Here is a 115048-nt window from a genome sequence, read left to right as displayed (position 1 = left end):
CCCATACACTCCGCAAACACCGGGCACGACTCCAGCAACTCCGCACCCATCCCCACCCACTGCCACCCCTGACCAGGAAAAACAAACACCACCCGACCCGACACACCCACCCGGCCCACCACCAGACCGGCACCCTCCACCACACCGGCAAGCCCCGCCAACACCTCACCCCGGTCCCCCGCCACCACCACCGCACGATCCGACAACCCCGCACGACCCACACCCAACGCAGCACCCAACTGCGTCACGCTCACCTCGGGATGACGTTCGACAAAGCCCAGCAGCCGCTCCGCCTGTGCCCGCAGGGCCGCCTCACCCCGCCCCGACACCAGCAGCGGCACCACACCACCCAACGGGACCGACGGCACACTCTCCGCAGGCTCCGGAGCCTGCTCCAGGATCACGTGAGCATTCGTCCCACTCACCCCGAACCCCGACACCCCCGCCCGACGCGGACGACCCGCCTCCTCCGGCCACGGCTGCTCCCCGGTCAGCAACTCCACCGCACCCGCCGACCAATCCACCTGCGGAGTGGGGGCATCTACATGCAACGTCCGCGGCAACACCCCATGCCGCAACGCCATCACCATCTTGATCACACCAGCCACACCCGCAGCCGCCTGCGCATGACCGATATTCGACTTCAACGACCCCAACCACAACGGACGATCGCGATCCTGCCCATAGGTGGCGAGAATCGCCTGCGCCTCGATCGGATCACCCAACGCCGTACCCGTCCCATGCGCCTCCACCACATCCACCTCAGCAGCCGACAGTCGCGCACTGGCCAACGCCTGCCGAATCACCCGCTGCTGCGACGGACCATTCGGCGCGGTCAGACCATTCGACGCACCGTCCTGGTTCACCGCACTGCCCCGCACCACCGCCAACACCCGATGACCCAACCGCTCCGCATCCGACAACCGCTCCACCAACAGCACACCCGCACCCTCGGCCCAGCCCGTGCCGTCCGCCGCAGCCGCGAACGCCTTGCAGCGGCCGTCGGCGGCGAGCCCGCGCTGGCGGGAGAACTCCACGAAAGAGCCCGGCCCGGCCATCACCGTCACCCCGCCGGCCAGCGCCATCGAACACTCGCCCAACCGCAGCGCCTGCGCCGCCAGATGCAACGCCACCAGAGACGACGAACACGCCGTGTCGATCGTCATCGCCGGGCCCTCGAAGCCCAGCACGTACGACACCCGACCCGACAGCACGCTGCCCGCGCTGCCGGTCATCAGGTAGCCCTCGACCCCCTCGGGGACCCTGTCCGCATGGGTGGCGTAGTCCTGATTGAGAGTGCCGAAGTAGACACCGACATCCCTGCCCCGCAACGTCGTCGGGTCGATCCCCGCCCGCTCCAACGCCTCCCACGACGTCTCCAACAACAACCTCTGCTGCGGATCCATCGCCAACGCCTCACGCGGCGAAATCCCGAAGAACCCCGCGTCGAACTCCCCCGCATCACGCAGGAATCCACCCTGCCGCGCGTAACTCGTCCCGGGGTGATCCGGGTCGGGGTCGAAGAGGTTCTCCAGATCCCAGCCACGGTCCTCCGGGAAGCCGCCGATCGCGTCACCGCCCGCGACCACCAGCTCCCACAGCTCCTCCGGCGACGTCACACCGCCCGGCAGCCGGCACGCCATCCCCACGATCGCGATCGGCTCGTGGACCGCGACCGGATCCTGGGCCGGGACAGCGGCCGAGGCCGGACCCGGTGCGGGCTGTCCCGGTCCGGCGGCCGGAACCTCGGCCGTGCCGCCGGACAGCTCCCGTCGCAGCATGCTGCCCAGCGCCGCCGGGGTGGGGTGGTCGAAGGCGGAGGTGGCGGGCAGGCGGAGCCCGGTGGCCTCGCTCAGCCGGTTGCGCAACTCCACCACGGTGACCGAGGTCAGGCCCAGGTCGGTGAAGGCCCGGTCCGGCTCGACGGTCCGCGTCTCGGACAGGCCGAGCAGGTCGGCGAGTTGGTCGCGGACGAGATCTGTGAGCAACCGGTCGCGGTCGGCCTCGGGCACATGGGTCAGCCGTTCACGCAGGGCGGCCATGACAGCCTCGTCCACGGTGGCGGTGCGGACCGGGACGTCGATCAGGTCGTCCAGCAGGGGGGAGGAGGTCCCGGTCGGCACGGCGTCCGCGTCAAGTTTCATCGCGACGAGTTGGGCCTGGTCCACGGCCAGGGCCGCGTCCAGGGCCGCGAGTGCCTGCCTCGGGCTCAGAGCACCGGTCGTGCCGTCGGTCTCCCCCTCCCAGGGGCCCCAGGCGATGGACTTGGCCGGTATGCCCTGGCTGCGCAGATGCTGGGCGTAGGCGTCGAGGAAGGCCGCTGACGCCGCCTCGGTGGTCTCCCCCGCCGCGCCGAGCAGCCCTTTGGTCGAGGACGACAGCACGAACGCGGTGAGGTCGGGGTGCCAGGTGAGTTCGTGCAGCGTTCTGGCCTCGATGGCCACTCGCCTGTCGGACGGCTCGTCCACGGCTTCCCAGGCGTGTACGACCACGTTCACGGGGCTGGTGGCCTTGGCCAGCGCCCGCCTCAGTTTTGTGCGGTTGTCCAGGTCGCATTCGACGAGCTGGACATCGGCTCCGGCTTCGCTGAGCCCGTCGCACAGTTCGGCGGCCCGGCCGCCCTGCCCGGGCGAGGCGATCAGCAGCAGCCGGCGGACGCCGTATCCGGTGACCAGGTGCCGGGCGATCACGGCTCCGCGCCGGGTGTCCACTCCGGTGACGACCGCGGTGCCCTGCGGGGCGAAGGACACGGAGGTGTTCCGCTCGGGCTCCAGGCCCATGTCCAGGGCGACACGTTCGAGCCGTGGCAACAGTACGACGCCGGAGCGGATCGCGCTCTGGGCCTCGCCCGATGCCACCGTGGCCAACAGGCCCTGGACGAACGTCTCTTCGCCGGTTCCGTCACCCGTATCGTCGTCGGTCGCGTCCAGGTCCACGATGGCGATACGTCCCGGCTGCGCGGCCTGCAAGGAGCGCGCCAGGCCCCACAGTGCGGCCTGTTCCGGCTTTCGTATGTCCTCTGTCGTGCCGGTGGCCACGGCGCCCCGGGTGAGCACCACCAGCAGGGTGTCGGACAGTTCGGCACAGGACAGCCACGCCCCGACTTCCCTGGAGAAGTCCTCGGTCTCCGCAGGGGCCGGCAGCAGGGCCACGTCCGGTGCGGAGGCCCCTGCGGCCACCGCCGCTGTCAGCTCGTTCGTGTCGCTGTACCCGGTCACCTCGGTACCCGCGGCCCGGAGCAGGCCGGCGAGCGGGGGGTTCGGCCGGCCGAGTACTGCCCAACGGCCGGGCCGGGGCGACGGGGCGGAAGGCTGGGGTGTCCAGTTCGTACGGAAGAGCGCGTCATGGAAGGTGTTGCCGACCGCTCGCAGCCGTGCGGGGCCGTCCAGCAGTTTGTGCCGGGTGACCTTGCCTGTCGCGGTGCGCGGGATGCGCGCGATCTCGTACAGCTCCTCGGGGACCTTGAAGTACGACAGCCTCTCCCGGCAGAGGGCGAGCGCCTGGGCCGGGTCGAAGCCGCCGGGAGCGGGGACGATGAAGGCCACCGGGACTTCGCCGAAGACGTCGTGCGGCTTGCCGGCCACGGCGACGTCGGCCACGCCCGGCACGGTCCGCAGGACGTCCTCGACCTCGACCGGGTGGATGTTCTCCCCGGCCCGGATGATGAGTTCCTTGAGCCGTCCGGTGACGGTCAGATAGCCGTCTCGGTCGCGGCGGGCGAGGTCGCCGGTATGGAACCAGCCGTCCCGCAGCGCATCGGCAGTGGCTTCGGGCTGGTTGTGGTAGCCGGCCATGACGTTCGGGCCGCGGACCCACACCTCTCCCTCGGTGCCGTCGGGCACGTCCACACCGGTGCGGTGGTCGACCACGCGCAGGGCGAGGCCGGGCACCGGGAGTCCGCAGGAGCCCTCCACCCGGGGGCCGGTGGGCCAGTTGATGGCGATCGAGCCGGAGGTCTCGGTGCTGCCGTAGGCGTCGATGAGCGGGGCACCGAAGGCGTCCTCGACCGAGCGCCGCAGCGCAGCGGTGGTCACGGCGCCGCCGACCAGGCCCACGCGCAGCCGGGGCGCCGTGAAGCCGGGCGCGTGGGAGGCGCGGACGAGGTAGTGGTAGAGCGTGGGGACTCCGGCGATGACCGTGCAGCGCTCCTGGTCCCACAGCTCCAGTACGTCCTCGGCGGAGTGCCCGTCGGTGATGTGGGCGGTCGCTCCGACGGCCGTCACGGCCAGTACGCAGACGATGTGGGAGAGGCTGTGGAACAGGGGCAGCGGCCACAGCACACGGTCGTCGGCGGTGAGTCCGAGCGCGGGTACGTAGGACGCGGCGACCGACCAGAGGCAGTTGCGCTGGGTGGCGAGCACGCCCTTGGGCACGCTGGTGGTGCCGGAGGTGAAGAGCATCCAGGCGGTGTCGTCGAGCCCTTGGTCGTCACGGGCCGGTGTGCCGGGCTCGGTGGTGGCGAAGCGCTCGTAGGACAGGCAGCCAGGCGGTGCCGGGTCCTCGCCCACCACCAGCACCGTCAGCGGAGTGGCCCCGGGGTGCAGGCGGCGCAGCAGTGGCAGGTGAACGGTGTCGGTGATGACGACCTGGCTGCCGCTGGCGGTGAGGAGGTGCTCCAGTTCCGTCTGGGAGACGTGCGGATTGACCGGGACACCGATTCCGCCGGCGCGGACGACGGCGAAGTAGCTCTCCACCATCTCCACGCGGTTGCCGAGGAACATGGCCACACGGTCGCCCGGCAGCAGGTTCAGTTCGGCGAGATGGCCGGCGAGCCGGCGGGTGCGCGCTTCCAGGTCCGCGTAGCTGACGGCGCGTCTGGCGTCGACGTAGGCGGTCTTGGCGCCGAAGCGACGGCTCTGTTCGGTGAGGAGGTCCTGGACAGGGCGGATCAGTTCGGCACGTAGCATGCTGCCTTCGCACTCCCGTGGTCGGAGTTCCGGGTGACGCTTCAGCGGCTCGGCCCCTACAGCCTCACGCAGGGAGGACGGCGAAGATCCCCTGATTCACCCCCTCATCCCCCCTTACTTCTTGATCGCCGGGCTTCTTCGGCGTCGTCGGATCGGCTCGCGCTGGTACGTTCGCCGCACCGGAGGAGGGAGAAGCGGAATGCACCCTGCGGACTCTGGTACGGAGCAGGTCGCGCCGGAAGCGGATGTACTCGTCGTCGGCTACGGTCCCGTCGGTCAGGTGCTGTCGATCCTGCTGGCCGCCCGGGGCTGGCGCGTGGTGGTGGTGGAGCGGTGGGAGACCCCGTACACCCTGCCCCGGGCGACCAGTTTCGACGGGGAGACGGCCAGGACCCTCGCGTCGCTGGGGGTGGGAGGTTCGTTCGCGGAGCTCGGTCTGCCGGCCGACGGCTACGACTGGCGCAACGCCGACGGCAGGTCACTGCTGCGGGTCGAACTCGCCGAGCGGGGTGAGCACGGCTGGCCGGAGACGACCACGATGCACCAGCCCGCGCTGGAGGCGGTGCTGTGCGCCCGCGCCGAACAGCTGCCCGGCCTGCGGGTGTTCCGCGGGTACACCGCGACGGACCTGGTGGACGACGGCAATGGGGTGGAGCTGACGGCGAAGGACACGTCGGGCGGGCGGCTGCGGTGCACCGCCTCCTGGGTCGTCGGGTGCGACGGGGCGAACAGCTTCGTGCGCGAGCACGTCGGAGTGGACAGGACGGATCTCGGTTTCTCCTTCGACTGGCTGCTGTGCGATGTGGTGCTGCACGAACCGCGGGTGTTCTCCCCCCTCAATGTGCAGCTGTGCGATCCGGCCCGTCCGACGACGGCGGTGGGCAGCGGGCCGGGGCGCCGGCGCTGGGAGTTCATGCGACTGCCCGGGGAGAGCGTGGCGGAGCTGAACCGGGCGGAGACGGCGTGGCGACTGCTCGAACGCTTCGACGTCCGGCCGGAGAACGCCACCCTGCGGCGGCACACCGTCTACCGCTTCCAGGCCGCGTGGGCCGACGAATGGCGGCGGGGCCGGGTGCTGCTGGCGGGGGACGCGGCCCATCTGATGCCGCCGTTCACGGGTCAGGGCATGTGCGCGGGCATCCGGGACGTGCTCAATCTGTCCTGGAAACTCGACCTGGTGCTGCGCGGAGCCGCCGGTGAAGGGCTGCTGGACACCTATCAACGTGAGCGCTCCGACCACGTACGGGAAGCCATCGACACCTCGGTGCGGCTGGGCAGGGTCCTGTGCGTGACCGACGCCGCCGCTGCCGCGAGCCGGGACGCCTCGCTGCTGGCGGGCGCCGACACCGGCCGCGGCAGGCGGAACGGCGCGGGTACGCGACTGCGCACAGGTCTGCTCTACACCGGCATCGGTACGGCGCCGGTGCCGCCGGCCGGGGAGGTGCTGCCGCAGGGCCGGGTGCGACACGAGGGCGTGACCGGGTTGCTCGACGAGGTGGTGGGCACCGGTCCGGTGCTGCTCGGATCGGCCGATCCCGGTGCGGCGCTGGAGGAGCCCCGGCTCGCCTTCCTCGCCGCACTCGGTACCCGTGTCGTGCACATGGTGCCGACGGACACCGAGGTCACTCCGGGCGCCGTCGTCGACGTCGACGGCGTGTATCTGCCCCTGCTCAGGGCGGTCCGGGCGCGGTTCCTTCTGGTGCGCCCGGACCACCACGTCTACGGCGCGGCCCGGACCTCGCGTGAACTGAGGGAACTGGTCGACCAGTTCGGCTCGGGGCTGTGGGAGTGAGCGGGCGGATCAGAGGAGATAGGGCAGGTCCTGCCTCCGTTTGACGTTCACCTTCCGGAACACCCGTGTGAGGTGCTGCTCGACCGTGCTCGCGGTGATGTACAGCTTCGCGGCGATCTCCCGGTTGGTGCAGCCCTTGGCCGCCAATGAGGCGATCCGGCGCTCCTGCGAGGTGAGCGAGGACAGCCGGTCCTGACGCTGTTTCGCGGACGACACGGCCTCGGGCTCGACGGGTTCGAGGGCGGCCTCCCGGCACAGGTGCTCGGCTCCGGTCTGCTGGGCGAGGTGCCAGGCGCGGTGGGCGACCCGGCGGGCGTTGCGCTGGTCGCCGATGTCCTTGAATGCGGTGCTGAGGTCGATCAGCGCCCGGGTCAGCTCGTAGTCGTCCCCGCTGTCCTTGAGTATGTCGACGGCTTCGGTGAGCAGTTGGGGACGGCGGGTGACCCGACTGACCGCCGCCAGGGTGCGCAGGCACAGCCCGCGGGCCAGGGACGGGCCGGGGAGCAGCCGGGCCAGTTGTTCCCGCACCAGGCGTTTGGCCTGGTCCTGGTCGTCCTGGGCGAGCCATGCCTCGGCCGCGCTGGTCCGCCAGGGGACCAGCTCGGTGCCGGGCGCGTGCCCCGTTTCGGCGAGCTGGCGGCAGGCCAGGAAGTCCGCGAGTGCGGCCTGCGGGTGGTGGGTCGCCAACCGGTAGTGGCCCCGGGCGTGCAGATACTGCGCGCCGTAGCGGCTGTGCAGGGCGTGTTCGGGGATCGGCTGTGCGACGTACTTCTCCGCCAGATCCAGTCTGCCGGACCGGGCGGCGGCCAGGATGGCGCAGCCCAGGACCCCGGCCAGGCCGATGCCCCAGCCCTGTGGCGGTACGAGGGACAGGGAGCGGGCGGCCAGGTCGTGCGCGGAGACCAGGTCCCCCCGGCGCAGGTGGGCCTCGGCCCGCATCGCGAGGAACCTGCCCTGCCAGGCGACGGCGTGGTGGGCGGCGGCCTCGGCCTCCAGTTTCCCGCACCAGGACACGACCTCGTCCAGGCGGTTGGCGTGCAGCAGCCCGCGCAGGGCGAGCGCTCCGTACTCGGCGCTCCACAGTGAGCCGTGGTCGAGGCGGAAGGTGCGCAGCAGGAGTTCGGCGCGGTGCACCAGCTGGTCGTGGCGTCCGCGGACCAGGTCGTCGGCGAGGGCGACGGCCGAGGGCAGCCATGGGTCGTGACAGGGGGCGGCTTCGGGGGTGGCCGCCGCGACGGATTGGGCCAGCTTCCGCAGCCCGGCGTGCAGGGGGTACGTCATCGCCGCCCAGTTCGTCAGGGGGCGGATGTCCTCGGTGCCGGGTCCTGCGCCCTGGTGGGAGCGGACGCGCAGCACGTCCAGCAGGTCGGTCAGTTCGTCGAGGGCACCGGCTTCGGCCAGGGTGAGCACCAGTTCGGAGGTCTCAAGACGGTCCAGGTGGCCGGCGGTGAAGTCCCTCAGCTGGGGGCGCAGATGGCGCACGGCCACCTGCGGTTTGAGCTGTAACTCCAGTCGGCTGAGCCGGGCACGGATGCGTGCCGCGGTACGGCCGTCCGCCTGGGTGCGCTGGGCGAGGTCGAGGCAGTCGAGCGCCGTTTCCACGTCGCCGGTCGCCAGTGCTTCGTGGGAGGCCCCGACCAGGATGTCGGTGGCGCCGTCGATGCCGGGGTCCCCGGCGCTCATCAGCTGTCCGGCCACCGTCAGTGCCGATGCTCCGGACTCGTGCAGCAGCTCGGCGGCGGCGCGGTGCAGTGCGGCGCGCTCGCCTGCGGGCATGTCGTCCAGTACGGCGGAGATGGCCACCGGGTGCCGGAACGCGTGGCGTTCGGTGAGCATGCCGGCGCTGACCAGGGCGTACAGGGCCCAGCCGGTGACCTTGGCGTCCACCCCGGCCAGCCGGGCCACGTCCGCCACCGCCGCCGCGCCGCCGAGCACGGCGAGGGCACGTACCACGGGCAGCATCGAGGGCCAGGAGTGCGCCACGAGGTCGAGCAGTGCCTGTCCGTAACCTTCCGGGTAACTCGCGCCACCGCCCTGCTGGTCGATGACGAGGGCCTGGACGGCGAGGGGGTTGCCGCCGCTGATGCCGTGCAGCTCCGCGGTCAGCCGGGGAGTGGCGGTGTGCGGTCCGAGCAGCCGGCTCGCCAGGGCGTCGACTCCGCTCCGGCTCAGGGGAGTCAGGACGATCCGGTGTGCGTTCGGGCTCTGCGAGAGCAGCCCCTCCAGCAGGGGCGAACGCGACCATCGCAGGGTCTGGTCGTCGGTGAGCAGGAGCAGGATGCGGGCGCGGTGCAGCCAGGGCACGATGCCGGCGAGGAAGTGCAGGGACGGCGAGTCCAGGTAGTGGGCGTTGTCGACACAGATCACCAGAGGCGTGGTCTCGGCCAGGTGCGTCAGGTTCACGGTGAGCTTCTGGAACACATCGACGACGTGGGCCTGTTGGTCGCCGCCGGCGAACTCTCCCTCGGTGACAGTGCGTTCGACCACCGAGGACAGCAGTGCGCGCATGCGGTCCCCGCTGGGCGACGGAAGCGTCATGCCATGTAAGAGCTGGGTCAACACGCCGAAGGGCAGCTGATGTTCCCACAGCGAGGCGGTGGCTCTCAGGACACGGGCGCCGCCTGGTTCGAGGGCTTCGAGGAACTCGTGCACCAGCCTGGTCTTGCCGCTGCCCAACGGCCCCTCCACGACGGCCAGCTGGCCCTTGCCCCGCGCGGCCTCGGCCAGCAACGCACCCAGGGATGCCGGGATGCCGTCGCGCTCGACCAGATGGGAAAGGCCCCCTCCGGGCCGGCCGTGCCCGCAGTTTCCCTGGTTCTCCTGGTTCTTTCGGAAGCCGACCGTCGGCCGATCGGCATTGGCTGTGGAGTCGCGGCATTCCGTCAAGTTCACAGGCACCCCAAACTTCCCGAAATTTCTCGATACGCGTGGCCGAAGGCAGCGCTGTCCACGCGAAAGCGAATGACGTGCAGGCAGAACTCCACAGCGGCGCGGGAGTATTTGCCCACGCTCGCTGCCCGTGGCGTATTGCGTCGGGGATGGATTGAGTGAGGGAAAGCGCGTGACGGGCCGGAGTCTTCGATTTCAACGGCATGCACACAGCGCGCAGCTGTCAGCGCGCAGCCGTAGCATGCACCGGATCAGGGGGCTCTCGGGCCTCATGCATAATTCCCGGAGCGCCGTGCTGTCAAACGAACGAGTCGTACGTCACGAAGCGACCATGCCGTCTTCTCCAGCTGGAACAGCGTCGCCTTTTGCCGGCTCGGAAGGGCATCGTATGGGCGGCCTGAGCGAGGGAGTTGGCCGATGATTGACCGAAAATCGTCGGTCTGTCGTGGGGGCTCGTGTTCACGGCCGGGGACCGTCACCGGACGGGGGCCGACAGGACGACGGCCTCCGTCCGACACGGGCTGGAGGTCAGGCCAGCTGTACCGCCTGATCGTACGAGGGGCGCGGCAGCCTGTCCCGGAACGCCGTGGCACTCGGGAAACCGATGTTGACCAGAAGGACCGATTTCCACCTGCCGTCAGGGAAGAACTCCTGGTCCACCGCCTGGGCGTTGAAGCCCTTCATCGGCCCGGCGGCCAGCCCGGCCGCACGGACGGCCAGTACGAAGTAGCCGGCCTGGAGCACCGCGTTGAAGTCCATCTGGGACTCGCGCAGTTGCTGGTTGGCCTCCAGCATCTCGCGTAACTGCGGGTTGGAGGGCGCGAGGAAGGGCACGTACTCCGGGTACTGCGTGTCCGCGGCCAGCACCGCGGTGACCGGAGCCCCGGCGGTCTGCTCCTGATTGGGCTTCGCAACGCCCGTCAGCAGCCGCTGCTTTCCGGCTTCGGTACGCACGTACAGAATGCGCAGCGGATTGATATTCGCCGAGGTCGGAGCCCACTTGAACAGTTCATAGATGGCCTGGAGGCGGTCGTCGCCCACCGGCTCATCGCTGAAGTCATAGGCCGTCTTTGCCTCACTGAACAATAATTTCTGCCCCTCCGAGCAGAGTGCATACAGATCCTGCTGGGTATCGGGCGCCAAGGTACTGTCCGACATGGCCGGTCGACTCCTTGCTCAAGACTCACGGTATGACGATTCCATCACAGCGTACGCGCACCGGATACACAGCGGCCACGGATCCGATCACCCGTCACGTGTTGTCATGGCGCTCAAGGCGAGCCGAACTTCTCTATGTGAACGCCGAGTTACGCACCGCAAGGTGTTCGCCGAAAGGTGCGGCATGCGGTCTACCGCTATGAGAATCATTCGTGGCACGCTCTGGGCATGACGCTGTCGACGTGCCGCCGTGGGAAGCAGGCGTTCCGTTGAGGGCCGCTGTACTGACAGAGCCCGGCGCACTGTCCGTGGTGTCCGTGCCGGAACCGGCCTGTGGCCCAGGAGAAGTGCTGATTCGTATGCGGGGCACGGGTCTGTGCGGCTCCGACCTCGCGGTGCACGCGGGACGCCGACAGCCACCGCGACTGCCCTGGATCCTGGGCCACGAGGGGACGGGCCGCATCGTCGAACTGGGCGACGCAGTCAGCGGCCTGCGCGCCGGCCAGGACGTCGTCGTCGAACCGGACTACTGCTGCTTGTCCTGCGAACCCTGCCTGGCCGGCAGGACGTCGGCGTGCGGCGGCCGGGCCGCGGTCGGACTGACCGTTCCCGGTCTGCTGAGTGAATACGTGGTGGCTCCGGCGGCGTTCGTGTGGCCGGTCGCACCCCGGCTGCCGCCCGAGGACCTGATCTGCGTGGAACCCGCGACCGTGGCACGGGCGGCGATGCGGCGCTCGGGCATCGCACCGGGGCAGAGCTGCTTGGTGACCGGGGCCGGCTCGCAGGGTCTGCTGCTGTGCCAGGCCCTGGTCGAGCACGGTGTGACAGTGTTCGTCCAGGAGCCCAACGAGGCCCGGCTCGACCGCGCCTGCTCCCTGGGCGCGACGGTTCTGCCACCGGACAGGGACGGACTCCCCTATCTCTTCGAGGCCTCCGGAGCCCCTGGGGTCGCCGAGGAGGGACTGCGACGGCTCGCCGTGCAGGGGACCGCCGTGCTGATCGGGATGAACACGGCGCCGCTCGGGGTGTCGACCCGCGACCTGGTCGCGCGACAGATCACCCTCATCGGCAGCATGATCTATGACCACCCGGTCGATTTCGCACAGACCCTCCGCGCCCTGGAGTCACGCACCACGCCCCGTCTCGGCGCGGTGGTCAGCGACGGTTACGCCCTTCAGGACGTCCAACAGGCGTTCGCCGCGGCGTCCACCGCGGCGGGGAAGGTCTGGGTGGACCTGTCCTGAGGTACACCCCGGGCTGAGAGGCATCACCGCACCGCAGGTGAGCCAGAGCGAGCAGCGCCTGACGCGCGGCGCGAAGACGCCGCCAGGAGCTTCGTCGCTGCGCAGGACAGTCCGACTCACGGTCACCACAGCCGACTTGAAAAAGGCTCAGGAACCACGAAGCGAGCACTCGCCGACGGGGCCGCCGGGGCAGGACCGCGACCCCACGGCACCTCCCAGCGACGGCGTGCAGTCCTCAACTCCGGGCCCCCGCCTACGATGACCGCATGCGTGAACTGAGTCCTTCGCCCTCGCGGCTGGTGTGGCGGTCCGACACGGCTTCGGGTGTTCGCCTCGTCACGGTGCGGGACGTGAAATTCCGGAGTGCCTGGCGCGGAGAAGGTGACGCGGTCGTCGTCGCCGCGCACCGGACCGGTCACGGCGGAGCCCTCTTCCACCTGACCGTAGGTCCCGACGGCGTCGAGGAGGTGCTGGCGAAGGATGTGAGTGGTGCCGATGCGGCTCTGATGACCGGCCCGGACGGCGCCCCCTGGGTACGGATGTCCGTGCTCGAGGACGGTGTGGACCAAGCCCCCGACACGGTTCTGCCGCTGCGGGGACGGAGTGACGGGGAGCGGCCCCCGCGTACCTCCCCCTTCGCTGGTGACTTCGTGGGCTGGATCGGTGACCGCGCGTTCTGGCACCTCGATGACGTCTTCGACGAGCACAAGCCCTCCCGCATCCAGGCCGCAGACCTGGGGTACGGCGTCAAAGGCCCCCGGCTTCAGTTCCGGCGTCCGGTACGGCTGCCCCTTCCCCAGTCGCACGACGCCGTGGTGTGCGCCGACGGGACACGGCTGGCCGTGCTCGCCCTGGACGCCGACCCGGCGGGCCCCGCCACCCTGCGCATCCTCGCCCCTGAGACGCTCGTGATCGAACGGGAACTCCTCGTCGCCCGGGACCCCGGGGAGGCCTTTCTCACGCTCGCCGAGGCCTGCCGCGACGGCACCGCCCTGCTGTACTCCGTCGCCCGCGACGGCCGCGTCACCATGATCCGCCTCGACAGCACCGGTGCCCAGTCCGCCGCCCCGGCAGGCGCTCTGCCCGGCGAGCCCTTCTCCGTCTGGCAGGTCCGCGGTCCCGCACGCCACGCGCTGCGCTTCACGACGGAGCACGCGAACGGCCTGCTGACCCTGCGAGGTGCCACCCCCACGGCGCTGTGGACGGGCACCCCGCACCGCTACCACGACACCATCGGGGGACGCGAAGTGCCCCTGCCCGCCGACTGGGGACGGCCGCTCCTCTCCGACGTCGTCACGAACAGCAGGGGCCACGTACTGGTCCTTACCTCAGAGAACGACCCACACCGACTGGCCCTGCTGTTCGACTGACCGGGCCGGTCGTCTGTGCCAACGTGCGAGGGACCGCCCAGGCCTCGACGGTGAGTACGGCAGCGTGGACGACTCACTCACGCTTGAAGTCGGCGAAGCGGCGACAGGTCCTCCCGCTCTGTGCGGGACCGCGATGACGCGCACCGCCTGACGCCCCGGGGGCCGAGGCTGATCTCGACGGGAGCTTGCCACCGTCCCACGATTTCCGAGATGTCGTTCCCTCATACGGCACTCGTCTCGGACGTCACCTGGGTGTGGGCAGCGGTTGCTCGGGAGTGTCCGCCTGCTGGAGTTCCGCGAGGATCTGGTTCTGTCCGGTGAGGAGTTCGGTGAGGATGCGGCGGGCGGCGCGCAGGAGGTCGGCGACGTCCCCGCCGGCGAGTGCGTAGCGGACGGTGGAGCCCTCCCGCACGGACACGACGATGCCGGAGCGGCGTAGGACGGCCAGTTGCTGCGACAGGCTGGACGGTTCGATCTCGATATCGGCGAGCAGGTCCCGTACGGACACCGGCCCGTGCTGGAGGAGTTCCAGGACCCTGATGCGTACGGGGTGCCCGAGCATGCGGAAGAAGTCTGCCTTGACCTGGTAGAGGGGGACCTGCATGGATGCTCGCTCCTTGCCGGGTGGGTGGGAACGCCGCTCGCGGGATGTGGCGGCTTCCGAGGGCGGCACCGCGCCACAGGCACGCCCTCGGAAACCGATCCTTCACGCCCCCGGCCCTGCACGACCGCACATTGTGACCATGCTGATGTGATGAGTTGAAGAAGTCTTCACATCATGGGCAGGCGTAGGTCCCGCGTGTCCGGCCGGGTTAGATCTCGATCGCCCCCTCCACGCGTTTGAGCTGGTGGCGGGCCATCGCCAGGTTCGAGCGGGCCTTGTCGAGGACGAGGTAGAGGAACAGGCCGTTGCCGTTGCGGCCGGTGATCAGACGGATCAGGTGGTACTGGCTGTCCAGCGTGATCAGGATGTCCTCGATCTGACCCTTGAGGCCCAGCTGCTCCATGGTGCGCACCTTGGCCCGGATGACATCCGTGTTGCCTGCGGCGGCGACGGTCAGGTCCAGGCTCTTGCTGCCGCCCAGCGTGCCCAGCGCCATCCCGCTGGTGTAGTCGACCACCGCGGCCCCCAACGCCCCCTCGGTGCCGGCCATCATCTCCTTCAGCGACACTTCCACATTCGCCACAGCGCCTCCCCTTGTGTTCCCTTGACTACGGCGGACCGGTACGAACCGCCTCGGTGTCGGGACCGTACGCACATGGCTCTCGCTTCAGGGGAGTCTCTTCGGGACTGACCTGCGACGACCGAACAAGGCCACGACGGGACCTGTTGATGAACCAGAACTGGCTTGGCTGGTACGGAAGTTGACGCCTGGTCCGGCGAGAGTCGCATACCGGGACCAGGCGGCTCGGAGGCGCGGAAGGACCTCAACAAGGCGTCGGGATCGGTGACCTGCACCCTGGACACTTCCTCCAGCGACGGACAGCGCGGCGGCAGTCATGAGCTTGGCGGTCGGGCAGCCTGTCCGAGGGAACGCCGGACGTCCTGTCAGTGCAGTGCGTCCGAGAGGCGGACGAAGGTGTGGCCGGTGGTCAGCAGGCGGGGGACGGCGGCGGCGATGCCGTGGGCGGTGCCTCCCTCGGGGTGGTTCATGTGGCAGATGACGATGGAACCGGCGGGCGCGGAGGCGACGGTCGTGCGGACCTGTTCGGGGGTGAAGGTGGCACCCGCGTCACCGTTGACCGAGAAGCTGACGAACCGCTCGCCCAGCGCGGTGACGATCCGTGCCGCCACGTCGTCGCAGTACGCGGTACCGGACCGGAAGAAGCGCGGCGGGCCGCCCAGCAGTTCGGTGAGCTTGGCCCGGTTGCCGGCGATCTCGTCGTAGACCTCGGCGGCGTTGCGCGTGCCGGGGATGCCGTACGCGGAACGGCCCGTCACGGACAGGGGCCGATGCCTGGTGCCGTGGTTGGCGATCTCGAAAAGCGGCTCGGCGGCCAGTTTCCGGAAGACGGCCGGATTGGCGTCGATCCAGCGGGAGTTGAGGAACAGGGTCGCCGGTACGTCATGTGCGCGCAGGAAATCGATCAGCGCCCGGTCGTAGCCGCTGCCGCCCCGGCCGCCGCAGGCGTCGAAGGTCAGCGCGATCTGGCGTTTTCCCGCGACGGGTAGCTTGTGGAGCACTCCGGGTGCGTCGAAGCCCCAGGTGTGCGGTACGGCGTGCCCGAAGCGAGCCACGATCTCGGCGCGGGAGACCGCGGGGGCTGAAGGGCGTGCGGTGGCCGAGGGGCGAGTGGTTGCGATGCCCGTGGCGGTCGGCGTCGGCGCCATGCGGGAGCTGGAAGGGGACGTCGTGCCGCTCGTCCCGGTCCGCGGTCCCGCGCAGCCGGCAAGCACGGCTCCGGTCATGGCCGCGAGCACTGCCCGGCGCCTGGTTGTCATCCGCTGTCCCACCTGGTCGAAGGCCACCGGCCGGCAACCGCCGCCCGCCACGGGCACACCGTACGCAAGGGAAGGCGCGTTACCGGAAAGAGGCCGGTAAGGGAGCGTCAACAATCCTCTATGGACCGGCCCCTCGTCGCATACGGGTCCCCGGCCACCACTCCCCCGTCGTCACGCGGACGCCGGAAGCGTCCACCGCTGGCCGGCGGCGGTCGCGCAGGTGGCAATGGTCAACTGGGTCTTGTTCGTCGCGCCGTTACTGGAGTCGGTGAGGCAGAGGCCGGAGACCGGGTTGACGATCTCGCCGGACGAGTCGGGCCGCCACTGCTGGGCCTGGGTGCCATTGCAGGTGTGCAGTTGGACCTTCGTTCCCGAGGCGGTCGCGCCGTTCGTCACGTCCATGCAGTTGTTGAGCACCTGGAGGGTGCCGTCGGGGACGACCTTCCAGGACTGCGCGGTAGTGCCGTTGCAGGTGTAGATCTGGAGGGCGGTGCCGTTCGAGGTGCCCGAGCCGGCGTCGTCGACGCACTTGCCGGTCGCGGTCTCGGTGAGGGGACCACTGGGCTGGGCCACTCCGGTGCCCGGGGTGCCGTCGTAGGACGGCGGTGCGGCCGAAGTGGCCGCGGCCCAGGAGGTGTTGGCGGACGAGGAGAGGGTGAAGTCCAGTTGCGTGGAGCTGCCGAGGTACGAGGCCGGTACGTACGCCTTGTTCCAGGAACCGCCGTTGAGACTCAGCGACTGGACGTACGGCGAACCGTCCGCCGCCGCCGGAGCGTTGACGGTCAAGGTGTGCCCGCCCGCCGTCACCACGGCGGAGGTGAACAGGGGGCTCCCGAGGGCCAGGTCGGCGGTGCCGGGGGTCTCCGGGTAGAGGCCGAGGGCCGACCACACGTACCAGGCGCTCATCTCGCCGAGGTCGTCGTTGCCGGGCAGACCGCCCGCGGTGTTGGTCCACAGCTGGTCCTGGACCGCCCGCACGGTGGACTGCGTCTTGTACGGTTCCCCCACCCAGTCGTACTCCCAAGGCAGCCCGATACTCGGCTCGTTGCCCATGTTGGACTGGGTGCCGATGACACTGCCCAGGCCCTGGTAGCCGCCCAGCACACTGTCCAGGTACGAGGCCATGGACGCGTTCCCGCCCTCCAGCGACGCCAGCCTGGCGACGTTGAAGGGGATCATCGGCGTGTACGTGAAGGCGTCGCCCTCGGCGAAGTCGTTGCTGGAGGTGCCGGTGATCAGCTTGGCGTTGAACCCGTCCATCCAGCGGCCGTTGGAGTGCCGGGGCTGGATGTAGCCCGAGGACGGGTTGTAGACGTTCTCCCAGTCCTGCGCCCGGTCCTGGAACTTCTTCTGCGTGGCGGTGTCACCGAGCGCGCCCGCGAACGCCGACAGCGCGAAGTCGTCGGTGTCGTACTCGAGTTGGGTCGAGGTGGTGGCGTACTCGTGGCAGCAGCCGTAGAGCGAGTTGGTGGGCAGGTAGCCGAAGGAGTCCAGGTATGTCACGCCCGGGGTGACGTCGGTGTCGGTCGTCTGTTCCTTCACCATCGCGGACAGGGCCGTCGACGTGTCGAAGTTCCGGGCGCCGAAGGCGTAGTAGCCGGCGAGCAGCGGAACGGCGGAGTCGCCCACCATGATGTGCGTCTCGCCGGTCGCCATGCCCCACTTGGTGAGTGTGCCGCCCTGCTGGTAGTCGTCGACGACCGACTGCGCCATGTCGGAGGCGGCCGACGGGTCGAGCAGCGCGGTGAGTTGGGCCTGCGAACGGTAGGTGTCCCAGGTGGAGAAGTCGGCGTACTTCGCCGCGTGGCCGCTGCCCACCGTGTGCACCGCTCCGTCGAAGCCGCGGTAGGAGCCGTCGGCGTCGCTGATGACGGCGGGGAAGAGCGAGGCGTGGTAGAGCGCGGTGTAGAAGACGTCCTGCTGGTCGGACGTGCCGCCGCTGACGGCGATCTTCGAGAGCTCGGCACTCCATGCCGAGGACGCCGCCGACGCGACCGCCGCGAAGGTCTTCCCGGTCACCTCGGCGTCCCGGTTGGCCGCGGCCTCCGTCACCGAGGTGTAGGAGATGCCGACCCGGGCCTCCACGGTCCTGCTGCTCGTGGTGTCGAAGGTCAGGTACTCGCCGCCGGTGAAGGTACCGGTGGCGGTGAAGGGGTGGTCGAAGGTGATCGCGTAGTAGAGCGTGATCGGAGTGGTGTCCTCGCAGAAGCCGGTGCTGGTGATCGACCCGGTCACGGTGTTGCCGCCGCTGAGGCCGAGCGTCGAGGAGGCGTACGGCGTCTGCGTGTCCTGCACCTTGAGGAGCAGGCTCGCCTGGGTGGAGGACGGGAAGGTGAACCGGCCGATGCCGGCGTGCGTGCTGGTGGTCAGCGCGACGCCGGTGCTGTTGCCCAGGCCGACGGCGTAGGAGCCGGGCGAGGCGGTCTCGCCGGAGTGCGAGAACGACTCCGTCGTGGAGGCCGGGTCCGAGCCGAGCGAGCCCACCACGGGCAGGATCGGCAGGTCCCCGGCCGCGTCGCAGCCGACGCCGGAGACATGGGTGAGGCTGAAGCCCGAGACGGCCGAGTCGGCGTAGTTGTAGCCGCCGCCCTTGGGACGTGACGTGGTGTCGGGAGACCACTGGAGCATGCCGTGCGGCACGTCGGCGCCGGGGAAGGTGTTCCCGGCGCTGAAGTCGCCGTTGCCACCGGTGCCGATGTAGGGGTTGACCAGCGACACGGGGTCGGTCGCGGCCACCGCCCCCGCCGTGCCGGCCAGTTGGCCGGACACGGCGAGCGCGAGCGCCGCGGCACCCGTGACCAGGACACGCAGGAGCGCGCGCGGGCGCCGGACGTCAGCCACGGAGCAGCACGTCGCTGAGAACGCCGTCGGCCGGTGCGGTGATCCAGTCCGAGGAGATGTACGAGGCTCCGTCGGCGGCGAGCAGGGCGACCCGGGCCTGGGCGTCGGCCAGTGACGGGGCGGAGGAACTGAGCGCGGGCGAGACGTCGTAGGCGTCGGTGACGACCGTCAGATAGTGGTTGGTGTGGTACCACTCGGTGTCGCCGTCACCGACCCAGGCCGCCGCGTCCGCGTCGAACACCACGAACCAGGGGCGCAGCGTGGTGTCGCTGTAGCGGGTGCGCGGGTCGACGGCCTGGGCGCCGAGGACGCTGGGGAAGACCGCCGCCTGGCTGATGTTCCCCGCGGCGGCGAGGTCCTTGAGGTGCTGGGCGTAGACGACGTCCGACCACGAGGAGGCGGGGCTGACGGCCTGTTCGAAGGTGCCGGGGATGATGTCGACGATCGCGCGGCCCGCGAGCGAGCCGTAGCTCGCCCAGTTGTTCGCCCTGGCGGCGGTGTCGAGGTCCGGGTACCGCGTGCCGTCGCTGTTGGTGAGCAGGTCGGCAGGGGTGTAGAGAACGCTGCCGAGGTGCGCCTTGACGTAGCCGTCGAACTCGGTCGGATTCATGCCGAGGGTGTCGTAGAACCCGTTCTTCATCTCGATCTTGACCATGACCGGGTGGCTCGTCGGGTGCGCCTGGAGCCAGATCCGGATGTCGTCGAGGCAGCTGTCGAGGTTCTGGTTGCGGTCGCCGGTGTAGAGGTCGGCCGCCGTGCTCGCCTGGACGCAGTTGTTGTCGCTGCCCAGCGGGTTGCTGTGGCTCACGTCCCACTTCCCGTTGAACACGTTGTGCCAGGTGTCGAGTTCGACCAGGGAGGTACCCGTGTCCAGGGCGTTGGCCAGGTAGGTGTAAGTGGACTTGTCGTTGTACGTGTTGTGGATGCCGGTCCCGGACACGCCCGCCAGCGTCTGCCCGTTGACGTCGTCGGCGTGGGCGGCGGGCAACGCCACCGCACCGAGCAGTAGGGCCGACACGGACAGAAGCGCAATCCTCAGCCTTCGATGGATCATGCCCATGCCAGATCCTTTCGCGCGGTGCCCGGTTGTCGCGCAGAGCCTAGAGGGGACAGGTGTCCATCCGCTACGTCCGGGTAACAAGTCGCCGTCGCTGCAACGACGTACGAGTCGTGAGGCGGAACGGACCTCGTGATGTGCGCCCCGCCCCGTTGCGGGGCCGGGGCGAACTCACCGCAGGCACACGGCAGTTACGGGGAGGTCGCGCCTCCACTCCGAATGTCGCCGTCGCAGCCGTCCGCGCTTTCCTCCCCCGCGCATACGCAGGAGGAAAGCGGCCCACTGACGTCCCCTGACGGACCGCGGCGCCCGCGCCTCTGCCAGGGCCGTGCGCGGGTGGAACGATCACCGAAGGGCGACTGCACGCCGGTAGGTCCTCCCTGCCGGACCCGGGCAGTCACAGGCCGGCCTCGGACGGCCTCCCACCGGCCGCAGAGTAGGCGGCCCGGTGTCAGACTCGAACATAAGGAAAGCCACGACACGGGATGCGGCTCCGGAGGGGGCAAACCGGGCTCAGTGTGGTTGGCTCGCCCCGCGGACCTCGATCGCGGCGAGGCCGCGTGCGGATGGCGGCGGAACCCCGGTCGAGCCCGTGGCACCGCGGGACGCCGGAGAGGGCTCCGGCCCACCCGCTCCGCTCGGTCGGGAGCGAGGAAGGGAGGCCCATGAACGGCAGGGGCGTCACACCCACAGGCCCGGAGGAGCGCGTGCCGGAGGACTTCGCCGTCGTCGTCGACGCCGGTGGAGTGGTCATGGTGTGGAGCGCCGGAGCCGAGCGGCTGCTCGGCTACGAGCCCGCCGAGATCGTGGGCCGGCCTGCCGCCGACCTGCTCGCCGCGGGTCTGCCCGAGTCCACGCGGCGACACCTGGCCGCCGGCCGGCCGATGGCCAGTGAGGTGGCGCTGCGGCACCGGGACGGGGACCGTGTCGTCGTACGACTGCAGGGCACTCCGATGGCGAACGCGGGGCGCGAGCGGCTCTGGCTCGTGACGGGAGCCGCGCCGGTGAGCGTGGCCGGGCGGCCGGAGCCGAAGGACGCGGCCCTGTGGGACCTCGCTCTCGCGCAGCTCCCCGTGCCGGTGGCGGTCTACGACCGCGAGGCCCGGCTGATGGCCGCGAATGCGGTCATGTCCCAGCTGATGGGCATGACCGTGGCGGAGATGCGCGGCAAGACCCTGTGGGAGATCGAGCCCCATCCGCCTTTCGACGAGTACGACCGTCTCCAGCGGCAGGTGCTGCGCACCGGGCGGACGGTGTTCCACGAGGCGCACGGGAAGGCCCCCGGTGAGACCCGGGAGCACGCCTGGTCCATGTTCATGTCGCCGTTGAAGGACGAGAGCGGCATTGTCCAGGGGCTGTCCGCAGCCGTCTTCGACACCACGGAACAGTACTGGGCCCGCCGCCGCCTGGTGGTCCTCAACGACGCCGGTGTCCGTATCGGCAGCACCCTGGACGTGAGCAGGACGGCCGAGGAACTGGCCGACGTGGCCGTGACCGGTTTCGCGGATTTCGTCACGGTGGACCTGTTGGAATCCGTCGCCCTGGGCGACGAGCCGGAACCGGTGCCGCCGGACGGACCCGTCGCCGTACGCCGCACGGCCCAGCGGTCGGTGCTGGCGGGCTGCCCGGAGTCGGTGATCGCCTCGGGGCACAGACTCGTGTACCCGGTGGGAACACCGCCGGTGCGGACCCTCGTCGCCGGCCATGGCACACGGCACTCGGCCGGAGAGCCGGGGATGCAGGAGTGGATCAGGTCCTCCGAGGCCCGCGCCGAGAGCGTGAGCAAGTACATGATCCACTCGGTGATGCTGGTACCGCTGCGCGCCCGAGGGGTGACCCTGGGCCTGGTGCACTTCCTCCGGCACCGGACGGCGGAGTCCTTCAGCGAGGACGACCTGCTGCTCGCGGAGGAGATCGTCGCCAGGGCCGCGGTGAGTGTGGACAACGCCCGCCGCTACACCCGTGAACGCCGCACCGCGCTGGCGCTCCAGCGCAGCCTCCTTCCCGACCGGCCGCGGGACCTGGCCGCGATGGAGGTGGCCTACCGCTACCTGCCGGCCGGTTCCGGCGCGGAGGTGGGCGGGGACTGGTTCGACGTGATTCCGCTGTCCGGCGCGCGGGTCGCCCTGGTCGTGGGCGACGTGGTGGGCCACGGTATTCAGGCCTCCGCGACGATGGGCCGCCTGCGGACCGCCGTACGCACACTCGCGGACCTCGACCTCGCCCCCGACGAGTTGCTCACCCAGCTCGACGACCTCGTCATCAGACTCGACCGGGAGGAGGGGCCGGAGGCACGCGGCCGGGCGCAGGACTCGTCCGGCGAGGTCGGGGCCACGTGCATGTACACCGTGTACGACCCCGTGTCCCGGCACTGCACCATGGCCCGCGCGGGACATCCGCCGGCCGCCCTGGTGACCCCCGACGGCGTCGTACGGTTCCTGGACGTGCCGGCCGGGCCACCGCTCGGCATCGGCGGGCTGCCGTTCGAGGCCGTCGAGATGGAGCTGCCGGAGGGCAGCCTGCTCGCCCTCTACACCGACGGTCTGGTCGAGGCGGCCGACCACGACATCGACGTCGGGCTCGCACTGCTCCGCGAGGCGTTGAGCGGTCCCGCCGCGCCTCTGGAGGAGACCTGCGACCAGGTACTGCGCACCGTGCTGAGCGACCGACCGGGCGACGACATCGTGCTGATGCTCGCGCGGACCGCGGCGCTCGACGCCGACCAGGTGCGCACCTGGCAGCTGCCGCGGGATCCCGCGGCCGTGGCGGGCGCCCGCAAGAACGTGGGCGAACAACTGGCCGTCTGGGGGCTGTCCGAGACGGCGTTCGCCACCGAGCTGATCGTCAGCGAGCTGGTCACGAACGCCATCCGGTACGGCACGGATCCCATCGTTCTGAGGCTCGTCCGGGACTCGACGCTCATCTGCGAGGTCTCCGACGGCAGCAGCACCGCGCCGCATCTGCGGCGAGCGCGTGTCTTCGACGAGGGCGGGCGCGGGCTGATGCTCGTGGCCCGGCTCGCCGAGCGCTGGGGCACCCGCCAGACCTCCGCCGGGAAGACCATCTGGGCGGAACAGGCACTGCCCACCGACACGCTCGGCGCCCCGACCTGACGGTCGGCCCGTACCTGTGCGGCGTGACCTCGGGGATGCCGTCAGGACGACGGGGTGAGTGTCCCTCCCCCGGCCAGCCGGTAGGTCCCGCCGTCCAGGTAGGCGTTGGCGGTGAGGGAGGCGTCGTAGGTGATGGTGTGGGCGCTGCTGATACCCCGCGCCTCGTCGCCCCGGATCCGCAGTCCCGTGACCGAGGTCAGCGCCGAGTCGGCGGGCGAGGACCAGCTCGCCCCGGCGCGCAGCGCGAGCGCGGCTCCGGCGATCGTGCCCCGGAGCCGGGTGCCGGAGGCTTCCAGCCGCAGCGTGCCGCCCCCGGACACCGTGGCCAACTGGTCTGTGGCCGACCGGAGTTCGGCTCCGTCGGAGACGTGGACGACGGTCGAGCCGCCGGTGAAGGCGAACACGGGGCCGCCCTGTGCGGTGAGTGAACCACCGCGTATGGTCAGCGTGTTGTCGCTGGTGCCCATGGCGAAGCCCATGACTCCGTCCTCGGCTCCCGTGAGGTCGCTGTGGTCGGCGAGCACGGTGGTGGTCGTCCCGGCCATCACCACGGCGTTGTCCGAGCGCGCGACCCCGTGGACCCGGTACGCCTTGATGGTGCCGGTCGCGTAGAGGACGGTCGAGTACTTGCCGGTGGCCAGCAGCCGGCCACCGTGGACCTCGACCGTGCCGTCGCCCTGGTCGGTCGCCACGGCGGAGCCGTGACAGGCTGTGGAGACCATGTCCACGTCGCGCAGGACGGCGCTGCCGTCATGGCTGACGAGGACCGGATGCGCGAACTGTCCGGAGACGTCGATGCGCCCGCCGTTCATCGTGATCGACCCGTCGTAGTCGGCGTGCAGGCCGTTCGCACCCGATCCGGTCGTGGTGATGCTGCCGCCTCTGATGTCGATGTCACTGCCCGCGTCGGTGGACCGCACCGCGGCGTTGAGGCCGTAGAAGCTGCTGTCGTCCGCCGACTCGGTGTTGCCGCTCGTGACGACCGTGGGCCGCCGGAGTTGGAGGATGCCCGCGTTCTTCACCAGGACGGCGGTCTCGTTGTCGTTGTCGGCGCTGAACAGCGTGTCGGAGAACGTCCGCGTGCCCCCGTCCAGGGTGTAGGCCGAGGTACCGGTGATCGTGCCGGTCCCCCCGCCGGGGCCGGGTGCGCTGCACCCGGTCGGGTCGACGGTGTCGGCCCAGGCCGACGGAGCGCTCCCCACCACGCCCGAGGCGGCCAGTACGGCCAGCACCGGGAGCAGGACGATCCGACCCTTGCGCTTTCCGGTGAGCAAACTGCGATTCATGTCGGTCCCGTCTTGGTCAGGTTGGTTGAGTCATGGGCTGAAGTGCCGCGACCGCGGGCGCGTCGGCGGCGGTGACGCGGTCCGGTCGTCCGGGACGTCGCCTTCGGCACACGGCCGGGCGATCACGTAGGTCACGGGGTTTCTCCGGCGGCCGGGTGGGATGCCGGGGCGACGGTCCACGTCTCGGAGCCGTGGAGCAGTGCGGTGAGGTCGGCCGGGCCGGACCGGCGCGCGGCTGCCAGCTGGCCGCGGGCCAGGTCGTCGTAGCTGGGGCGTCGGACGGCGCGGAAGATTCCCATCGGGACGTGGCCGGTGTCCGGTGCGTCGAGCCGGGACAGGGAGAAGGCGTGGGTGGGGTCTGTCGTGCCGGTGTCGTGGACGACCGTGCGGGAGGTCTCGAAGCCGGTCCCGGGTGCCACGACCCGCAGCGCGCCGGTGTCGGGATCGCGGATCACCCGGTGTTCGCCGCCGGGCGGCCCGAAGCGCAGCGGTTCGCCGTGGCGCAGCGGGATGACGGCCGGCGGATGCGTGGCGTCCGTGCCGTCGCGCTTGAGGAGGTCGAAGGCGCCGTCGTTGAAGACGGGGCAGTGCTGGTAGATCTCCACCAGCGCCGAGCCGCGGTGCTCGGCGGCTGCGCCCAGCACTTCGGTGAGGCCCTTGCGGTCGGAGTCCTGTGCCCGGGCGACGAAGGTCGCTTCGGCCCCCAGTGCCAGCGAGACGGGATTGAAGGGGTGGTCGACCGAGCCCATCGGTGTCGACTTGGTGATCATGCCGGGCTCGGAGGTGGGCGAGTACTGGCCCTTGGTCAGGCCGTAGACGCGGTTGTTGAAGAGCAGGATCTTGACGTTGACGTTGCGGCGCAGGGCGTGGATGAGGTGGTTGCCGCCGATCGAGAGCGCGTCGCCGTCGCCGGTGACGACCCACACCGACAGGTCGGGGCGGGCGAGTGCCAGCCCGGTGGCGATGGCGGGTGCCCTGCCGTGGATGGAGTGCATCCCGTAGGTGTTCAGGTAGTAGGGGAAGCGGGAGGAGCAGCCGATGCCGGAGACGAAGACGATGTTCTCGCGGCGCAGGCCCAGGCGGGGCAGGAAGGACTGGACGGCGGCCAGCACCGCGTAGTCGCCACATCCCGGGCACCATCGCACCTCCTGGTCCGACCGGTAGGAGGCGGCGCTCTGCTCGCGGTCGTCGGCCGGGATGCCGTCGAGCCCTCGGAGGGTGGGCGATTCGAGGTCGATGGCGTTCATGGCGCGGTCCTCTGTGCGGTGCGGTCGGTCCCGGCGGCGCAGCCGGTCACGAAGTCGTCGATCGTGTCGGCGAGTTCGGCGGCGCCGAAGGGCACTCCGGACACCTTGGTCACCGAGCGGACGTCCGCCGTGTGGCGGGCGCGCAGCAGCTGCGCCAGTTGGCCGAGGTTCATCTCGGGCACGATCACCCGCTGGTAGCGGTCCAGTACCGCGTCCGTGTTGCCGGGCAGCGGGTTGAGGTGGCGCAGATGCGCCTGGGCGACGGACCGGCCGCGCGCCCGGACCCGGCGGCAGGCCGCGCCGATCGGTCCGTACGTCGAGCCCCAGCCCAGGACCAGTACCCGGGCGTTCCCGGAGGGGTCGTCCACCTCCAGGTCGGGCACGGCGACGCCGTCCACCTTGGCCCGGCGCAGCCGCACCATGCGCTCGTGGTTGGCGGGGTCGTAGGAGATGCCGCCGCTGCCGTCGTCCTTCTCCAGTCCGCCGACGCGGTGTTCCAGACCCGGCGTGCCGGGGACGGCCCACGGCCGGGCGAGGGTGTCGGGGTCGCGCAGATAGGGCCAGAAGGCGCCCGAGCCGTCGGGGGCGTTCGGTTCGGTGGCGAACTCCGGTCGCAGGTCGGGGAGTTGGTCCACGTCGGGGATCCGCCAGGGTTCGGAGCCGTTGGCCAGGGAGCCGTCCGACAGCAGCAGTACCGGAGTCCGGTACGCGAACGCGATCCGGGCCGCCTCCAGCGCGGTGTCGAAGCAGTCGGCCGGCGAGCGCGGGGCCAGCACCGGCACGGGGGCCTCGCCGTTGCGGCCGTACATGGCCTGGAGCAGGTCGGCCTGTTCGGTCTTGGTCGGCAGCCCGGTCGAGGGGCCGCCGCGCTGTACGTCCACGACGACCAGCGGAAGCTCGATCATCACCGCGAGGCCGATGGTCTCGCTCTTGAGCGCGAGCCCGGGACCGGACGTGGAGGTCACGCCCAGGGCGCCGCCGAACGCCGCGCCGAGGGCTGCGCCGATCCCGGCGATCTCGTCCTCCGCCTGGAAGGTCAGGACGTCGAACTCCTTGTGCCGGGACAGTTCGTGGAGGATGTCCGAGGCCGGCGTGATCGGATAGCTGCCGAGCAGCAGCGGCAGCTCCGCCCGGCGGGCCGCCGCGACGAGGCCGTAGGCGAGTGCGGTGTTCCCGGTGATCTGCCGGTAGGTGCCGGGCGGGAGCGAGGCGGGAGCGATCCGGTACGTGCTCGCGAACGCCTCGGTGGTCTCGCCGTAGTTCCAACCGGCTTGCAGCGCACGCGCGTTGGCCTCCGCGAGGTCCGGGCGGGAGGCGAACCGGTCACGCAGGAATCGCTCGGTGCCCTCGGTGGGGCGGTGGTACATCCAGGACAGCAGGCCGAGCGCGAACATGTTCTTCGCCCGGTCGGTGTCCTTGCGGGACATCCCGGATCCGGCGAGGGCTCCGTGGGTCAGGGTGGCCATGGCGACCCGGTGGACCTGGAACGCGTCCAGGCTTCCGTCGTCCAGCGGCGAGGTCTCGTATCCGGCCCTGGTCAGGTTGCGGCGGGTGAACTCGTCGGTGTTGACGACGAGCACGGCTCCCGGTGCCAGGTCCGCGAGGTTGGCCCTGAGTGCGGCGGGGTTCATCGCCACCAGTACGTCCGGCCGGTCGCCCGGGGTGAGGATGTCGTGGTCGGCGAAGTGCACCTGGAACGAGGAGACCCCCGGGACCGTGCCCTTCGGGGCGCGGATCTCTGCCGGGTAGTTCGGCAGGGTCGCGAGGTCGTTGCCGAACAGGGCGGCTGCCGAGGTGAAGCGGTCGCCGGTGAGTTGCATGCCGTCGCCCGAGTCGCCGGCGAACCGGACCACCACCCGGTCCAGTTGTGTCGTCTGCGCCGTCACGGCGCTCCTCCTGAACTCCGCATCGTATGCGGCGGACGGGGACCGGTCCCCCGCCTGAGGCGGTGGGGAACCGGCGCACGGTGGGGAAATAGGGGCGGGTACGCGGGTCAGTAGGCGTCCGTGACCCGGTCGAACGCCGTGTACGGTGCGGGCGGGGCGGGCTCGTTGGCGTAGACCCGGTCGGGGCGGTAGTTCCAGTGGGTCGTCGGCGGCCGGTCCGGCGCGTACTCGGCGGGCAGCGGCGGCATGTCGTCGGGGTTCATGTCGTCGGGCTCCTCGGCCCAGCTCTTCTCGAAGGCGCACATGAAGATGCCGTAGACGTGCAGGTGCCAGATCTTCCACTCGCCGTTCTCGAGGATGAAGTCGCAGGCGTACTTGCACCAGGCCCAGTTGGCGACCGGCGTGGGGTCGTCCAGCTTGTGGAAGCTGGGGCCGGTCTCGTGGCCCGGGGAGACCCAGACCCCGCGGGCGGTCCGCAGGTCCTCGGCCACCTCGACGACCGGGGTGGTCAGCGCGTGCATGTGCATCTTGCCGGTGGGGTCGCCGTCGGCCCAGACGTGGAAGCCGGGGTAGCAGCGCTTGATGCCCTCGGGGCCCTCGTAGACGCCCCACATCATCTCGGCCCGCACGTCCGGGGTGTCCATCGCGAACAGGTCCAGGCATTCCTGGTGCATGTTCGCGGAGTGGAGGAAGGAGTAACGGCCCATCAGGTTCTGGATCTCGTGCACGGCCTCCATGCGGGCGAGGCGCTGCTCCACGGTCATGGCCTTGGCCCGGTGGGAAACGGTGGGCACTGTTTCGACTGACATCGACAGCCTTTCGGTTCTGATGTTCGGTTCCATGGGAGTTCGGCTCCATGGGAGCTACGGCGCTCGGCGCCCGCGAGCGGGGACGGTCCGGGCGGCACAACGGCCTGCGATACGGCCGGAGTTGTAACTGAAGGACGTGCTGTTGCCCGACATGACGAACGGATAGGTGCCGCCGTAGAGGTCGTTGACATCGCGGCCGGCGCCGAAGAGTCCGGGGATCGGGAGCCCCCGGGAGTCGACGGCGCGGCAGAGGTCGTCCACGGCGAAGCCGCCGAGGCTGCCGTAGCCGCCCACGGAGAACCGGGCGGCGTAGAGGAGTTGGCCGTCCTCGACGGGCCGCAGATAGCGGGCGGGTTTGTGCATCAGGGTGTCCCGTCCGGTGCGGCACGCCTGGTTGTACTCCTCCACCGTGCGGCGCAGGGCGTCGGGTTCCAGTCCCGCGCGGTCCGCCAGTTCCGCCACGGATCCGGCACGCAGGATGTGCGGGAAGCCTTCGGCGACCGCCTTCGACACCGAGGCGTCGAAGTCCGGGGGTCCGGTGAGCGGGAGCTTGGACATCAGGAAGTCCCAACCGTCCCGCTCGTAGCAGGAGTTGATGTCCGCGGTGAGGATCATCAGGCCGTGCCCGCCGGGCTGTCTGGCGACCGCGTTGGCCGCGTAGCCGGGGTGGCGCATGACCGACTCGTCCATGAAGCGGCGGGCGAGGCCGTTGACCATGAGGTTGGGCTGGCGGAACGAGCCCAGTTCGGGCGGTGTGCCGCCCGGACCCCAGTACGGTTCCGGGAGGCAGACGTAGGTCTCCATCATGGTCAGGCCGGGCGCGGCGCCGGCCGCGAGGGCCAACGCGATGCCGTCGCCGGTGAGTTCGGGGTGCGCGAAGGAGAACAGGTCGGTGCCGTGCCGGTAGCCGGTGTGCCGTTCGATCAGTTCGGGTGAGCCGCCGAAGCCGCCGGTCGCCACCACGACCGCGCCGGTGTCCACCCGCGTGGGACCGTCCGTGCTGTCCGGCGCCGTCCACGTCACGCCGACCACGGCGCCGGCCGCGTCGGTCACCAGGTCCCGCGCCCGGCACCGGGTGCGCAGGCGCACGCCGAGCTGACGGGCGCGGTCGGCCAGCACGCCGGTGATCTCGGGGCTGTCCGGCTCCCGGTAGTGCCAGGTCGGCTGGGCACCGAGGTAGTAGGCGACCACGTCGCTGAACTCGACGCCCATCCACGACAGCCACTCGATGGTGTCGGCGGACTGTTCGACGTACGCGGAGACCAGCCGTGCGTCGCTGCGCCACTGCGTGTGTTCCATCATCCGGTGGAACGCCTCGTCGCGGGTGAGCGGGATCTGCCGGTCGCGCTGCATCCGTGTCCCGACGGCGAAGAGTCCCGCGCCGCCGTGGATGGCCCCGCCGATCCGCTCGGTCTTCTCCAGGACCAGGACCCGGGCGCCCGCCTCGGCGGCGCTGACCGCCGCCGCGAGTCCCGCGCAGCCGGAACCGAGGACGACGACGTCGGCGCTGTCCCGCGTCTCGCCGGTCATGGCCGGTCCCCCGCGGCGTGCCGGCCGGCCTGCTCGCCCGCGATCCGGCCGGAGTTGACGGCGAAGCCGAGGGCCATGCCGAACAGGTGCTGGCCGCAGTAGTCGGTGCCCTGCCAGCCGGAGGCCATCGAGCCGGACACGTACAGACCGGGTACCGGGGTGTAGTCCTCGCCCAGGGCGTGCATCTCCTCGTCCACCCGGACCGGGCCGACGGTGTCGATCATCATCGGGCCGAACCGGATCGCATGGAACGGGGGTTCCACCAGCGCCCGCAGGTAGCGGCGATCCTTGACGAACTCGGCGTCGTAGCCGCGGGCGCAGTGCTCGTTGTAGTCGGCGACGCTCTTCTCCAGGGCACCGGCCGGTGCGCCGATCCAGGCGGCGACCTCCGCCCAGGAGTTCGCGGTGACCGCCCAGTCGCCCACCGAGGCGGCGCTCTCCAGGTGTTTGCGCAGATGCGCGGGGCGCAGCGGGGCCCGTGGCAGCAGCCAGCCCCGGTCGTCGACGTCGCTGATCATGGCGTCGTCGTAGAGGGCGAAGCCGGTCATGCCGGGCTGGCGCAGCAGCGGGTTGGCGCCGGTCTGGAGGTGGATCGCCACGCTCTCGTCGCTGAAGCGGCGGCCCAGCCGGTTGACCCACACGGTGTCGGGCTGGCGGGTGGCGGGACCGAGGCTGTACTCGTTGGGCCGCTCGCTGCTGGAGCAGGTCTCCTTGATCAGCGTGGCGTGCGGTTCGAGGCGGACCCCTGCCTCCGCGGCCATCCTGATGCCGTCCCCGTTCATCGGGATGCGGAATCCGCCGAGGGTCTCGTCGTAGAAGTAGAAGTACTTCCGCATGAGTTCGGGGTCGCCGTGGAAGCCGCCGGTGGCGAGCACCACGGCGCGGGCCTCGACGACTTCCTCGCGGCCGTCGCGTTCGACCACCACGCCGGTGACGGCGCCGTCCTCGCCGGTGCGCAGGGCCACCGCCTTGGCGCCGGTCCACACCTCGCCGCCCCGGGCCTGGAAGGTCTCGCCGAGGGCACGGACGACCTGGCTGAACTTCAGCAGGGTGTGCCCGCCGTGGTCTTCGAGCCGGGCCGGCACATGCCAGGTCGGGGCGTGGTCGTAGGACATCTTGTACTCGACGCTGATGACGAAGTCGATTCCGGTCTTCTCCGTCAGCCACGCGATGGTCTGCCCCGACCTGTTGATGACCGTGCGCAGGATGCGCGGGTCGACACGCTCGTGGTGATGCCATGCCATCGCGGTGCGGAACACCTCGTCGGCCGAGACGTCGACGATGGCGTCGCGTTGCTGGCGGGTCTCGCAGGCCCACAGCCCGGTGGCGAAGACGGCGTTGCCGCCGAGCTTCGCCCGCTCCTCCAGCAGGAGCACGCGGCCCGCTCCGCTGTCCTGGGCCGCGACCGCGGCGGCCGGCCCTGCGCCGCCGCCGCCGATGACGACGACGTCTGCGGATGTGCTTGGTTGCACGGGTGAGCCTCCCGATCGGCGCTGGTGTGACGGTGCGAGCAGTCTGGACAGGCGCTGTCGGCCGGGCCAAGAGGTTGCGGCATCGCGCGTGGGGATCCGAGGGATCGGGCGGACGGTGGGCGATTTCCGATATGCGCGAAATGCGGAATGAAGCGCCCATCCATCGGCCGCCGCGATACGAGGGGCCGCCAACCCTTGTGGACAAATGCTCTTTATCCGATACAGGGAGATAAAGCCATTTGCGCCCCCTGTAGCCCCGACGATCCCCCTGAACAGGCGATTGACCCCGCCCAAGGGCGCTCCGGGGCCCTGGTAACAGCCCCGGCGATACCAGAGATCACCCAGAGCGATCATCCGACCGTATTCCCACCCCTCGCGGGAGCTGTTCCACTCCTGGTCGAACCGTCATGGCCAGCTTGCCGACGGCATGCACCTCCAGGGAGCCCACATGAATCCAACCCGCCGGGCCGCCGCCGTTGCCGGCGCGGCACTGCTGCTCTGCGCCACCGCCGCCTGCGGAGGCGGCGGCTCCGCCGGCAGCACGGGCGGCGGCGACACCCTCGCCATCGGCCTGCAGATGTCACTGCCGAGCCTCAACCCGGTCCTCAGCCCCATCAGCCCCACCCTGGTGTACGCCTACGACCCGCTGATCTACCGGGCGAACAACGGCACTTACGTGCCGGACCTGGCCACCAAGTGGGGCTACGTCGGCAGCGGCAACCGCGTCTTCCAGCTGACGCTGCGCTCGGGCGCGAAGTTCGCGGACGGGACGCCGCTCACCGCGCAGGCGGTGAAGAACTCCCTCGACTACTTCCTGCGGACCCCGAACTCCAACCTGGCCGCGGCGGGCCCGATCTCCGCCGTGACGGCGGTCGGACAGCGCACCGTCCGCATCACCTACAAGTCGTCCTTCCCCAACGCCGTCGACTCCCTGACCCAGTTCTGGGGCATCGGACTGATCATCGGTCCCAAGGGCCTCGCGAGCCCGAAGGGCCTGGAGACCTCGACCGACGGTGTCGGCCAGTACACCCTCGACGCCTCGGGCACCCGGGCGGGGTCCGTCTACACCTTCGCGGCCGGCAAGACCTACTTCAACCAGTCCGCGATCCGCTACAAGAAGATCCAGATCCGCACGTACGCCACCGACAGCGCCCGCCTGAACGCCCTCAAGTCCGGCCAGATCCAGGACGCCACCCAGATCTCCCTCGGCCAGACCGGCACCGCCGCCGCGAACGGCTTCCAGCAGCTCAAGGGCAACACGACCTGGATGGTCACCCAGTTCCTCAACACCAAGTCGGGCCCCCTGGCGTCCAAGGCCGTGCGCCAGGCGCTCTCCTACGCGATCGACCGGAACACCATCGTCAAGGACTTCTACGGCGGACTCGCCGTCTCCCAGGACCAGTTCGCCCCGCGCGGCGTCGCCGGGTACAGCGCCGGTCTGGACAACGCCTACACGTACGACACCGCCAAGGCCAAGCAGCTCCTCGGCACCGCGGGATATGCCAAGGGCTTCACGCTCAAGCTGCTCACCGACCAGACCGCCGACCCCGGCGGATCACTGGGGCAGGTCCTCAGGAGCCAGCTCGCCAAGATCGGCGTCAAGGTCGAACTGAGCGTCAACACCGGCACGTTCCCCCAGCTCCAGTCCAAGCTCGCCTCCGGCGACTACGACGCGGCGCTGTTCAATCTCGCCTCGGTCGACCTGTACTCCACCGCCACCCAGTCCCTCGTGTCACCGAAGTCGCTGCTCAACCCCTCCGCCACCGCCGACCCCACGGCCATGCGGCTCCTGAACGCCGCCGCCACGGCCTCCGGTACGTCCGCGGTCCAGACCGCGCTGGTGGAACTCAACACCTACCTCACCCGCTCCGCCCTCGGCGTGCCCATCGTCACCCGCACCAACGTCGACCTGGTCAGCACGGACGTCGTCCTTCCGAGCACGTCCTACGTCACCCCCCAGCCGAGCATGATCGGCCCGGCCGCCTCCTACGCCTTCGCCGCCAAGTGACCTTGAGGCAGACAGACATGACTATCCGTCAACTGGTGCTCAGGAGGCTGGCCGTAGGGATCGTGCTGCTGTTCGTGGTGTCGGCGCTGACCTTCGTGCTGGTCGCCCTGATCCCCAGCGATCCCGCCCGCAGCATCCTCGGCAACACCGCCACCACCGACCAGATCGAGGCGCTGCGTTCGCAGTTGGGCCTGGACCGGCCGCTGTGGACGCAGTACACCTCCTGGGCGGGACACGCCCTGACGGGCGACCTCGGCAGTTCGCTGATCGCTCCGCAGTCCGTCACCTCCACCCTCGACGCCGACCTCAGCGTCACCCTTCCACTGGCGGTCGGCGCGGTGCTGGTGACCATGACCGCCGGAGTCGCCGCCGGCACCCTGGCGGCCCTGCGCGGTGGTGCGATCGCCCGCCTCATCGACCTCGTCGCACTGACCGGACTCGCCCTTCCGTCGTTCTGGGTCGCCCTGATCCTGGGCGAGTACTTCGGTGTGCGCCTCCACTGGCTGCCCGCCACCGGCTTCGTCGCCTTCGCGGACTCACCGCTCGGCTGGCTGCGGAGTCTGGTGCTGCCGGTGCTGGCGGTGGCCATCGGCGGGGTCGCCGCTGTCGCCAAGCAGACCCGGGAGAGCGTCGACGGGGTGCTGCGGCAGGAGTACATCCGTGCCCTGCGCGCCGACGGCCTTCCGCTACGGCGCGTCCTGTTCCTGCACGTGCTGCGCAACGCGGCCATCCCCGTGGTGGCGGTCGGCGGCACCCAGTTCGTCGCCGTCCTGGGCGGCACCGTCATCGTCGAGAACGTCTTCGCGCTGCCGGGACTGGGCTCGACGGTGGTGCGTGCAGCCCAGGACCACGACCTGCCGCTGATCGTCGGCGCGGCCGTGTACTTCTGCGTGCTCGTCGTGCTGGCGAACCTGCTGGTCGACGTGTTGTTCGCCCTCCTCAACCCCAAGCTCCGGAACGCCTCATGAACACGCTCGCCGGCCTGCCGCGCCGTCTCGCCCGCAAGCGGGTGGCGCTGGCCGCCCTCGCCTTCCTCGTCCTGCTCGTGGCGCTCGCCCTCGCCGCCCCGTGGCTGCACCTGCCGTCCCCGACCGAGGGTGAACTGGCCGACGCACGGCTGGGACCCGGCTGGGCCCACCCGCTCGGCACCGATCAGACGGGCCGCGACACGCTGAGCCGCCTCGTCTGGGGCGCCCGTCCCTCACTGCTCTACACCGCCGAGGCCGTCACCGTGGCCCTCGCCGTCGGCATACCCCTGGGAGTACTGGCCGGGTTCGTCGGCGGCCGGGCGGACCGCGCGCTCATCGCGGCGGACGACGTCGTCATGGCGATGCCCGGCATGGTCGTCCTGCTCGTGGTCCTGGCCATCTTCGGCAGCCACGTGTACTACGCCATGATCGCCATGGGCGTCATGCTCAGTGCCCCGTTCCTGCGTGTCGTGCGGGCGGCCACCCTCGACGTGCGCCGGGAGGCGTTCATCGACGCGGCCCGGGTCGCGGGCCTCTCCTCCTGGCGAATCATGTGGCGCCACGTGCTGCCGCGGATCGGTGGCGTGGTCCTCGTCCAGGGCTCCCTCCTCACCGGCATGGCGCTCCTGCTGTCCACCGGCATCGCCTATCTCGGCTTCGGCACCCAACCCCCTTATCCCTCATGGGGTTTGATGATCGGCGACGGCGCCCAGATCATGGGATCCAGCCCCTGGCTGGTGCTGTTCTCCGGCGCCGCGATCGGGCTGACCGTCATCGCCTGCGGCCTCGCGGGCGACGGACTCCGCGACATCGTCACCGAACAGTGGAGCGGCACCACGCGCCCCGTCCCGCCCCCACGCGCGGTGGTCAGGCGCCGCCCGGCCCCCGCGCCCCACGACGCCACCGGCGACGACACGGTCCTGCGCATCGAGGACCTGAGCATCCGCTACCCCTCGGCCGCGGGACACCGCACCGTGGTGCACGGAGTGAGCCTCGCGGTGCACGCCGGGGAGACCCTGGGGCTGGTCGGCGAGTCCGGCAGCGGCAAGACCGCCATCGCCCGGGCCGTCATGGGCATCCTCGTCGGCGGCGACATCGAGGCCGGCCGTATCGGCCTCGCCGGCCAGGACGTCACCGGCGTCGCCGGCTTCGCCCCGGCGGAGCGGTCCCGCCTGGGCATCGGTTACGTGTCCCAGGAGCCGCACGCCTCGCTCGACCCTTCCTGGCGGGTCGGCCACCTGGTCGCGGAGTCCCTGCGCCGGCACCGCGGCCTGACGGCGGCGCAGGCGCGCGAGCAGACGATCGCGCTGTTCGACCAGGTCAGACTCGAAGACCCCGAGTCGGTGGCCCGCCGCTACCCGCACGAGCTGTCCGGCGGCATGGCCCAGCGCGTCGCCATCGCCCGCGCACTGGCCCGCCGGCCCAGGCTGCTGATCGCCGACGAGCCCACCACGGCCCTCGACGTCACGGTCCAGGCGGAGATCCTCGACCTGTTGCGCGGTATCCAGGCGGAGACCGGCATGGCCATGCTCCTGATCACGCACGACTGGGGCGTCGTCGCCGATCTGTGCGACCGGGCCGCCGTGCTGAGAAACGGGGAGATCGTCGAACACGGCCCGGTGCTCCAGCTGTACGCCGACCCCCGGCACGCCTACACGCAGACCCTTCTCGCATCGGCTCCCATCCACATGATCGCCGAATTCCGTCACGAAGGAGCCGACAAGTGAGTGAGCAGCCCGCTACGACCGCGCAGCCTCTGCTGACGGTCGAGGACCTCCGGGTCAGCTACCGCCGACGGCGTCCGGAGACCGGCCGCGCGGCCGTCGACGGGGTCAGCCTGACGATCGCCCCGGGCGAGACCGTGGGCGTGGTCGGCGAATCCGGATCCGGCAAGTCGACACTCGCCCGTTCCCTCGTCGGCCTCACCGAACCCTGCGGAGGACGGATCACGTTCGACGGACGTGACATCACCCGGGCCGCCCGCGGCGACCGCCGTCGGCTCGCACGGCACATCCAGTACGTGTTCCAGGATCCGTACAGCTCACTCAACCCGACGCGTACGGTCGGCAGCACGCTCGCCGAGCCGCTGCTGGCGTCCGGGCGCGGCGACAGGTTCACGCGGCGGGCGAAGATCCAGAACATCCTGGAACTGGTCGGTCTGCCGGCCGACGCCGCCGATCACTACCCGGGCTCGTTCTCCGGCGGGCAGCGGCAGCGGATCGCCATCGCACGGGCGCTGGTCGTCTCCCCCCGCCTGGTGATCTGCGACGAGCCGACGAGCGCACTGGACGTCTCGATCCAGGCCCAGATCCTGCGCCTGCTGCGCGACCTCCAGTCGCGGTTCGGCATCAGCTACCTGTTCATCGCCCACAATCTCGACGTCGTACGCTGCATGGCCGACCGCACGGTCGTGATGCGTCGCGGACAGGTGGTCGAGGAGGGGCCGAGCGAGCGGATCGCCACCCGGCCCACCCACCCGTACACCCAGGCGCTGGTGGCGGCCATGCCACTGGCCGACCCGGTCGCCCAGCGAAAGCGCCGCGACCAGCGCCTTCCACCCGACCAGCAACGACACCGACCGGCCGCTGACCTGCCTCGACATCACGAGATCAAACAGCCATGACGCCGCCGTCTCCGGGTCGGGCGTAACCGTGGGTCCCCAGCGACCTACGCCGGATCGCGAACGCATGACCGGACGGCAGGCACCGATCCCCCGGGGATCACGAAGCGAAGAGGTCCATGATCGGGCAGAACACATCCGCACCGCTATGGCCTCCTCGACTCCCCACCTCCTGGCGGACGCCCTCAGCGGTGGGCCGTCGAGCCGCGGACGACCAGCCTGGTGGGCAGCAGGATGCTCCGGGGCGGCGTGGCGGCGCGCAAGTGGTCCAGGAGGAGTTGGGCGGCCTGCACGCCCATCCGGTGGTGCGGGACGTGGACCGTGGTGAGCGGCGGCCGGAAACGGTCCGCGAACGGCATGTCGTTGAAGCCGACGACGGACACGTCCGCCGGGCAGCGGCGGCCCAGGTCCTCCACGGCGCGCAGGGTGCCGAGGGCGATGAGGTCGTTGCCCGCGAGGACCGCGGTGGTGTCCGGGTGCCGTTCGAAGAGCAGCCGCGCGGCATCGTATCCGGCGGCCTCCGTGTAGCCCGCGCACTCCACGACGGCGGCACCGGGGGCGGCGGCGTGGAAGGCCCGCAGCCGGACGTATCCGGTGGACAGGGCCTGGGGCCCGGCGAGGTGGGCGAGCCGAGCGTGGCCGAGGGCGCGCAGGTGAGCCACCGCCTGGGCGACGCCGTCCGCGTCGTCGCCCAGCACGGCGGGCACGGCAGGCAGTTCGGTGGAGCGGTTGACGGTGACGACGGTGATCCGCTCCCGTACGGCGAATTCGAGCAAGGGATCGCGGCGGCGGGCGGTCGCGACGACGAAACCCTCGACCCGGCGGCTGCGCAGGGCGTGGAACTGGGCCCGCTCGCGGGCTTCGTCGGCGTCGGTGTTGACCAACAGGGCGGTGTAGCCGTGCTGTTCGAGGCGGTCCTGGATGCCGCGCACGATCGGCGGGAACAGCGGGTTGGTCAGGTCGGGGATGAGCACGCCGACGGCGGCGGTCCGGCTGGTGCGCAGGTCCCGGGCCAGCGTGTTGGGCACATAGCCGAGCCGGGTGGCCTCCAGCGAGACGCGGTGCGCGGTCCGGTCGCTGACCTGGTGCCGGGTGGCCGGGTTGAGCGCGCGGGACGCGGTCGCCTTGTGTACGCCGGCCGCACGGGCCACGTCGTCGAGCGTGGGCGGTCGGCCGCTGGTCATGCGGCGAGGCTAGGGCGTGCCGGGCGGGGCCGCAATCCATTGCGGTCGCTTTGCTCCAGCGGTCATTGACACCTCGGCCCGGCGGCAGCAGACTCCACCGCAATCGATCGCATGGGTGAGAAAGTCCCTTCCACGAAGGGTGTCTGATCATGCGTCATCCGTACCGTCACGCCTCCCTCTCCCGCGCGCTGTCCGCGGCCGCCGCGGCCACCGCCGTGCTGGTCGCCTGCAGTTCCTCGGCGAAGCCGACCTCCTCGGCGTCGTCCCACGCGCCGCTGAGGATCGGCATATCCCTGTCGCTCACCGGCGACTTCTCCGACCCGGGCAAGAGCGCCGAGCGGGGCTACCGGCTGTGGGCCGACACGGTGAACGCCAACGGCGGGATCCTCGGCCGCAAGGTGCGGCTCACCATCGTCGACGACACCTCCAGCCCCACCCAGGTGGTCGGCAACTACCAGAACCTGATCACCAAGGACCATGTCGACCTGACCTTCGGCCCGTTCTCCAGCCTGCTGACGATCCCCGCCTCCCAGGTGGCCAAACGCTACGGCTACGCGTTCCTGGAGCCGGCGGGCGGCGGACCGAAGGTCTTCGCCCAGCATCTGCACAACCTCTTCTTCGTGCAGCCGGCGCCCGTCGTCAAGCAGGGTGACGTGTTCGCCGACTACGTCCTCTCCCTCCCGGCGGACCGGCGGCCGAAGACCGCCGCGTATCCGGCGCTCGACGACCCCTTCGCCTCGCCGATCGCCGACGAGGTGCGCACCCGGCTGGAAGCCGCCGGCATCAAGACGGTCTACCAGCAGATCTACCCGGCCGAGATCACCGACCTGACCCCGGTGGTGTCCGCGATGGCCGCGAAGAAGCCCGACCTGGTCGTCGGCGGTACCCAGGCGGACGACGCCTACCGCATGGTCAAGGCCATGGTGCAGCTCAAGTGGGCGCCGAAGCTGCTCTATCTGTCCAACGGCGCGAACGACCCGCACAACTTCCCGGGCAACGTCGGCGCTTCGAACGTCGACGGGATCTTCTCCTCCGGTGACTGGTTCCCGAGCTCCAACACCTATGGCAACGCGGCCTTCCTCAAGGCCTACACCGCGAAGTACGGCGGCACCGCGAGCACGATCGACAGCACGTCCGCCGAGGCGTACTCCTGCGGGCAACTGCTTCAGGAAGTCGCCGCCAAGACCGGCAAGGTGGACAACGCGACCCTCATCTCCACGCTGCACAAGGGCAGTTGGCGGACCCTGGAGGGGGATCTCGGCTGGAACGCGGACGGGGCCGCCAACTCCTCGTACGTGCTGGTGCAGTGGATCGGCGGGAAGATGCTGCCGGTCTATCCGGCCGGCCGGGCGCAGCACGCGCCGGTGACCGCCGCGCTGCCGTGGGGTGGCTGAGCTGTGCACGAGGCGGTGCAGGCCGTCGTCCTCGGGGTCCTCACCGGGGGCGTGTACGCGCTGATGGCCAGCGGGCAGACGCTGATCTTCGGGGTGATGAAGGTGGTCAACCTCGCGCAGGGCGCGCTGGTGATCCTGGCGGCCTTCCTCAGCCACAGCCTGTTCACCGCGTGGGGTGTGGACCCCTTCCTGTCGGTGCTGATCATCGCGCCGCTGATGTTCGCGCTCGGCACGGCGGTGCAGTGGCTGCTGCTCCGCCCGCTGCACCAGGACGACGCCGCGCTGCTGTCGCTGCTGGTCACCTTCGCCGTCGCGCTGGGCATCGAGGGCGCGCTGACGCTGGTCTACCACGCCGACTACCGCACCACCCGGCCCGCGTACGTCGACCGGTCGTGGCGGATCGCCGGATACCAGGTCGGCGAGGTGCGGCTGGCGGCCTTCGCACTGTCGCTGGTCACGCTGGGCGGGCTGTGGCTGCTGCTGGCCCGGACCCGGTTCGGGCGGTCGGTGCGGGCGACCGTGCAGAACCCGGTCGCGGCCCGGCTGCTGGGCGTGGAGACGGCCCGGGTGGCGGCGCTCGGCTTCGGGCTGGGCGCGGCCACGGCTGCGGCGGCCGGGGCGGTGTACGGGATGGTGTACTCGTTCAACCCGAACAGCCACTACGACCTGATCTCGCGGCTGCTGTCGGTGGTGATCCTCGGCGGGCTCGGCAGCCTGGGCGGCACGGTGGTCGCCGCGCTGGTCATGGGCATCGCGTCGTCGCTGGTCGGGGCGCTGGTGTCGCCGGTGTGGTCGGACTTCAGCTTCTTCGTGGTGCTGCTGGCGGTGCTGCTGCTGCGCCCCCAGGGGCTGTTCGGCGCCCGGTTGCGGGGTGCGCTGTGAGGCGGTGGCTCGCGCGTTACGGATCGGGGCTGGCGGGGCTGGGCGCGCTCACGGCGCTGGTCGCGTTCCCGCTGGCCGTGTCGGCGCCCTGGCTGGTCACCATCGGGCTGTTCACCCTGATGTACGCGGCGCTGGCCAGCGCCTGGAACCTGGTCGGCGGCTACGCCGGGTATCCCTCGCTCGGGCACGCCGCCTTCTTCGGCATGGGCGCCTACGCGGAGGCGATCTGGTGGACGCACCGCACGGCGGGCTCGGGCTACGGGCCGTTCTGGACGCTGCCGCCGATCGGCCTGGCGGTGGCGGCCGTCGCGGTGCCGGTGGCGTGGATCGCCATGCGTACCCGCACGGACGTCTTCGCGATCGTCACCATCACCTTCCTCTTCGTCGTGCAGACCCTCGCCTTCAATCTGCGCGGGCTGACCGGCGGCGCCCAGGGCGTGGCCATGCCGGTCGCGCCCTTCGCCCCGGCGACCTTCGAACGGCCCTTCTACTACGCCATGCTGGCGCTGCTCGTGCTCGCGCTGGCCATGTCGTACGGCGTGCTGCACAGCAGGCTCGGGCTGGCCCTGACCGCGGTGCGCGGCGACGAGGACAAGGCGCGGGGCGTGGGGGTGCCGGTCGGTGCGGCGAAGCTGACGGCGTTCGCGCTGTCGGTGGTGGTGACCGCGATGGCCGGGGGCGTGTGGGCGTACTACCTGTCCTTCGTCTACCCGCAGTTCGCGGTCGACCCGCTGCTGTCCATCGGCATGGTGCTGATGGTGTTCCTCGGCGGGCGGGGCACCCTGTGGGGTCCGGTGCTGGGGGCGTTCGTGGTGGCGCCCGCTCAGCAGTACCTGGCCTACCGGTTCGGGGCCAGCCAGTTGTATCTGCTGGCGTACGCGGCGCTCTTCGTGGTCGTCATGCTGGTCATGCCGCGCGGTGCGCTGCCCACCCTGCGGGACCGGACGCGGCGGGCCGGGGCGCGGGCATGAGCGGGCCGCCGCTGCTCGAAGTCCGCGCCCTGACCAAGCGGTTCGGCGGGGTGTCCGCGGTGGCCGACTGCTCGTTCGCCGTCCACCGCTCCACGATCACCGGGCTGATCGGCCCCAACGGGTCGGGGAAGACCACCGTGTTCAACCTCGTCACCGGCCATCTGCCCGCCGACTCAGGGCAGTTGGTCTTCGACGGGCGGCCGGTGAGCAGGCCCGACCCCGGGCGGCTGTACCGGCGCGGGCTGTCCCGCACCTTCCAGCAGCCCCGGGTCTTCGGTGAACTGACCGTGCTGGAGAACCTGGTGACCGCCGCCGGCCATGGCTGGCGGGCACTGGCCGGGCGGCGGCTGGGCGCCCGGGACACATCCCGCGGCAAGGAACTGCTGGCCGAGTTCGGGCTGGACCGGCACCGGGACACGCCCGCCGCCGAACTGTCCTACGGGCAACGGAAGTTGCTGGAGTTCGCGGCGCTGCTGATGAGCGAGCCCGCGCTGGTGCTGCTCGACGAGCCGACGGCCGGGGTCAGTCCGGCGATGGTCGCCACGATCGAACGGCATGTGCGCGCCCGGCACGCGTCCGGCACCACGTTCCTTCTCGTCGAGCACGACATGGGCCTCGTCATGCGGCTGTGCGACCCCGTCATCGTGCTGGACGGCGGCACGGTGATCGCCGAGGGCCCGCCGGACGACGTACGGTCCCGGCCGCGCGTCCTCGACGCCTACCTCGGGGGGTGAACGGCATGCCGGACCTGCTCGTCCTCGACCACGTCACCGCGGGATACGGGCTGGGCGACGTACTGCACGGCCTCGACCTGACCGTGGCCGAGGGCGAGGTCGTCTGTCTCATCGGGCCCAACGGCGCCGGGAAGTCGACGGTCCTGCGCACGGTCAGCGGGCTGCTGCGGCCGGGCGGCGGGCAGGTCCTGCTGCGCGGCGAGCCGGTCGACCACCTGTCGCCGCGCCAACGGCTGCTGCGCGGCATCGCCCACGTACCGCAGGAGCGCAGCCTGTTCCCGGCGATGAGTGTCTGGGACAACCTGCTGATGGGCGGCCACATCCTCGACCGCGGCCGGGCCGGTCGGGCGGCCGTGCACGAGCGGGCGGACACCGTCACCGAGCAGTTCCCGATCGTCGCCGCCCGCCGCCGCGAGGCCGCCGGATCGCTGTCCGGCGGCGAGCAGAAACAGGTCGAACTCGCCCGCGCCCTGATGCTCGACCCGGCACTCATGCTGCTCGACGAACCGTCCATCGGCCTCGAACCCCGGGCCCGCCAGGCCGTGTTCGCCACCGTACGCGCCCTGGCCGACGCGGGCCGGGCCGTCCTCCTCGTCGAGCAGAACGCCCGCTCCGGCCTGGCCGTCGCCGACCGCGCCGCCGTCCTCGAATCCGGCCGCGTCCGCCTGACCGGGCCCGGCCGGGCGCTGCTCGCCGACCCGCGGGTGGCCCGGCTGTACCTGGGCGCGAAGGAGGAAGTCTGATGGCCGGCGGCACCCACCGCACCGGTACGGCCACTCCTGCGGCACTGCCGGGCCCCCGCGTACGGCCCGTCAGCCGGCCTGCCCGAGCCCGCCGACGGCCTGGCAGAGAAGGCCGCGCGAGCCTCGGCGGCGTACGAGGGGACGGAAGCGTCCGGGGCTCGACCGCGCGCATCACGTCCGCCCGAAGGTCGGCCCGCGCGCGTGCCCGGCGACCGCCGGCCCGGCGCGGTCGCGCACCGGCCGCGCACACCGACCCGCGGGCGGCCCGCCCGCACCCCGGCGCGAGGAAGGAAGCCCGATGCCCGACGACATTCCGCTGATCGGCTGGACCGGCACCGGCCGGATGGGATTCGCGCTCGCCGGGCGGCTGCTGGACGCGGGAACCCCGTTGGCGGTGCACAACCGCACGCGGGCCAAGGCCGAGCCGCTGGCCGTGCGGGGCGCCGGCGCGGTCGTAGTGGATGACGTGCGACAACTCGGGCCGTGTGACGTGGTGTTCACGATGGTGGCCGCCTCCGACGACTTCGCCGAGGTCACCATGGGCGAACGGGGCCTGCTGACCGGTGACACGACGCCGGGCGTGATCGTGGACTGCTCGACCGTGGACGCGGAGGTGTCCGCCGCCGTGCGGGCCGCCGCGGCCAGGACCGGCACCGCGCTGCTGGCCGCGCCGATCAGCGGCAACCCCAAGGTGGTCGCCGTGGGCCGGGCGAGTCTGGTGGTGTCCGGTCCCGAGGCCGCCTTCCGCCGGGTCCGGCCGCTGCTGGCGGCGCTGGGCGGCTCGGTGACGTACGTCGGGACCGGCGAGGCGGCCCGGCTGGTCAAGCTGGCCCACAACATGGTGCTGGCCGTCGTGGCGCAGGCGCTCGCCGAGTCGGTCGTTCTCGCGGAGCGGCACGGCGTGTCCCGGGCGGCGTACCTGGAGTTCCTCAACTCCTCGGTGCTGGGCTCGGCGTTCAGCCGCTACAAGTCGCCCGCGCTGGTGGGCCTCGACTTCACCCCGACCTTCACCACGGCGATGCTGCGCAAGGACCTCGATCTGGGGCTGGCCGCCGCCCGCACCGCAGAGGTGCCGATGCCGCTCGCCGCCGCCGTCCACCAGCTGGTCCAGGCGGCGGTCGGGGCCGGGCACGGCGGGTCGGACTTCGCCGCGCTGCTGCTGGAGCAGGCCCGTGCGGCGGGGCTCACGCTCACCCCGGAGGACGCCGAGGTGGACGACGGGCTGTCCGGCACGGGAGGCCCGCGATGACCACGGCACCGCGGCTCACCCCCGCTCCGGGCCACACCGCGGTCGACTTCGAGCAGCGCGTCGACTTCGACCGGCTGCGCGCCTACCGGCTGCGCCGGGCCCGCGCGGCGCTGGACGCCAGTGAGTTGGGCGCGCTGCTGGTCTTCGACACCAACAACATCCGCTACCTCACCTCGACGGTGATCGGCGAATGGGCCCGCGACAAGTTCACCCGCTACGCCCTGCTGACCCGCACCGGCGACCCGTACGTCTGGGACTTCGGCTCCGCCGCCCGCCACCACGAACTCCACGCCCCCTGGCTTGCCCCCGGCCACAGCCGCGCCGGGCTGCTCGGGCTGCGCGGCGCGATCGCCCCCGAGGCCGGGCTGTTCACCGCCGCCGTACGGGAGATCAAGGCGATCCTCGCCGAGGAGGGCGTCGCGGACCTGCCGGTCGGAGTGGACGCGGCCGAGCCGCCGATGCTCTTCGAACTCGCCCGGCAGGGCGTGCTCGTCGCGGACGGCCAGCAGGTCGTGCTGGACGCGCGGCAGCTCAAGTCCCCCGACGAGATCACCCTGTTGTCCATGGCCGCCGCGATGGTCGACGGCGTCTACCAGGACATCGCGGAGGCACTGAAGCCCGGCGTCCGCGAGAACGAGATCGTGGCACTCGCCAACAAGCGGCTGTACGAGATGGGTTCGGACGATGTCGAGGCGATCAACGCGGTGTCCGGGGAGCGTTGCAACCCGCACCCGCACAACTTCTCCGACCGGCTGATCCGCCCCGGCGACCAGGCGTTCTTCGACGTCATCCAGTCCTTCAACGGATACCGCACCTGCTACTACCGCACCTTCGCCGTCGGCAGCGCCACCTCGGCCCAGCGCGACGCGTACACCCGGGCGCGCGAGTGGATCGACGCCGCGATCGACCTGGTGAAGCCCGGCGTGAGCACCGACCGGATCGCCCGGGTGTGGCCGGCCGCCACCGAGTTCGGGTTCCGTGACGAAATGGCCGCGTTCGGCCTGCAGTTCGGCCATGGGCTCGGCCTCGGGCTGCACGAGCGGCCCATCATCAGCCGCCTCAACTCCCTTGAGAACCCGATGGAGATCACCGAGGGCATGGTCTTCGCCCTGGAGACCTACTGCCCGGCCGCCGACGGCTACTCGGCGGCCCGCATCGAGGAGGAGGTGCTGGTCACCGCCGACGGACCGCGCGTCCTCACCCGCTTCCCGGCCCAGGAACTGTTCATCGCCAACGCGTACTAAGGACGCACAGATGCCCACCGAGGACGAACAGCTCGCTCTGTACCGCACCCAGACCCGGATCCGGCTCTTCGAGAAGCGCGCCTACGACCTCTTCCTGCGGAACCTGGTCAAGGGCACCAGCCATCTCTCGCTCGGTCAGGAGGCCGTCGCCGCCGGGTTCGCCGTCGCCATGCGGCCCGACGACTACACCTTCGCCACCTATCGCGGGCACGCCCATGTCCTCGCCCGCGGCGCGCCGATGGCCGCCGTCATGGCCGAACTCCTGGGACGGGACAGCGGGTTGATGGCAGGCAAGGGCGGGTCCATGCACCTGACCAGCGTCGGGCACGGCGCGATGGGCTCGTACGCGATCGTCGGCGCCCATCTGCCGATCGCCGCGGGTGCGGCCTGGAGCGCCCAGTACCGGGGCAGCGGTCAAGTCGCGGTGTGCTTCTTCGGCGACGGCGCGACCAACATCGGCGCCTTCCACGAGGCGCTCAACCTGGCGGTGGTGTGGTCGCTGCCGGTGGTCTTCGTGTGCGAGAACAACCTCTACATGGAGTACACGCCGATCGCCGCCGTCACGGCCGTGCCCCGCCCCGCCGCCGACCGGGCCGCCGCATACGGGCTGGACGCCGTCGTGGTGGACGGCAACGACGCGGACGCCGTGCACGCGGTGGCCTCCGAGTCGCTCGCCAGGGCCCGCGACGGCGGCGGCCCGAGCCTGATCGAGGCGCTGACGTACCGGCACGGCGGCCACTCCCGCGCCGACCCGGCGAAGTACCGGCCCCCGGAGGAGGTCGACGCCTGGCTGGCCCGGGATCCGGTGCCGGCCTACCGGGAGCGGCTGCTGAAGCACGGTGTGCCGCCCGAGGTGCTCGACGGCCTCGACGCCGAGGCGCGGCAGGCGGTCGACGAGGCGACCGAGTCCGCCACGGCGGCGCCCCCGCCGTCACCCGAGCGGCTGCTCAGCCACGTATGGGCGAACGGAGGTGCGTCATGGCGCGGTTGACCTACCGCGAGGCCGTACGGCGGGCGATCGCCCAGGAGATGCGGCGGGACGAGCGCGTGGTCTTCCTCGGCGAGGACGTGGCGGCGGCCGGCGGGGTGTTCAAGGCGACGCCGGGCCTGCTGGAGGAGTTCGGGCCGCGCAGGGTGCGGGACACCCCGATCAGCGAACAGGCCATCCTGGGTGCGGCGATGGGCGCGGCGATGACCGGGCTGCGGCCGGTCGCCGAGATCATGTTCAGCGACTTCCTCGCCGTGTGCTGGGACATCGTCGCCAACGAGATCGCCAAGACCCGCTATATGACGGATGGTCAGATCTCGCTGCCTCTCGTCATCCGCACCGCGAACGGGGGCGGCCTGCGCTTCGGCGCCCAGCACTCGCAGAGCGTCGAGAACTGGGCGATGGCGGTGCCCGGCCTCAAGGTCGTGGCCCCCGCCTCCCCCGCCGACCTGATCGGCCTGTTCGCGGCGGCCGTACGGGATCCGGACCCGGTGCTCTTCTTCGAGCAGAAGTCCCTCTACCCGGTCCGGGGCGAGGTCCCGGACGGGGAACTCCTGGACACCCTCGGCACCGCCCGGATCCTGCGCACCGGGGCCGACGCCACCCTCGTCGCCCTGGCCGCGATGGTCCCGCGCGCCCTGGCGGCGGCCGACCTGCTCGCGGCCGACGGCATCGGCTGCACGGTCGTCGACCTGCGGTCCCTGGTACCGCTCGACGTGACAACGGTCCTGGAGGCGGTGGCCACCACGGGCCGGCTCTTCACCGTCGAGGAGAACCCCCGGCTGTGCGGCTGGGGCGCCGAGGTCGCGTCGCTGGCCGCCGAGGAGGCGTACGGCGCGCTGACCGGGCCCATCGTCCGCATCACCACCCCGCACATCCCGCTGCCCGCCGCCGACGTCCTGGAGGACCTCGCCATGCCGTCCGCCGCGCGGATCGCCGCAACTGTGCGCGAGTCACTGGGCACCAGCCGGAAGTAGACCCCGACCCGCGGGGACAGGTCCCGGAGCGACAACTCGGACGAACCCATTCCGCATCGTCGATCATGACCGGTTTTCGCCACTTGACTGGCACATGCCATGACTGTGACCGTTCTCAATGTCTTGCATCCGGACTTGCGTTCCGCATTCCGGACTCCATCCCAGCCGGGAGGTCCGATGGAAATACAGGTCACCACCGAGTCCGACAGCGATCTCGGTGAACTGACCGTGATCGAGATGGATGAACTGCACGTCGGCGGATCCCCGACCGCCTACAGCTACGTCGCCAAGAACGCCGACCGCCCCTCCGGGACGCCGACGAGCTGACGCTCTCCCCACTCCCTTCGGGAAGGGGCTCACCGTGTGCGCGGACGGGTCCGCCCGGGCACCTGTGAGCCCCTGCACTCCCCGCGTCGCAACCGAGTCGTTCCACCCTCCGCGTCGCAACGGATCACTCTCCCTCCGAACCGGGCCTCGCCACGACACGCGCGAACGGTCACCCCACCATCCGGAGCAGGACGGAACGCATGGACCTGCTGTTGCTCTTTCCGCCGCTCGCGGAAGCCACCCTGTTCCCCTACCTGAGCCTGCCCTATCTCACCGGTCACGTCCGGCGGGCGGGTTACAGCGCCGCCCAGGCCGATCTGAATCTCGAACTGGTCCATCGCCTGCTCGACCGCCCGACGCTGGAGCAGCGGGCCGGCGCGCTGCACACGGCATCCACACTGCCCGCCTGGTACCGGGCGGCCACGGCCGACGTGTGCGCACAGCATCTGGACGAGATCAAGGACTTCGTACGGGAGAAGGTCCCCTCCCCCGGGCTCGGACCGGTGCGCGCGGTGCGGCTGGCACGGCAGGCCGCCCGGCTCCCCCTCGAGAACTCCCCCCTGTCACAGCTCTGGGACGACCTGCCGTCGCTGGACCGCGCGGTCCTCCGCCTGGCCGAACTGCCCCGGGAATCCCTGGACTTCGCGACGGGGACGCTCCACGACCTCCTGAAGGAGGCGCTCGACCGTTCCGCGCCGCGAGCGGTCGGCCTGTCCCTGGCCTTCTTCAGCCAGCTGCCGCCGGCGCTGCTCATCGCCCGGTGGATACGACGTCTTCGGCCCGGTACCCGCGTCTGCCTGGGCGGCCAGCAGGTCATGCTGCGGCACGACGAACTCGCCGCCATGGACTCGGTCCGCTCCAGCGTGGAGGCGCTGTGCACCACCGCGGGGGAAGAGCCCCTGGAACGGTGGCTGGCTCACCTCGCGGGTACCGCGCCGCGCTCCGGCGTACCGGGAATGCGCTGGCTCACCCCGTCCGGCGCCACGAGCCCCGCCCGACCGCCCACCCTGCGCTTCAGAGACCTCGGCGCTCCGGACTACGACGGCCTGAAGACACGTTCCTACCTCAACGACATCGTTGTTGTCTCCGTGGTGTCCTGTGTGGGCTGCTACTGGGGACGCTGCGTCTTCTGTTCCTACGGCAACCGGTCCCTCGAACGTGGCGCCTACCAGCAGGCCTCGCCCGAGCAGTTGGCGAGCACGATCCGGTCCGTCGTGACGAGCACGGGCATCGATTTCGTCACCGTCGTGGACGAGAACACGAACCTGCGACTGCTCGTCCAGGCTCTGCGCCTGGTGCGGGAGGACGGCCTACGGATCCGTTTCAACACGCGCAACCGGCTCGAACCGGTCCTCCTGGACACCGACTTCTGCCGGGAGCTGGCGGACCTGGGCTGTGAGGGCATGGCCATCGGTTACGAAGGAACATCGCAGCGCGTCCTGGACAAACTCGACAAGGGCGTACGCGCGGCCGACTTCCAGACCATCCTCGACAACCTCGCGGCGGTCGACATCCGGGTCAACTTCTCGGTGATGGGAGGGCTGCTGGACGAGACCGCTCAGGAAGCCGCCGCATCACTGGACTTCCTCGAACGCAACAGGGACAGGTTCTCCATCGACGTCCTGGAGCTCCTGGTCGTCGAACCCGGTACCCGCCTCGCCGCCGACCCCGAGCCGCACGGCGTGGTCCTCGGGGATTCCGCCTCGCTGGCGGACAACCGGGAACTCAACTATCTGGGCGGCAGAGTCGGCCGACCGCATGCGGTCCCCGGCGGAGCCGGGCGGGCGGAGGCACTGCGACGGCTGAGGAGAATCAGCCGTCCGGGATCCACCCCGCGCCCTCGGGCAGCCCCACCTCCCGCCACGGAACCGGGCCCGCCGACCGGGCCCGATGTCCTCTTCCCGCAGCCGTGGGTGCGGGTCGTTCCCGAACGTCTCCGCCCGGACCCCGGTTCCCTTCTTCTGGCCGACCTCGTCCGGGAGCAGATCTACTCCCTGCCCGACGACCACGTGGTGTGCGGCCCCGGACCGGAGGATCCGCTGATCGCCCTGAGTCCGCGGGGCAGGCATCTGCTCGACAGGCTCCGCGTCGTGGAAGCCGGTTCCGTCGGCCGGGATGCGACGTCGGCCCACCGTGAGTCCCGCTGAAGGAGCCCCGAGTGCACATCACGCTCATCAACATGCCCTGGGCGTCGATCGACTTCCCCTCCCTCGCCCTCGGCATACTCAAGCGCCGCGTCACGGACGAGTTCCCGGCCGACCGGGTCGACGTCGTCCACGCCAACCTCGACTATCTGGACTGGATCACCGAGCGCGTCGGACTGACCCGGGCGGAGTACGAGTTCTGCTGGAGTTCGTACTTCACCGGGTACAGCGAGTGGATCTTCTCGTCGGCTCTCTACGACGACCCGCACTGGCGCGACTCCGAGTTCGCCGATCTGGTCCTCGGCACGGTGCCCGAGGAGATGCTCGCCAAGGGCAGGGCGCTGCACGCTCTGGCACCCGAGTACGTGGCCGACCTGGTCGGCAGGGTCCTCGCCGACGGGCCGGACGTCGTCGCGTTCTCGACGACCTTCGCCCAGAACAGCGCTGTGCTGGCCGCGGCCCGGCTGGTGAAACACCTCGCCCCGCACGTCACGGTGGTGCTCGGCGGCGGGAACTGCGACGGGCCCCAGGGCGCCGCGCTGCACAGGGGATTCCCCTTCGTCGACTTCGTCTGCCGCGGTGAGGGCGAGGTCGCCTTCCCCCAACTCCTGGCCTGCGTCCGGGACTCGGCGGACCCCTCCGGTGTCCCCGGCCTGTGCTGGCGCGACGCCCAGGGGATATCGCACGCCAACCCGATGAGCGCGGCCCCGCTGCCACCGTCGGCGCTGGTCATGCCGGACTACACGGATTACTTCGAGCAGCACGCGGCGGCACGGGCCGGCTCCCTGGCCGAGCCCCATCTGGTGGTGGAGAGCTCGCGCGGCTGCTGGTGGGGCGAGAAGCACCACTGCACCTTCTGCGGTCTCAACGGCTCCTTCATGGAGTTCCGCAGCAAGAGTCCCGACCGGTTCGTGGACGAACTGATCGAGATGACCGAACGCCACCGCGTCCTCAATGTGGCCGTGGCGGACAACATCCTCGACATGACGTACCTGAGGTCGGCCGTCCCGAGGCTCGTCGAGGCGGGGTACGACCTGCGGATCAGCTACGAGATCAAGTCCAACATGCGCCGCGAACAGCTCGCGTCCCTCATCGAGGCCGGCGTCCACTACGTGCAGCCCGGCATCGAGAGCCTCAGCGGCCGGGTGCTGGGGCTGATGGACAAAGGGGTGACCGGCTGCCAGAACGTCCGCATGCTGCGCGACGCCCAGTCGGTCGGCCTGGGAGTCGTGTGGAACTACCTGTTCGGGTTCCCCGGCGAGACGGAGGAGGACTACGACCCCGTGATCCGCCAACTCCCCGCACTCCAGCACCTCACACCGCCGAGCGACGTCACACGCATCGCCATCGAACGCTTCAGCCCCTACTTCAACCGGCCGGAACTCGGTTTCGGCGAACTCCGGCCGGCGGCGCACTACGCGGTGATCTACGACCTTCCGGAACGGGACCTCCACGACATGGCGTACCTCTTCGACGCCGCGCACCGGGGGATCACGGCGGTCTGCGCCGAACGTCTCCAGAAGGCGGTGGACACCTGGCGCGGCTCGCACGCCCATGGCCGGCTGACCCAGTGCGACCTGGGTGACAGCGTCGTACTCACCAACACCCGGCCCGGCTTCGAGTGGCGGAGCCTGCGCGTCGAGGGCTGGGAGCTGTCCGCCTTCCGTCTGCTGGAGCACCCGCGCACACCCCGCGTGCTCACCGGGAAGCTGCGCGCGCAGGGCCATGCCGTCACCGACGAGGACGTGTCGCTGCTCATCGCCCGCTGGCACGCGCACGGGCTGCTGTTCGAGGACGGCGGAGCGATCGTCCACGTCGTACCCCTGGCCGCGAACCAGGATCTGATGCGCTGGGTCACCTCCGAGAACGCCCCCGCTCTGGTGCCCGCGCTGTTGAGCGACGACACGCCCGGGGATGCGCCCGGGGATGCGTCAGTACTGCGGTGCTGGCGCGAACGGGACGCGGAGGCCTGCGGGAGAAGCGGCATGCGGCTCGGCGACGTGCCGTACGAGCCGCTAGCCGCACGCACCCTGGCTCGGCTGACCGTGCTGGGCGCCCGGCACGTCGCCCTCCCCGCACCCGTGCTCCTGCCGCACGGCCGCGGTGCCGACGCGCGGCAGACGGTCCAGGCCCTCACTCACGTCAGGGAGCTGACGGGGCACGGCATATCGGTCGACTGGGAGGTCGACCTCGGCCCGGACATCGAGCGATGGCACCTGTTCAGCCATCTCCATCCCCCGCGCACCGTGGCGGGCCCCCAGGGAGACGCCATCGTCGGGCAATGGCGTGCCGCGTTCCACATGAACAAGTGCGGTTACCGCAGGGGCAGGGGATTCATCGAGATCAACGACCATCGGCACGGAACACTACGGCGCGTCGTCATGGCCGATCCGAACGAGGGGAAACTCTCCGCACTCCTCGCCGGCGCACCCGCCGACGGCTTCCGGCCGCAGGAGATCGACGCGTTCCTGAAGGCGGGTCTCGTGCACCGCGCGGGTTCCCTCCTGTGGTGGATGCCCTCGCGCATCCTTCGCTGGCCGGCGGTGGTGTGAGACAGCCGGACTACCGCACAGCGGAAGGCAGTTGTTCATGGACGACGCACAGGACGTGTCACCGTTGCGGTCCCTCACCGCACGGGAGTGGGACCACACCTACACCTCGTCGCCCGCCCACTGGGACGAGGAACCGCACCCCGTGCTGGGCGAACTCCTGGCGGCGTACGCCCCGCCTCCGCAACAGGTGCTGGATGTGGGCTGCGGCCTGGGCACCACCGCACGGTGGCTCGCCGAACGGGCCTACACCGTGACGGCCTGCGACTTCTCCGCACGGGCCATCGCCGAGGCACGCCGCCGCACCGCCCCGAAGACGGCTGTCCGGTACGAGGTCGCGGACATCACCGGGCCTGGCCCCCTGGATGCCTTCCCCGTGGTCCTGGACCGCGGCGTTCTGCACACCTGCCCGACCGATCGCGAGCGTCACGCGTTCGCGGCCGGGATGGCCCGCGTGTGCGGTCCCGGCGGTCTGTGGCTGCACGTCGGCGCCGCCGCCCCCGACCCGGAGTCGGCCCTCGACCAGACGAACGGACCCTCTTGGACGACCGCGGAGACCTTCCTGCGCGCGGTGTCCCCTTGGTTCACGGTCGTCCATCAGCGCATCGCCGACTTCGGCCGCCGGCCCGGCATCACGGACTGGCCCGCCCGGTACGCCGTACTGCGCCGACGGCCCGGAGGGTGACCCGCATGCCCAACGACCGTTTTGGGATCCCGCGCCCTTGGTGTCCGGTGTCCCGGGAGGTCCCGGAAGGCGTAGGGGCGCTGCCGACCTGCCAACAGTGGGTTCGTACGGTCTACATGGCCGTCTCGGCCGTCGGGCGCGTGGGGCTGACCGGGCACCAGCCGACCATGAGGGTCATGGACTGCGAAGCGTCCGCGCCGGGAAACGCTCGATCACGGCGACCGGCTTCTCCTCCGAGCCCGTCCTCGGCACTCCCCTGAAAGTGGCCAAGGAACCGTGGGGGGCCTGGGTGCCCGTGGACCAGGGCCGCTGGAACCGGCTGGGACGCGCGCTGTCCCCATTGATCCCGCTCGCCCTCGCAGCCCTGTTCGCCAAGACGACGACCTGTACGAGCTCGCCCAGGAGGTCCGTACGCAGGAAGCCGACCTGCGCACGGTCGCGCAGCGCCCGGAGTCCTGGCGCAGCGAGTGGCGCCGCCCGGGGTCCAGCGGCCGGAGCAGGCGGGAGACAGGGAGCAGGTGCTCGCCGACGGGCTCGGCTGGTGCCGGGGGTCCTTCTGGCCACGGGTGACGTCGAACATGCCCGGTGGGCCCGGCACCCGGCTCACCGGGCGATCCGGTAGCGGTGTTCGGGGCGGCCGGTGGCTCCGTAGCGGAGTTCGAGCCGGACCATGCCCTCCCGTACGAGGTAGGAGAGATACCGCTGGGCCGTGGCGCGGGAGACGCCGGTGAGTTCCGCGGCTTGGGCCGCGGACAGGGGGTCGTGGGTGGTGCGGAGGACCTGGTGCAGGAGGGCGAGGGTGGGTGCGGAGTGCCCCTTGGCCGGGACGCGGGGGACGGCCGGTGGACGGGCGGCGCTGAAGAGGGCGTCCACGTCGGCCTGGTCGGTGCGCGGGGCGAGGCCCAACGCGGCTACGCGGTGCTGGAGTTCGCGGTAGGCGGTGAGCCGTTCGGCCAGGTCGGCGGAGCCGAACGGCTTGACCAGGTAGCCCACGGCGCCGAGTTTCATGGCGGTCCGCACCGAGGTGATGTCCCGGTCGGCGGTGATCATGATGACGTCGGGGCGGGCGCCGCCCTCGTCCGAGCTGAGCCGCCGCAGCACGTCGAGTCCGCTGCCGTCGGGCAGGAAGACGTCGAGCAGCAGCAGGTCGGGCTGGAGGGTGCGCACCGCGTCCAGCGTCTCGGCCACGGTCGCCGCCCGGCCGACCACCTCGAAGTCCTCGATGCGGGACGCGTAGTCGCAGTGGATGTGACTGACCCGGAAGTCGTCGTCCACCACCAGGGTCCGGATCATCCTCGGTCACCTCCGGTCGTCGAGGCCGTCGTGAACTGTGCGTCGCGTGGCACGGGAGTGGCGTCCGGCAGGGGCAGTACGACGGTGAAGACCGCGCCCGGCCCCTCGCTGACCGTGATCGTCCCGCCGTCCCGCTGGGTGAGCCGGTGGACGAGGGCCAGGCCCAGCCCGCGCCGGGCGGTGCCCCGGTCGGGCCGGGTCGACCAGCCGTCCTCGAAGATCGACTCGGTGGCGCCCGGCGGGATCCCCGGGCCGCTGTCGGCAACCCGCACCATCACCAGGTCGACGGCCTCGACCAGCGAGAGCAGCACCTCCCGGCCACCCGCCGGGGGCGGTCCGCCGGAGGCCGCGTCGATCGCGTTGTCCAGCAGGTTGCCGACGATGGTCAGCAGCCGGCGCAGATGCGGCGGGTCCTCGCCGAGCGCGGAGTCCTCACTGAGCACGATCCGTACCCCGCGTTCCGCGGCCACCGTGGTCTTGGCGACGATCAGCCCCACGAGCAGCGCGTTGCCGATCCGTTCGCGTACGGACTCGGTCAGCGCCTGGTCGGCGCCGGCCGACTCCACGGCGTACGCGAAGGCGGCGTCGTGGTCGCCGATGTCCAGCAGCCCGGCCACGGTGTGCATGCGGTTGGTGAACTCGTGCTGCTGGGCCCGCAGGGCGTCGGTCAGCCCGCGCACCGAGTCCAGTTCGCGCAGCAGTCCGATCAGCTCGGTGCGGTCGCGCACGGTGACCACCGCGCCCAGTTCGCGGCCGTGCAACGTCACCGGCATCCGGTTGACGACCAGGCAGTGGTCGTCGGTCAGCACGTTGAGGTCGGTTCCGGACAGGCTGCCGTCCAGCGCGCGGCGCAGCCGCCCGTCGGGCAGCACCTCGTCGAGCCGGCTGCCGAGCGCCGTACCGAGGCCGAGCAGCGTGCGGGCCTCGTCGTTGACCACGGTGATCCGGCCGTCGGGAGCGAAGGCGAGCACACCCTCCCGGATGCCGTGCAGCATGGCCTCGCGATCCTGGAACAGTCCGGCGATCTCCTCCAGTTCCAGCCCGAAGGTCGACCGCTTCAGCCGCCTGGCCAGCAGGAACGCGGCGGCCGAGCCGAGTGCGACGGCGATCGCGCTGTACAGGCCGAACGTGGGCAGCTCCCGCCACAGCTCGCCGAGCACATCGTGTTCCGGGATGCCAGCCGAGACCTCGCCGACCAGCTTGCCCGTAGGCCCCTTCAGCGGAGCCTTGCCGTTGGCGGACCGCCCGGTCGCGCCCTGGTCGGAGCCGACGTGGGGACGGCCGTCGAGGACCACGATCGGATCGCCCACCGGCTCGCCGATCAGCGCCGGGTCGGGGTGCGAGTGGCGGACGCCGCGCAGGTCGATCACAACCACGTACGACGCCCCCGACGCCTTCCGGATGCGTTCGGCGACCGTCTGCACGACGTCGCCGCCACCGCCGTACTCCATGGCGTGCCGGATCTGCGGGTCGGCGGCCGTGGTCTGCGCGATGTCCAGCGCCCGCTGTTCGTAGGCACGGTCGATCTCGGCCCGCTGGGCGAACGCGAACAGGACGAAGCCGATGGCGCCGGTGAGGGCCAGGATGGCGAGCTGGTTGGCCAGGATCCGCGCGGAGAGCCTCCCCTTCCCGCCGCGGCCGATCCTGATTCGGAGGGGCATCACAGGTGCCTTCGCCCTTGTCGTACGGCCGGGCCCGGCCCCTTCGCCGTACCCGTGGTGGCGTGATTGTGTCCCACCGCGGACATTCTGCCCAGCCCCCGAACCGCTGAGCAGAATGCGCAGAACCCCTGTTAACACGACTAACGCGGGATACGTCTGAAACAGCGACGTAACACCGCGCGGCCTCTAGCGTCTGCCTTCCTCGACCTCCGAGGACCTCCGAGAAGGGAAGGAGACAGCCTCAGATGGCTTCGCGAAACGACGTCGCGACGGGCCCCGTCGCCGAGACGACCGGCCAGGACAGCGCCCGAGTCGAGATCTCAGGGCTCACCAAACGTTTTCTGACTCCCGCGGGTGAGGTGTTCACGGCACTGAAGGACGTCTCGTTCACCGTGGAGCCGGGCCAGTTCTGCGCGGTGGTCGGCCCGACCGGCTGCGGCAAGTCGACGACACTGAGCATGGTGTCCGGGCTCGACCGGCCCAGCGAGGGCTCGGTCAAGGTCGGCGGCCGTGAGGTGGAGGGCGTCACCGACGGCGTCAGCTTCATGTTCCAGACCGACGCGCTGCTGCCCTGGAAGACGGTCCTCGGCAACGTCCTGATGGGCCCCGTCTTCCGCAGGGTGCCCAAGCAGCAGGCCCACGCCTCGGCACGCGACTGGCTGCGCCGGGTGGGTCTGACGGGATTCGAGGACCGCTACCCGCACCAGCTCTCCGGCGGTATGCGCAAGCGGGTGGCGATGGCCGCGGCACTGATCAACGAACCCAGGATCCTGATCATGGACGAGCCGTTCGGCGCCCTGGACGTGCAGACCAAGGCGATCATGTCGACCGAACTCCTCGGCCTGTGGGAGCAGATCCGTCCGTCGGTCATCTTCATCACCCATGACCTCGACGAGGCCGTGGCGCTCGCCGACCGGGTCGTCGTCATGACGTCCAGCCCCGGCTCGGTCAAGGCGGTCTTCGACATCGACCTGCCGCGCCCGCGCGGCGCGGTCCAGGAGATCCGCTTCCAACCCCGCTTCATCGAACTCCAGCACCAGATCTGGGACTGCCTGCGGGAAGAGGTGGAGCGCGCCTACGCACGCACCGCAGGAGGTACGGCATGAGTACGACGTCCGCTGTTTCCACCGCTCAGGCCGCGAAAGGCTCCCAGGTCTCGGCCGCTGCCGCCGCCAGGAGCGCCGTCCGGCGGCGCACCGCGCTGGTGTGGGCGGGCCGCGTCGGCCTCGCGGTCTTCGTCCTCGGTGGCTGGCAGGCCTTCACCACCTGGGGGATCGTCGACCCGTTCTTCTTCGGGCAGCCGTCCGGCATCGCCAAGCGGCTGGTCGACCTCTTCCGGCACGGCACCGAGTTCGGGTCGTTCTACTCGAACATCTGGACAACGATCCAGGAGGCGCTCGTCGGCTTCGTCCTCGGGGCCGTCACCGGAGTGGTCTTCGGCGTCGCGCTCGGCCAGAGCCGCTTCCTCGCCGATGTGCTCGGCCCCTACATCAAGATGGTCAACGCGATCCCGCGGATCGTCCTCGGCTCGATCTTCATCGTCGCGTTCGGCATCGGCGTGCTGCCGAAGATCCTGCTCGCCGCGGTGCTGGTGTTCTTCATCGTCTTCTTCAACGCCTTCCAGGGCGTCCGCGAGGTCGACCGCAACATCCTCGCCAACACCCGGGTCCTCGGCGCCTCGCAGCTGCAGATCATCCGGCACGTGACCGTGCCCTCCGCACTCACCTGGATCATCGCCAGCCTGCACAGCGCCTTCGGCTTCGCCATCGTCGGCGCCCTGGTCGGCGAGGTACTCGGCGCGCAGAGCGGCCTCGGCCTGGTCATCAAGACCGCGCAGAACAACTTCGACCCCAACGGCGTGTTCGCCACGATGCTCGTGATCTCGGTCATCGTGCTCGGCGCCGAGTGGCTGATCGGCAAGCTCGAACACCGGCTGCTGTCCTGGCGCCCGCCGGCCCCGACCGAGGCGAACTCCCTCTGACACCGAGGCGGTTACCCCCCTCTTCGTCCCAACACCCTCATCAGCAAAGGATTGTGATCAGCCATGTCCAGACGACCCGTCGCCGTCGCCGCGTCCGTCCTGACCGTTCTCGCCCTCGGCGCGACCAGCGCCTGTTCCGGCAACTCCTCGGCCTCGACCGGCGGTTCGGGCTCCACGCCGACCGTCAAGCTCATGGCCGGCGGCCTCGACAAGCAGATCTACCTGCCCTACCAGCTCGCCCAGCAGCTCGGTTTCTACAAGAAGTACGGCGTCAACGTGCAGTTGAGCACCGAGCAGGACGGCGGTGTGGGCGCCGAGGAAGCCATGGCCTCGGGGCAGGTGGACATGGCGGGCGCCTGGTACAACCACACGATCGAGTTCCAGGCGAAGGGCAAGGCCGTCGAGGACGTCGTCCAGCTCTCCGGCGCACCGGGCGAGCGCGAGATGTGCACCGCCAAGTCGGGGGTCCACTCGGCCGCCGACTTCAAGGGCAAGACCCTCGGCGTCACCGACCTGGGGTCGGGCACAGACACCCTCACCCAGTTCCTGGCCGCCAAGCAGGGCGTCAAGACCAGCCAGTTCCACCGGATCGGGGTCGGCGCGGGCTCCACCGCCATCGCCGCGCTGCAGAACGGCAAGGTCGACTGCGTGATGACGACGCAGCCGACGGTGGCCGCGATCCAGAAGAAGGGCGTCGGTGCCTCCGCGATCGACCTGGCCACCACCTCCGGCGCCACGGCGGCGATGGGCGGTGCCTATCCCGCCGCCAGTGTGCTCGCCCGCACCGACTGGGTGAGCGGGCACAAGGACACGGTGCAGAAGGTCGTCGACGCGCTCGTCGCCACCATGCACTGGATCAACACGCACAGCGCGGCCGACATCGCGAACAAGCTGCCTGCGTCGTTCGTGTCGAACCAGTTGGTGACCAAGGCCGACTACATCGCGGCCCTGAACGAGGACAAGGGCCAGTTCCTCCCGGACGGTCTCATGCCGGCCGGCGGCCCGAAGACCTCTCTGGCGACGGAGAAGCTGGTCGGCAACGTGAAGGGGTCGGTGGACCTGAGCAAGACGTTCACCAACGACTTCGCCGTCCAGGCCAACAAGACCGAGGGCTTCAAGACGACCACGACCCCGGCCGGGCCGAACGGCTGAGCCCGCGCCATTGCCGAGGCCGCCCAGCCGATCGCCGGCTGGGCGGCCGTCCGGCGCGTGGCGGAGCCGACCGTTCTTGAACGCCGGACCACATTCTTATGACGCTCTCACCTCATCCGGCCGAACTTGGCGCGCGCATCTCACCTCTACATGATGTAGTAGCTGAGTATGGAGAAGGTGGACATGGCCGCCCATACCGCCGACGCGGGAGCGCGGCGGCGCTACACGCCCCCGGCCGCTGCGGGCCGGCCGCGGGCTTCCGGTGACGCGGACAGCCCCCAGCAGTGGCACCGGGGCATGACGCTGATCGGCACGATCAGCCTGTTCATCGGCACCCGCTCGGCCTGGACGCAGGCGATGCTCTCCCATCCACTCGTCGCCGCGGTCATCTCCGTCTGTTACGCCGGGATCCTCGTGTGCGGGGTACTCGCACTGGTCGTACGCAGCCGCCGGGCCCTGGTCCGGGTGGACGCCGGAGTTCTCGTCCTCGCGGTGGCCCTGGTGCTCTGCGCCTACTGGCTGAACCACACCGGCACCGACGAGGGCGTCCTGACCGCGCAGGCCGCGGACCAGATCACGCACGGCCGCCCCGTCTACGGACAGCCCTGGCCCTGGCTGTTCGGCACGTCCCATTCCGGCCTGACCAAGACGATGTCCGGCTCGGCGGACTACACGTACGGCTATCCACCGCTGACCGCCCTGCTCGCCGCACCGGTCCACGCCCTCCTGCACACGTCGGCATCCGCCACCCTGGTCACCACGGGGGCGCTGATCGCCGGAACGGTCACGCTGTGGCTGCTGCTGCCCGCCCCCTGGCGGTCGGCGGCCACGGCCGTGTGCCTCGGCTTCGGCCTCCTCCCCGGCTACGCCCGCTCCGGCTACCCGGCGATCGTCGCCCTGGCCCTGCTGATCCCGGTGACGGTCCACTGGCCGACCACGGGAGCGGGCGGACGCCTCGGACGGAGCGGGGTGCTGCGGGCCGTCTGCCTCGGTGCCGCCTGCGCCGCCCAGCAACTGGCCTGGTTCTTCGCCCCGTTCCTGCTGATCGGCCTGTACGCGGTACGGCGCGGCGAACTCGGGGCCCGTCCCGCGGCGGCCGTGCTGGCCCGGTTCGCCGGGGTCACGGCCCTGACGTGGGCCGCCGTCAACGCCTACTTCGCCGCGCAGGGCTTCTCCGCCTGGCTGCACGGACTGCTGCTCCCGATCACCCAGAAGGCGATCCTGCACGGGCAGGGCCTGATGGGCATCTCCTACTACTTCACCAACGGCAGCAGCCGCCTCGACTACTACTCCTACGCCGGCGAGCTGCTCCTCGCCGGCCTGCTCGCCGCGACCCTGCTGTTCGTCCGGCGCCTGGGAACGGCGCTGACCGTCCTGCCCTGGCTGTCCTTCTACCTCGCCACCCGCTCCCAGGACGGCTACTTCCTGATGATGACCCCGCTGTGGCTGGCCGCCGCCGCGACAGTCCCCTCCTCAGCCCTGGCCCACGCCTGGCAGCCCCGCATCCCCCGCCTCACCGGCCGCCCCGCCAAGGCCGCCGTGGCGACGGCGCTGGTGACCCCGGCACTGCTGTGCGCCTGCGTCGCCGCCGCCAGCCCGCCGCCCCTGCGCATGGCACTCACCCCTCACCTCACCGGCCGGTCCCATCCCGCCGTCACCTCCGTCACGGTGCGGGCGGCCAACACCACCGGCACCGCCCTCACCCCGCACTTCGCCAGCCGCGTCGGCCAGGGCGCCTCCGGCTGGTGGACCATCACCTCGGGCCCCGCCACCCTCGCCCCGCACACCACGGCCGTGTACGTCGTACGGCCGGCCGACGGCCACCGCGCCCTGCCCGGCGGGCATCAGCGCATGTACCTCATCGCCGTCACCGGAACGCCCATGACGATCAGCACCGCCCGCATCGAGGCCGCCTCGTAGCTCCCGAGCCGGTGAGGGGCAGCCGAACGGAGAATTCGGCGCAGGCCGGGAAGGCGGCGATCCCCGGACGATCGCGGGGCAGCGCCACTCCCCCGGTTCAGGGCATCGCCACGGGCGCCGTCAGGCCGAGCAGTTCCCGAGTCGCCGTGTGCTGCGGAGCGGCGAAGACCTCGGTGGTGCGGCCGGACTCCACGACACGGCCCGCTTCCAGCACCGTGACGGTGTCGGTGCGGGCGGCGATGAGGGGCAGGTCGTGGCTGATCAGGACGAGGGTGGTGCCGTGCCGCTCGCGCAGGCCGGCCAGAAGGTCCATGATCGCTCCTCCGGTGGCGGGATCGAGCGCGGACGTGATCTCGTCGCACATCAGGACGTCGGGCTCGGCCGCCAGGGCCCGTGCGATGGCGACCCGCTGGCGCTGTCCACCGGACAGTTCGTGCGGATATCGGTCGGCGAACTCCGGTGGCAGGCCGACCTGTTCGAGGAGGCCGGCCACCCGGTCGGGGATGTCGCGCGAGGGATGGCGGCGGTGCAGACGCATCGGCCTGCCGACCGCGGCCCCGACGGTCCGGCTCGGGTTGAGCGCGCCGAGCGGGTTCTGCGTCACGAGTTGGAGCCGGCGCCGCTGTTCCCGGTCGCGTCCGCGCAGACCGCTGCCGAGTGACGTGCCGTCGAGGAGGACCGTGCCGGCGGTGACCGGTTGCAGTCCGACGATGGCGCGGACCAGGGTGGTCTTGCCGGAACCGGAGGCCCCGACGATGCCCGCCGAGGCACCCGGCGCGACACTCAGGCCGACTCCGTCCACGGCGGAGGAGCCGGTCCCGCGCCGGCCGAAGGTCACCCGGATGTCGCGCGCCTCGAGGACGGGTACGGCCGTGCCGCGGGGTGGTTCGGTCCTGCCCGGGGTGCGGGTGCCGGCGCGTTTCCCCTGGCGCCTACCGGCGGAGGGGAGGGAGGCTCCGAGTTCCACGACGTCGTCCGCGATCCGCTCGACGAGATGGTGGTCGTGGCAGGAGACCGCGATCGCCAGGTGGTGTTCCTCGGCGAAGTGGCGGAGCAACTCGCCTATCTCGTCCCGGAGTTCCGGGTGCAGTCCGGCGGTCGGCTCGTCGAGGAGGAGCACGCGGGGGCGGCGGGCCAGGGCGCGGGCCAGGGCGACGCGGCGCTGTTGTCCGCCGGACAGGGCGGTGGGCCGGCGTGCGGCGAGCCGGTCGTCGTCCGGCAGCCGGACCTCGGCGAGGAGGGCGGCCACCGCCTTGCCGCCGCGGTCGGCCGCGAGTTCACGGACGAGGCCGCGGACCCGCATCCGCGGGTTGAGGCCGGAGCCGGGGTCCTGTCCCACATAGGCGAGGCGGTGGCGGCGCAGAGTGCGCAACTCCCGTTCGGGAAGGGCGAACACGTCGTGGCCGAGGACCTCGACGCGGCCGGCGGTGCGCGTGGTGCCCGGCGGGAGCAGTGCGGTGACCGCCCGCAGCAGGGTGGTCTTGCCGGCGCCGGAAGGGCCGGTCAGGGCGACCAGGCGGCCGGGGCGCAGGGTGAGGCACGCGCCGTCGAGCAGCGGGCGGCCGTCGGGCGCGGTCACGGTGAGGTCGGTGACCTGCACGGCGGGACGGGTGTTGTCGGGTGCGTGGGTGTCGGGGGTCCGGTCGGTGGTGTGGGTCACCGGACGTTCACCGCCTTCCGGCCGGTCTGTGGGGCGAGGGCCGTCGCGGCGAGGTTGACGCTCAGGGCGAGCAGGCCGACGACGGCGCTGGGGGCGATGACGGCCCACGGGTTGAGCATCAGGCCGGGCGAGTTCTCACGGATCATCAACGCCCAGTCGGCTGCGGGAGGTTGCGGGCCCACCTGCAGGAACCCGGCAGTGGAGACGACGTACACGGCCTCGACGAACCGCAGACCGAACAGGGCGAGCAGGGTGGCCCGCAGATTGGGCAGGACCTCGCGGACGACGAGGACCCACAGCCGTTCGCCGCCCGCCGCGGCGGCTTCGACATAGCCGGTGGCGGCGACGGTCGCCGCCGCGTTCGCCGCGAGCCGGACCGCGTACGGCACACCCAGGACGACCGCCGCGAGGACGACCGCGAACCTGCCGCCGCCGGGCCAGGACAGCGCCACGAGCATGATGCCCAGTACGGCGGGCAGCAGGATCAGCACGTCGGCGACGCGTTCCATGATCCGGCCGGCCCGCGGGCGCAGGGCCCCGACAGCGCCGAGCACGGCCGCGGTGCCGGTGACGACGACGGCGATCAGCAGCGCGGACAGCACGAGTTGGCGACCGCCGGCCAGCAGTCTGCTCAGCACGTCCCGGCCGAGCTGATCGCCGCCGAGGAGCGCACCGGAGCCGGGCTCCGCGAACGGCGCGGTGACCGGGTCGGTCACGGAATGCGGGGCGATCCACGGCCCGGCCAGGGCGAGGCAGACCAGCAGCAGCGCGGGCAGCAGGCGCAGGAGGGTGGCGCGGGCACGGGAGCCCGTGCGGGCCCGAGCAGCCTTGCCGGAAGGGCCCTTGCCCCGCACCGGCTGTCCGGCGAGCGAGGTCATCGGCCGTCTCCCGTCACGATGTCCCGGACCAGGTCCGCGAGCAGCAGCACACAGCTGATGACCGCGCCGGCCAGGGCCGTCACCCCGGCGATCACAGGGGTGTCGCGGTCGGCGACGGCGGACGCCAGCACGGCTCCCACGCCCGGGTAGTTGAAGATGGTCTCCACGACGACGGCGCCGCCCAGCAGCACCCCGGACGACGTGGCGAGTCCGGTGGCGATGGTCGGCAGGGCGCCCGGCAGGACGTGCCGGGTCAGCACGCGCAGCGGCGGCAGACCGTCCACGACCGCGGTCTCCACGTGCGGGGCGCGGGCCTCGTCGGCGAGGGCGGCGCGCACGATGCGGGTGTTCCAGCCGGTCTGCGGCACCGTCAGGGCGAGGACGGGAAGGATCAGCATGGTCCAGGAGGAGGGGGTTCCGTCGGCGTCGGTGAGGGTGACCGCGGGCAGCCAGCCGGTCCACAGGGACAGGACGAGGACGAGGACGACGGCGACCACGAACTCGGGGACGGCGAAGACGGCCGTGGAGGTCACCGAGACGAGCCGGTCCAGCCGGCCTCCGGGCCGCAGCGCCGCCCAGCAGCCCAGGGCGAGCGAGAGGACGGCGGTGAGCAGCAGCGCGGCCCCGCCGAGCAGCAGGGTGTTGGGGAAGGCGGTGGACACGAGGTCGCTGACGCGTTCGCCGTGTGCGGAGGTGCCGAGGTCTCCGGTGGGCAGGCCGGACATCCAGTCCCAGAAGCGTTCCAGGACCGGTCTGTCCAGGCCGAGCAGTGCCCGCCGCCGGGCCAGGTCGGCCGCGGTCTCGCCGCGTTCGGAGGTGGCGTGCGCGGCGTCCCCGGGCAGCAGTTCGACGCCGATGAAGACCAGCGCGAGGAGGGCGGCCAGCAGCACGGCCCGTTTCAGCAGTACCAGGCCGATCCGGCGGAGCACGGCGGCGAGGGCGTACCGAACCGGCCGGTCCCGCTCCCCTGTGGGGTCGGGGCCGGCCGACGCGGCGGTCATGGAGGTCAACTCGCCAGCCATGCCTTTTCGATCTGGACCCGGCCGTAGCCGGGCAGTGCCGGCAGCCCGCGCACCTTGGCCCCGGCGAGATCGATGCCGTCGGCCATGCCCCACAGCAGATAGCCGGAGCTGTCGTACTCGATCTGCTGGAGTTGTCCCAGGAGTCGGGTGCGCTGGGCGTCGTCGGCGGTGCCGATGGCCTTCTGGTAGGCGGCGTCGAACTCCGGCGACTTCCAGCCGGCCTCGTTCTGGCCGCTGTCGGAGACCATGGTCTTGCTGGCGAAGAAGACCACGGAGTCGTTGGTACCCCAGTAGGTGGTGTAGAGGTCGCCCTTGAGCCAGGTCCTGTCCCAGAAGACGGAGGACTCCTGCTTGACGACCTTCACCTTGACGCCGGCCTCGCGGACCTGGGAGGCGAAGAGGGTGGCCGACTCGGCGAGGCCGGATATGTCCTCGGTGGTGAGCAGTTCGTACGTCCTGGAGGTGTCGAAGCCGGCCTCCGCGAGGAGCTTCTTCGCCCGGGCGAGGTCGCGGGCGCGCTGCGGGATGCTCTTGTCGTAGGCGGGGTCGCCGGTGCCGAGGATGTCGTTGGCGACGGTGCCGTAGCCCGAGAGGACCTGTTCGATCATGGCCTTGCGGTCGACGGCCAGCCGCAGGGCCTCGCGGACCCGGGGGTCGGCGAAGGGGCCGTCGGCGGTACGCATGACGATCGGCATCGCCATGTCGTTGGGCCGGCGCACGGTCTGGACGTCCTTGCGCGCCTCGGCGGTTCGGGCCGCGACGGCACCGACGTTGGACGCCAGGTCGATCTGCCCGGCCAGCAGCGCGTTGGACATGGCCTGCGGGCTCTCGAAGATCTTCACCTCGATGGCGTCGAGGTACACGTCGCCGCCGTACCAGTCGTCGTTGCGGACCAGCCGGGCGTTGCCGGCGCGGAACCAGTCGAGCTTGAAGGGACCCGTGCCGGGGGCCTTCGCGATGTCCTTGTCGGCCGTGCCGGCGGGGACGACGAAGGTGGTCAGGCGGGTGAGCAGGGGGAGTTCGGCGTTGGCGTAGTCGGAGACGAGGACGACGGTGCCGGTGCCTTCGGCGCTGATGTTCTTCGCCTGGATGCCGGGCAGACGCGAGGCGCCGGAGGGGGTGGCGCGCAGGCGCTTGAGGGAGAAGACGACGTCCTTCGCGGTCACCGGGGAGCCGTCGTGGAAGGTCGCTCCCTCGGCGATCCTGAACTTCCAGGTCTTCAGGTCCGCGGACGGCTCCCAGCTCGTGGCCAGCCGGGGCGCGGTGTTCGGCTTCGCGCCGGGCACCGTGAGGGTGTCGTACACGAGGCTGAGGATGAGGTAGTCGCTCTCGTTGGCCTGGGTGCCGTGCGGATCACGGGTGATGGCGGCGGCGTGGCCGAGGGCGCCGACACGGAGCGTGCCCCCCTTGCGCGGCTTGGCCGAACCGCCGGTGGCGGACCCGGCCGGCTCGGCGTCGTTGCCGCCGCCGCAGGCGGCCAGCAGGGCGGCGGCTCCCGCGGCGCCTCCGGTCCACAGGAGTTGACGTCTGGTCAGGTCCACTTCGTCCTCGATTTCACAGGTGACTCGAATGCTTAGGTTTGCCTACCCTAAATCACGCCCCGCACACAAGAGGGCGGGCAGGGTGACGTAGATCAAGTTAGGCAAGCCTTGCCTACTTCCTGTGTTCTGGCTATGTTTCCGACGGCTACCGGGCTCCGCTCGTCGGAGGCCCACCGCCCGCCCCCCACCCGCACCGGAACGGACGGTTCACCCATGCCGACGGCAGCCACGCCTGTACGTCAGCTTCACCCCCAGGCCGTGAGCGAACTCCTCACCACGGCCCGTGCTCTGCTCGACGCCTTCGACGGCGTCGCCACCCACCCCGGGCTGCTCGCCCAAGTCCCGGACGCCGCCGCGAAGTTGAGCGACGGCATCCGCGACGCCTGCCGCCCCGTCGACACCGCCGACGGCCTGTTCGTGCTGCGCGGCCTCCCGGTCGACGACGCGACGATCGGCCCCACCCCGGGCCACTGGTCGACCGCCGGGAACGCCGGCGCGCTGCACGACGTGGTCCTGCTCCTGCTCTCCACCGCCATGGGCACACCGCTGGCCTGGGAGGGGCAGCAGGACGGCCGGTTCGTGCACAACATCGTGCCCTCGCCCGGGCACGAGGAGGAACAGACCGGCGCCAGCAGCAGCGTGCTGCTCAGCCCGCACACCGAGGACGCCTTCCACCCGGGCCGCGCCCATCTGCTGGTCCTGGGATGCCTGCGCAACCCGGACCGGGTCGCCACCACCGCCGCCAGCATCCGGCAGGTCCAACTGGACGCGGACGACGTGGAGTTGCTCCGCCGTCCGGTGCTGCCGATCCTGCCCGACGACGCCTACGCCGAAGCACAGGGCTACGACGGCACCCCGCCGCAGGTCCCGACGCTGTGGCAGTCGCCCGAGGGGCCGACCCTGCGATTCGACCCCGCCTACACACCCCTGGACGAGGCGTCCGGCGAACACCGCGCCGCCTACGGCCGGCTGGAGGCCGAACTCGCGCGCGTCTCCGTGGCGGTGGCTCTGACCCCGGGTGACGTCCTGGTCGTCGACAACGACCTCGTCGTCCACGGCCGGGTCCCCTTCAGGGCGCGCTACGACGGCACGGACCGCTGGCTGAAGCGTTCCTCCGTGCGCGTTCCCGGCCGCCGTACGCGCCCGCCCGCCGAGCGGTCCGAGCACGGCTACGGCCAGGCCGCCGTGGAGGCGTACCGATGACCGACACCGACAGCCGGGGGAACCTCATGCCGCCCGACGACACGACCCTGCGCATCCTCGGCACCAGTGACGTGGCCGGCATCGACATCACCCTGTCCGACGTCGTCTCCGTCGTGGAACAGGCGTACCGCACACTGGCCGACGGGAAGTCCGACAACCCGCGCAAGCTCACCGTCAAGCCCGAGGACGGCCACTCCGTCGCGTACGCGATGCTCGGCCGTGACGGCGAGCGGGGCGTGGTCGCGGTGAAGACGTCGTACAAGTACGGCCTGCACGAGGACCGCGACAAACAGCACTACTACACGACGCTGACCCTGTACGACGACGCGACGGGGCTGCCGGTCGCGATGCTGGACTGCGGTCGCGTCGGCGCCCTGCGCACCCCTGCGGTCACCGCCCTGCTGGCCCGTGAACTGGCCGCGCCCGGCGCCCGCAGCGCTCTCGTCATCGGCACCGGAACCCAGGGGCGGCTCGCGCTGCCGTTCCTGCTGACCACCCTGCCGGACCTGGAGCGGCTGATGCTGTTCGGCACGCATCCGGAGGGCATCCGGGCGGTGCGCGAGCAGTTGCACACCCACTTCCCCGGCCGTGAGCTTGAGGTCGTGACCGACCTGCGGGAGGCGGCCGGCGAGGCGGATGTCGTGCTGGCCACGGCCGGCCCCCACACGCCCGCGTCCGTGGACGCCGACTGGCTCAGACCGGCCGCCGTGTCCGTCCTCGTCGGCTACGGCATCGCGCCCTCCACCCTGCACCGGGCCGACCGGGTGATCGCCACCAGCGCGGCCCAGATGCGGGTCACCGGCACCGACATGGCCGACGCCGACGGCCGACTGCGCGGCGCGGACGCCGAGTTCCCCGACGTCCTGGCCGGGAGGGCCGCCGGACGCACGGACCCGGAACAGCGGATCTTCGCGTACAACAGCGGGCTGGTCGTCACCGACATCGCCCTCGGGCACCGGTTCGCCCAACTGGCGCTGGCCCAGGGGCTGGGCACGGCGGTGCCCCTGTGGAAGTGACCACGACGCTCACCGCGCACACCACACCCGAGGTGCGCTCACTGCTGAGCGGCACCTTGCTGCACGAGCTCGGCCACGGCCTCGGCGGCCCGTACCACGTGCTGCTCCCGGAGCGGTTCGACGCCAACGCGGCAGCGTTCCGGGAAGCGTTCGCCCAGGCGGGCGTCGACGGCCGGGTGTACTACGCCAAGAAGGCCAACAAGGCGGCCGTCTACGCCGAACAGGCCGCCGTCTCCGGCCTGGGACTGGACGTGGCGAGCCACGGGGAACTGCGCGAGGCCCTGGCGGCCGGAGTACGGGGCGAGGACCTGGTGGTGACGGGTCCCGCGAAGGCGGACGAGCTGCTGCGCGTCGCGGTGCTCCAGGGCGCCCTGATCGCGGTGGACGCGCTCGACGAGCTGCACCGCCTCCTCCCGCTCGCCGATGAACTGGGCAGAAGGGCACGGGTGTTGCTGCGCCGCCTCCCGCCGGAGCAACCGCACAGCCGCTTCGGCCTGGACGACGCCGAGGCGGTGGTGGCCCTGCGGCGGTGCGCCGAGGGGCCCGTCGACATGGAAGGCTTCAGCTTCCACCTCTCGGGCTACGACGTCCGCCAGCGCACGGACTTCGCGGCGGAGTTGGTCCGGCAGTGTGAGCATGCCCGTGCGCTCGGCCTGCGCGCCGACCGCATCAGCATCGGCGGCGGCTTCGCCGTCGACTATGTGCAGGCCGAGGACTGGCGGCGCTTCGAGGAGAGCCGGCGGCCCGAACACTTCCACGCGGAGAAGTCGTTCGGTGGCTTCTATCCGTACCACTCCCCCGTCGCGGGCCCCGACGCCCTGCGTACGGTCCTGGCGACCGCCCCCACCGGTGGGAGCACCAGCCTCGCCGCGCTGTTGCGCGCGGCCGGGGTCACGCTCCTCGTCGAACCGGGCCGGGCGCTGCTGGACCAGGCCGGTTTCACGGTATTCCGGGTGCGGGGCGTCAAGGAACGGGACGGGTACGCGATCCTCACCGTCGACGGCAGCAGCCTCAGCCTGTCCGAGCAGTGGTTCGACAGCGAGTTCCTGCCGGACCCGGTACTCGTGCCGGCCGGGACCCGCCCGGCCGCCGACGCGGGACCGTACCCGGCCTGCGTGGGGGCCGCCACCTGCCTGGAGTCCGACATGCTGACCTGGCGCAAGATCCCCTTCCCCACTCGCCCGGCCGTCGGTGACCTGCTGGTGTACCTCAACACGGCGGGCTACCAGATGGACTCCAACGAGTCGCCGTTCCACGAGCTGCCGCTGCCGCCCAAGGTCGTCGTCGAACACGTCACCTCCGCCCCCTTCCGCTGGCGCCTCGACCGCCGCCCCGCCTGAGACACCCTGGAGCTCCAAGTGGACGACCCCCTGTACCGGCCGCCCATCGTGCGGCAGGTCTCCGAACTGATCGGCGCCACCCCGCTGTTCGAGCTGGCCCGCACCGACAGCGGCGCCCGGCTGCTGCTGAAGCTGGAGCAGTTCAACCCCACCGGCACCGCCAAGATCCGTATGGCCCGGCAGATGGTCGTCGACGCCGAGGAACGCGGCCTGCTGCGCCCGGGCGGCCGCATCATCGAGTCGACCTCCGGCAACACCGGCCTCGGGCTGGCCGTCGTCGCCGCCGAACGCGGCTACACCTTCACCGCCGTCGTCGACCACCACGCGGCCGTCGACAAACTCCGCGCGATGAAGGCCCTCGGCGCGGAACTGGTCTACGTCGCCGACGACGGCGACGAGGAACTGGCCACCGCGGCCCGCGAGGAGTTCGCGGCGAAGCTGGCGGCGGAGTCCGACAACGCCTACTTCACCGAACAGCACAACAACATGGCCAACGGCGTGGGTTACCACCCGGTGGCCCGTGAACTGCACGCCGCGCTGGACGGCCGTATCGACGTCCTGGTCGGCGCGGTCGGCACCGGCGGCGGTCTGTTCGGAACCGGAGGCGCGTTGCGCGCGACCGTCCCCGGAGTACGGATCGTCGGAGTCGAGCCGAAGGGCTCGGTCGCCTTCGGGCCGCCCGCCCACGACTACTACCAGTCCGGCACCGGCACCCCCGAGGGAGCGACGATCGGCGCCATGGTGGACTACACGCTGCTCGACGAGGGGGTGAAGGTCGGGGACGTGGAGGCGTTCGCCACCGCACGGGCCGTCGCCCGCCGCACCGGGCTGCTCCTCGGCGGCTCGGCCGGCGGGGTGGTGTACGAGGCCCTGTCCCGGATGCCCGCGCTGCCGCCCGGCACGACGGTGGTCGCGTTGATCAACGACGGCGGGGAAAAGTACATGGACACCGTCTTCGACGACGAGTGGATGGCCGCGCGCGATCTCCTGTCCGCCCAAGTGGAGGGCGAGGTCGACGAGTTGCTGGCCGGACTCCACCGCACCCCAGCACCCGTCTCCCCCAGGAACTGAATTGATGCCGCCCGCTCTCGTCCGCGTTCTCTCCGACGGCCGCGCCCTGGCCACGCTCGCCGTCCCGCTCGCGCTCACCCAGCTCGCCCAGGTCGCGCTCACCACCACCGACACGATCATGATGGGGCTCATCGGAACCGAGGCGCTGGCCGCCGGCGGTCTCGCGATGGTGATCTTCAACCAGCTGCGCACCATGGGCGTCGGCCTGGTCACCGCCGTCGGCAACCAGATCGCCGCGGCCGACGCGCGCGCCGAGACCGAGGACACCGACCCGGCGACCGCCCGGGAGGAGGTGAAGGACCTGGTGCGGGCGAGCCTGCTGCTGTCCACGCTCGCGGGTCTCGCGGGCGGCGTACTGATGGTGCTGATCGGGCACGCCGTGGTGTTCCTCGGCCAGGACCCGGACGTCGTCGACACGGCGAAGCCGGTGCTGTACGCCATGGCACCCGGCCTGGTGCCCTGTCTGTGGTTCCAGGCGATACGCCAGTTCACCGTCGGCATGCGGCGCCCGCAGGCACTGCTGCGCATCACGATCGCCTCGATCGCCGTGAACGCGGGCCTCAACTGGGTCTTCATCCATGGCAGCTGGGGTCTGCCGAAGCTCGGCCTGCCGGGCATCGGCCTCGCGACGACCTCGGTGTACGTACTGTCGTTCCTGGCGCTGTACCGATCCGCGCGCCGCGACCCCCGGCTGGCACCGGTGCTGTCGCTGAGCATCTGGAAGACCCGCCCGGCCACCCTGCGCCGGCTGGCGGCGCTCGGCACACCGATCGCCGCCACCTACGGCTCCGAGGCCGGCTTCTTCTCCGTGGTCGCCCTGCTGGTGGGCAGCTTCGGTACGACAGCCCTGGCCGCGCACACGGCCGTCAACCAGCTGGTCTACATCGTGTTCCAGATAGCGGTCGGGCTCTCCCACGCCGCGTCCCTCGGCGTCAGCCGCGAACTGGCCCTCGGCAACCTGGCGGCGGCCCAGCGCCTGAAGGCGACGGCGCTGGCCTGCGCCGCCGCGGTCATGGCCGTGGTGGCGCTGGTGTACGTCACCGTGCCGGAGCTGGTGCTCGCGCCGTTCTTCGAGGGCGAGAGCCGCTCGGCCACCGACCTGGCCGCGCGACTCCTCCTGGTCGCCGCGGTGCTGCAGTTCTTCGACTGCGCCCAGAACATCGGCGTCGGGCTGCTGCGCGGCCTGGACGACACCAAGGGCGGCTTCCACGTCACCCTGATCGGCTACTGGCTCGTCGGCCTGCCCGCGGCCACGCTCCTCGGCTTCGTCACCGGCTGGGACACCGTCGGCATATGGCTGGGCCTGCTCGCCGGCCTCGCCACCACCGCTCTGCTCCTCCTGCGTCGCTTCGACCAAGGTGTGCAGCGACGGCAGGGGGCAACGCTCGTGACCCCCTGACCGACCCGCGAGTGCGCGCCGAACCGCGGAGGCTACGACGGAGACGGGGAGGGGCGGGGCTCCGACGCTACGGATCATTCCAGAACAGCAGCGCGTTCGGCACCGCGGGCGCCTTCATCAGGGCGACGAGCACCAGCAGCAGGCCGGTCACGAGCGCGGCCCCGCCGACGTAGCCGAGGCCCGAGCTGTCGGACAGGAACTCGCCCATCGAGGTGCCGAGGGTGTTGGAGACGAGGATCGCCGCGCCGGTCGGGTGGCCAGGGTCTGGGCGAAGAGGTCGCCGGCCGTCTCGCCCAGGGGCGTCGCCTTTTTCGGACAGCGCGTAGGTCATGAGGCCCGACCGTGCCACCGGTTGCCTGAACGCATCCTGACTGCGCGCGCTGATCACCTGCCCCGCACGTCCCGTCCGGGACGGATGCCCTAGGCCGGTTGCGGCTGGTGGCTGTCGAGCACCTTGGCCAGCAGGGAGTGAAGCTGTCGTCGTTCCGCGGCGTCGAGGCCGGCGAGCAGTTCGGCCTGGACGGCGTCGGCGTGCTGTTGGAGCTCGTCGAGGTGCCGCCTTCCGGTGGCGGTGAGGGTGACGGCGTTGCGGCGCCGATTGGCGGGATCGGCCTGCCGGTCGACCCGGTGGCAGCCTTCCAGGCGGTTGACGATGCCGCTGACGTCGTTGCGGTCGAGGCCGAGGCGGCGGCCGATCTCGGCCTGGCTGAGCGCCCCGTACTCCTCCAGTGCCGCCAGGACGGCGAAATCGGCGCGGGCGCCCAGCGGCATGCGTTGCGCGGTCAGCCGGGCGCCGAGCGTCGACACCTTGCCCGCCTGCCAGCTGGCGAGTTCACGCAGTCGGGCCGGTGGTCGCGATGCGTGATCCGTGTCCGCCATGTCCTCATCCTAACTGTTGGCCACCCCAACACACACCTGTTACGTTGGGTAAGCCAACGTTGGTTTGGCCAACAGATGAGTGGGGTCAGTGGCGGACCACCGGTCGGCTGCCCCGCACCGCTCCCAAGGAGTCATCTCATGCACAGCAGCACCGCACTTCCCGATCTGTCCGGTCGCCGGGGGCGACCGGACGATCAGGACCGGCGCGGTCGTTGCCGTGTCCACGATGGAGCCCAGGAACGGACGCCGCGAGGACCTCCTCGAGGTGCTGGCCGACCTCGCTCCGCGGATCCGCGCCGAACCGGGGTGCCTGCACTACTCGGTACACCGCGCGCGCGGCGATACCGACGGACCGCTGCTGGTCATCCAGATGTTCGCTTCGATCGAGGCGTTCACGGAGCACAGCGCGAGCGTGGCGGACCAGATTCCGAGGATCGCCGCCCTCCTCGCCACGCCCCCCGTGCCGCCGACCCTGTTCGAACCGGTCCCACGGTCCGCTCTCGTCGAGGGCATCGACAACGGCAACGGCGAGAAGAGCCACGCCTGTTGACGTCACCCCGAGCAGAGGTCGAAACCCCGGGCGTCGGGCCCGATCTCGACTGTCGCGCGTGAAGTGGATCTTCGGCCACCGTGACTCCCCTTGTCCCGGTGTAGGGCAGGCCAATGAGCCGTAAAGCAGGCCGTCGGCGACGGACGGGCATGAGCATGCTGATTCACCTGGCCGTCAAGGACCGGGTCGGAAGGGAATCTGATGCTCCGTATCCATTTCACCGACGCGGACCTGGCGCGTACCCGCATGGCGGCCGAGCCGGATCCCCTGTGGGAGATCGGGCTGAGCCTGCACCGGTTACAGACCCGGCAGGGACGCTGGGCGCACGCCGAGTGGTACCGGGACACCAGACAGCGGCTGGCCCGGACCGGACTGGACCGCATCGTGCGAACCAGACTCATCCCCCTGTTTCCCAGAGCCGCGTACTACCCCGACTTCCTCAATCCCGCCGAAGCGGCGGACGGCCTCGACGCGGGACTCGCCGCCATCGTGGCGACCCCGACGGACCGAATCCGGCACGAAGTGGAGTACTTCGCACACACCACAACGGCCCCCGCCTGGGCGGATCGCCTGGTGGAACGGGACGTACGCGAAGACCTGACCGACTGCCTACGGCGGTACTACGACACGGCCATCGCGCCCTACCGCGAACGCGCCCAGGCGCGGATCGACGCAGAGCGGTCAATCCGCGCCCGCACACTGCTGCACGGCGGCACAGAGGCACTTCTGCGCAACCTCGGACCCAGCATCCGATGGCAGGCCCCCGTACTCCATGTCGTCTATCCCGCCGCCGACTGCGACCTCCGACTCGACGGACGCGGGCTGCTGCTCGTGCCGTCGTACTTCTGCTGGGGCTGGCCGATCGCCCTGGCGGATCCCCTGCTGCCACCCGTCCTCGTCTACCCCCTGCTCCACGAGGACCCCGCCCCCGCCAACACCGCGCCCCTCACCGTACTGCTGGGCCGGACCCGGGCCGTCGTGCTGCGGGCCACGGCAGCCGGAGCCACCACCGGGGAACTCGCCCGCGCGGCCGGCGTCTCGGCACCGGCCGCCAGCCAGCACACGACCGCCCTGCGGGACGCGGGCCTCATCAGCAGCCACCGGCACGGCACAACAGTCCTGCACACCCTGACACCTCTCGGCGCGTCCTTGCTGCGCGCTGCAACGAGATGAACGAGTCCAACAGTGTCGTTGCGGTCGGTTACCGCTTGATGGCTGCTCCATCCCGTAATTGCCTCGCCAACATGTACGGCAACGCGGCCGATCATCCCGATCGGGCGCGCCGGTGTCCGTCGGACATGACAGGCGCGGAGTGGGCGGCCGTCCGGCCGTCGCTGCCGGTGCCGGCCTGGCCCCGGGGGCGGGGTGCGGACGCCCCGAGGGCGTCTCCCCGGATGGCCGTCTACGGCACCACGAAGGCGTTCGTGCTCCCCTTCACTGTTGGCTGTCGCCCGGCTTCCGAGGTTCGCAAGCAGGCCGCGAGGCAAGACCGCCTCGTGTCTCCTTCGCCCAGGGCGCCGTTGTGCACCGCGCCCGGAACGCGGCGGAACCGGTGACAACCGCTCGCGCCGGGCGCGAGGGTGTTCTCATGGTGCTGCGCTATCGGACCAACGGTCCGGCGTTCGACTTCCCGCCCTTCACCGGTCTGCCGCCGGTCCGTTACGTGCTCGCGTCGACCCCCCGGTGCGGCAGCAACATGCTCGCCCGCGCCCTGTGGCACACCGGGCTGGCCGGCTTCGCCGAGGACTACTTCGCCGATGCCTTCGTGCTGGACTACTTCGAGCGGTGGGGATTCGACTCCGGCGATCCGCAGGAGTTGGCGGCGGGCTATGTGCGGCGGCTGATGACGTGCCGGACCAGCCCCAACGGCGTGTTCGGGCTGCGGATCCACGCGGGGCACCTCGGGAACCTGGAGGTCGACCCGTACGACATCCTCCAGGCACCCCGGTACATCTGGATCCAGCGCGGGGACCGGTTGCGGCAGGCCGTGTCGTACGCCATGGCCGAGCAGACCGGTGTCTGGATCCTGGACGGGACCTTCCTGCCGGAGGGGAGCACACGCGCCGCTCCCCGGTACAGCTATGAGGAGATCCGCCGGCATCTGCGGATGCTCGACCGCGACGCGGCGGTCTGGGAGGACTACTTCGGGCGGCACGGTGTCGACCCGCACATCGTCGGCTACGAGGACCTGGTCGCCGACTACGAGGCAGCCCTGCTGGGCTGCCTGGACTTCCTCGGTGTCGGCGCGCCCGCGTCGGTGCCGGCCCCGGGGATCAGACGTCAGGCCGACGAGGTGACGGAACAGTGGGTCGAGAGGTTCCTACGGGATCGTCGTGCTGAGCGGCCAGCGTCGTAGGCGGTACGGCGTCCACCACAAGTAACGCCCGGCGCGATGGAGCAGGTTCTCGCGCAGGTGACGCTCCAGGACCCGCTCCGCCGACGCCGACGCGACCATCGGGACGCCGTCCAGCAGCCCCTGGAACGCCGTGCTCCGGGGGGCGTTGACGACCAGGCGCCGGAAGGAGCCCCAGCGGTGGTCACGGATCTCCAGGAAACCGGGGCCGCGGCGGTAGCCGCACTTCGCGATGTGGAACGAGTCGCGCCACGCGGTGACCACGTGTTCTTCGTTCGCCTCTCCTGTGGAGCCGTGGAAGACGGCTGCCGGGGGGTGCAGATGGCTCAGCGCCCGCCACTGGGCCGGGTCGGCCATGCGCAGTGTCCAGTCCACCGCGATGCCGTGGCTGGTGAGTTCCCGGATGACGAGGAGAGCGGCCACCGCGGACGCGCCGTCCGCATCCGTGAGGTCCACGGGCTCGTGCACCTGGACGAACTGGACGCCGTCGGCGGCGAGTTGTGCGACGGCGTCCACCGGTTCGTCCGGCGGCCCGTCGAGGGTGCCGCAGCACATGCCCGGCAGGCGCATGGCCGCCGGGTCGCGGTCCCTCCACAGCGTCAGCTCCGGCTTCATCGGGCCTCTCCCCCGGCCGGGGCCGCCAGGGCGGGGACGAGCGATGTGTCGTCCCCCTCCAGGCCCGCGCCGTCGAGCCGCAGCAGGTCCTGGTTGGCCACCGCGGGCGCGACCTGTACGTACTGGCCGCCCTCGGCGAAGACCAGGCCGAGCTCCCGCCAGCGCGCCAGCAGCCCGGCGACGCGCTCTTCCGTCACCTCACCGGCCGACTCCCCTGCGTCCGCGCACCGGGCAGCCGCCTTGCGCAGCAGCGCCGCCGGGCTGTGCGGTGTGTCCAGCAGCCGGAACACCGTCACCTCGAACGGGTCGGTGAGGTCGAGGAGCCGCCAGGAGAAGTCCGGCCGGGTGTCGACCAGGACGATGTGTCCGCCGAGGTCGCAGTGGGTCAGGCGGCTGCGCGGGTACGCCCGCGTCCAGTCGGCGACGGCCGTGCGCAGCCGGTCCAGACAGCCTCCCGAGATGCCCCGGTTCGGTGAGTCGAAGATGTAGACCAGGTCGGCGAGTTCGGCCTGCGGCAGGTCGTAGATGTGCTGGTAGTGCGAGGCGGGGCGCAGGTCGCCGAAGCCCAGTTCCGGCCGGTCGAAGTACGGGCTGAACCGCTCGACCTTCAGACGGGTGGAGTTGGCCGGTGGTCCGAGATGGTGCAGCGCGGGAAGTTGGCCGATGATCTCGTCGTAGTCCTGTTCGGTCTCTCCGGGGAAGCCGTAGAGGTAGTTCCAGCTGAGGTTGATCCCGACGGTCTCCGCGTCCCGCAGCAGCCGTACGTTCTGGCAGCCGGTCACTCCCTTGTCCATCAGCTTCAGGACCCGGCTGCTGAGGCTCTCGACGCCGGGCTGGACGTAGCTGATGCCGGCCGCGTACAGCGTCTCCAACTGCTCGCGCCGCATGTTCGACTTGATCTCGTAGCACAGCCTCAGGTCGTACCCGCTCTCCTTCAGGAGCGGGGCCATGGAGTTGAGGTAGGCCATGTCGAGGATGTTGTCGGTGACCCACACGTCGAGTACGCGGTGGCGCTCGACCAGGCCGAGGATCTCGTCCACGAACCGTCTCGGGTCCTTGCTGCGGAACTCCATGAAGGAGCCGTTGAGGCCGCAGAAGGTGCAGTGGTGCTTCTCGCCCCACCAGCAGCCGCGTGAGGCCTCCACCACCAGTCGCGGTTCCACCCAGCCGCCCGCCGTGGACCGCGCGTGCCGCTCGAAGTAGTCGCCGTAGTCCGGGGTGACCAGTGCTCCCGGGGGCAGCGGGGCGGCGTCCATGGGATGCGCCACGGACCGGCCCTGCGGGTCGCGGCGGCACAGGCCGGGGACGGCGGCCAGGCCGTCGGCGTCGCCGTCGCGGAGGGCGGCGAGGAGTCGAGGGAACGCGATCTCGCCTTCGCCGCGCACTACGAAGTCGACGTACGCGAAGTTGCGGTGCAGCGCGGCGCCTTGCGGACCGTCGCAGTTGGCGCCGCCGAAGACGGTGATGGTGTCGGGTGCGAGTTCCTTGACCACGCGGGCCGCCGCGAGGGCCGCCGCGTTCTGCGCGAACGTGGTGGTGAAGCCGACCACGTCCGGTGCGGTGGCCGCGATCTTGGCGGCGGTCTCCCGGACGAACAGCGGCGCGAGTTCGTGCAGTTCCCGCGCCTTGGCCAGCATGTGCTCCGGCATCTTCCCGCCGAAGTGTTCCGTGAACTCGGCCACCCGCCAACGGGGTTGGTCGTTGAGCGCGGCCGAGAAGATCCACTCGCTGTGTCCGGAGAAGTACGAGGTCGAGCAGAACTCGTACTCCTCGAAGCCGTATTCCGTACGAGCGGACACCCAGTCGGCGAAGTCGAGGTTGGCGTGCACCACTTCGACGTCCGCGGCGCCGTCGGGGAAGACGTCGAGGATCCGGCGTTTGAGAATGCCGAGGGCGAGGGACGGCGCGTCGAGCGACGACCACGGCATGTCCACCAACACGATGTGCAAGGCGGTTCCTCTCCCCTTCACCACAGTCCGCGGCGGGCCAGCGCCCGCCGCGCGGTCTCGCGCCGGGCCGACGGTCCGGCCTCGAAGGCCGCCGCCACCCGCCCGGACACCACGCCGTGAGCCAGCCCGGCGGACGTGGTGAAGTACGCGTAGTGCACGGCTTCCGCGTGCGCGGCGTGCTCAGTGGCCTCGGGGCGCTCGCCCGAGGCGGCTCCCCAGGTTGCTGCGGATGCCGGCGCGTACGCACGTACGGCGGCGTGGCCCCGGTCGGTGGGGACGATTCCCTCCGCCTCGATCACGAACGACAGCGGCTGTTCGCACGCCAGCGAGGTGAACAGGGCGAGCATCAGCTCATGGGTCACGGTGTCGCGCAGCGCCCCGGACCCGGCGTCGTCCAGCAGGTAGGAAGCGAACGCCTCCTCCGCCGACAGCCCGGGAGCGGTGTACGGGATCAGCCGGAACCGGGCGAAGTGCGGTGAGCCGAGGAAGCCGGTGAGCAGGCCGGACTCCGTGGCACCGGCGTCCTGGAGCAGCCGCAGGGAGCGCGGGAACGTGGTCGCGAGGCTGCCGCCGCTGCCGGGCCGCCAGACCTGGGAGCGCAACCGGCGCGCGGTGGTGTCCAGTTCGGCCAGGTCGACGGAGGCCAGGCACTCCAGCTCGCCGGGATCCGCCGCCACGGCCTCGGCACCCTCGTCGGCGAGCCGGGCCCGCAGGTCCGCGTCCAGCAGCAATCGCATGAGCAGGTCGGTGAGTTGCTCGCCGTCCAGGGACGCGCCCGGCTCCACCGTGCTCACGCCGCCTCCCCGCGCTGCCAGGCGGCGACCAGGTCCCGCAGCCGCGCGTAGTTCCGCCGGGACTTCTCGACCAGCTGTCCGTCCTCGCGGTACATCGGGTCCTCGTAGGACACTGCGAGGAGGTTCGGGCAGCGCGGCAGCAGGTACTCGGTGAGTTCCAGCTGCTCGTCCAGCAGGACTCCGTGGTGGAGGTCGCGGAACCTGCCGCCCACGATCTGGCAGCCCGACAGGTGCAGTTCCCGGCAACGGGCGAGGGGCAGGGCCTCGATCCCGTCGTACATGCTGCGCCCAGTACGTCCCTTCAGCCACTGGTAGCTGAGGAGATGGCCGACGTCGAGCGTGACCCGTACGTCGGCGTCCTCCGCCAGCCGGGCGAAGTACTCGAAGGCGTCCATGTGTCCCAGGACGAACGAACCGCCCTCCGTGAAGCCGGGGAACTCGACGTGCAGCGGCGGATCGAGCAGCCGGGCCGCCTCCGCCACGTTCCGGGTGGCGATCTCCAGGCCCGGCTCGGTCAGGGGCGGCGGGAGCGGATAGGGCATCGGTATGCCGCGCAGGCTCCAGATGCCCAGGTCCTCGACCACCCAGGAGAAGCCGTAGCGGGCGGCCAGTTCGTTGGTGAACTCGGCGGCAGGGCGACGGTCGTAGTGCTCGGGCGTGCCCATGTTCAGCTCGGTCTGGTGGAAGGCGCGGGCCGTCCCGGCGGGCACCGCCTCGAAGAAGCGGTCGTACGCGCGCACGTAGTCGGCCGTCCGTACGCGGGCGCGTGAGCGCGGCTGGAACGCGAGGGCCGCGTAGGCGAAGTCGCCGCCGTGGCGGTGCAGGAAGGCGCGGACCCGGTCGGTGATGTCCCCGCCGCCGTCGTCGCTCTCCACGAATCCGATGCCGCGCCTGCCGAGGCGTCCGCCGCCCCACGGCATGTCCATCAGCACCCCCAGGCCCATCCGGCTCGGGGCTTCGGTGAGGGTAGGGGCGCCGCCGGGTGCGGTGCGCGGCGGTTGCGTCATGACGAGCTCCTGGCTGAGGGGGCCGGGTCTGCGGAATGTGCCGGGTCGGGGGTGCCCGCCGCCGCGTCGGCCAGGCGGGCCAGCAGGCGGCGGCCACGGTCGGTGCGGGCCGTCAGCAGGCCGTCGGCGCGCTGTTCCACGTCGTCGCGGGGAAGTGCGTAGAACCGCTCCCGGACGAGGTCGGCGAGGGTGACACGGTCGGCCGTACGGTCGTCGGCGTACGCGGGCACGGTGCGTACCCACGTGTGCGGGCGCAGGGCCGCGACGGCGGGCGCGCGACGGCCGTTCGGGGCGGATCGCGAGGGTGCCGAGCCCGTCGTACGGCCCGGTCTGACGGTGTCGAAGATCCGCACCAGCCGGTCCAGTGCCTCGGTGCGCGTCGGGCCGCCGCGGATGGACAGGGGGTGGCCGACCCGGCCGGCCAGGTAGCTCAACTCGGGGTTGCCCGCGAGGCGTTCGGAGGTGTCGAGGGCGAGCCCGTACTCCTCCGGGCTGCCCACGAGTCGGCTGCCGGGCTCGGCCACCATCAGCTCCAGCGCGTCGATGCCGATCCGCCGTTCGTTGTCGACGAGGAAGCGCAGGGATGCCTCGAACTCGTCCGGTGTCTCGTCCAGGACCTGGCCCATCACGGTGAACCGGACGGCGATGCCCGCCGCGTCGAGGTTGTCGAGGATCCGCTGGTAGTCGGCCGCGCGCACGCCCCGCTCCATCCGGTCCAGCAGGCGCTGCGAGGTGCCCTCGTAGCCGGCCGAGATCATCGCGCAGCCGACCGCGGCGAGGTCGAGGCAGAACCCCGGGTCGGTGAGGACGGACTCCAGTCGGCTGCGCACGCCGAACCGGACCCGGATGCCGCGTTCGCGTACCGCGCGCATGGCTTTCAGGATCAGCCGCAGGTTGGTGTTCTCGTCCGCGACCGACACGTACCGGGTGCCCGTGGCGCGGACCACGGCCTGAACGGCGTCGGCGATCTGGACGGCGGTGCCCTGCTGGTAACCGCCTTGCGGGAGCGACCGGTTGCCGTACGAGCAGAACGCGCACCGCCCCCAGTAGCAGCCGACGCACGAGACGATCGCGAGCTCCAGCGCCTCGTTGAGATAGGAGCGGAACGGCAGCCCGGTGAAGTCGGGCGGTCCGAGGTCACGGAAGCGCAGGGTCACCGCGGGTCCCGTGCGCGGCCCGGCCCCGGAACGTGGCAGCCAGGTCATGCCGGGCACGGCGGTGAGCGGAACCGTTCCGTCCAGGGCGTCCAGCCAGCGTTCGAGGGGTTCTTCGCCGGCGGTCGGGCACAGGGCGTCGACCGTGTCCCGGACTCCGGGCAGCCGGGCGAGGCTGTCGTGGCGGAGCATCACCTGCTGGCCGCCCAGACAGATTTGGGTGTCCGGCGACAGCCGCCGGACCCAGGCGGCGATCAGCAGCGCGGGCGCGAGCTGGCTGAAGAACGCCACGGACAGGCCGACCACCCGGGGGCGATGCCGGCCGAGCAGTCCGGTGACCATGCGGTGCAGCGACGTGACCGGTACGTCCGACACGGCGGGCGGCCGGTCCGCGGCCCTGCGTACGGCATCGTCGAGCTGGCCGAGGTCCTCCCAGGTCCGTGCCAGGAAGGTGTCGCGGACCAGCAGTTCGAGGGCCAGGGTGGCGAGCCGGACCGCACGGTCGGGGCCCAGCTCGCCGGCCGACTCCTTGTGCAGGACGTGGGCGCGCAGCTCGCCGATGTGCGCGGCGAAGACTTCCGCCATCGCATGGCGGTACCACTCGCTCACGGCCTTGGCGTCGTCGCCCGTGTCCTGGGCACGGACCGCGTCGTCCAGCAGCGCCGGGCGGCGCAGCAGCTCGTGGAGCACGCCGATGTTCAAGTCGGCCTGGTGAACCCGCCGGCCCCGGCGCCGCAGGTGGCCGGTCAGATAGGGCAGGCTCAGATACGGGAAGAACCTGGCCTCGGTCTGCGGCGGGAAGATCAACAGGACGTCGGTGCGGGTACGGTCCGTCGTCTGGCTGGACGGCACGACCCACCTCCTCGTCCCATCGATCTCATCCGTCGGAGAGTTGCCTCGGCTCCCGGGCGTGCTAGTCGGGGATGTCCTCCGTGCTCTCCGCGGCGATGTAGGTGTACGTGTGGTACGCCGCACCGAGCTTCAGCTCACTGGAATCGATCACTTGGAGTTCTTCGAGCTCACCGAATTCCTCATCGGCGAGTTTCTCGGGAGTTGCAGCAGTCATGTTTTTCTCCCCTTCGCGAACGTGATGGGAATGTGCCGCTTGCCGTGTATGGCGCCCACGCTAGCCAGACCGCACGTGTATCAACAGCCCATACGTCGTCGTTTGGTCTGGCCGACATTCAGCCAGGTCAGCGGCTCATGGAGACTCCGAGGCACCGGGGTGGCGCAGCAGTAGCCGCGATGACCATGGCGCGTAATCGCCCTCGACACCGGGTCGGGGCGTGTCATCTGAGGCGGCGAGCCGCACCGCGGCCGATTCCTGGCACGTCTGGACGGACGGCGACGCGGTTGGCTCGGCGGTGGGTGCGTGGCTTGCAGGACACCGCACCCGCTCCGACCGGGACGAAGGACCGTGCGCGCTCCCCGTCGAGGGGCCGAGCCTGCGCGGCCCGGTCTGTATGGCCATCAGAGTTCGCGTTCGAGCCGCAGGCACCGCGCGGTTCGGGAAGATAGAGGACAACGCCGTTGTACCGCTGGAGGGCCGTTTGTACCGCCATGTCGATGCGGCCGTGGTCCGGGCGGCGGTCCGGCGTCCCGACCACCCGGTGGTCTGGCCGGACCTGACCGGCCCGGCCGCGCACACGGAGTCGTGGCGGGCATGGCTTCAACAGACGTGGCAGGCAACCGATTTCGCCACCGCGGTCGAGTTCTCCAGCCCGGACCTGGCGAGACGGGTGCACCAGATATGCGTCGGCGAGCCGGTGCCGGCCCCCGCCGTGCGGCGCGCGGTGCTTTCGGTGGTGCGCTACCTGCTGCGCGCCCGCTCACGTGCCACTCCGTTCGGCCTGTTCGCCGGCGTCGGGGTCGCCCGCACAGGGGCGACTCCCCTGCTGCGTGCGGGCACCGGACACCGAGCGGTGACCAGACCGGACGCGGCATGGACCGCGGCTCTTGTCGACCGGCTGGAGGAACACCGTGAACTCCGACCCCGTTTGACGCTGCTCGCTTCCAGCCTCGCGTTCGAGCGCGACGGACGCCTGATGCTCGAACACCGCTCAAGCAGCGCGAACGACGGCGACCCCGTGCACGTGGGGATACGCGCGACCGGGCCGGTCAGGATGGCCATGGACGGCGCGCGGGTCCCGGTCCTGTGGGCGGATCTCGCCGAAACACTCTCCGCCGGTTTCCCGGCCGCTTCGCCCACCGCGATCGAGACCCTGCTCGCGAACCTGGCACGACAGCGATTCCTGATCACCGGTCTGCGTCCAGCGGTCATGGCCTCCGACCCGATCGCCGCCCTGCTCGGACGCGTACAGCACCTGCCCGCGGCCGAAGCCACCGAGTTGCGCGAGGTCGCGGCAGGCCTGGCACGGCACGACGACGCGACCGCCGCCGCCCCGGCGGACGCCCGCGCCGAACGCGCACGGGTGAGGGCCGCGATGACACGGCTCTGTCCCGCCGCGAAACCCGCGCTCGCCCTCGACCTGCGGCTGGACTGGGACCTGGTGATCCCGGAGGCGGTGGCCCAGGAGGTCGCGTCGGCCGCGGCGGTGCTCACACGCCTGGCGCCGCGGGCGGCGCTGAGCCCCGGCTGGGTCGCCTGGCACGGCCGCTTCCTCGATCGCTACGGCCCGGGAGCGGTGGTGCCCGTCCTGGACGCCGTCGACCTCCTCGGCTACCCGTCCGGCTATCTCGGGTCCACAGCCGCGTCGACGGGCCCGACGCTGACCGCCCGTGACAGCCGGCTGCTGCGGCTCGCGTACACCGCCGCGACGAGGCGCCGCCACCAGGTCCGACTCGATGATGCCGCGATCGACGAACTGGCGGTGGCGGATCCCGGTCGGCCCGTGCAGCCGAGCACCGAGGTGACCGTCCGGATCCACGCAGCGAGCGTATCCGCCCTGGAACAAGGGGAGTTCACTCTGCACGTCGTCGGGGTGGCCCGTGCGGCCGGTACGGCCACCGGGCGCTTTCTCCATCTGTTCGACGCCGACGACCGCCGCCGGATGACCGACGTGTACGCCGGCCTGCCCGGCGTACAACAGGACGCGCTGATCGCGCAGATCAGTACCACCCCGCTGTACATACGCTCGGCGAACGTCGCGCACACCCCCCAGGCGGCCGAGCTGGTGATCCCCCTCGGCGACCACCACGGCCCGGACCCGGGCCTGCTGCCCGTGACGGACCTGGCGGTGACCGCCGATGCCGAGCGACTGCACCTGGTCTCGGTCTCCCGCCGCCGCCCGGTGCACACGATGCTGCTGAACGCGGTGGATCTCACCCACCACACCCATCCGCTGGCGCGGTTCCTGGTCGAGGCACCGGTGGCACTGGCCATCCCGTGCACCGGGTTCTCGTGGGGAGCCGCCGTGTCCAGCCTGCCGTTCCTCCCCGCACTGCGCTACGGCCGCACCGTACTGTCCCCGGCCCGCTGGACACTCGGCGACGACGACCTGCCCGACGCGCGGACGCCATGGCCGCAGTGGGACGAGGCCCTGGCCGAGTGGCGTCGTGATGTCGGCCTGCCCGAGCACGTGTACCTGGGCGACGGAGACCGGCGCATGAACCTGGACCTGGCGGAGCCCTCGCACCGGCTCCTGCTCCGTACCCACGTGGAGCGCGACCGTAAGGCTCTGCTGCGTGCCGCGCCGGAGCCCGGGGACCTGGGCTGGGCCGGCGGACACGCCCACGAGATCGTCGTCCCCCTGGCTGCTCTGGATCAGGCCCGCGCACCGGTCCGCGGATCGGGCTACGTCGTCGGCCGGGAACACGGCCGTCCGCCCGGCAGCGGCAACCTGCTCTCCGTCGGCCTGCACGGGCACCGCGACCGTCAGGATCCGCTCCTGACCCGGCATCTGCCTGCCCTGCTCGGGGAGTTGGGAGAACCCCGTTGGTGGTTCGTCCGCCACCGCGACCCCGAGGACCACCTACGTCTCCGTCTGACCTGCGCGCCCGGTTCACTCGGCACCGCTGTCGAGCGGATCGGCGAGTGGATCCGGCGGCTTCGGCACGCGGGCCTGATCACCCACGCGAGCCTGGACACCTACTACCCGCAGACCGCGCGCTTCGGCGGTCCCGCGGCGACGGAAGCGGCCGAGGAGTACTTCGCCGCCGACTCGGCCGCCGTCCTCGCCCAGCTCACCGCGCAGGCCGATCCGGGCGCTCCCGACGCTCGTGCGGTGACCGCCGCGAGCATGGTGGACATCGCCGCCGGCCTGCTGGGAGACAACGAGAAGGCGATGCGCTGGCTGGTCGGACACACCCACACGGACCGCAGCGCCCCACACCGAGCGGTCTACGACCAGACCATCGCCCTGACGACCGCCCTCCTCACGCCCCGGGCCCCCGGCACCCCGGTGCCGGACGGGCGCGTCACCGCGAGCTGGTCCGCACGCCGGGCCGCGCTGGCCGCCTACCGCGGCGCACTTGAGGGTGCGGGGACGCTGCCCCCGCAGGACCTGCTCCCGGACCTGCTGCATCTCCACCACGTCCGCATGCGCGGACCGGGACTTCCCGAGGAACGCGCACACCTGCACCTGGCCAGAGCCGCCGCACTGAGCTGGACGGCACGAGCGAGAAGAACATCGTGACTGCACGGCGTCCACGGTTGGTTCCCTTGTCAGGAACGCCGAGAGAGTCTTCAAGGCCGTACTCCCGGCACGGACAGGCCGGTGGAGATGCCGCAAGAGCTGGCAGATCATCAGACCGGTCAGTTCTCGCGGCATCCGGAACGAATCACTCACTCACGGCAGGCTCAGCTGAAGACGAAGGGCCCGGGCAATTGCGCGGCGCTGGACGTACAGGTGACGGAGATGCCGAAGATGACCATCTTCAGCGAGCCCCTGAAGAAGTCCAGGCTGTCGCCGACGGCCACGGCGCCGGGAAGCGGGCCGACGGTGACCGCGCCGTTGGCGGGGATGGCCGGGTTGACGGTGCCGCTGAACACCCGGTTGGCGCCGGTGGAGTTGGTCATGGTGAGCGTGGAGTTGATGGAGTTCGCCGACAGGGCGAGCGGCGTGGTGATGGCGGTGGAGCTGAGGGTGATGGTCGCTGACGTAGTGCTGACCTGGGTCGCGGTCAGCGTGGCCGCGCCGCCGCCGAAGAGGCCGCAGGAGGCGGTGATGGTGGCGGAGCCCGGGGTGACGGCGGCGGACGCGGAGGGCGCGAAGGCCAGCGTCGTGGCGGCGATGACCGCAGCCGTGAGTGCCGCACCTGTGGTTAAGCGTTTCATGGGGATCGTGGTCCCTTCCCGTGTGATGGGAGTGCCATGTGTGGGATGGCGACCCCGGGCCGGGTGGGTGCGGGCACACTGCGGGGGATCGAATGTGACGGTCCGTCAGAACTTACGATCCCCATTGATACGGCAGCGACACGGAACGACATAGTTGAAATCAGGCCGACTACGCACGAGGGACTGCGGATCGGATCAGTGCCGCGGATTGCCGCCCGGCGCACCGGAGGTGTGCGGGAGGGGGTGTCACCGCCGCATCGCCGAGGGGACGGCCGGTGCGGCTCGTGCGTGAGAACCCTCGTCCTCGAAAAGGGACGTTGTCCCGGCTCAACCGCGGCGGCGGCCCGACGTAGCGTCTCCCCCTGAAACATCCTGATGGCACAGACAGACCCGGGCCGCATGGGTGCGTATCCCACGTCGATCCGATGGGGATCCGGTTGTTGGTAGGGAGTGGTATCGGTGCACTTCGGGCTTTCCTTTCTTCCTGACTGCACGCCGGAGACGAAATCTCCGCAGGCCTACTTCAGCGACGCGCTGGATTTGGCGGTCCAGGCCGAAATGGGCGGCCTGGATTCAGTCAAGATGACCGAGCACTATCTTCATCACTACGGCGGCTACTGCCCCAGCCCGCTGGGTTTCCTGTCCGCCGTGGCTGCCCGGACGAAGTCGGTCAGGCTGATGACCGGCTGTGTCCTGCCGGTATTCCATCACCCCATTCAATTGGCGGCGGAAACCGCGCAGGTGGACGCGATCAGTGGCGGCCGGCTCGACGTGGGATTCGCGCGGGCCTATCTGCCCGACGAGTTCGACGCCCTCGGCCTGGAGTTGGACGAGAGCACCGACCGGTTCCGCGAGACCATTCGAGCCGTGCGGCGGATCTGGACGGAGGAGAAGGTCAGCGAGGAGACACCGTTCTTCTCCTACCGTGACGTGACCGGGCTGCCGCGGCCCACCCAGCGGCCGCATCCGCCGATGTGGGGTGCGGCCGTGCGCACGCCGGAGAGCTTCACCTGGCTGGGCACGGAAGGGCTGGGACTGCTCATCACCCCGCTGATCTCGCCGCACGAGTTCCGTGATCACCTGACCCTCTACCGCGACGCGTACCAGGCCACGCACGCCGGCTCCGGGTCGCGGCCCCGGGTCGCGGCCAGCCTGCCCCTGGTCGTCGCGGACACCGACGAACGCGCGGAGGAGATCGCCGAGACCTATCTGCGGCGCTACCTGGACGTGTGGGCGGAGGCCGTGAGCCCGTGGGACAAGCGGGAGTCCTCGGCCTACCGCGGCTACTCCGGATTCGGCTGGATGCTGCGCGGTCTGCGCCCCGCCCAGCTCTACACGGAAGGCGGCGCGATCGCCGGATCGCCGGCCACCGTCATCGAGCGCATCCGCGCCTTCAACGACCACATCGGCGGTGTCGATCACATCCTGTGGCAGATCGATTTCGGTGCGATGCCACTCCCCGAGGCTCGGCGGACCTTGGAGCTCTTCTGCGACAAGGTGCTGCCCGAGGTGAAGTCGCTGTGACATGAAATCAACTGTCACAACGACTTCACTTGTCAAAAAAATAAACAAAGGGGAAGGAGGTGCAAGACATGGAGGAATTCGACGAGCTGGTGCTGGATGACAGCGCCTTCGAGCTGGTGGACCTGGGCAAGGTGGTACCCGCCTCGGTGACGGCCGGTTACGGCCTGACGGAGCTGTCCGCTTCCGGCGGTGCGAGCAGCTGTTGCTGCTGCTGCCCGTGCTGCTCCTGCACCTGATCCGGGTGCTGATTTTTCCGGCACATGTGCTCTAGCCGGTGCGTGTACGTGAAAGGGGACCGGGTGGCTCTCGGTCCTCCTGCTGACCAGTCATCAACGAATTCATGAAGAAGCGGTGGTCATGGAAGTAGATGTCGAAAAGGTGCGGCCGCGACTGCGCGGGGACGTCTACGTCATGCGCGTCCAGGAAGGCGCGTACATCCGCAGCAACCTCGGCGGGTCGATGCTCAAGGGCGCGTCGACGTACGAGTGGATCCAGCGGATCGCGCCGATGCTCGACGGCACCCGGACCCTCGGCGAACTGTGTGCGGCCGTGCCGGAGTCGAGCCGTGCCGCCCTGGCCAAGCTGATCATGCTCCTGCACGGCAAGGGGTACGTCAAGAACGTGCTGGACGACCGTCCGCACACGCTGACCCCCGACCTGGCCACTGCCTACGCGGCCAACATCGCCTTCATCGAGTACTTCACCGACTCGCCGGAACTGCGCTTCGAGCGCTACCGCGACAGCACCGTCGTCCTGGCCGGGGCCGGTCCGCTGTTGCAGGCCCTGGCCAACTCGCAACTGCGCGCCGGCGTGCGCACACCCGTGCTCGCGCCGTTCGCCGAGTCGCCGTTCGACCGCGACCGCGTCGCCGAGCACCTGGCCGTGGCCCAGGGGCAGGACCCGGAGCAGCGGATCGCCTACCGGGACGTCGCCGACCGCCACCTCGACCGGGTGGCGGCCGACGCCACCATGGTGCTGCACGTCGCCGACCGTCCCATGATCGAACGTGCCCGGCTGCTCTCGGCCGCAGCCGGCGCCGCGGGTGCCGCGTCCGCGCAGGTGGTCGTGGTGGGTGACGAGGCGTGGATCGGCCCGGTGATCGGCGAGGACGGCGACGCCACGGCCTGGGAATCGGCCTGGCGGCGGCTGTGCGCACTCGCACCCGACAACGTTGGCGCGGATCTGCGCGACCACCCGGAGATCGCGCCGAGCGAGTTCCTGCGCGGCCCCACGGTCGCACTGGTCGCCAACCACCTGTGCTTCGCCGCGTTCCGCCATCTCACCGGCATAGACGAGGGCACGGGCGCCGATCACCTGGTCCGGTTCGACCTGGAGACGCTGGAGACCGCGAACCACACGTTCCTCCCCCACCCGCTCGCGCTGCCCGCCGTCCCCGACGACCCGGCCCGACTGGCCGCGCTCGCGGCGGCGACGCCCGTCGACGACGAGGAGCTGGCCCGGCGCGCGGTGGACTGCGTCGACCCGCGGACCGGCGTGTTCGCCGAGATCACCGAGCGCGACTACGAGCAACTCCCGCTGTTCGTCAGCGAGGTCATGGTCTCCGACCCGGTCGGCCTGGCCGGCGGTCCGTTCCCGGTGCACGGCTACGGCGAGAGCGTCGTCGAGTCGCGCCAACGGGCGGTGCGGCACGCGCTGGAACGCTACGCGGCCGTCATGGCCGACCCCCGCAGGGGCGACCGGCTGCACGGCCTGGACGTGCTGACGGGCGAAACGGTGTCGGTCGACGCGGCGGCGGTCTTCCCCGCGCGGACGGCGGCCTCCGGGAGCGACTGGCCCGAAGCCGTGCGGGCCGCGGTGGTCGCGGCGGCCAACGAGAACGTCGTAGCGGCACTGTCGACCGCGACCGAACCGTTCCCTCGGCTCGACATGGACGGCGCGAAGCTGACCCCGCGCGGTGCGCGCTACCTGAAGTTGCTGGAGATCGTCGAGCAGCCCTTCGATGTCCACGATCTGTCCGGGCCGCCCGGCCTGCCCACGTTCGCGTTCAGCACCCCGACGGGCACCGTCGCCTACGTGAGCGACCTGGATGCCGGCGCGGCGCTGGAGAAGGGGCTGGAGCGGACGCTGCTCGCCTATCAGTCCCGCGCCGCGAACCAGCCCGTCTACGCGCCGCCGTCCGTGCCCGACCTGCCCGCGCACCTGCGCGGAGACATCGGGGGGACCGGTGAGGCCGGGGCGCTGTCGGATTCCGTGGGTCTCGAAGAGGCCGTGGCGGTCTTGACGCGCGAGGGCGGACGCGTGGTCGCCGTGCCGCTCGACCACGATCCCTTCCTGGCCCGGACGTGTCCCTTCGTGGTGCGAGCCGTGGTCGTCCATGGCTGATCGGCCCCAGGTGCTCGTCGAACCGCACCAGGTGGTCGTCGGGCCGTGGCCGCCCGGCTGCCCGGAGTGTCTGAGCACGCGGCGCGCGGCGGCGGCATCCGTCGAACGCGCCGCCGAGATGGCCGTCGAGGTGCCGGCCCGGGAGCTGCCGACCTTCCTCGCGGACACCGTCGCCGGGCTGGCCTCGGCGGGGCCCGAGGAGCGGCGGTTCTGGACCGTCGACACGGCCACGCTCGCGCTGTCCCGGCACGGTTTCCTCACCGACCCGCGCTGCCCGCGCTGTTCGGCCCGGCCCGCCGACACCGAGCAGGGCGCGAAGCCCGTCAGGCAGGCCCGGCCCAAGCTGTCGCCCGAGTCGAGCCGTGTCCGCCCGCTGGACCGGGACGCGCTCGCCGCGGCCTACGTCGACGGGCAGAGCGGTCTGGTTCCGTCGGTCACCTCCTACACCCAGCACTCGTTCCCGTTCACCGAGGCCGTCATGGCCGTGCCCGGCGTCTCCAAGGAGGCGGCCGGCTACGGCCGCACCCGGGATTTCGACTCCGCGTGGTCCATCGCGGTGGCGGAATCGCTGGAACGGCTCGCCGCGTACGCGTCGGGTAAGCGGACCGTCGTCACGGCCGGCTACGCCGACGTGGCCGACACCGCGGTCGATCCCCGCACGCTCGGCCTGTATCCCGCCGACCGGTTCCGGCTCCCGGGCTTCCCCTACCGGGAGTTCACCGAGGACGCGGTGGCGAACTGGGTGTGGGGTTACTCGTTCGGCCGCGACCGGCCGGTGCTGGTGCCGGAGAGCTTCGTCTACTACCGGCTGCCCAAGTCGTCCGGTGGCGGCCACGGGTTCGCCTGCGAGATCTCCAGCGGCTGCGCGCTCGGGGGGTGTTACGAGGAGGCGGTGCTGCACGGCGTCCTCGAAGTCGCCGAGCGCGACGCGTTCCTCATGGCCTGGTACGGGCGGACTCCCCTGCCCGAGCTGGACCTGGCGACCGTGCCCGACCGCCGGATCCCGCTCGTCGCCGAGCGCATCGAGCGGCAGGGCTACCGGGTCCACGTCTTCGACGCCACGCGGGACCATCGCATCCCGTCGTTCTGGACGTTCGCCGAGGACGTCACCGGCACCGGACGGCCCAGGGCCGTGTCCACCGGCGGCAGCGGACTGCGCCCGGCCGAGGCGATCCTCGCCGCGCTGCACGAACTGAGCCAGACCGTCGAGTACGTAAGCGTCCTCGCGCTCGACCCGGGCTGGCGCGACCGCGCCCAGCACCTGGCCGACCACCCCGACGACGTCGTGTCCATGGCCGACCACCTGCTCTGCGCGGCCAACCCGGCCACCTTCGACCGGTACTCCTTCCTGGTCGACGACCCGGTCCCGCTGTCCTGGCAGCAGGGACTCGCACGCTGGCGATGGCCGCACCACACCGACATCGGCGCGGATCTCGACGAGGCCGTGCGGCGGTTCGCCGCGGCCGGCATGGACGTCGTAGCCGTCGACACCACCTCCACGGAACAGACAGCGGGAGGCTTCAGATGCGTCAAGGTGATGGCACCCGGCTCGGTGCCGATGACCTTCGGACACGCGGCCCGGCGGGTGACCGGACTGCCCCGCCTGCCCGAGGTGCGCAACCCGCACCCGCATCCGTTTCCGTGACCGGCCGCGAGGACGGCGTCGGCCGGGAGTTCTGGCGGGTCAGCCTGGAGGACCTCGCCGTCGCGATGGAGACCCGGCAGTCGGAGTACGGCAACCCGGACGAGCCGCTGAAGTTCAAGGTGTACCGCGGCCGGCCCCGCCGCCCCCTGCCGACCAGGGTGCCCAGGGAGCTGACGAAGGTCGCGGCGCTCGACGAACCGGCGCTGTCGACACTGCTGCGCTACGGCTACGGCATCTCCCGGCAGGAGTTCGACACCAACGGCACCTGGCCCTACCACCGGATGGTCGCCTCCGCGCGCTGCCTGTTCGGCGTCCAGCTGTATGTGTGCCTGGCCGACGGCGTCTACCACTACGACGCCCCCCACCACGCGCTGGTACTCCTGCGCGACGGCGATCACCGGCGGCTGCTGGCCAGGGCGACCGGAACCGCGGGCACGGCGCCGGAGGCCGTGTTCGTGCTCTCCGGCCTGTTCGCCAAGACCGCGTACATCTACCGCGACTACGCCTATCGGCTGTGCACCCAGGAGGCAGGTCTGCTCACCGGGAACATCGACCTGGTCGCGCGGGCCATGGGCCTGCGGGCGCATGTGCACCACCAGTTCGTCGACGAACCGGTCCACAAACTGCTCGGACTCGACGGCGACGAGGAACCGGCCCTCGTGGTCCTGCCCCTCCACCTCGCGGACGCGGGTGCCGACGCCGGTATCCGCCGTGGCGCGGTCGCCCAGACCGCCGCCGCGCTGGCCGCGACGATCGACCCGATCGTGCCGGAGGTGCTGCCCGGCGGACTGAAGGTCGCCGAGGCCTGCCCGACGCTGACGGCGGTCAACCGGGCGTCCCTGCGCACGGACACCGCGGCCTTCGCGGCGGCCGAACCCGGCGCACCCGTCGGCTCCGGCCCACCCGGTGCCGTAGGGCTGCCCCTTCCCCCCGCCGACGTCCGGAAGATCGACCTCGCGGAGGTGCTGCGGGCCCGGGATTCGGGTCCCGGGATCTTCCGGCCGGTCGCCTCGCAGGTCGACGGGGTCGAACTGTGGACGCGGCTGGCCCGGGCCCGCACCGATGTCACCAGCGACGCGGTGCCGTCGGGCACACCCGTCCCGTTGGAGATCTACCTGACCGTCGGTGACCTCACCGGGATACCCGCGGGCTGCTACCGGCTCGACCAGGACACCCGCGCGCTGCACCCGACCCGCCCCGCGGACACCGGTACCGACGCCATCACGGCGATCGAGCGCGTCACCATCCCCGGCCCGGTCTTCGAGCACCTGAACGCCGTCGTCCATCTCGTCGGCGACCGCGACTGGGCGTTCGACACCTTCGGCGACCGCGGTTACCGGGTGATCAGCCAGGAGGCCGGGCTGCTCGCGCACCGCGTGTGCGTGGCCGCCGCGGCCCAGGGTATGTCGGGCCGCATCGTCAACGCGTACTACGCCGAGGGCGTCCGCGCCGCTCTCGGACTGACCGAGCGACGTCACACCCCGGTCTTCCAGATCCTGCTGGCCAGGACGGGGCCCGGCGGTCGTGTGATCGTGCCTGTCGAGCCCGAGGCGGTGGAGTGATGGACACCTTGTGGGAAGCCGGTCCCGACACGGTGGGGTATGTGCTCGGCCCGGCCGCCGTGGTGCGGCTCGCCGGCAGTCCGGTCGCGGCGCTGGACGGGCTGCGGTGCGCACGGAGTTGGCACACCGCCCGGGAGCTGGTGCGGCTGCGCGCCGAGATCGCCGACGCGACCGGCGGCCTGTCGGACCTCCTGCACAAGGCGATCGGCGCCGCGGGCGACGGGGAACTCAAGGCCGGGCTCGTCGCGGTGCGCAGGGCCGTGCACCGCGGTCGCCGCGTGAACCCCGCCCGGCTGGTCGACGTACCCGCCGATGTCCTCGCTCCGCTGCGGGAGTGGACGGCGCGGGTCGCCGAACGCGACCGGCTGCTCGCGGCCCTGCCGGGCCAGCTGGAACAGGACTGGGCCGCGAGTTGCGACTCGCTGCGCGACGCGGCCCGGGTGCCCGCGTTCCAGCTGGGCCTCGTGCACGCCAACCCGGACATGTTCCTGACCCTGCGCAAGTGGTTCGGCACCGGACGCGCGCCGCAACGCCAGAGCGTCCTGCGCCTGGCGCAGTACCTCGCCCGGTCGGCGGCGAAGACCAGCCCGTACTCCACGTTCACCAGCAGTGGCCTGGCCGCGTGGGGCCGGGCCGACGACATCGTCGAGTGGTCCGGACGACCGGCCGAGGGGCGGCTGGTCGCGGCGACCGCGACCGAGATCAGTGTCGGATCGGTGCACCGGATCGCCCGCGCCCTCTGCGAACGCCCGGAGTTCGTGGGCGGCTGCCGGATCCGGATCAACCCCAGCGCCACGGCCGTCGACGGCGCGCTGGTGTTCCTGGGCCGACGTCCCACGGAGTACGTGCACACCCTCGCGCTCACCCCGACCCTGCGCCGGGTGAGGGAACTGACCACGCCCGAGAGCACGTTGGACGATCTGCGGGGCGGGCTGCGGGCCCTGGCGAGCGACGGGCACCGGGCCGACGTGTTCCTGGGCCGGCTGGTGGCACTGGGCCTGCTGGAGCTGGTCCCGCCGCTCGCCGACCAGACCCCGGACCCGGTCGCCGACCTGCGCGCCTGGCTGCACGAGCACCGGCGGCCCGGCCTGGAGCGGCTGGACCGGACCCTCCAGGGGGTGCACGAGGCACTGGCGACCTACCCGACGATCACCGCGCCCGCCGACCGGGTCGCCGTCCGCGACGCCGTGATCCGCGGCCTGGACACGGCACTGCGCGAGGTGGGCGACCACGCCCACGCGAACAGCCCCAAGCTGGCGCAGGAGTTCGCCCGCTACAGCTTCTACGAGAACGCGGTGTACCCCGGGACGACGGCTGTGCTGGACCGGCGGAGCTGGCAGCCGCTGCTGGACGACCTCGACGCCGTACGCACACTGCTCGGCCTGATCGGGCCCGATCTGCCGTTCAAGCTGACGCTCGGTTCGCTGTTCCAGAGCCGGTACGCGGACGGCGCGGAGGTGCCGCTGCTGGTGTTCTACCGGGACGTGCTGGCCGAGCAGTCCGCCGGAGCCGGATCGGATCCGGCGCCCGCCGGGCCGTCGGCGGCGGCGCACAGCCGGTTCGCCGGCCCGGACAGTCCGGTCGAGGCGGTGCGCGAGCTGTACCGGCTGCGCACCGCGAGCAAGCGGCTGCTGGGCGAGCGGACGCCCGACCGGGACGGCGTGGTCCGGGTCCGTCCCGAGGAGGTGCGCGCGCTCGCCGAGGACTGGCCGGACTGGGTCCGCACTCCGGCGTCGATCGCGGTCTACTGCCAGCTCGCCGAGGCCGCACACGGTCCGGAACTGGTGGTCAACACCATCGGTTGCGGCTTCGGCCGCGGCCGCAACCGGGTACGGCAGATCCTGGACGTACTCGACCTGCGCGCCGGCCAGCCCGCCGAACCCGGGCCGGCCGCGAGCCGCGGCGACGTGCTCTTCGCCGAGTTCGAGGCGGTGGCCCGGTCCGCGGTCAACGTCAGGAAACCGGGTGTCCGGCTGGCCGTCGACTATCCCGGTGTGCGCAGCGTGCGCGAGGCCGACGACCTGCTGCCGGTCAACGACCTGTATGTGCGGCGCGGCGACGACGGGCTGCTCGCGTTGGTGTCCCGGCGGCTCGGCAAGCAGATCTGCCCGGTGCACCCGGGTCTGGGAGCCGACCGGCTGCTGCCGCCCGCCGCCCGCTTCATGCTGGAGGCGTTCGGCGAGTCCCACACCTGGTTCGGCCCGCACACCGAACTGAGGATGACCTCGGACCCGCGCGCGGACAACGGCGTACGCCGTCTGCCCCGGCTGATGGTGGGCAACGTGGTGCTGCGGCGCGCCATGTGGATGACCCGCGCCGACCGGCTGCCCCGGCGGGCCGACGCCGCGACCGACGCGGCCTGGATGCTGCGGATTGCGGGCTGGCTGGCCGAGCACGGCATCCCCGAGCGGTGCTTCGTCACCGTGCTCGACCCGGCCGCCCTGGGCCGGGGCGGGACCGGGCAGGTGCCGAGCAACGACGTCAAACCGAACTACGTGGATTTCGCGAGCACGCTGCTGCTGCTCGGGTTGGAACGCAGGCTCGCCGAGCCGAACGCGATCGTGCAGATCAGCGAGATGGTGCCGGACCCCGGCCACGTCCGCGGCGAGCACGTCGCCGAGTACATCGTGGAACTGAACGAGCCCGGAGTCACCTATGTCTGAGCGCAGTTGGGTCAGCGCCCACCTCTTCCACCACGGCGACCAGGATGCCGCGGTCGTCGGCGTCGTCAGGCCCGCGGCCGAACGGCTGCGCCGCGCCGGACTCGCCGACGGCTTCTTCTTCCTCCGCTACTGGGAGGGCGGCCCGCATCTCCGACTGCGGGTGCTCACCTCGCCGGAGCACGTCCAGGCGGTCCGTTCGGTCATCGAGGAGACGGCCGCGGAGTTCTACCGGACGTCGCCGTCGCGGTCGTCGATGACCGCGCAGGACTACGCGGAGTCCGCGCCCGGCCTGGCCGAGCTGGAGCAGATGACGGACTACGACACGGAGTTGCACCCGGACAACTCGGTCGCGTTCATCGACTACGTGCCGGAGACCGAGGTGTTCGGCACCGGCCGCGCCCTGGAGGCGGTCGAGAAGCAGCTCATGACGGCCAGTGCGCTGGCGGTCGAACTGATCGCCCGGGGCCGCACGCCGGGGCAGCGCGCCATGGACGCCTTCGCCATGCTGGCCGCCAACCGCACCCTGTTCACCGGCATCCTGCCCGAACTCGCCTACCAGACACGGTTCCTGGTCGAGAGCGGCGGCGGGACGGGCCGGCTGCTGGAATCGGCGGAGTTCGAGAAGCACTTCGACGCGAACAAGGCCCACCTGCGCGCCGGCCTGGAGGCGGTGTGGGCGTCGACGCGAGGCGTGGCGCTGCCCGAGGCATCCGTGGCGAGCAGATGGCTGACGACCACGCGGGACCTCAACGACACCCTCGTGGAACTGGAGTTGCTGGGCGAGCTGGACGCCTATCCCACCTTCGAGGCACCGGCCGACGTCCTGGAGCACATCAACCACCTGGTGCCGCAGCTGATCGTGGAGCGCTGCGCGCATCTGATGTGCAACCGGCTCGGCATCAGCCTGGCCCAGGAGTCCCATCTGCGGCTGCTGTTGACCAGAACAGCGTTCGACCTGTGCGCGGTGTGACGCCATGACCGATGAGGCGACGCGCTATCACGAGGACGTCCACACCCCGACCGAGGTCGCGAACCCGGAGTCGTACCCGCCCCGGGTGGTCAAGACCTACCCCGGCGCGCCGCGCCACCCGCTGCCCTGGCCGCCGGAGCGGTCCACGCACCGGCTGGGCCGGATGCTCGCCGACCTCGGCGGCATCACGCGGTCGCAGTGGCTGACCCCGCTGGACATGCTGCCCTTCACCGACAGCTTCGAGACCATCCCGGACGCCGATCCGCTCCAGTGGCTGGTCACCCGGCGGCCGACGCCGTCGGGCGGCGCCCGCTACAGCGCGGAGTGGTACGTGATCGCGGGACCCGACTCCGAGGTGCCCACCGGCGTCTACTACTACGACCCGGCCCGGCACGATCTCGTGCGGCTGCGCGAGGGCGACTACCGCGGCTGGGTCGCGTCCCGGCCGGCCGGGACGGTCCTTGTGCAGACCAACGTGTTCTGGCGGCTGGCCGCCAAGTACGGCGAGATGTACTACCGCCTCGCCTGCCTGGAGGCCGGTATCCAGGTGGCGCAGGCGCTCGTGGTCGCGGGCGACCAGAACGCCACGGCCCGGCTGTGCTTCCCGGACGCCGACGTCACCGACGTACTGGGGCTCGACCCGCGGGAGGAGGGGGCGCACGCCGTGGTCGAACTGCTCCCGCCGGTGCCCGCCGGATACAGCGGTCCCTCGCTGGCCGCGTTCCCGCGCGCGTACGGCGCCCACGCGGCCGTCCTCGCGCAGAGCCGCCCCGGCCCGCGTCCGCTGCCCGCCGCGCCACCGGGAGAGGGCAAGCGGATCGGCCTGCCGCACGCGGCACCGGATCTGGCGGCCGGCACCCGGACCCGGCACGCGACCCTGCGCGGCTTCAACGGCGAGACCATGTCGATCGGCTCGCTGGCCACGATTCTCGCCGCCTACGGGCAGCGGGCACGCTGGGACCTGCCGGCGAACCTGGTCGAGTACTACTGCGTCGTCACCGACGTGACGGGCGTCCCGGCCGGCGCGTACCGCTACCACCCCGACGCCCACGAACTGGAACTCGTCGGCGAGGGCGACCCCCGCCAGCGGCTGCGGGAGGCGGCGCTGGCCGCACTGACCCAGCAGGGCGCCCGCACCGCCAACGTATGGCTGCTGCCGGTCGGCGACGCCGCAGCGGCCGAGGAACGGTTCGGGACCCGCTGGTACCGGGTGCAGCAGGCCGCCGCCGGTGCCGCGCTGCACCGCGCCTGCCTCGCGGGCGCGGCCGTCGACGTGGCGAGCCGGATCCAGAACGACGTGCTCACGCATCTCCTGGACACCTGGTTCGGCCTCGACGGGCGCCGGCGGAGCCTGCTGGTGGCGCAGTTCGGCACGGAACACCCCGGCGGGCTGCGCCCCGAGTTCCGGCTGACGTGGTGAGGGAGAACCGCCGGTGAGCGAGACCGTACTGGGTGACGGCCGACTGGCCGACGCCATCGCCCGGCGGCCACCGTCGATGCTGGTGGTGGCACGCGACAGCTGGGACACCGGCGGCTGGGCCGCGGCCCACGACCGGGGCGAACCCTGGCTGCCGGTGTGGACCGAACTCGACCGGGTCGTGGTCGGCCCGCTCGTACGGCCCGGCGGGCGCGGCTGCGTGTGGTGCCTGCAGAAATGGCGCGCCGGCGCGCCCGAACGCGACCAGTGGACGGAGCGGTTGCGCACGGACGAGCGGATCGCGGCCCGGCCGTCGGACTGGCTGTCCGGGTTCGCCGCCGAGGCCGTGCGCGAACTGCTGCACTCGGGCGTCGCCGAGGACCACTGCTGGTACGTCGGCCTGCGCGACCTGACCCTGACCCGGCACACGTTCCTGCCGGACCCGCTGTGCCCGGTCTGCGGCACGCTGCCCGACGACACGGCCGCCCGTGCCGTCGTCACCCCCCTGCCCCGGCCCAAACCCTCGGTGCGCGCCGACCGGATCGGCCACCTCTCCGAACCCCGGCTCACCGAGCTGTACGTGGACGCCGAGACCGGTGTCGTCGCCCCGCCCAAAGGTCTGCGCGACGCGCTGTTCCCGCTGGCCGAGGCGGTCCTGACCGAGTACGGCTACCGCGGCGAGGCCGGCTTCGGACGCACCCGCGACTTCGCGTCGTGCCGGGCCACCGCGGTGGCCGAGGCACTGGAACGGCTCGGTGGCCAATGGCCCTGGGGCAAGCGGACGACCGTACGCGGCAGTTACGCCGAACTCGCCGCGGACGCCCTCGACCCGCGCTCGCTGGGGCTGTTCCCCGCCGAGCGATATCAGGAGCAGGACTGCCCCTACCAGCCGTTCACCGAGGACGCCGTGGTGTCCTGGGTGTGGGCGTACTCGTTCCGCGAGGCCCGGCCGGTGCTCGTCCCGGAGACCCACGCGTACTACCGCACGACCTGGCAGCCGGGAGCCGGAGCCGCGCCGGACAAGCCCTTCACCTTCGAGATCTCCAACGGCTGCGCGCTCGGCGGCTGCGTCGAGGAGGCGATCCTGCACGGCATCCTGGAGGTCGTCGAACGCGACGCGTTCCTGATGACCTGGTACGCCAGGATGCCCGTCCCGGAGGTGGACCTCGCCCTGGCCCCCGACCCGCGCATCGGTCTCGTCGTCGAACGCGTCGAGCGCACCGGATACCGGCTGCGCGTCTTCGACACGACCCTGACCGAGGCGATCCCCGCGTTCTGGGTGCTGGCGCAGGACACCACCGGCGACGACACCCGGCCGAAGGTCGTCTGCACCAGCGGATCGGCCCTCGACCCGGCCGCCGCCGTCCTCACCGCACTCGGCGAACTGGCGCCCATCGTCGAACAGGAGGCGCGCAGATACCCCGCCGAGGCCGATCGGGCACGGCGGATGACCGCCGACCCCGACCTGGTGCGCGTCATGACCGACCACTCGCTGTGCAATGCCACCCCGGAGGCGTACGACCGCTTCTCCTTCCTCCTCTCCGGCGACCGCCGGATCGGCTGGGACCGCCTCGGCCGCCGCCCCTGGCCCGGCCACACCGACCTGCGCGACGACCTGACCGAGGCCGTCGACCGGATGCTGGCGGGCGGCATGGACGTCGTGGTCGTCGACCAGACCTCGCCGCTGCACGAGGCCGCCGGCCTGGCCTGTGTGAAGGTGATCGCCCCCGGCGCCCTGTCCATGACCTTCGGCCACCGCAACCGGCGCACCACCGGGCTCCCCCGACTGCTCGACGTACCCCACCGGCTCGGCCACGCGCCCCGCCCGCTGACCGACGCCGGCCTCAACCCGCACCCCCACCCGTTCCCATGAGCGGCCACGCCACCACCTTCGGGGTACGGGTAGCCGCCCTGCCCGCGACCGTGCCCGGCCGGCTCGTCGACCGGCGGCTGCGGCAGGCACTGCTCACGGCCGCCGCCACGGCGGCCGAACTGACGGCCGAGGCCGCCGCGCTGTCCGACCGCTGCCACGACGTGATCGGCGCGCCGCACGCCATCGCGGCCAAACCGAAGCTGGTCGCGCTGCGCCGGACCGTGCACCAGCTGCGCGATCCGGCGCGGCTGCTCACCGAACCCTCGGTCACCGGTGCCCTCGGCACCGAACTCGCCACGGACATCGGCGAGTTCGGCCGCAAGCTGACCCGGCACCGGGCCGCGCGCGCCGCGTTGCCGGCCGTGCTGGCCGCGGCGGACCGGGCCGTCGACGCCACGCTGCGCGAGATCGCCGCGGACCCCCGCTTCGACCAGGGCCTCGCGCACGCCAGCCCCACCCTGCGCGAGGTGCTGCGGCGGAGACCCGGACGGCAGGAGCTGACCCGGCTGGCCGTCTACGTCACCCGCGCCGCCGTCAAGACCAGCCCGTTCAGCACGTTCACCGCGAGCGGCCTCGGCCGGTTCGTCCCGGACGGTCCGGCCCTGCGCTGGACCGCCACCGAAACGCCGCGATCGGTCGTCGAACTCGACCTGTCGGCCCTCGCCCCGCTGACCGCCGCGCTGACCGGGCGGACGGTCCGGATCAACCCGAGCGCCCGCCTGGTGGCCGACACCGTCCAGTTCCTCGGCCCGGCACCCGCCGAGGAACTCCTCACCCTGCCACTGACCCCGCCGCTACGGCACTGCCTGCGCGCCGCCACCGCGCAGCCGACGCTCACCGAGCTGGCCGCCGGGATTCCCGCGCCGCCGGAGCAGGCAGCCGGATATGTGCACTCGCTCGTCGCGAGCGGACTGCTCCTCCTCCGGCAGGACCCGGACTCGTACGTCGACGAGCACGGCATCGACCCGCTGGGACAGTTGACGGACCGACTCCCGGAACTGGCCGCGCTCCGGCAGGCACTGCACGCGTACGCGGACGCGGACGGCACCGAGCGGATCGAGCTCGGGCCGACCCTGAGCGGGCGGCTGTCCGCTCTCGGCGTCGACGGCAAGCTGCGGGACGTCGTCACCGAACAGTCCGTCATCCCCGGAGTCGTGGCCGAAGCGGGCCTTCCGGCCTGGCGGGACACCCTGCGCGATCTCACCGTCGCCTGCCGGCTGCTGGCCGTCTTCGACTGCACGCTGCCGTTCCGACTGGCGATCGCCGCGTTCGTCCGGGAACGCTTCGGCTCCGGGACCCGGGTCCCGTTCGACCGGTTCTACGCCGCACTCGTGCGCGACGGCCACGAGGCGATGCGCCTGCACCCCGCCGCGGTCGCCTTCGACATGACCGGGCCGACCGAGACCCTGGCCGCCAGCCCGGTCTCGGAGGTGCGCGCACTCGTCGGCCTGATCGCCGAGGTCCGGGGCGCGCTGCCCGACCGGCGGCGGATCGAGAAGGTGCTCGACACCCTGCCGGACTGGGTACGCCCGCCCGGCTCGGTCGCCGTCTACGCCCAGCACGACGGCGACCGGCTGATCGTCAACGCGGTGAACTCCGGATTCGGCCGGGGACGGGCTCAGGTGCGCCGGCTGCTGCGCCACCTCACGGACGATCCACTCCCCGTCGACACCGCCTACCCGAGCGGGCCGACGTACGCGGAGTTCCCCCATACGCTCGGCACCTCGCTCAACCAGCGCGAACCGACCCTCCCGGACCGGCTCGACCACCCGCCGCCCGCCCGGCTGACCGTCGGCGTCGGCGACGACGGGCTGCCGGCCCTGTACGACAACGGATCGGTCCTCCGGCCCGTCCACTGCGGGCTGTCCTACGAGCGGCAGCTCCCACCGGTGATGGCACTGCTGATCGAGGCCTTCGGCGAGAACCCCATCCTGTTGCGGCCCGACCAGCCGCTGCGGCACGACGCGAGCGCCGGCACCGGGGCGGGCCGGGTGCTGCACGCGCCCCGGCTGACCATCGGACGCGTGGTGCTCCGCCGCGCCACCTGGGTGGCCCAGGCCGGCACACTGCCCCGGCGGGCGGCCGGTCACTCGGACGCGGACTTCCTGTTCACGCTGACGACCTGGCTGGCCCGCCACAACATCCCGCCCCGGTTCTTCGTGTCCGTGCTGCGCCCACGCGCCATCGCGGCCGGCGCGCTCGCGGGCGACCGCACCCGCAAGCCGATGTACGTCGACATCGGCTCACCACCCCTCGTACGCGCCCTGGAGCGACTGACCGGGGATCCGGCCGGCGCGGCCGTGTTCTACGAGGTCGCGCCGGAACCGGAGACGGCGATCGTCGATCACCGGGGTGTGCCGAGAGTGACCGAGTACGTGATCGAGCTCAACTGTCAGGGAGAAGAGACATGACGGAGTCCTCGTGGCGCAGCGTGAACGTCTTCCACCACGACAGCGACCGCACCGACCTGCTGCTCGACGCCGTACGCCCGTTCCTCACCACGGTGGCCCCGGCGGTGTCCAGGGTGTACTACCAGCCACACTGGCGGCGCGGTCCGCACGTCCGCATCCCGATCCGGGCGACTGACGAGGCGTTCGACGCCATCGTCCGGCCGGCCGTCGCCGACGTGCTGGAGGAGTACCTGCGGGCACGTCCGTCCACCGTGGCGCTCGACGAGCGGGCCGCGCACACGCAGCACGTCCGGCTCGCCGAGCAGGAACGCGAACGCGGACCGCTGACCCCCTGGGCGGCCAACAACACCGTCGAGATCGAACCGCACGACCAGCGGCTGCACGTGCTCGGCGGAACGGCCGCGGCGGACCTGCTCGTCGGCTACTACGTCGACACCAACGAGACCGTGTTCGACATCCTCGACTGGGTCCGCGGCGGGGGCTCGAAGATGGCGCTCGCGGTCGATCTGTTCATCGGGGCGGCGAACCGGTTCCTGCCACCGGTGACGTACGGCTATCTGTCCTTCCGCGGTCACGCCGACGCCTTCATGGCGAAGATGCCCGACGGGCTGCGCGCGCGGTTCGACCGGGTCTACGAGGCCAACGCGGACCGCTTCCGGCGACGGGTCGTCGAGATCACCGGCGCCGACGACCACCACGACGTGATCCGGTTCGGCGGGCTCCTCGACACCCTGCTCGGCTACCGCAACCGGGCCAACGAGCTGATCACGTCCGGTGAGTTGGCGCTGAACACCGACGAGAACGGCGATCCGGAGGAGTGGGGGTCGAGCTGGAGCGCCTGGTCGGACCGCAGCCCGTTCCACCGGGTGCTGGGCGGCCACCGGGCGGCGGCGGACCAGCTCGGCGACTGGAACACCTTCCAGCAGTACCGGATCGTCCTCAACTGGCTCTATCTGAACATGTACCGGCTCGGCATCGGCGAGCTGGAACGCAACCTCGTCTGCCATGTGGTCTCCCGGGCCGTCGAGGACGTGCACGGGGTGACCGCGTCGGACCGGATCCAGGACCTGATCAGCTTCGTCGACAACGGCGGCCGGCTGTAGCGGGCTCGCGGCCCGGAACTCGTACGAGAAGGGAGAGAACGGATGAGTGACGCCGTCACCGTCAGCGAACTCGTCAAGCGCTACCACCCGCACGCGCCGGCCGCCGTGGACGGTCTGAGCTTCACGGTCGGCCGGGGCGAGGTCTTCGGCCTGCTCGGCCCGAACGGGGCCGGAAAGTCCACCACCGTCGGTGTGCTGACCACCCGGATGCTGCCGACCTCGGGCCGCTGCCTCCTCTTCGGCACGGACGTCGTGGCCCAGCCGGCCAGGGCCAAGCGGCTGCTCGCGGTCGTACCGCAGCGCCAGAACCTGGACCGTTCCCTCGATGTACGCCAGAACCTGCTCTTCCACGCCCGCTACCACGGCGTCGGCCGGGACGAACGGACCGCCCGCGCCGCCGAGTTGCTCGACCTGATGGGGCTCACCGACCAGGCCGGCCAACGCGTCGAGCGGCTGTCCGGCGGTCAGGCGCAGCGGGTCGTCATCGCGCGGGCGCTGATGCACGCGCCCCGGGTGCTGTTCCTGGACGAGCCGTCGACCGGCCTCGACCCCCAGTCGCGCCTGTTCCTGCACGAGCGCGTCCGCGAACTGCGCGAGCGCGGTGTCACCGTCGTCCTCACCACCCATGACATGGAGGAGGCCGAGAGCCTGGCCGACCGCGTCGGCATCGTCGATCACGGCAGGCTCCTCGCACTGGACACACCGCGGGCCCTGACCGAGACGCTGCGCGGCGGCACCACGATCACCGCGCGGGTGCGCGGTGCGGACGGCGCGGCGGCCGAGAAGATCGTCGCCGCGCTGACGGAGCTGCCGGCGGCCGTCGCCGTCGAGCACGACCCGGCGCCGCCCGGCACGGCGGCCGACGCCGGAGGCGGTGTCGGTCAGTGCTTCCGGGTGCGCACCGACAAGGATCCGTCGGTCCTGCTGCCGGACGTGCTGCGCACCCTCCTGGACCAGGGGGCCGAGCCGGTCGGCGTGTCGATGGCCCGGCCCAGCCTCCAGGACGTCTTCATCAGCCTGACCGGAAGGGAACTGCGGTGAGCGCCCCGACCACTGCCCCGACCGAGACCGCCGGCCCGGGACCGTGGCGGCACGTCCGTCCCGGCACGCGGACCTTCCTCGCGGTGCTGTGGCGTGACGTGTTCACCACGGCCAGGCGGCCGGTCGCGTTCCTCGTGCAGGTGATCGTCCAGCCGCTCCTGTTGTTCTTCGTCTTCGGCAAGGTGCTCGGCGAGGCCGGCTACACGCACGGCGACTTCGGCGCGGCGCTGCTGCCCGGCGTCATGGCGCTCAACGCGCTGCTCGTCTCCCTCCAGAACACCGCGATGCCGCTGATCATGGACTTCTCGTGGTCCGGCGAGATCGAGGACCGGCTGCTCGCACCGCTGCCGGGACCGCTCGTCGCCGTGGCCAAGCTGGTGTTCGGCACGCTGTGCGGCCTGTTCGCCGGGCTCGTCATGGCGCCGCTCGGGTTCCTTGTCCTGGGCACCTCGGGCTGGCCCCTCACCGCCTGGCCGGGCGTGCTGCTCATCCTGCTCCTCGGCTCGGCGACCGGCGCCGGCATCGGACTGGCGCTGGGCACGGTCGTGTCGCCGGAACGCATCAGCATCACGTTCTCCCTGGTCCTCGCCCCGCTGACGTTCACCGGATCCGTCCAGTACCCGTGGTCGTCCCTCGGCCACCTCCGATGGTTCCAGGTGATCTCCGCGATCAACCCGCTGACCTACGTCAGCGAGGGCCTGCGCGCCTCGACCCTGCCCGGCCTCCACTCGATCCCCCTGTGGACGGACACCCTGGTGCTGCTGTTCGCCCTGGCGGTCGCCGCCGCGATCGGCGTCAAGGGCTTCATGTCGCGCGCGCTGGGATAGGGCCTGTCGTCAGAACAACGGCGCGGGGTCGGGTGCCCGTCGGCCTCCTCGTTCGTACGCGGCGACGAGATCCAGTCTCGACCGGCAGCCCGTCTTCGCGAACAGCCTGGTGAGATGGCGCTCCACGCTCTTCTCGCTGAGCCGGATGGCGGCGGCGATCTGTCTGTTGGTCATGCCCTGCTGGACCAGTTCGATGATGCGTGCCTCGACCGCCGCGCTGGAGTGTGAACTCCTCGTGCGCCGCGGCAGGGTCACGCCACGGGTGCGGGCGAGGGACTTCACGTACGTCCGCAGCCGGTTGTCGCCCAGTTGTCGGGCTATCTCGTCGACCGTGCCGAGCCATGGGCGGGTGTCGTCCGCGGTGCGCGCGGCGATCAGGCACGCCGTCGCGAGTTCGGTCCGGTGGCCCCGCGCCCGCAGTGTGGTGGCCGCCGCCCGGGCGGCCGGAAACGAGCCCTGCGCCACCGCGGTCAGCAGGAGTTCGGTGACACCGGGTTCGAGTGCGTCGCAGTGACCGCACCAGGCTCTGGCGGCCTCCTGGGCCGCCGCCAGGGCTTCGCCGTCGCCGAACGCCGTGGCCAGCAACGCCTGCCGGATGATGAGCAGATGCAGTCCCGCGGTGTCACCGGCCTCGGCCGCCCGCACGGCGGCCGTGCAGGCACGCCGCCCGATCGCGAGCGCCGCGTCGGCCTGGCCCCTGCGGCCCAGCAGACCCATCTCGACCCAGCTGCGGAGGGCGGGAAACGCGCCGTGCCGGTCCGGTTCGCCCAACCAGCCCTCGGCGAGGTCGAGTTCGTCCCTGCGTGCGCACATCTCCGCGGCGAGCAGCCGCGCCGACTCGTGGACGGGGGTGGCCGCCGGACAGGTCGCCACCAAGGTGCGCGCACCGGAGAGGGCGCTGTCCCACTGCCCACGCCGGTAGTCGTCGACGATCCGGCGGTACAGCGCGAGCGGGCCGCGCCGGGGCGCGCCGTAGGCCGGTCCGAGGACCGACCCGCACATGCCGACCGGGTCGAACCAGCCGTCGTCCGGATGTGGTGGGGAGGTCACCAGCGGATCGTGCGTGGCGCCCAGGGGCGCCAGGGCTGCCGCCAGTTCCGCGGTGCCGAAGGGCTTGTTCACGCCGAACCAGCGGCCCAGGGTCGGGGCGGCCTGCGCGTCACCGGCAGCCGCGGTCGACGGAATGCCCGTGTGCAGGGCGGCCAGACAGGACGCGGCGGCCAGCGCGCCGGAGACGGCGGCACCGGCCGGGGCCGCCACCGCATCGCCGGAAGCACCGATCGGGCCGGCCACCGCGTCGCCGGGAGCACCGATCGCATCGGCAGCCGCCTCGCCGTAGGCGCCCCGCGCTTCCGCGACCACCTCGCCCAGCCAGTCGTAGCGGCCGATCCGCACCAACTCCCGTACCAGGGACGCCAGTAGGCGTGTGTGGTCGGCGGGGGCGCAGTGCGCGAGCGCCGCTCGGCGCCACCGCGCGGCCAGGGTCGGGTTCACGGGCTGGATCCGGTGGGCCGCGCGTTCCAGCAGGGTCGCCGCGCCGAGGCCGCCGAGGTCCGCGCCGCCCGCCGCGGCCACGTGGTCGGCGAGCGGGAGGAGGTCGTGGCTGCGGTCGCGGGACACGAGGTGCCGGGCGAAGGCCGCGTGCAGCGCGCGCAGCCGGTCCGTGCCGACCACGTCGACCGCGGCCGTGCCGAGTGCCGGACAGGCGAGGGTGAGGGCGCCGTCCGGGGTGCAGCGCAGGACGTCGACGGCGGTGAACTCGTCGACCGCGCGCCCGCACGCGCCCAGCTCACCGTCGACGGCGGCGGCGAAGACGGCGAGGTCGTCCATGCCGAACCACTCGGAGTCCGCGATCAGTGCGAGCAGCCGTAGCCCGAACTCGTGCTTCTGCTCAGCGAGTTGGACAAGCCAGTGGTCGGCCGGGAGGGCGATCGGGGCGTCCGGATCGGCCAGGCACAGGGCGCCGCCGACATGAGTCAACCGGCCCTGGTCGATGAGCAGGTCGCGCAGGGCCAGTGCCGCGCCCGGGTTCCCGGCCAGCGATCCGAGTGCCGCCTGGATCGCCGGCGCCACGGCCGGGTCGAGCTGGTGCCGGGTCGCGGCGGCGATCAGCGCACCGATGTGCTGGTCCTCCAGTGGCCCGAGTTCGACGACATGGCCGGCGGTTTCGCCGATGGCGGTCAGTTCGAGCGCGACGGCTTCCTCGTCGCACGCGACGACCGCGGTGCACCCGGCCCGCAGCGCGGCGGACGCCGTGGTGATGACCGTCGCCGGGGCCGCGTCGACGTCGTCGAACAGGACGACCGCCGCGGCTCCGCCGTGGAAGCTCTCGAACAGCCGCTGGAGCTGGTGGAACAGCCTGCCGCGCGAGGCCGGCGCCTCGTAGGCCGCCGGTGTGCACAGCTGGTTGACGGTGGCCAGCGCGGTCGCGAGCCGGGAACCGCCGATGTCGGCGAAACCCGCGCGGAACGCTCTCAGTACGGCCTGCACACCGAACAGGTCCCAGCTCTCCCCCGATGCCGACGCCGACGCCGAGGTCAGCTCGACGGTGATGCTCCTGATGCCGCGGTCCCGGCACCCGGACGCCACCGCGTCGAGCAGCGCGGTCTTGCCCGCCCCCCGTGGTCCGCGGATCACGATCGGTTCCGGCCTGCCCAAGTGGCCGCTGATTCCCCCGAGTTCCCTCTGTCTGCCCATCAACTCGTGTCGGCTGGTCAAGCCGCGCTCCCGAGACAACGCTCCTCCTCGCCACAACAACTCCACGGAACCTCTACGGTTTCCGATCCCCCTCACATGAGTGCATGGCCGCGTGCCCCGTTCAGCCGAACGCGCGGTCGCTCGGCAAAAATCTGTCAATGAGCTGTGCATATGCCTAGAGGGCGGCCTTGGGTCGGCGAAGAAGTTGACATTTGTCATCTCGGGCCGGTGACGGGACATCACTAACGATCAGCGCTCCCGGACGGGAGTCTGGTCACCATGGGAACAACAGAGGCGGTGCTGACGGCCGAAGGGCTGCGGTACCGGTACGGCGAGACGGTCGCGCTCGACGGCGTGGACCTACGGGTCGACCCGGGAGAGTGCGTCGCGCTGCTCGGGCCGAACGGCGCCGGGAAGTCGACGCTGGTGGCGATCGCGGTCGGGCTGCTCGTGCCGCAGCACGGCACCGTACGCATCCTGGGCGGTGATCCTCGGCGCGCGGCCACCCGCCGGCGGCTTGGCGTGGCGCAGCAGACGCTCGGGTTCCCGAACACCCTGACCGTCAACGAGCTGGTGACCGGGGCCGCCGTGCGCGGCGGGCTGCGGGCGGCGGCTGCCGGTCCGGTCCTGGCGGAACTCGGGCTGACCGAGCTGGGGCCCCGGCGCGTGTCGAAACTCTCCGGCGGTCAGAAGCAGCGGGTGCAGCTGGCGATGGCACTGGTCACCGAGCCGACGCTGCTGGTCCTCGACGAGCCGACCGTCGGCCTCGACACGATGGCCCGGCGGCACTTCTGGCAGATCCTGGCGCACCGCCGCGCCCAGGGCGCCGCCGTGCTCGTGACCACACACCTGATCGAGGAATCGGCCGCCGTCGCCGACCGCGTGGTGGTGCTCGACCGCGGCCGGATTCTGGCGGACGCCCCTCCGCAGGAGCTGGTGTCCCGGCTCCCGGACCGCACGGTGACCGCGAGGACCGGCCTGAGCCAGGCCGAACTGGAGCGGCTGCCGGGCGTGTTGTCGGTCACGCACGAGCACGACCTGGTGAAGATCCAGACCCGCTCGCCCGAGGACCTGCTGCGCGTGCTGCTCGACCGGGACCCGGCACTGTCCGAACTGCGCGTGCAGGACGCGGGCCTGGAGGAAGCCGTGGTCGCTCTGACCGACGACGAGGAAGTGGCCGCCTGATGCTGTTGCCGGGCCACAAGACGAAAGGGCGGCATGCCCACCTGACGGTGCCGCCCGCCCGCCGATCGTTCGCGGTCGCGGAAGCTCCACGAGGTGACATGGCGCCGGATCGAGCCGGACTCGGCTGGGCGGAAGGCTCGTTCGAGGGCCTGCGCGCCGCCGGTGGCGCTGCGCGAGTGCCGGGGTACTCCGGACGACTGCCACTGGGACGCATTCAGGAAAGCAGGGCGGCGTGAGCGGGATGATGCGACGGGTCTTCGGGGTCGAGCTGCGGGACGAACTACGGGCGATCGTGCGGGAACCGACCTCGCTGTTCTTCGGCATCCTCATGCCGGTCGGCTTCTTCGTGCTGTTCAACCTGCTGTACGGGAAGGACACCACCCAGGGTCTCTCGGCCGGCACGGCGATGGTGGCCACGTTCGGCACCTACGGAGTGATCACGGTGGCCGCGCTCCAGCCGGGGATCGGAGTGGCGCAGGACCGGGACCTGGGCTGGCTGCGCATGAAGCGGGTGTCCGCGGTGCCGATCGGCATCAGCCTCGCCGCGAAGGCCACGGCCGCGCTCCTGTACGGGGTCGGCGTGCTGGTGCTCATGGGGGTGGGGGCCGCCGCGTTCGGCACCCTGCACGCCTCGCCCTGGGCACTGCTGCGGGTGGTGCTGGTGCTGCTGCTGGGCAGCATCCCGTTCACGCTGCTCAGCGTGGCGGTCGGGTTCCGGTTCCGCACGGGTGCCGCGATCGCGCTCCTCAACGCGGTGCTGTTCCCCCTGGCGATGCTGTCCGGGCTGTGGATCCCGATCCAGTTCCTGCCCTCGGTCGTACGGAAGATCGCGAAGTTCCTGCCCACGTACCACCTCGCGCAGCTCGGGCTCGCGCAACTGGGCCACGGCACCACCATGATCCACGTACTCGCCCTGCTGCTCACCACGGTGGTTGCGGCCGGCGTCGCCGCGCTGTCCTATCGTCACGCGCGGATATGAGCAGCGTGGTCGCGCACATGGGTACCGTCGCGGGCATGAGTACGGACATGACTACGGACATGGACACCGTCGACGTTTCCGCTTCCGCTGCCGGGTCCGTGGCCGAGCGGCTGCGGACCTGGGAGTGGGTGTACCTCGGCTATCTGCTCTTCGTGCCGGCGCAGCCGTACTTCACACCGGACCGGGCGTGGTGGGAGTGGCCGCTGGCGATCACGGTGTGCGCGGTCACGGTCGTGCTGTACGGGCTGGCGCTGCTGCGGGGTCCGTCCGTGCGGCAGATCTGGACGTCGATCGTGCCGATGGCGGTGCTCGGCGCGCTGGCCACTCCGTTCAACACCAACGCGAGCGTGTTGTTCATCTACGCGGCGGCTTCCGCGGGCAACACGCTGCCGCGGCATGCCGCGCGGCTGTGGTTCGTCGGGCTGACCGCGCTGGACGGTGTCACGGTCCTGGTGTCGCGGGTCCCGATGCCCTACCGGCTGTGGGGTTTCGTACCGCCTCTGGTGCTGATCTGGGTGATCGGGCTGCTCGAACTCCGACAGCGCGACCGGCGGCAGGAGCAGGAGAACGAACGTCTGCGCGCCTCGCAGGTGGAACTGCTGGCGACCATCACGGAACGCGAACGGATCGCGCGTGACCTGCACGACCTGCTCGGGCATTCGCTGACCGCGGTGGTGATGCGCGCGCAGCTGACCAAGGAGCTGGTGCTCGCCGACCCGCGGCGGGCGCGCGCCGAGGCCGAGGAGATCGAACGCAACGCGCGGGAGGCGCTGGCCGCGGTGCGCAGTACGGTCACCGGCTGGCGGCAGACCAACATCCGCGCCGAGCTGGAGGCGGCGCGGCGTGCGCTGGCCGGGTCCGGCGTGACACTGCGGGTGGCCTACGACGACAAGCTGATGCTCCTGGCGGGGACCGAGCACGAGTTGGGGCTGGCGCTGCGGGAGGCGGTGACGAACGTGGCCCGGCACGCGAGGGCCTCCGCCTGTCACATCGGACTGGCCGCGGACGACGAACAGGTGCGGTTGGTGATAGCGGACGACGGGATCGGCGGTCACGCCCCGGAGGGCACCGGGCTGACCGGACTGCGGGAGCGGGTCGCGAAACTCGGCGGCGCGGTGCAGCGCACCGGCTCGGCCGGAACGACGCTGACCATCACGGTGCCGGTCGAGGTGGCCGGATGATCCGGGTGGTGCTGGCCGAGGACCAGGGCATGGTGCTGGGCGCGTTCGCGTCCCTGCTGGATCTGCAGTCGGACATCAGAGTGGTGGCGACCGCGACCAACGGCGACGACGCGCTGGTCGCGGTCCGCGCGCACCGGCCGGACGTGCTGGTCACCGACATCGAGATGCCCGGCCGCACCGGTCTCGAAGTGGCCGCGGAGCTGAACCGACTGGGCGACCCCACAAGGGTGTTGATCGTGACGACGTTCGCGCGCAGCGGCTACCTGCGGCGGGCCGTCGACGCGGGGGTCGCCGGGTACGTGCTCAAGGACGCGCCGATCGGTGAACTGGCGGCGGCCCTGCGCCGGGTGCACGCCGGCGAGCGGGTCGTCGCACCGGAACTGGCGATGGCCGCGTGGGACGCGGCCGATCCGCTGACCGACCGGGAGCGCGAACTGCTGCGGGCGGTCGCGGACGGGGCGAGCAACGCGGAGATCGCGAGCCGGATGTTCCTGGCCGACGGCACCGTACGCAACTATCTGTCCACGGCGATGGCCAAACTCGGTGCCCGCAACCGGACCGAGGCGGCCAGAACCGCCCAGACCCGCGGCTGGCTCTAGAGGCCCCGTCGTGGAAACAGATCCGGGACCTGCCCGGCCGCGCCGGACAGGTCCCAGGTCAGGGTGACGTCCTCAGCCGGCCAGGGCCGGGAGTCGGTCGAGCATCGCGAACCGCGCGTCGTGCAGCGCGAACTGCAGGTCGTGCAGGGGCCGGCCGGTGCCGTGCCAGATCGACAGCGCGTACACGCTGATCGGGTAGTGGACCCAGCGCGGCGGCGCCCACACGGTGCCCCGCACGATGGTGCCCTCTCCGCTCCCGTCGAGACTCGACGGTACGTCGCCCGCCTCGACCAGCAGGTTCCAGCCCTGCTTCGGCACCGCGAACTCCGCCTCCACGAGTTCGCCGCGCAGACTCGCCCGCAGGATCGTGGTCGCCGCGATGTCGAGCGACAGCGCACCGTCCACCAGCACCCGGTCGACGTCGAATCCGGAGTCGGCCAACCAGTCGCACAGATGGTCGACCGCGGCGTTGAGCAGGTCCGCCGTGGCGCGTTCCGTGGAGACGGCACGGCAGAGCATCGCCTGGAAGTGCACCTCCTCGGGCACGACGATCTGGTCGCCGATGACCGTTTTCAGCAACGGCATGTCCACGGCGGCCGGATCCCGATAGGCGACCGCGATGTTGCGGGCGACCGCTCGCAGGAACGGATCCGGGCAGTCGTCGAGCAGGAACGACCGCAGTCGGGTGCACAGTTCGACCATGCGCACACCCGTCGTGGCGTGGATGACCCTGAGTGCGCAGCGCAGCAGGATCTTCTGGAACAACGTCATGGCCACCCGGAACTCCATGCCGTTGACCCATTCCTCGGGGGTCATGGCCTCGTGCGCGACGACGACGTCGGCGACCAGTTCGGGATTGGTGATGTCGCCCGGCATCCAGCGGGTCCTGAGCGCGTGTTCGTCCTTGAAGGACTCCCGCGAGTACTCGGTGTTGTTGAGCAGCAGCAACGGATAGATCACCGGTGAGCCGCCCGCGCTCAGCACCTCTTCGATCCCGTTCAGGTACGAGTCGTACGTTTCACCCGGCAGACCCCAGATCAGGTCGGTGTAGGTGGGCACGTCGAGTTCGCGGAACCGGGTCAGCAGCCTGCGGTAGTGGTCGGTGCGGATGTTGGAGCGGTTGGCGATCTTCAGCACTTCCGCGTCGAAGGACTGCGCGGAGAGCGTGATGGCACCGGTGAGATCGGCGGCGTGCAGCATGCTCGCGATTTCCACGATGCGTTCATTGCTGTTCTTCGCCCAGTTCGTGCTGATGATCAGCCGTTTGTCGTAGCGCTTGCTCAGTTCGACGATGCGCTCGGCGATCTGGCGGTCGCGGGCGAGGATGCCGAAATTGGCGTCCGCGATGAAAAGCGTCGCGTCCGTGGGCATCAGCCGGATCAACCGGTCGAGCTCGGCGAAGATCCGGTCCAGCTCGAACTGGCGCACCTTGGAGTTGGTCGCACCGCCCCAATAGCAGAACGCGCACCGGTACGGGCAGCCCCGGTTGGTCTCGTAGACGATCATGGACGAGCCGGTGATTTCCTCGTCGGAATACACCGGGGTGAGGATCGGCGAGACGATCTGCTCGAGATCGGTTATGCGATCCGCATCCGGATTGGTGACGACGGCACCGTCGGCCCAATAGCTGATTCCGGGAATCGTGGCAAGGTCCCCGTCGGCCAGGTAGCAGTGCAATAGGTCACGGAAACGCAGTTCTCCTTCGCCGTGCACCAGTACGTCGACCCAGGGGGCCTCGGCGAACAGCGGTTCCTGCTGGTGGCTGACGTCGTTGCCGCCGACGACCACTCGGCAGTCGGGCCAGCGCTCCTTCACCTGGCGGGCCAACTCCAGGGACTGCGCGCGATTCCAGAAGAACACGGTCAGCGCGACGACGAACGGTTCGTCCCAGGAGTCGAGCAACTCCGCCGTCGCCTGCTCGCCGCCGCTCTGCTCCCGGACACTGATCCGGAAATCGCAGGCATTGTCAAGGGCCGGGTCGGCGACCGAGGTCGCCTTGAGGTATCCGAGGGTGACGCTGTAACGGACACCATGCATCGCGGTGAACTCTACGAGCTGCACCGGTCTCTTATCCGTGGAGATCATAGCTACACATCCGTACAAAGTCGGGCGCGGTAGATTGTCCGTACACGAAAATGACTCTCCGAGTAGAGCTTGTTGTCCACTTGGTGAGTAAGAATACCTCGTCCCTGATTGTTCGGATGGAGGAGTTCTGCGATGAACATTGAGAAAAGAGAAAGAAGTAGTTCCGATTCGCCCGACGCTCCGGACCGATGTCGATCCGGAACAGCACATTCCCTTTCGGGCCGCGACCAACTGGTACGCGGGATCGTCAATGCCATAACGAACCCCACCGGGCCGAGAGCCGTACTGATACTCGGCACCGGCGGCACCGGCCTGAGCACCGTACTCAAACAGGTGTGCCAGGAATTCGGCGCGGACCGCACCTGGTTCGTCGCCGCGCGGCCGAGGCACCCGCACCCCACTCTCGGCACCGCGCTCAACAGCCTTCGCGCCCTCGACCGGAGCGAGCGGTCCGACCGGCCGGGCACGGTGCTCGCGATCGACGACGCGCAATGGATCGACGCCGGCACGCTCGGTCGGCTGACCTCGCTGGTCCGCGCCTCGTCCGACACAGGTCTG

At 71.2% G+C, this 115048-nt stretch carries 84 protein-coding genes and 1 pseudogene (1 of these 85 only partly in view); 52 read left to right on the top strand and 33 right to left on the bottom strand.

What is annotated here, in order from left to right; all coding sequences use genetic code 11:
* Positions 1-4907, bottom strand: a 4907-nt coding sequence (locus ACIQBL_RS30295) for a beta-ketoacyl synthase N-terminal-like domain-containing protein (protein WP_401946837.1), incomplete at its 3' end; no start/stop codon positions are given.
* 199 nt (positions 4908-5106) lie between these two features.
* On the opposite strand from ACIQBL_RS30295, the gene ACIQBL_RS30290 reads away from it, so the two are divergent.
* Complete coding sequence (locus ACIQBL_RS30290; RefSeq protein ID WP_401946834.1) at positions 5107-6699, top strand: bifunctional 3-(3-hydroxy-phenyl)propionate/3-hydroxycinnamic acid hydroxylase; 1593 nt, start codon at positions 5107-5109, stop codon at positions 6697-6699.
* Positions 6700-6708: 9 nt separating this feature from the next.
* On the opposite strand, the gene ACIQBL_RS30285 is transcribed toward ACIQBL_RS30290, so the two are convergent.
* The gene (locus tag ACIQBL_RS30285) at positions 6709-9591 is read right to left on the bottom strand and encodes an AAA family ATPase (RefSeq protein ID WP_401946832.1); all 2883 of its coding nucleotides are present in this window, start codon (positions 9589-9591) and stop codon (positions 6709-6711) included.
* 525 nt (positions 9592-10116) lie between these two features.
* Positions 10117-10746, bottom strand: a complete 630-nt coding sequence (locus tag ACIQBL_RS30280; RefSeq protein WP_401946830.1) for a malonic semialdehyde reductase — start codon at positions 10744-10746, stop codon at positions 10117-10119.
* 347 nt (positions 10747-11093) lie between these two features.
* On the opposite strand from ACIQBL_RS30280, the gene ACIQBL_RS30275 reads away from it, so the two are divergent.
* On the top strand, positions 11094-11990 hold the full coding sequence (locus tag ACIQBL_RS30275; RefSeq protein ID WP_401946827.1) for a zinc-binding dehydrogenase: 897 nt from the start codon (positions 11094-11096) through the stop codon (positions 11988-11990).
* Between the two features lie 22 nt (positions 11991-12012).
* On the opposite strand, the pseudogene ACIQBL_RS30270 reads toward ACIQBL_RS30275, so the two are convergent.
* Positions 12013-12090: pseudogene (locus ACIQBL_RS30270) on the bottom strand (IS5/IS1182 family transposase); the annotation flags it as partial.
* 166 nt (positions 12091-12256) lie between these two features.
* Between ACIQBL_RS30270 and ACIQBL_RS30265 the strand changes: the two are divergent.
* On the top strand, positions 12257-13360 hold the full coding sequence (locus tag ACIQBL_RS30265; RefSeq protein WP_401946824.1) for a hypothetical protein: 1104 nt from the start codon (positions 12257-12259) through the stop codon (positions 13358-13360).
* Positions 13361-13604: 244 nt separating this feature from the next.
* Here ACIQBL_RS30265 and ACIQBL_RS30260 read toward each other — a convergent pair whose 3' ends face one another.
* The 5 genes from ACIQBL_RS30260 to ACIQBL_RS30240 form a co-directional block, all read right to left on the bottom strand.
* Entirely contained in the window at positions 13605-13964 is a 360-nt protein-coding gene (locus ACIQBL_RS30260; RefSeq protein WP_401946821.1) for an ArsR/SmtB family transcription factor, read from the bottom strand.
* A gap of 208 nt (positions 13965-14172) precedes the next feature.
* Positions 14173-14547 (bottom strand): hypothetical protein, encoded by a 375-nt coding sequence (locus ACIQBL_RS30255; RefSeq protein WP_401946818.1) that lies wholly within the window; start codon positions 14545-14547, stop codon positions 14173-14175.
* Between the two features lie 362 nt (positions 14548-14909).
* A complete protein-coding gene (locus ACIQBL_RS30250; RefSeq protein ID WP_401946815.1) occupies positions 14910-15803 on the bottom strand; it encodes a polysaccharide deacetylase family protein in 894 nt (297 codons plus the stop codon).
* 171 nt (positions 15804-15974) lie between these two features.
* Complete coding sequence (locus ACIQBL_RS30245) at positions 15975-18644, bottom strand: lectin (protein ID WP_401946812.1); 2670 nt, start codon at positions 18642-18644, stop codon at positions 15975-15977.
* Positions 18637-19662: a hypothetical protein gene (locus ACIQBL_RS30240; RefSeq protein WP_401946809.1), complete on the bottom strand. Its 1026-nt coding sequence runs from the start codon at positions 19660-19662 to the stop codon at positions 18637-18639. The genes ACIQBL_RS30245 and ACIQBL_RS30240 overlap by 8 nt, the downstream gene beginning before the upstream one ends.
* Before the next feature lie 704 nt (positions 19663-20366).
* Between ACIQBL_RS30240 and ACIQBL_RS30235 the strand changes: the two genes are divergently transcribed.
* On the top strand, positions 20367-22814 hold the full coding sequence (locus ACIQBL_RS30235) for a SpoIIE family protein phosphatase (protein WP_401946807.1): 2448 nt from the start codon (positions 20367-20369) through the stop codon (positions 22812-22814).
* 41 nt (positions 22815-22855) lie between these two features.
* Here ACIQBL_RS30235 and ACIQBL_RS30230 read toward each other — a convergent pair whose 3' ends face one another.
* The 6 genes from ACIQBL_RS30230 to ACIQBL_RS30205 form a co-directional block, all read right to left on the bottom strand.
* Entirely contained in the window at positions 22856-24100 is a 1245-nt protein-coding gene (locus ACIQBL_RS30230; RefSeq protein WP_401946805.1) for a hypothetical protein, read from the bottom strand.
* Between the two features lie 131 nt (positions 24101-24231).
* On the bottom strand, positions 24232-25347 hold the full coding sequence (locus tag ACIQBL_RS30225; RefSeq protein ID WP_401946803.1) for a 2-oxoacid:ferredoxin oxidoreductase subunit beta: 1116 nt from the start codon (positions 25345-25347) through the stop codon (positions 24232-24234).
* The gene (locus tag ACIQBL_RS30220; RefSeq protein ID WP_401946896.1) at positions 25344-27344 is read right to left on the bottom strand and encodes a 2-oxoacid:acceptor oxidoreductase subunit alpha; all 2001 of its coding nucleotides are present in this window, start codon (positions 27342-27344) and stop codon (positions 25344-25346) included. Before ACIQBL_RS30220 ends, ACIQBL_RS30225 begins: the two co-directional genes overlap by 4 nt.
* Positions 27341-28042 (bottom strand): nuclear transport factor 2 family protein, encoded by a 702-nt coding sequence (locus ACIQBL_RS30215; RefSeq protein ID WP_401946801.1) that lies wholly within the window; start codon positions 28040-28042, stop codon positions 27341-27343. The genes ACIQBL_RS30220 and ACIQBL_RS30215 overlap by 4 nt, the downstream gene beginning before the upstream one ends.
* Positions 28043-28096: 54 nt before the next feature.
* On the bottom strand, positions 28097-29572 hold the full coding sequence (locus ACIQBL_RS30210; RefSeq protein WP_401946799.1) for an FAD-dependent oxidoreductase: 1476 nt from the start codon (positions 29570-29572) through the stop codon (positions 28097-28099).
* Positions 29569-31044, bottom strand: coding sequence for an FAD-dependent oxidoreductase (locus tag ACIQBL_RS30205; RefSeq protein ID WP_401946796.1), 1476 nt, complete (start codon positions 31042-31044; stop codon positions 29569-29571). Before ACIQBL_RS30205 ends, ACIQBL_RS30210 begins: the two co-directional genes overlap by 4 nt.
* 448 nt (positions 31045-31492) lie before the next feature.
* On the opposite strand from ACIQBL_RS30205, the gene ACIQBL_RS30200 reads away from it, so the two are divergent.
* From ACIQBL_RS30200 to ACIQBL_RS30185, 4 genes are read left to right on the top strand one after another with little or no spacing between them, the layout of a single operon-like run.
* Entirely contained in the window at positions 31493-33052 is a 1560-nt protein-coding gene (locus ACIQBL_RS30200) for an ABC transporter substrate-binding protein (protein WP_401946794.1), read from the top strand.
* A 17-nt stretch (positions 33053-33069) separates the two neighbouring features.
* Positions 33070-34020 carry an ABC transporter permease gene (locus tag ACIQBL_RS30195; protein WP_401946791.1) on the top strand — a complete coding sequence of 317 codons (951 nt, stop codon included), beginning with the start codon at positions 33070-33072 and terminating at the stop codon, positions 34018-34020.
* Entirely contained in the window at positions 34017-35747 is a 1731-nt protein-coding gene (locus ACIQBL_RS30190) for a dipeptide/oligopeptide/nickel ABC transporter permease/ATP-binding protein (RefSeq protein ID WP_401946788.1), read from the top strand. Before ACIQBL_RS30195 ends, ACIQBL_RS30190 begins: the two co-directional genes overlap by 4 nt.
* The gene (locus tag ACIQBL_RS30185; protein ID WP_401946783.1) at positions 35744-36643 is read left to right on the top strand and encodes an ATP-binding cassette domain-containing protein; all 900 of its coding nucleotides are present in this window, start codon (positions 35744-35746) and stop codon (positions 36641-36643) included. Before ACIQBL_RS30190 ends, ACIQBL_RS30185 begins: the two co-directional genes overlap by 4 nt.
* A gap of 182 nt (positions 36644-36825) precedes the next feature.
* Here the strand turns inward: ACIQBL_RS30185 and ACIQBL_RS30180 are convergent, their stop codons facing one another.
* On the bottom strand, positions 36826-37824 hold the full coding sequence (locus tag ACIQBL_RS30180; RefSeq protein WP_401946778.1) for a LacI family DNA-binding transcriptional regulator: 999 nt from the start codon (positions 37822-37824) through the stop codon (positions 36826-36828).
* A 149-nt stretch (positions 37825-37973) separates the two neighbouring features.
* On the opposite strand from ACIQBL_RS30180, the gene ACIQBL_RS30175 reads away from it, so the two are divergent.
* The 13 genes from ACIQBL_RS30175 to ACIQBL_RS30115 all read left to right on the top strand — a co-directional run bounded on the left by ACIQBL_RS30175 (position 37974) and on the right by ACIQBL_RS30115 (position 52711).
* Positions 37974-39218 (top strand): amino acid ABC transporter substrate-binding protein, encoded by a 1245-nt coding sequence (locus tag ACIQBL_RS30175; RefSeq protein WP_401946775.1) that lies wholly within the window; start codon positions 37974-37976, stop codon positions 39216-39218.
* A 3-nt stretch (positions 39219-39221) separates the two neighbouring features.
* The gene (locus ACIQBL_RS30170) at positions 39222-40100 is read left to right on the top strand and encodes a branched-chain amino acid ABC transporter permease (protein WP_401946772.1); all 879 of its coding nucleotides are present in this window, start codon (positions 39222-39224) and stop codon (positions 40098-40100) included.
* The gene (locus ACIQBL_RS30165; RefSeq protein WP_401946769.1) at positions 40097-41071 is read left to right on the top strand and encodes a branched-chain amino acid ABC transporter permease; all 975 of its coding nucleotides are present in this window, start codon (positions 40097-40099) and stop codon (positions 41069-41071) included. Before ACIQBL_RS30170 ends, ACIQBL_RS30165 begins: the two co-directional genes overlap by 4 nt.
* Positions 41068-41805 carry an ABC transporter ATP-binding protein gene (locus tag ACIQBL_RS30160; RefSeq protein WP_401946767.1) on the top strand — a complete coding sequence of 246 codons (738 nt, stop codon included), beginning with the start codon at positions 41068-41070 and terminating at the stop codon, positions 41803-41805. The genes ACIQBL_RS30165 and ACIQBL_RS30160 overlap by 4 nt, the downstream gene beginning before the upstream one ends.
* 5 nt (positions 41806-41810) lie before the next feature.
* Positions 41811-42548: an ABC transporter ATP-binding protein gene (locus ACIQBL_RS30155; protein WP_401946764.1), complete on the top strand. Its 738-nt coding sequence runs from the start codon at positions 41811-41813 to the stop codon at positions 42546-42548.
* 298 nt (positions 42549-42846) lie between these two features.
* On the top strand, positions 42847-43797 hold the full coding sequence (locus ACIQBL_RS30150) for an NAD(P)-dependent oxidoreductase (protein ID WP_401946761.1): 951 nt from the start codon (positions 42847-42849) through the stop codon (positions 43795-43797).
* Entirely contained in the window at positions 43794-45041 is a 1248-nt protein-coding gene (locus ACIQBL_RS30145) for a M24 family metallopeptidase (protein WP_401946758.1), read from the top strand. The genes ACIQBL_RS30150 and ACIQBL_RS30145 overlap by 4 nt, the downstream gene beginning before the upstream one ends.
* 10 nt (positions 45042-45051) lie before the next feature.
* Entirely contained in the window at positions 45052-46032 is a 981-nt protein-coding gene (locus ACIQBL_RS30140; RefSeq protein WP_401946756.1) for a thiamine pyrophosphate-dependent dehydrogenase E1 component subunit alpha, read from the top strand.
* Entirely contained in the window at positions 46020-47006 is a 987-nt protein-coding gene (locus ACIQBL_RS30135; protein WP_401946753.1) for an alpha-ketoacid dehydrogenase subunit beta, read from the top strand. The genes ACIQBL_RS30140 and ACIQBL_RS30135 overlap by 13 nt, the downstream gene beginning before the upstream one ends.
* A 177-nt stretch (positions 47007-47183) precedes the next feature.
* Positions 47184-47333, top strand: coding sequence for a hypothetical protein (locus ACIQBL_RS30130; protein ID WP_401946750.1), 150 nt, complete (start codon positions 47184-47186; stop codon positions 47331-47333).
* Between the two features lie 200 nt (positions 47334-47533).
* Positions 47534-49480: a B12-binding domain-containing radical SAM protein gene (locus ACIQBL_RS30125; RefSeq protein ID WP_401946747.1), complete on the top strand. Its 1947-nt coding sequence runs from the start codon at positions 47534-47536 to the stop codon at positions 49478-49480.
* Between the two features lie 11 nt (positions 49481-49491).
* Positions 49492-52029 carry a RiPP maturation radical SAM C-methyltransferase gene (locus tag ACIQBL_RS30120; RefSeq protein ID WP_401946744.1) on the top strand — a complete coding sequence of 846 codons (2538 nt, stop codon included), beginning with the start codon at positions 49492-49494 and terminating at the stop codon, positions 52027-52029.
* Between the two features lie 37 nt (positions 52030-52066).
* Entirely contained in the window at positions 52067-52711 is a 645-nt protein-coding gene (locus ACIQBL_RS30115; protein ID WP_401946742.1) for a class I SAM-dependent methyltransferase, read from the top strand.
* Between the two features lie 603 nt (positions 52712-53314).
* On the opposite strand, the gene ACIQBL_RS30110 is transcribed toward ACIQBL_RS30115, so the two are convergent.
* Complete coding sequence (locus tag ACIQBL_RS30110) at positions 53315-54004, bottom strand: response regulator (protein ID WP_401946739.1); 690 nt, start codon at positions 54002-54004, stop codon at positions 53315-53317.
* Positions 54001-55665 (bottom strand): ATP-binding protein, encoded by a 1665-nt coding sequence (locus ACIQBL_RS30105; protein ID WP_401946736.1) that lies wholly within the window; start codon positions 55663-55665, stop codon positions 54001-54003. The genes ACIQBL_RS30110 and ACIQBL_RS30105 overlap by 4 nt, the downstream gene beginning before the upstream one ends.
* 245 nt (positions 55666-55910) lie before the next feature.
* On the opposite strand from ACIQBL_RS30105, the gene ACIQBL_RS30100 reads away from it, so the two are divergent.
* The 4 genes from ACIQBL_RS30100 (at position 55911) to ACIQBL_RS30085 (ending at position 60718) form a co-directional block, all read left to right on the top strand.
* Positions 55911-56771, top strand: a complete 861-nt coding sequence (locus ACIQBL_RS30100) for an ABC transporter ATP-binding protein (RefSeq protein ID WP_401946734.1) — start codon at positions 55911-55913, stop codon at positions 56769-56771.
* Entirely contained in the window at positions 56768-57646 is an 879-nt protein-coding gene (locus ACIQBL_RS30095) for an ABC transporter permease (RefSeq protein ID WP_401946731.1), read from the top strand. Before ACIQBL_RS30100 ends, ACIQBL_RS30095 begins: the two co-directional genes overlap by 4 nt.
* A gap of 63 nt (positions 57647-57709) precedes the next feature.
* Positions 57710-58798: an ABC transporter substrate-binding protein gene (locus tag ACIQBL_RS30090; RefSeq protein ID WP_401946729.1), complete on the top strand. Its 1089-nt coding sequence runs from the start codon at positions 57710-57712 to the stop codon at positions 58796-58798.
* Between the two features lie 183 nt (positions 58799-58981).
* Positions 58982-60718 carry a hypothetical protein gene (locus tag ACIQBL_RS30085; RefSeq protein WP_401946727.1) on the top strand — a complete coding sequence of 579 codons (1737 nt, stop codon included), beginning with the start codon at positions 58982-58984 and terminating at the stop codon, positions 60716-60718.
* A gap of 97 nt (positions 60719-60815) precedes the next feature.
* Here ACIQBL_RS30085 and ACIQBL_RS30080 read toward each other — a convergent pair whose 3' ends face one another.
* Genes ACIQBL_RS30080 through ACIQBL_RS30065 form a run of 4 tightly spaced genes read right to left on the bottom strand, consistent with a single transcriptional unit; the run spans position 60816 to position 65819 of the window.
* Positions 60816-62378 carry an ABC transporter ATP-binding protein gene (locus ACIQBL_RS30080; RefSeq protein ID WP_401946725.1) on the bottom strand — a complete coding sequence of 521 codons (1563 nt, stop codon included), beginning with the start codon at positions 62376-62378 and terminating at the stop codon, positions 60816-60818.
* Positions 62375-63256: an ABC transporter permease gene (locus ACIQBL_RS30075; RefSeq protein ID WP_401946722.1), complete on the bottom strand. Its 882-nt coding sequence runs from the start codon at positions 63254-63256 to the stop codon at positions 62375-62377. The genes ACIQBL_RS30080 and ACIQBL_RS30075 overlap by 4 nt, the downstream gene beginning before the upstream one ends.
* Positions 63253-64278 carry an ABC transporter permease gene (locus tag ACIQBL_RS30070; RefSeq protein ID WP_401946719.1) on the bottom strand — a complete coding sequence of 342 codons (1026 nt, stop codon included), beginning with the start codon at positions 64276-64278 and terminating at the stop codon, positions 63253-63255. Before ACIQBL_RS30070 ends, ACIQBL_RS30075 begins: the two co-directional genes overlap by 4 nt.
* Positions 64263-65819, bottom strand: a complete 1557-nt coding sequence (locus ACIQBL_RS30065) for an ABC transporter substrate-binding protein (RefSeq protein ID WP_401946716.1) — start codon at positions 65817-65819, stop codon at positions 64263-64265. Before ACIQBL_RS30065 ends, ACIQBL_RS30070 begins: the two co-directional genes overlap by 16 nt.
* Positions 65820-66077: 258 nt before the next feature.
* On the opposite strand from ACIQBL_RS30065, the gene ACIQBL_RS30060 reads away from it, so the two are divergent.
* From ACIQBL_RS30060 to ACIQBL_RS30040, 5 genes are read left to right on the top strand one after another with little or no spacing between them, the layout of a single operon-like run.
* Positions 66078-67022 carry a TauD/TfdA family dioxygenase gene (locus ACIQBL_RS30060; RefSeq protein WP_401946714.1) on the top strand — a complete coding sequence of 315 codons (945 nt, stop codon included), beginning with the start codon at positions 66078-66080 and terminating at the stop codon, positions 67020-67022.
* Positions 67019-68038, top strand: coding sequence for an ornithine cyclodeaminase family protein (locus tag ACIQBL_RS30055; RefSeq protein ID WP_401946711.1), 1020 nt, complete (start codon positions 67019-67021; stop codon positions 68036-68038). The genes ACIQBL_RS30060 and ACIQBL_RS30055 overlap by 4 nt, the downstream gene beginning before the upstream one ends.
* Entirely contained in the window at positions 68035-69378 is a 1344-nt protein-coding gene (locus ACIQBL_RS30050) for an alanine racemase (RefSeq protein WP_401946709.1), read from the top strand. The genes ACIQBL_RS30055 and ACIQBL_RS30050 overlap by 4 nt, the downstream gene beginning before the upstream one ends.
* A gap of 18 nt (positions 69379-69396) precedes the next feature.
* Positions 69397-70449, top strand: a complete 1053-nt coding sequence (locus ACIQBL_RS30045; protein WP_401946706.1) for a cysteine synthase family protein — start codon at positions 69397-69399, stop codon at positions 70447-70449.
* Positions 70450-70453: 4 nt separating this feature from the next.
* On the top strand, positions 70454-71848 hold the full coding sequence (locus tag ACIQBL_RS30040; protein ID WP_401946703.1) for an MATE family efflux transporter: 1395 nt from the start codon (positions 70454-70456) through the stop codon (positions 71846-71848).
* A 67-nt stretch (positions 71849-71915) separates the two neighbouring features.
* On the opposite strand, the gene ACIQBL_RS30035 is transcribed toward ACIQBL_RS30040, so the two are convergent.
* Positions 71916-72179 carry a hypothetical protein gene (locus ACIQBL_RS30035; protein WP_401946700.1) on the bottom strand — a complete coding sequence of 88 codons (264 nt, stop codon included), beginning with the start codon at positions 72177-72179 and terminating at the stop codon, positions 71916-71918.
* 89 nt (positions 72180-72268) lie between these two features.
* Entirely contained in the window at positions 72269-72727 is a 459-nt protein-coding gene (locus ACIQBL_RS30030) for a MarR family winged helix-turn-helix transcriptional regulator (RefSeq protein ID WP_401946698.1), read from the bottom strand.
* A 79-nt stretch (positions 72728-72806) separates the two neighbouring features.
* Between ACIQBL_RS30030 and ACIQBL_RS30025 the strand changes: the two genes are divergently transcribed.
* The 3 genes from ACIQBL_RS30025 to ACIQBL_RS30015 all read left to right on the top strand — a co-directional run bounded on the left by ACIQBL_RS30025 (position 72807) and on the right by ACIQBL_RS30015 (position 75633).
* Positions 72807-73277, top strand: a complete 471-nt coding sequence (locus ACIQBL_RS30025) for a putative quinol monooxygenase (protein WP_401946695.1) — start codon at positions 72807-72809, stop codon at positions 73275-73277.
* A 201-nt stretch (positions 73278-73478) separates the two neighbouring features.
* A complete protein-coding gene (locus ACIQBL_RS30020) occupies positions 73479-74450 on the top strand; it encodes an ArsR/SmtB family transcription factor (RefSeq protein ID WP_401946692.1) in 972 nt (323 codons plus the stop codon).
* A gap of 415 nt (positions 74451-74865) precedes the next feature.
* On the top strand, positions 74866-75633 hold the full coding sequence (locus ACIQBL_RS30015) for a Stf0 family sulfotransferase (protein ID WP_401946689.1): 768 nt from the start codon (positions 74866-74868) through the stop codon (positions 75631-75633).
* Here the strand turns inward: ACIQBL_RS30015 and ACIQBL_RS30010 are convergent.
* The 6 genes from ACIQBL_RS30010 to ACIQBL_RS29985 form a co-directional block, all read right to left on the bottom strand.
* Positions 75598-76245, bottom strand: coding sequence for a DUF5825 family protein (locus tag ACIQBL_RS30010; RefSeq protein ID WP_401946687.1), 648 nt, complete (start codon positions 76243-76245; stop codon positions 75598-75600). The genes ACIQBL_RS30015 and ACIQBL_RS30010 overlap by 36 nt on opposite strands.
* Entirely contained in the window at positions 76242-78194 is a 1953-nt protein-coding gene (locus ACIQBL_RS30005) for a RiPP maturation radical SAM C-methyltransferase (RefSeq protein ID WP_401946684.1), read from the bottom strand. Before ACIQBL_RS30005 ends, ACIQBL_RS30010 begins: the two co-directional genes overlap by 4 nt.
* 17 nt (positions 78195-78211) lie before the next feature.
* Complete coding sequence (locus tag ACIQBL_RS30000; protein ID WP_401946681.1) at positions 78212-78988, bottom strand: hypothetical protein; 777 nt, start codon at positions 78986-78988, stop codon at positions 78212-78214.
* Positions 78985-79995: a DUF692 family multinuclear iron-containing protein gene (locus tag ACIQBL_RS29995; protein ID WP_401946679.1), complete on the bottom strand. Its 1011-nt coding sequence runs from the start codon at positions 79993-79995 to the stop codon at positions 78985-78987. The genes ACIQBL_RS30000 and ACIQBL_RS29995 overlap by 4 nt, the downstream gene beginning before the upstream one ends.
* Positions 79992-82001, bottom strand: a complete 2010-nt coding sequence (locus ACIQBL_RS29990) for a B12-binding domain-containing radical SAM protein (protein WP_401946676.1) — start codon at positions 81999-82001, stop codon at positions 79992-79994. Before ACIQBL_RS29990 ends, ACIQBL_RS29995 begins: the two co-directional genes overlap by 4 nt.
* A gap of 61 nt (positions 82002-82062) precedes the next feature.
* Positions 82063-82215: a hypothetical protein gene (locus ACIQBL_RS29985; protein ID WP_401728454.1), complete on the bottom strand. Its 153-nt coding sequence runs from the start codon at positions 82213-82215 to the stop codon at positions 82063-82065.
* Between the two features lie 484 nt (positions 82216-82699).
* Here ACIQBL_RS29985 and ACIQBL_RS29980 point away from each other — a divergent pair, with 484 nt between their 5' ends.
* On the top strand, positions 82700-85744 hold the full coding sequence (locus ACIQBL_RS29980) for a lantibiotic dehydratase (protein WP_401946673.1): 3045 nt from the start codon (positions 82700-82702) through the stop codon (positions 85742-85744).
* A gap of 164 nt (positions 85745-85908) precedes the next feature.
* Here the strand turns inward: ACIQBL_RS29980 and ACIQBL_RS29975 are convergent, their stop codons facing one another.
* Positions 85909-86385 carry a hypothetical protein gene (locus ACIQBL_RS29975; protein WP_401946671.1) on the bottom strand — a complete coding sequence of 159 codons (477 nt, stop codon included), beginning with the start codon at positions 86383-86385 and terminating at the stop codon, positions 85909-85911.
* 450 nt (positions 86386-86835) lie between these two features.
* On the opposite strand from ACIQBL_RS29975, the gene ACIQBL_RS29970 reads away from it, so the two are divergent.
* The 13 genes from ACIQBL_RS29970 (at position 86836) to ACIQBL_RS29910 (ending at position 105764) form a co-directional block, all read left to right on the top strand.
* Positions 86836-87909, top strand: coding sequence for an LLM class flavin-dependent oxidoreductase (locus tag ACIQBL_RS29970; protein WP_401946669.1), 1074 nt, complete (start codon positions 86836-86838; stop codon positions 87907-87909).
* Between the two features lie 68 nt (positions 87910-87977).
* A complete protein-coding gene (locus ACIQBL_RS29965; RefSeq protein ID WP_107067791.1) occupies positions 87978-88145 on the top strand; it encodes a thiomuracin/GE37468 family thiazolyl RiPP peptide in 168 nt (55 codons plus the stop codon).
* A gap of 121 nt (positions 88146-88266) precedes the next feature.
* Entirely contained in the window at positions 88267-90252 is a 1986-nt protein-coding gene (locus ACIQBL_RS29960) for a hypothetical protein (RefSeq protein WP_401946667.1), read from the top strand.
* A complete protein-coding gene (locus tag ACIQBL_RS29955) occupies positions 90245-91897 on the top strand; it encodes a TOMM precursor leader peptide-binding protein (RefSeq protein WP_401946664.1) in 1653 nt (550 codons plus the stop codon). The genes ACIQBL_RS29960 and ACIQBL_RS29955 overlap by 8 nt, the downstream gene beginning before the upstream one ends.
* Positions 91894-93459, top strand: coding sequence for a SagB family peptide dehydrogenase (locus ACIQBL_RS29950; protein ID WP_401946662.1), 1566 nt, complete (start codon positions 91894-91896; stop codon positions 93457-93459). Before ACIQBL_RS29955 ends, ACIQBL_RS29950 begins: the two co-directional genes overlap by 4 nt.
* Complete coding sequence (locus ACIQBL_RS29945) at positions 93459-96122, top strand: lantibiotic dehydratase (RefSeq protein ID WP_401946659.1); 2664 nt, start codon at positions 93459-93461, stop codon at positions 96120-96122. Before ACIQBL_RS29950 ends, ACIQBL_RS29945 begins: the two co-directional genes overlap by 1 nt.
* Positions 96115-97092, top strand: coding sequence for a lantibiotic dehydratase C-terminal domain-containing protein (locus tag ACIQBL_RS29940; protein WP_401946656.1), 978 nt, complete (start codon positions 96115-96117; stop codon positions 97090-97092). Before ACIQBL_RS29945 ends, ACIQBL_RS29940 begins: the two co-directional genes overlap by 8 nt.
* A gap of 4 nt (positions 97093-97096) precedes the next feature.
* Positions 97097-98512 carry a nitroreductase family protein gene (locus ACIQBL_RS29935; protein WP_401946654.1) on the top strand — a complete coding sequence of 472 codons (1416 nt, stop codon included), beginning with the start codon at positions 97097-97099 and terminating at the stop codon, positions 98510-98512.
* Positions 98513-98525: 13 nt separating this feature from the next.
* Complete coding sequence (locus tag ACIQBL_RS29930; protein WP_401946651.1) at positions 98526-100382, top strand: TOMM precursor leader peptide-binding protein; 1857 nt, start codon at positions 98526-98528, stop codon at positions 100380-100382.
* A complete protein-coding gene (locus ACIQBL_RS29925) occupies positions 100379-102793 on the top strand; it encodes a lantibiotic dehydratase (protein WP_401946648.1) in 2415 nt (804 codons plus the stop codon). The genes ACIQBL_RS29930 and ACIQBL_RS29925 overlap by 4 nt, the downstream gene beginning before the upstream one ends.
* A complete protein-coding gene (locus ACIQBL_RS29920; RefSeq protein ID WP_401946645.1) occupies positions 102790-103896 on the top strand; it encodes a thiopeptide maturation pyridine synthase in 1107 nt (368 codons plus the stop codon). The genes ACIQBL_RS29925 and ACIQBL_RS29920 overlap by 4 nt, the downstream gene beginning before the upstream one ends.
* A 42-nt stretch (positions 103897-103938) precedes the next feature.
* Positions 103939-104937 carry an ABC transporter ATP-binding protein gene (locus tag ACIQBL_RS29915; protein ID WP_401946642.1) on the top strand — a complete coding sequence of 333 codons (999 nt, stop codon included), beginning with the start codon at positions 103939-103941 and terminating at the stop codon, positions 104935-104937.
* The gene (locus ACIQBL_RS29910) at positions 104934-105764 is read left to right on the top strand and encodes an ABC transporter permease (RefSeq protein WP_401946640.1); all 831 of its coding nucleotides are present in this window, start codon (positions 104934-104936) and stop codon (positions 105762-105764) included. Before ACIQBL_RS29915 ends, ACIQBL_RS29910 begins: the two co-directional genes overlap by 4 nt.
* Before the next feature lie 9 nt (positions 105765-105773).
* On the opposite strand, the gene ACIQBL_RS29905 is transcribed toward ACIQBL_RS29910, so the two are convergent.
* Complete coding sequence (locus ACIQBL_RS29905; protein WP_401946638.1) at positions 105774-108482, bottom strand: LuxR C-terminal-related transcriptional regulator; 2709 nt, start codon at positions 108480-108482, stop codon at positions 105774-105776.
* 258 nt (positions 108483-108740) lie between these two features.
* On the opposite strand from ACIQBL_RS29905, the gene ACIQBL_RS29900 reads away from it, so the two are divergent.
* The 4 genes from ACIQBL_RS29900 to ACIQBL_RS29885 all read left to right on the top strand — a co-directional run bounded on the left by ACIQBL_RS29900 (position 108741) and on the right by ACIQBL_RS29885 (position 112405).
* Positions 108741-109646, top strand: coding sequence for an ABC transporter ATP-binding protein (locus tag ACIQBL_RS29900; protein ID WP_401946636.1), 906 nt, complete (start codon positions 108741-108743; stop codon positions 109644-109646).
* A gap of 241 nt (positions 109647-109887) precedes the next feature.
* Positions 109888-110625 carry an ABC transporter permease gene (locus ACIQBL_RS29895; RefSeq protein ID WP_401946893.1) on the top strand — a complete coding sequence of 246 codons (738 nt, stop codon included), beginning with the start codon at positions 109888-109890 and terminating at the stop codon, positions 110623-110625.
* Positions 110626-110660: 35 nt separating this feature from the next.
* Positions 110661-111806, top strand: a complete 1146-nt coding sequence (locus tag ACIQBL_RS29890; RefSeq protein WP_401946633.1) for a sensor histidine kinase — start codon at positions 110661-110663, stop codon at positions 111804-111806.
* On the top strand, positions 111803-112405 hold the full coding sequence (locus ACIQBL_RS29885; RefSeq protein ID WP_401946630.1) for a response regulator: 603 nt from the start codon (positions 111803-111805) through the stop codon (positions 112403-112405). Before ACIQBL_RS29890 ends, ACIQBL_RS29885 begins: the two co-directional genes overlap by 4 nt.
* A gap of 72 nt (positions 112406-112477) precedes the next feature.
* Here the strand turns inward: ACIQBL_RS29885 and ACIQBL_RS29880 are convergent, their stop codons facing one another.
* Positions 112478-114466, bottom strand: coding sequence for a radical SAM protein (locus ACIQBL_RS29880; RefSeq protein ID WP_401946628.1), 1989 nt, complete (start codon positions 114464-114466; stop codon positions 112478-112480).
* 357 nt (positions 114467-114823) lie between these two features.
* On the opposite strand from ACIQBL_RS29880, the gene ACIQBL_RS29875 reads away from it, so the two are divergent.
* On the top strand, positions 114824-115048 hold the 5' portion of the coding sequence (locus tag ACIQBL_RS29875; protein ID WP_401946625.1) for a hypothetical protein. 2277 nt of this gene lie beyond the right edge of the window; the window shows 225 of its 2502 coding nt (coding positions 1-225); the start codon lies at positions 114824-114826; its stop codon lies beyond the right edge, outside the window.

The organism is Streptomyces sp. NPDC088350, from assembly GCF_044753545.1.
In the GTDB taxonomy this organism is placed as follows: domain Bacteria; phylum Actinomycetota; class Actinomycetes; order Streptomycetales; family Streptomycetaceae; genus Streptomyces.
Note: the sequence above shows the minus strand (reverse complement) of the source record. Positions and strands in the feature narration are given on the sequence as shown.

Coding starts and splice junctions, on each gene's coding strand:
- ACIQBL_RS30145 (WP_401946758.1), top strand. CDS start 43,794: ATGACCACGGCACCGCGGCTCACCCCCGCTCCGGGCCACACCGCGGTC.
- ACIQBL_RS30195 (WP_401946791.1), top strand. CDS start 33,070: ATGACTATCCGTCAACTGGTGCTCAGGAGGCTGGCCGTAGGGATCGTG.
- ACIQBL_RS30225 (WP_401946803.1), bottom strand. CDS start 25,347: ATGAACGCCATCGACCTCGAATCGCCCACCCTCCGAGGGCTCGACGGC.
- ACIQBL_RS29900 (WP_401946636.1), top strand. CDS start 108,741: ATGGGAACAACAGAGGCGGTGCTGACGGCCGAAGGGCTGCGGTACCGG.
- ACIQBL_RS29925 (WP_401946648.1), top strand. CDS start 100,379: ATGAGCGGCCACGCCACCACCTTCGGGGTACGGGTAGCCGCCCTGCCC.
- ACIQBL_RS29895 (WP_401946893.1), top strand. CDS start 109,888: ATGATGCGACGGGTCTTCGGGGTCGAGCTGCGGGACGAACTACGGGCG.
- ACIQBL_RS30265 (WP_401946824.1), top strand. CDS start 12,257: ATGCGTGAACTGAGTCCTTCGCCCTCGCGGCTGGTGTGGCGGTCCGAC.
- ACIQBL_RS30180 (WP_401946778.1), bottom strand. CDS start 37,824: ATGACCAGCGGCCGACCGCCCACGCTCGACGACGTGGCCCGTGCGGCC.
- ACIQBL_RS30075 (WP_401946722.1), bottom strand. CDS start 63,256: ATGACCTCGCTCGCCGGACAGCCGGTGCGGGGCAAGGGCCCTTCCGGC.
- ACIQBL_RS29920 (WP_401946645.1), top strand. CDS start 102,790: ATGACGGAGTCCTCGTGGCGCAGCGTGAACGTCTTCCACCACGACAGC.
- ACIQBL_RS30015 (WP_401946689.1), top strand. CDS start 74,866: ATGGTGCTGCGCTATCGGACCAACGGTCCGGCGTTCGACTTCCCGCCC.
- ACIQBL_RS29915 (WP_401946642.1), top strand. CDS start 103,939: ATGAGTGACGCCGTCACCGTCAGCGAACTCGTCAAGCGCTACCACCCG.
- ACIQBL_RS30070 (WP_401946719.1), bottom strand. CDS start 64,278: ATGGCTGGCGAGTTGACCTCCATGACCGCCGCGTCGGCCGGCCCCGAC.
- ACIQBL_RS30210 (WP_401946799.1), bottom strand. CDS start 29,572: ATGACCGGCGAGACGCGGGACAGCGCCGACGTCGTCGTCCTCGGTTCC.
- ACIQBL_RS29935 (WP_401946654.1), top strand. CDS start 97,097: ATGACCGATGAGGCGACGCGCTATCACGAGGACGTCCACACCCCGACC.
- ACIQBL_RS30125 (WP_401946747.1), top strand. CDS start 47,534: ATGGACCTGCTGTTGCTCTTTCCGCCGCTCGCGGAAGCCACCCTGTTC.
- ACIQBL_RS30250 (WP_401946815.1), bottom strand. CDS start 15,803: ATGACAACCAGGCGCCGGGCAGTGCTCGCGGCCATGACCGGAGCCGTG.
- ACIQBL_RS30010 (WP_401946687.1), bottom strand. CDS start 76,245: ATGAAGCCGGAGCTGACGCTGTGGAGGGACCGCGACCCGGCGGCCATG.
- ACIQBL_RS30260 (WP_401946821.1), bottom strand. CDS start 13,964: ATGCAGGTCCCCCTCTACCAGGTCAAGGCAGACTTCTTCCGCATGCTC.
- ACIQBL_RS29960 (WP_401946667.1), top strand. CDS start 88,267: ATGGAAGTAGATGTCGAAAAGGTGCGGCCGCGACTGCGCGGGGACGTC.
- ACIQBL_RS30035 (WP_401946700.1), bottom strand. CDS start 72,179: ATGACCTACGCGCTGTCCGAAAAAGGCGACGCCCCTGGGCGAGACGGC.
- ACIQBL_RS30105 (WP_401946736.1), bottom strand. CDS start 55,665: ATGCCCCTCCGAATCAGGATCGGCCGCGGCGGGAAGGGGAGGCTCTCC.
- ACIQBL_RS30040 (WP_401946703.1), top strand. CDS start 70,454: ATGCCGCCCGCTCTCGTCCGCGTTCTCTCCGACGGCCGCGCCCTGGCC.
- ACIQBL_RS30230 (WP_401946805.1), bottom strand. CDS start 24,100: ATGAATCGCAGTTTGCTCACCGGAAAGCGCAAGGGTCGGATCGTCCTG.
- ACIQBL_RS29965 (WP_107067791.1), top strand. CDS start 87,978: ATGGAGGAATTCGACGAGCTGGTGCTGGATGACAGCGCCTTCGAGCTG.
- ACIQBL_RS30085 (WP_401946727.1), top strand. CDS start 58,982: ATGGCCGCCCATACCGCCGACGCGGGAGCGCGGCGGCGCTACACGCCC.
- ACIQBL_RS30140 (WP_401946756.1), top strand. CDS start 45,052: ATGCCCACCGAGGACGAACAGCTCGCTCTGTACCGCACCCAGACCCGG.
- ACIQBL_RS29985 (WP_401728454.1), bottom strand. CDS start 82,215: ATGACTGCTGCAACTCCCGAGAAACTCGCCGATGAGGAATTCGGTGAG.
- ACIQBL_RS29945 (WP_401946659.1), top strand. CDS start 93,459: ATGGACACCTTGTGGGAAGCCGGTCCCGACACGGTGGGGTATGTGCTC.
- ACIQBL_RS30150 (WP_401946761.1), top strand. CDS start 42,847: ATGCCCGACGACATTCCGCTGATCGGCTGGACCGGCACCGGCCGGATG.
- ACIQBL_RS30200 (WP_401946794.1), top strand. CDS start 31,493: ATGAATCCAACCCGCCGGGCCGCCGCCGTTGCCGGCGCGGCACTGCTG.
- ACIQBL_RS29995 (WP_401946679.1), bottom strand. CDS start 79,995: ATGACGCAACCGCCGCGCACCGCACCCGGCGGCGCCCCTACCCTCACC.
- ACIQBL_RS30290 (WP_401946834.1), top strand. CDS start 5,107: ATGCACCCTGCGGACTCTGGTACGGAGCAGGTCGCGCCGGAAGCGGAT.
- ACIQBL_RS29890 (WP_401946633.1), top strand. CDS start 110,661: ATGAGTACGGACATGACTACGGACATGGACACCGTCGACGTTTCCGCT.
- ACIQBL_RS30090 (WP_401946729.1), top strand. CDS start 57,710: ATGTCCAGACGACCCGTCGCCGTCGCCGCGTCCGTCCTGACCGTTCTC.
- ACIQBL_RS30115 (WP_401946742.1), top strand. CDS start 52,067: ATGGACGACGCACAGGACGTGTCACCGTTGCGGTCCCTCACCGCACGG.
- ACIQBL_RS30280 (WP_401946830.1), bottom strand. CDS start 10,746: ATGTCGGACAGTACCTTGGCGCCCGATACCCAGCAGGATCTGTATGCA.
- ACIQBL_RS30155 (WP_401946764.1), top strand. CDS start 41,811: ATGCCGGACCTGCTCGTCCTCGACCACGTCACCGCGGGATACGGGCTG.
- ACIQBL_RS30100 (WP_401946734.1), top strand. CDS start 55,911: ATGGCTTCGCGAAACGACGTCGCGACGGGCCCCGTCGCCGAGACGACC.
- ACIQBL_RS30175 (WP_401946775.1), top strand. CDS start 37,974: ATGCGTCATCCGTACCGTCACGCCTCCCTCTCCCGCGCGCTGTCCGCG.
- ACIQBL_RS30235 (WP_401946807.1), top strand. CDS start 20,367: ATGAACGGCAGGGGCGTCACACCCACAGGCCCGGAGGAGCGCGTGCCG.
- ACIQBL_RS30055 (WP_401946711.1), top strand. CDS start 67,019: ATGACCGACACCGACAGCCGGGGGAACCTCATGCCGCCCGACGACACG.
- ACIQBL_RS30190 (WP_401946788.1), top strand. CDS start 34,017: ATGAACACGCTCGCCGGCCTGCCGCGCCGTCTCGCCCGCAAGCGGGTG.
- ACIQBL_RS30095 (WP_401946731.1), top strand. CDS start 56,768: ATGAGTACGACGTCCGCTGTTTCCACCGCTCAGGCCGCGAAAGGCTCC.
- ACIQBL_RS29955 (WP_401946664.1), top strand. CDS start 90,245: ATGGCTGATCGGCCCCAGGTGCTCGTCGAACCGCACCAGGTGGTCGTC.
- ACIQBL_RS29975 (WP_401946671.1), bottom strand. CDS start 86,385: ATGAAACGCTTAACCACAGGTGCGGCACTCACGGCTGCGGTCATCGCC.
- ACIQBL_RS30110 (WP_401946739.1), bottom strand. CDS start 54,004: ATGATCCGGACCCTGGTGGTGGACGACGACTTCCGGGTCAGTCACATC.
- ACIQBL_RS30030 (WP_401946698.1), bottom strand. CDS start 72,727: ATGGCGGACACGGATCACGCATCGCGACCACCGGCCCGACTGCGTGAA.
- ACIQBL_RS29885 (WP_401946630.1), top strand. CDS start 111,803: ATGATCCGGGTGGTGCTGGCCGAGGACCAGGGCATGGTGCTGGGCGCG.
- ACIQBL_RS30135 (WP_401946753.1), top strand. CDS start 46,020: ATGGCGCGGTTGACCTACCGCGAGGCCGTACGGCGGGCGATCGCCCAG.
- ACIQBL_RS30215 (WP_401946801.1), bottom strand. CDS start 28,042: ATGTCAGTCGAAACAGTGCCCACCGTTTCCCACCGGGCCAAGGCCATG.
- ACIQBL_RS30020 (WP_401946692.1), top strand. CDS start 73,479: ATGCTCCGTATCCATTTCACCGACGCGGACCTGGCGCGTACCCGCATG.
- ACIQBL_RS29940 (WP_401946656.1), top strand. CDS start 96,115: ATGTCTGAGCGCAGTTGGGTCAGCGCCCACCTCTTCCACCACGGCGAC.
- ACIQBL_RS30130 (WP_401946750.1), top strand. CDS start 47,184: ATGGAAATACAGGTCACCACCGAGTCCGACAGCGATCTCGGTGAACTG.
- ACIQBL_RS30160 (WP_401946767.1), top strand. CDS start 41,068: ATGAGCGGGCCGCCGCTGCTCGAAGTCCGCGCCCTGACCAAGCGGTTC.